Source organism: Streptomyces sp. RFCAC02, assembly GCF_004193175.1.
Taxonomy (GTDB): domain Bacteria; phylum Actinomycetota; class Actinomycetes; order Streptomycetales; family Streptomycetaceae; genus Streptomyces.
This window is the reverse complement of sequence record NZ_SAUH01000001.1, coordinates 1,743,742-1,859,084: the sequence shown is the minus strand read 5'-3', so window position 1 is coordinate 1,859,084 and position 115,343 is coordinate 1,743,742. Positions and strand designations below refer to the sequence as shown.

At 68.3% G+C, this 115,343-nt stretch carries 80 protein-coding genes, 6 pseudogenes and 2 CRISPR repeat arrays (2 of these 88 only partly in view); of the genes and pseudogenes, 46 read left to right on the top strand and 40 right to left on the bottom strand.

Translation table 11 applies throughout. The features are described from left to right. The 4 genes from EMA09_RS08515 to EMA09_RS08500 form a co-directional block, all read right to left on the bottom strand. On the bottom strand, window positions 1-570 hold the 5' portion of the coding sequence (locus tag EMA09_RS08515; RefSeq protein ID WP_129840423.1) for an aminoglycoside phosphotransferase family protein. The gene continues 339 nt to the left of window position 1, outside the view; 570 of the gene's 909 nt are visible here — the first part of the coding sequence; it begins with the start codon at window positions 568-570; its stop codon lies beyond the left edge, outside the window. Continuing rightward, window positions 567-1,973, bottom strand: coding sequence for a helix-turn-helix transcriptional regulator (locus tag EMA09_RS08510; protein ID WP_129840421.1), 1,407 nt, complete (start codon window positions 1,971-1,973; stop codon window positions 567-569). The genes EMA09_RS08515 and EMA09_RS08510 overlap by 4 nt, the downstream gene beginning before the upstream one ends. Window positions 1,974-2,146: 173 nt before the next feature. Next, window positions 2,147-2,347, bottom strand: a complete 201-nt coding sequence (locus EMA09_RS08505) for a DUF397 domain-containing protein (protein ID WP_129840419.1) — start codon at window positions 2,345-2,347, stop codon at window positions 2,147-2,149. Between the two features lie 9 nt (window positions 2,348-2,356). Beyond that, window positions 2,357-3,256: a helix-turn-helix transcriptional regulator gene (locus EMA09_RS08500; protein WP_129840417.1), complete on the bottom strand. Its 900-nt coding sequence runs from the start codon at window positions 3,254-3,256 to the stop codon at window positions 2,357-2,359. A gap of 184 nt (window positions 3,257-3,440) precedes the next feature. On the opposite strand from EMA09_RS08500, the gene EMA09_RS08495 reads away from it, so the two are divergent. The 3 genes from EMA09_RS08495 to EMA09_RS08480 all read left to right on the top strand — a co-directional run bounded on the left by EMA09_RS08495 (window position 3,441) and on the right by EMA09_RS08480 (window position 5,779). Then, on the top strand, window positions 3,441-4,085 hold the full coding sequence (locus EMA09_RS08495) for an ATP-binding protein (protein ID WP_129840415.1): 645 nt from the start codon (window positions 3,441-3,443) through the stop codon (window positions 4,083-4,085). 47 nt (window positions 4,086-4,132) lie between these two features. Next, window positions 4,133-4,573, top strand: a complete 441-nt coding sequence (locus tag EMA09_RS08490; protein ID WP_168220671.1) for a roadblock/LC7 domain-containing protein — start codon at window positions 4,133-4,135, stop codon at window positions 4,571-4,573. A 336-nt stretch (window positions 4,574-4,909) separates the two neighbouring features. After that, window positions 4,910-5,779: a Scr1 family TA system antitoxin-like transcriptional regulator gene (locus tag EMA09_RS08480; RefSeq protein WP_168220670.1), complete on the top strand. Its 870-nt coding sequence runs from the start codon at window positions 4,910-4,912 to the stop codon at window positions 5,777-5,779. Window positions 5,780-5,957: 178 nt separating this feature from the next. Here EMA09_RS08480 and EMA09_RS08475 read toward each other — a convergent pair whose 3' ends face one another. Beyond that, entirely contained in the window at window positions 5,958-7,301 is a 1,344-nt protein-coding gene (locus tag EMA09_RS08475) for a transcriptional regulator (protein WP_240796306.1), read from the bottom strand. A gap of 254 nt (window positions 7,302-7,555) precedes the next feature. Here EMA09_RS08475 and EMA09_RS08470 point away from each other — a divergent pair, with 254 nt between their 5' ends. From EMA09_RS08470 to EMA09_RS08450, 5 genes are all read left to right on the top strand, one after another. Next, window positions 7,556-7,714: an FxLD family lanthipeptide gene (locus EMA09_RS08470; protein WP_129840409.1), complete on the top strand. Its 159-nt coding sequence runs from the start codon at window positions 7,556-7,558 to the stop codon at window positions 7,712-7,714. Window positions 7,715-7,795: 81 nt separating this feature from the next. Next, on the top strand, window positions 7,796-9,841 hold the full coding sequence (locus EMA09_RS08465) for a lantibiotic dehydratase family protein (protein ID WP_240796305.1): 2,046 nt from the start codon (window positions 7,796-7,798) through the stop codon (window positions 9,839-9,841). Window positions 9,842-9,891: 50 nt separating this feature from the next. Then, a complete protein-coding gene (locus EMA09_RS08460; protein WP_240796304.1) occupies window positions 9,892-10,911 on the top strand; it encodes a lanthionine synthetase C family protein in 1,020 nt (339 codons plus the stop codon). A gap of 26 nt (window positions 10,912-10,937) precedes the next feature. Beyond that, a complete protein-coding gene (fxlM, locus tag EMA09_RS08455) occupies window positions 10,938-12,971 on the top strand; it encodes a methyltransferase, FxLD system (protein ID WP_240796303.1) in 2,034 nt (677 codons plus the stop codon). 4 nt (window positions 12,972-12,975) lie between these two features. Further along, window positions 12,976-14,064: a hypothetical protein gene (locus EMA09_RS08450; protein ID WP_129840405.1), complete on the top strand. Its 1,089-nt coding sequence runs from the start codon at window positions 12,976-12,978 to the stop codon at window positions 14,062-14,064. A 333-nt stretch (window positions 14,065-14,397) separates the two neighbouring features. Here EMA09_RS08450 and EMA09_RS08445 read toward each other — a convergent pair whose 3' ends face one another. Beyond that, window positions 14,398-15,393: a hypothetical protein gene (locus EMA09_RS08445; protein ID WP_129840403.1), complete on the bottom strand. Its 996-nt coding sequence runs from the start codon at window positions 15,391-15,393 to the stop codon at window positions 14,398-14,400. Next, entirely contained in the window at window positions 15,390-15,653 is a 264-nt protein-coding gene (locus tag EMA09_RS08440; RefSeq protein ID WP_129840401.1) for a hypothetical protein, read from the bottom strand. The genes EMA09_RS08445 and EMA09_RS08440 overlap by 4 nt, the downstream gene beginning before the upstream one ends. Window positions 15,654-15,901: 248 nt before the next feature. Between EMA09_RS08440 and EMA09_RS08435 the strand changes: the two genes are divergently transcribed. The 3 genes from EMA09_RS08435 (at window position 15,902) to EMA09_RS08425 (ending at window position 19,697) form a co-directional block, all read left to right on the top strand. Then, the gene (locus EMA09_RS08435) at window positions 15,902-16,153 is read left to right on the top strand and encodes a hypothetical protein (protein WP_129840399.1); all 252 of its coding nucleotides are present in this window, start codon (window positions 15,902-15,904) and stop codon (window positions 16,151-16,153) included. A gap of 1,087 nt (window positions 16,154-17,240) precedes the next feature. Continuing rightward, window positions 17,241-18,041: an ATP-binding protein gene (locus EMA09_RS08430; RefSeq protein ID WP_129840397.1), complete on the top strand. Its 801-nt coding sequence runs from the start codon at window positions 17,241-17,243 to the stop codon at window positions 18,039-18,041. A 255-nt stretch (window positions 18,042-18,296) separates the two neighbouring features. After that, window positions 18,297-19,697 carry a hypothetical protein gene (locus tag EMA09_RS08425; protein WP_129840395.1) on the top strand — a complete coding sequence of 467 codons (1,401 nt, stop codon included), beginning with the start codon at window positions 18,297-18,299 and terminating at the stop codon, window positions 19,695-19,697. A 70-nt stretch (window positions 19,698-19,767) separates the two neighbouring features. Here EMA09_RS08425 and EMA09_RS08420 read toward each other — a convergent pair whose 3' ends face one another. Genes EMA09_RS08420 through EMA09_RS08405 form a run of 4 tightly spaced genes read right to left on the bottom strand, consistent with a single transcriptional unit; the run spans window position 19,768 to window position 28,020 of the window. Beyond that, window positions 19,768-22,989 (bottom strand): type I restriction endonuclease subunit R, encoded by a 3,222-nt coding sequence (locus EMA09_RS08420; protein WP_129840393.1) that lies wholly within the window; start codon window positions 22,987-22,989, stop codon window positions 19,768-19,770. Continuing rightward, entirely contained in the window at window positions 22,986-24,185 is a 1,200-nt protein-coding gene (locus EMA09_RS08415; RefSeq protein ID WP_129840391.1) for a restriction endonuclease subunit S, read from the bottom strand. Before EMA09_RS08415 ends, EMA09_RS08420 begins: the two co-directional genes overlap by 4 nt. Continuing rightward, the gene (locus tag EMA09_RS08410; RefSeq protein WP_129840389.1) at window positions 24,182-25,813 is read right to left on the bottom strand and encodes a class I SAM-dependent DNA methyltransferase; all 1,632 of its coding nucleotides are present in this window, start codon (window positions 25,811-25,813) and stop codon (window positions 24,182-24,184) included. The genes EMA09_RS08415 and EMA09_RS08410 overlap by 4 nt, the downstream gene beginning before the upstream one ends. Before the next feature lie 53 nt (window positions 25,814-25,866). Continuing rightward, entirely contained in the window at window positions 25,867-28,020 is a 2,154-nt protein-coding gene (locus EMA09_RS08405; RefSeq protein ID WP_206305923.1) for a hypothetical protein, read from the bottom strand. A gap of 266 nt (window positions 28,021-28,286) precedes the next feature. Here EMA09_RS08405 and EMA09_RS08400 point away from each other — a divergent pair, with 266 nt between their 5' ends. From EMA09_RS08400 to EMA09_RS08390, 3 genes are all read left to right on the top strand, one after another. Beyond that, window positions 28,287-29,513, top strand: coding sequence for a DNA sulfur modification protein DndB (locus EMA09_RS08400; protein ID WP_129840387.1), 1,227 nt, complete (start codon window positions 28,287-28,289; stop codon window positions 29,511-29,513). A 184-nt stretch (window positions 29,514-29,697) separates the two neighbouring features. Beyond that, complete coding sequence (locus EMA09_RS08395) at window positions 29,698-30,180, top strand: hypothetical protein (RefSeq protein ID WP_129840385.1); 483 nt, start codon at window positions 29,698-29,700, stop codon at window positions 30,178-30,180. Window positions 30,181-30,298: 118 nt separating this feature from the next. Continuing rightward, entirely contained in the window at window positions 30,299-30,976 is a 678-nt protein-coding gene (locus EMA09_RS08390; protein ID WP_129840384.1) for a hypothetical protein, read from the top strand. A 207-nt stretch (window positions 30,977-31,183) separates the two neighbouring features. Here the strand turns inward: EMA09_RS08390 and EMA09_RS08385 are convergent. The 3 genes and pseudogenes from EMA09_RS08385 to EMA09_RS28900 form a co-directional block, all read right to left on the bottom strand. Further along, window positions 31,184-32,361, bottom strand: a pseudogene (locus EMA09_RS08385) (IS3 family transposase). Window positions 32,362-32,559: 198 nt separating this feature from the next. After that, entirely contained in the window at window positions 32,560-33,219 is a 660-nt protein-coding gene (locus EMA09_RS08380) for a hypothetical protein (protein ID WP_129840382.1), read from the bottom strand. A gap of 452 nt (window positions 33,220-33,671) precedes the next feature. Beyond that, window positions 33,672-34,694, bottom strand: a complete 1,023-nt coding sequence (locus EMA09_RS28900) for a C40 family peptidase (RefSeq protein ID WP_240796302.1) — start codon at window positions 34,692-34,694, stop codon at window positions 33,672-33,674. Window positions 34,695-35,067: 373 nt separating this feature from the next. Between EMA09_RS28900 and EMA09_RS28895 the strand changes: the two genes are divergently transcribed. The 7 genes from EMA09_RS28895 (at window position 35,068) to EMA09_RS08340 (ending at window position 42,927) form a co-directional block, all read left to right on the top strand. Continuing rightward, window positions 35,068-35,391, top strand: coding sequence for a hypothetical protein (locus EMA09_RS28895; RefSeq protein ID WP_240796301.1), 324 nt, complete (start codon window positions 35,068-35,070; stop codon window positions 35,389-35,391). 100 nt (window positions 35,392-35,491) lie between these two features. Continuing rightward, window positions 35,492-36,205 (top strand): hypothetical protein, encoded by a 714-nt coding sequence (locus EMA09_RS08365; protein ID WP_240796300.1) that lies wholly within the window; start codon window positions 35,492-35,494, stop codon window positions 36,203-36,205. Further along, the gene (locus tag EMA09_RS08360; protein ID WP_129840380.1) at window positions 36,183-37,712 is read left to right on the top strand and encodes a hypothetical protein; all 1,530 of its coding nucleotides are present in this window, start codon (window positions 36,183-36,185) and stop codon (window positions 37,710-37,712) included. The genes EMA09_RS08365 and EMA09_RS08360 overlap by 23 nt, the downstream gene beginning before the upstream one ends. Window positions 37,713-37,715: 3 nt before the next feature. After that, on the top strand, window positions 37,716-39,215 hold the full coding sequence (locus EMA09_RS08355) for an SCO6880 family protein (RefSeq protein ID WP_240796299.1): 1,500 nt from the start codon (window positions 37,716-37,718) through the stop codon (window positions 39,213-39,215). A 12-nt stretch (window positions 39,216-39,227) separates the two neighbouring features. Next, window positions 39,228-40,586, top strand: a complete 1,359-nt coding sequence (locus EMA09_RS08350; protein WP_240796640.1) for an ATP/GTP-binding protein — start codon at window positions 39,228-39,230, stop codon at window positions 40,584-40,586. Continuing rightward, window positions 40,583-42,373 (top strand): TraM recognition domain-containing protein, encoded by a 1,791-nt coding sequence (locus EMA09_RS08345; protein WP_129840376.1) that lies wholly within the window; start codon window positions 40,583-40,585, stop codon window positions 42,371-42,373. The genes EMA09_RS08350 and EMA09_RS08345 overlap by 4 nt, the downstream gene beginning before the upstream one ends. Further along, window positions 42,373-42,927, top strand: a complete 555-nt coding sequence (locus EMA09_RS08340; RefSeq protein WP_129840374.1) for a hypothetical protein — start codon at window positions 42,373-42,375, stop codon at window positions 42,925-42,927. The genes EMA09_RS08345 and EMA09_RS08340 overlap by 1 nt, the downstream gene beginning before the upstream one ends. A 53-nt stretch (window positions 42,928-42,980) precedes the next feature. Here the strand turns inward: EMA09_RS08340 and EMA09_RS08335 are convergent, their stop codons facing one another. Then, on the bottom strand, window positions 42,981-46,772 hold the full coding sequence (locus EMA09_RS08335) for a hypothetical protein (protein ID WP_129840372.1): 3,792 nt from the start codon (window positions 46,770-46,772) through the stop codon (window positions 42,981-42,983). A 276-nt stretch (window positions 46,773-47,048) separates the two neighbouring features. Further along, window positions 47,049-51,764, bottom strand: coding sequence for a MobF family relaxase (mobF, locus tag EMA09_RS08330; RefSeq protein ID WP_129840370.1), 4,716 nt, complete (start codon window positions 51,762-51,764; stop codon window positions 47,049-47,051). Between the two features lie 284 nt (window positions 51,765-52,048). Between mobF and EMA09_RS08325 the strand changes: the two genes are divergently transcribed. Beyond that, a complete protein-coding gene (locus tag EMA09_RS08325) occupies window positions 52,049-52,468 on the top strand; it encodes a hypothetical protein (protein ID WP_129840368.1) in 420 nt (139 codons plus the stop codon). A 638-nt stretch (window positions 52,469-53,106) separates the two neighbouring features. Here EMA09_RS08325 and EMA09_RS08315 read toward each other — a convergent pair. The 4 genes from EMA09_RS08315 to EMA09_RS08300 form a co-directional block, all read right to left on the bottom strand. Next, window positions 53,107-53,874 carry an SDR family NAD(P)-dependent oxidoreductase gene (locus EMA09_RS08315; RefSeq protein ID WP_129840364.1) on the bottom strand — a complete coding sequence of 256 codons (768 nt, stop codon included), beginning with the start codon at window positions 53,872-53,874 and terminating at the stop codon, window positions 53,107-53,109. A 54-nt stretch (window positions 53,875-53,928) separates the two neighbouring features. Then, window positions 53,929-55,086 carry an MAB_1171c family putative transporter gene (locus EMA09_RS08310; RefSeq protein WP_129840362.1) on the bottom strand — a complete coding sequence of 386 codons (1,158 nt, stop codon included), beginning with the start codon at window positions 55,084-55,086 and terminating at the stop codon, window positions 53,929-53,931. Continuing rightward, window positions 55,073-55,597, bottom strand: coding sequence for a regulator component (locus EMA09_RS08305; protein WP_129840360.1), 525 nt, complete (start codon window positions 55,595-55,597; stop codon window positions 55,073-55,075). The genes EMA09_RS08310 and EMA09_RS08305 overlap by 14 nt, the downstream gene beginning before the upstream one ends. Window positions 55,598-55,721: 124 nt before the next feature. Next, complete coding sequence (locus tag EMA09_RS08300) at window positions 55,722-56,090, bottom strand: hypothetical protein (protein ID WP_129840358.1); 369 nt, start codon at window positions 56,088-56,090, stop codon at window positions 55,722-55,724. Between the two features lie 687 nt (window positions 56,091-56,777). Here EMA09_RS08300 and EMA09_RS08295 point away from each other — a divergent pair. The 5 genes and pseudogenes from EMA09_RS08295 to EMA09_RS08275 all read left to right on the top strand — a co-directional run. Beyond that, a complete protein-coding gene (locus EMA09_RS08295) occupies window positions 56,778-57,050 on the top strand; it encodes a hypothetical protein (protein WP_129840356.1) in 273 nt (90 codons plus the stop codon). A 420-nt stretch (window positions 57,051-57,470) separates the two neighbouring features. Continuing rightward, complete coding sequence (locus tag EMA09_RS08290) at window positions 57,471-58,445, top strand: serine/threonine protein kinase (RefSeq protein WP_240796298.1); 975 nt, start codon at window positions 57,471-57,473, stop codon at window positions 58,443-58,445. 40 nt (window positions 58,446-58,485) lie between these two features. Continuing rightward, on the top strand, window positions 58,486-59,064 hold the full coding sequence (locus EMA09_RS08285) for an ABC-three component system middle component 2 (protein WP_129840354.1): 579 nt from the start codon (window positions 58,486-58,488) through the stop codon (window positions 59,062-59,064). Continuing rightward, complete coding sequence (locus tag EMA09_RS08280; protein ID WP_129840352.1) at window positions 59,061-61,094, top strand: DNA recombination protein RecN; 2,034 nt, start codon at window positions 59,061-59,063, stop codon at window positions 61,092-61,094. Before EMA09_RS08285 ends, EMA09_RS08280 begins: the two co-directional genes overlap by 4 nt. Window positions 61,095-61,339: 245 nt before the next feature. Next, a pseudogene (locus EMA09_RS08275) lies at window positions 61,340-61,981 on the top strand (IS630 family transposase); the annotation flags it as partial. 47 nt (window positions 61,982-62,028) lie between these two features. Here EMA09_RS08275 and EMA09_RS08270 read toward each other — a convergent pair. Beyond that, a pseudogene (locus EMA09_RS08270) lies at window positions 62,029-62,202 on the bottom strand (transposase); the annotation flags it as partial. Window positions 62,203-62,282: 80 nt separating this feature from the next. On the opposite strand from EMA09_RS08270, the gene EMA09_RS08265 reads away from it, so the two are divergent. Further along, window positions 62,283-62,789, top strand: coding sequence for a hypothetical protein (locus tag EMA09_RS08265; RefSeq protein ID WP_129840350.1), 507 nt, complete (start codon window positions 62,283-62,285; stop codon window positions 62,787-62,789). Then, window positions 62,761-63,399, top strand: a complete 639-nt coding sequence (locus EMA09_RS08260; RefSeq protein ID WP_129840348.1) for a hypothetical protein — start codon at window positions 62,761-62,763, stop codon at window positions 63,397-63,399. The genes EMA09_RS08265 and EMA09_RS08260 overlap by 29 nt, the downstream gene beginning before the upstream one ends. A gap of 90 nt (window positions 63,400-63,489) precedes the next feature. Here EMA09_RS08260 and EMA09_RS08255 read toward each other — a convergent pair whose 3' ends face one another. Beyond that, window positions 63,490-64,509 (bottom strand): DUF1173 family protein, encoded by a 1,020-nt coding sequence (locus tag EMA09_RS08255; protein ID WP_129840346.1) that lies wholly within the window; start codon window positions 64,507-64,509, stop codon window positions 63,490-63,492. Here EMA09_RS08255 and EMA09_RS08250 point away from each other — a divergent pair. Continuing rightward, window positions 64,508-64,894, top strand: a complete 387-nt coding sequence (locus EMA09_RS08250; RefSeq protein WP_129840344.1) for an IS5 family transposase — start codon at window positions 64,508-64,510, stop codon at window positions 64,892-64,894. The two genes, EMA09_RS08255 and EMA09_RS08250, sit on opposite strands and share 2 nt — an antisense overlap. On the opposite strand, the gene EMA09_RS08245 is transcribed toward EMA09_RS08250, so the two are convergent. After that, window positions 64,884-66,086: an IS110 family transposase gene (locus EMA09_RS08245; protein ID WP_129840342.1), complete on the bottom strand. Its 1,203-nt coding sequence runs from the start codon at window positions 66,084-66,086 to the stop codon at window positions 64,884-64,886. The genes EMA09_RS08250 and EMA09_RS08245 overlap by 11 nt on opposite strands. A gap of 97 nt (window positions 66,087-66,183) precedes the next feature. On the opposite strand from EMA09_RS08245, the gene EMA09_RS08240 reads away from it, so the two are divergent. Further along, window positions 66,184-66,819, top strand: a complete 636-nt coding sequence (locus tag EMA09_RS08240; protein WP_129840340.1) for an IS5 family transposase — start codon at window positions 66,184-66,186, stop codon at window positions 66,817-66,819. A gap of 54 nt (window positions 66,820-66,873) precedes the next feature. On the opposite strand, the pseudogene EMA09_RS29440 reads toward EMA09_RS08240, so the two are convergent. The 3 genes and pseudogenes from EMA09_RS29440 to EMA09_RS08225 form a co-directional block, all read right to left on the bottom strand. Next, window positions 66,874-66,984, bottom strand: a pseudogene (locus EMA09_RS29440) (DUF1173 family protein); the annotation flags it as partial. A gap of 157 nt (window positions 66,985-67,141) precedes the next feature. Next, the gene (locus tag EMA09_RS08230; protein WP_129840338.1) at window positions 67,142-68,797 is read right to left on the bottom strand and encodes a hypothetical protein; all 1,656 of its coding nucleotides are present in this window, start codon (window positions 68,795-68,797) and stop codon (window positions 67,142-67,144) included. Window positions 68,798-68,800: 3 nt separating this feature from the next. Beyond that, complete coding sequence (locus EMA09_RS08225; protein WP_129840336.1) at window positions 68,801-69,172, bottom strand: hypothetical protein; 372 nt, start codon at window positions 69,170-69,172, stop codon at window positions 68,801-68,803. 531 nt (window positions 69,173-69,703) lie between these two features. Here EMA09_RS08225 and EMA09_RS29435 point away from each other — a divergent pair. The 4 genes and pseudogenes from EMA09_RS29435 to EMA09_RS08205 all read left to right on the top strand — a co-directional run. Further along, a pseudogene (locus tag EMA09_RS29435) lies at window positions 69,704-69,967 on the top strand (transposase family protein); the annotation flags it as partial. A 56-nt stretch (window positions 69,968-70,023) separates the two neighbouring features. Further along, complete coding sequence (locus EMA09_RS08215) at window positions 70,024-70,455, top strand: transposase family protein (protein ID WP_240796297.1); 432 nt, start codon at window positions 70,024-70,026, stop codon at window positions 70,453-70,455. Between the two features lie 293 nt (window positions 70,456-70,748). Next, window positions 70,749-72,755, top strand: coding sequence for an AAA family ATPase (locus tag EMA09_RS08210; RefSeq protein ID WP_168220669.1), 2,007 nt, complete (start codon window positions 70,749-70,751; stop codon window positions 72,753-72,755). Beyond that, window positions 72,748-74,613: an ATP-dependent helicase gene (locus tag EMA09_RS08205; RefSeq protein ID WP_168220668.1), complete on the top strand. Its 1,866-nt coding sequence runs from the start codon at window positions 72,748-72,750 to the stop codon at window positions 74,611-74,613. The genes EMA09_RS08210 and EMA09_RS08205 overlap by 8 nt, the downstream gene beginning before the upstream one ends. Window positions 74,614-75,104: 491 nt before the next feature. After that, a CRISPR array of direct repeats spans window positions 75,105-76,936; the repeat unit is 30 nt; unit sequence GTTGGTACCCCTCGCAGGGGCGATGAGGAC. A gap of 542 nt (window positions 76,937-77,478) precedes the next feature. On the opposite strand, the gene EMA09_RS08200 is transcribed toward EMA09_RS08205, so the two are convergent. The 10 genes from EMA09_RS08200 to EMA09_RS08160 form a co-directional block, all read right to left on the bottom strand. Continuing rightward, entirely contained in the window at window positions 77,479-77,739 is a 261-nt protein-coding gene (locus EMA09_RS08200; RefSeq protein WP_129840330.1) for a hypothetical protein, read from the bottom strand. Between the two features lie 31 nt (window positions 77,740-77,770). Further along, window positions 77,771-79,921 (bottom strand): CRISPR-associated helicase Cas3', encoded by a 2,151-nt coding sequence (cas3, locus tag EMA09_RS08195; protein WP_129840328.1) that lies wholly within the window; start codon window positions 79,919-79,921, stop codon window positions 77,771-77,773. Window positions 79,922-79,929: 8 nt separating this feature from the next. Then, the gene (cas5, locus tag EMA09_RS08190; RefSeq protein ID WP_129840326.1) at window positions 79,930-80,586 is read right to left on the bottom strand and encodes a CRISPR-associated protein Cas5; all 657 of its coding nucleotides are present in this window, start codon (window positions 80,584-80,586) and stop codon (window positions 79,930-79,932) included. A gap of 83 nt (window positions 80,587-80,669) precedes the next feature. Beyond that, window positions 80,670-81,725: a type I-B CRISPR-associated protein Cas7/Cst2/DevR gene (gene cas7i, locus EMA09_RS08185; protein ID WP_129840324.1), complete on the bottom strand. Its 1,056-nt coding sequence runs from the start codon at window positions 81,723-81,725 to the stop codon at window positions 80,670-80,672. Then, window positions 81,722-83,134, bottom strand: a complete 1,413-nt coding sequence (locus EMA09_RS08180) for a hypothetical protein (RefSeq protein WP_129840323.1) — start codon at window positions 83,132-83,134, stop codon at window positions 81,722-81,724. Before EMA09_RS08180 ends, cas7i begins: the two co-directional genes overlap by 4 nt. A 79-nt stretch (window positions 83,135-83,213) precedes the next feature. Continuing rightward, on the bottom strand, window positions 83,214-83,777 hold the full coding sequence (locus EMA09_RS08175; protein WP_206305922.1) for a CRISPR-associated endoribonuclease Cas6: 564 nt from the start codon (window positions 83,775-83,777) through the stop codon (window positions 83,214-83,216). 735 nt (window positions 83,778-84,512) lie between these two features. Further along, window positions 84,513-85,344: a CRISPR direct-repeat array (repeat unit 30 nt; unit sequence GTTGGTACCCCTCGTAGGGGCGATGACGAC). A 706-nt stretch (window positions 85,345-86,050) separates the two neighbouring features. Further along, window positions 86,051-88,789: an ATP-binding domain-containing protein gene (locus EMA09_RS08170; RefSeq protein WP_240796296.1), complete on the bottom strand. Its 2,739-nt coding sequence runs from the start codon at window positions 88,787-88,789 to the stop codon at window positions 86,051-86,053. Beyond that, window positions 88,758-89,456, bottom strand: coding sequence for a hypothetical protein (locus EMA09_RS28880; RefSeq protein ID WP_240796295.1), 699 nt, complete (start codon window positions 89,454-89,456; stop codon window positions 88,758-88,760). The genes EMA09_RS08170 and EMA09_RS28880 overlap by 32 nt, the downstream gene beginning before the upstream one ends. A gap of 93 nt (window positions 89,457-89,549) precedes the next feature. Next, window positions 89,550-89,924 carry a hypothetical protein gene (locus tag EMA09_RS08165; protein WP_129840319.1) on the bottom strand — a complete coding sequence of 125 codons (375 nt, stop codon included), beginning with the start codon at window positions 89,922-89,924 and terminating at the stop codon, window positions 89,550-89,552. Continuing rightward, window positions 89,921-92,380, bottom strand: a complete 2,460-nt coding sequence (locus EMA09_RS08160; protein WP_129840317.1) for an AAA family ATPase — start codon at window positions 92,378-92,380, stop codon at window positions 89,921-89,923. The genes EMA09_RS08165 and EMA09_RS08160 overlap by 4 nt, the downstream gene beginning before the upstream one ends. A gap of 376 nt (window positions 92,381-92,756) precedes the next feature. On the opposite strand from EMA09_RS08160, the gene EMA09_RS08155 reads away from it, so the two are divergent. The 9 genes from EMA09_RS08155 (at window position 92,757) to EMA09_RS08115 (ending at window position 108,608) form a co-directional block, all read left to right on the top strand. Further along, complete coding sequence (locus EMA09_RS08155) at window positions 92,757-94,958, top strand: N-6 DNA methylase (RefSeq protein ID WP_129843905.1); 2,202 nt, start codon at window positions 92,757-92,759, stop codon at window positions 94,956-94,958. 89 nt (window positions 94,959-95,047) lie between these two features. Further along, entirely contained in the window at window positions 95,048-97,057 is a 2,010-nt protein-coding gene (locus EMA09_RS08150) for a class I SAM-dependent DNA methyltransferase (RefSeq protein WP_129840314.1), read from the top strand. Beyond that, window positions 97,054-98,301: a restriction endonuclease subunit S gene (locus tag EMA09_RS08145; protein ID WP_129840313.1), complete on the top strand. Its 1,248-nt coding sequence runs from the start codon at window positions 97,054-97,056 to the stop codon at window positions 98,299-98,301. The genes EMA09_RS08150 and EMA09_RS08145 overlap by 4 nt, the downstream gene beginning before the upstream one ends. A gap of 2 nt (window positions 98,302-98,303) precedes the next feature. Continuing rightward, the gene (locus EMA09_RS08140; protein WP_129840311.1) at window positions 98,304-101,507 is read left to right on the top strand and encodes a type I restriction endonuclease; all 3,204 of its coding nucleotides are present in this window, start codon (window positions 98,304-98,306) and stop codon (window positions 101,505-101,507) included. A 237-nt stretch (window positions 101,508-101,744) separates the two neighbouring features. Next, complete coding sequence (locus EMA09_RS08135) at window positions 101,745-102,413, top strand: hypothetical protein (protein ID WP_129840309.1); 669 nt, start codon at window positions 101,745-101,747, stop codon at window positions 102,411-102,413. A 230-nt stretch (window positions 102,414-102,643) separates the two neighbouring features. Beyond that, the gene (locus EMA09_RS08130; protein WP_129840307.1) at window positions 102,644-104,233 is read left to right on the top strand and encodes a serine/threonine-protein kinase; all 1,590 of its coding nucleotides are present in this window, start codon (window positions 102,644-102,646) and stop codon (window positions 104,231-104,233) included. A gap of 1,242 nt (window positions 104,234-105,475) precedes the next feature. Next, on the top strand, window positions 105,476-105,691 hold the full coding sequence (locus tag EMA09_RS08125) for a PT domain-containing protein (protein WP_129840305.1): 216 nt from the start codon (window positions 105,476-105,478) through the stop codon (window positions 105,689-105,691). Window positions 105,692-105,819: 128 nt separating this feature from the next. Then, a complete protein-coding gene (locus tag EMA09_RS08120; RefSeq protein ID WP_168220667.1) occupies window positions 105,820-107,214 on the top strand; it encodes a PrsW family glutamic-type intramembrane protease in 1,395 nt (464 codons plus the stop codon). Between the two features lie 848 nt (window positions 107,215-108,062). Continuing rightward, the gene (locus tag EMA09_RS08115; protein WP_129840301.1) at window positions 108,063-108,608 is read left to right on the top strand and encodes a hypothetical protein; all 546 of its coding nucleotides are present in this window, start codon (window positions 108,063-108,065) and stop codon (window positions 108,606-108,608) included. Window positions 108,609-109,049: 441 nt separating this feature from the next. Here EMA09_RS08115 and EMA09_RS08110 read toward each other — a convergent pair whose 3' ends face one another. Together EMA09_RS08110 and EMA09_RS08105 are read right to left on the bottom strand one after the other, a co-directional pair. After that, on the bottom strand, window positions 109,050-110,225 hold the full coding sequence (locus EMA09_RS08110; RefSeq protein ID WP_129840299.1) for an ATP-binding protein: 1,176 nt from the start codon (window positions 110,223-110,225) through the stop codon (window positions 109,050-109,052). Window positions 110,226-110,523: 298 nt separating this feature from the next. Continuing rightward, the gene (locus EMA09_RS08105; RefSeq protein WP_129840297.1) at window positions 110,524-110,907 is read right to left on the bottom strand and encodes a metalloregulator ArsR/SmtB family transcription factor; all 384 of its coding nucleotides are present in this window, start codon (window positions 110,905-110,907) and stop codon (window positions 110,524-110,526) included. A 93-nt stretch (window positions 110,908-111,000) separates the two neighbouring features. Here EMA09_RS08105 and EMA09_RS08100 point away from each other — a divergent pair, with 93 nt between their 5' ends. Beyond that, window positions 111,001-112,956 (top strand): heavy metal translocating P-type ATPase, encoded by a 1,956-nt coding sequence (locus EMA09_RS08100; protein WP_129840295.1) that lies wholly within the window; start codon window positions 111,001-111,003, stop codon window positions 112,954-112,956. Window positions 112,957-113,028: 72 nt separating this feature from the next. Here the strand turns inward: EMA09_RS08100 and EMA09_RS08095 are convergent, their stop codons facing one another. Together EMA09_RS08095 and EMA09_RS08090 are read right to left on the bottom strand one after the other, a co-directional pair. Continuing rightward, window positions 113,029-114,270, bottom strand: a complete 1,242-nt coding sequence (locus tag EMA09_RS08095) for a HAMP domain-containing sensor histidine kinase (RefSeq protein ID WP_129840293.1) — start codon at window positions 114,268-114,270, stop codon at window positions 113,029-113,031. Beyond that, window positions 114,267-114,922: pseudogene (locus EMA09_RS08090) on the bottom strand (response regulator transcription factor). Before EMA09_RS08090 ends, EMA09_RS08095 begins: the two are co-directional and overlap by 4 nt. 254 nt (window positions 114,923-115,176) lie before the next feature. On the opposite strand from EMA09_RS08090, the gene EMA09_RS08085 reads away from it, so the two are divergent. Next, window positions 115,177-115,343, top strand: partial view of an aspartyl protease family protein gene (locus EMA09_RS08085; RefSeq protein ID WP_129840291.1) — the 5' portion only. It continues 1,090 nt past the right edge of the window; only the first 167 of its 1,257 coding nucleotides appear in the window; the start codon lies at window positions 115,177-115,179; its stop codon lies off the right edge, out of view.

Sequence of the window (115,343 nt, the reverse complement as noted above, 5' to 3'; positions counted from 1 at the left end):
ACCGCGCCAGGCGTCGCCATGGATGACGGTCTTGGGCATACCGTCCGGCAGCGCCCCCCACTCGTGCCGCAGCACCTCCAGCCGGTCCAGAAGCCAGCCTCGGACGTCGTCGGTGACGGTTTCCGCGCCGACGGCGCGGATTCGGTCGGCCAGCCTGACGAACGGGTCGAGGAGTCCGAGCTCGACAGCTCCCTGCCCTTCGCACAGACAAGGAACTGGCAAAGCATGGAGCTGACGCAGTAGCACGGCCAGTTCGTCTGTCGTGCCGGCACGATGCGGGGGCAGTTCCTCCCACAGGGTCGCGACTCGGCCGCCGGCATGGATCGGCTGATCGATCGGCAACGGTCGGACTGCCGGGAAGTGGTTGTCCGAGAGCCAGCGAGTCACCGCCACTTCACGAGCGGCTGCGGCGTCTTGGCCGGGGCGTGCTATGCGCACCACGATGCCGCCCGGGAGACGCCAGAGGTCGTTCTCACCGAGCCGGATCGGTTCTGCGTCTGTCGATGACAGGTGCGCGGCCGCGGTGACCTCCCCCAGGACGGCGCGGGACTGTTCGAGGCGTGCGTTCATCCAGTCACCGTCGCGGTGATGCGTTCACGGAGGTATGCGACGTCGGGCCTCGTGGAGTGCTTCGCGGAAGCCTGTGCCAGCGCTTGCACCTCGGTGATCGCGCGCTGGGAGCGCAGCTGGCCGATCTCGTCCAGTGCCCGGTGGCCTGTCGAGACCGCCTCTTGCGGGTCACCCACCGTCATGAGCAACGTCGCCAATTTGGTGCCGGACAGAGCGCGTGAGCGGACGTACACGTCGGTGTGCCGTTGGACGGCCGTCTTCAGCCGGGTGATGGCCAGGTCGGGAGAATGACCGAGAGCGGCGAGGTCGACGGCGGCGTGCCCCGTGTCGCCCAAGTGCTGGGCGTAGTCGTAGTGCGCCATCCAGGGCGCGTCTTCGCCGTCCCCGGACCGGCTCCAGGCGTCGTCGGCTCGACCGATGGCAGCGAGAGCCGCCTGCCGGGCATCCAGCTTCGCCAGCGCTCTGGCGCGGGCGATGTGCAGCATTCCGCGCTCTCGATGGGTGAGCCGGTCCGCGCGTACGAGCCCGGTCTCCGCGAGCGTCAGCCCTGTGTCGGGCGAGCCGCACCAGGTGGCCTGTCGGGAACGCCAGCTGTAGGCCCTCGCCCGGAGGTGCCAGTTGTCAGCTTGCTCGGCACAGTGGACGCCGAGCTCCAAAAGCTGAGTGGCATGGGGGTGATCACCACTGTCGAAGGCGCTCGCTCCCATGACCATGGCCAGTTCGCCGACTGCTGTGAGCAGCTCCGGGCGCAGTGGGGAGGGGCATTCGACGCCGAGCAGCCCGTGTGCCCAGATGAGTTGACCGATCGCGGTCGCGCGCACGAGGCCCCCGCCGCCGTACCGGGCGTCCCAGGTCGTGTGCCCCCGGGCTGCTGTGCGGATCTGCTCGATGTCCTCGGCGCGGACCTGCCTGGGGAGTTCGGCACCGAGCCGCGGAAACAGCGTGGAGAGCGACGCCGAGGTGAGGGCGGCGCCGACGCCGCCACCGAGGGTGAGGAAGGAACGACGTTCCACTGGTGGCAGCTCCCCCATGAGCGGTGAGTCCGGGGCATGTGTCGGACCAGTGTCCGGTGCAGTGTCGGTCTGCCCTTCACCGGTCCTTGTAACCGCGACGCCCTGAGGAGTGTCCGCATCAGCGTCTGTGTCCGTGTCCAGCTCAACTCGTCGCCACAGCCTTCGCAGCGCGCCGCCGGCTTCCAGAACGTCATCCAGGCGCGAGGCCAGCTTCGTGTTGCATGATCGCTGCGCCTTCTCGATCCGCTCGATGAGGGATGCGCTGACCTGCGCTTTTTCGCTCAGTGCATCGGTGCTGAGTTTGCGGGTCTTCCGCCAGTTCCGCAGCTCGACCCCGAACCAGGCGGCCAGGGATGTGGTGTCGTCCAGGGGGCGTTCTCGCTGAGGCATGAGCTTCCTCGCTCGTAACGATGCGGACACCGGTGTCCGCATCACATTGTCCGCATCGCTCAACGGTTTTTGCGGGTGTTGGGAAACATCCCATGTCCCTCGCGCAGTCCGGAGACGGAACGGCCCGGTGGCCTGCAGGCGGCGCACTGGGCCGTTCACGCGGCACCAGCCCCTCAGTCGCAGCAGAGGGTGTTGGCCCGGACCGCGCGGGTGAAGCCGCTCCATGCATCCTTCGAGACGGAGAAGCGCGCGCCGTCGGGGCGCTTCGAGTCCCGTACCAGAACGCTGGGCAGGGACAGCGCGCACTCCACGCACTCGTTGCTGGGAGTGCCGCTGTAGGAGCTCTTGCGCCACATCGGGCGGGGTTCAGCCACGGTAGGTCCTCACTTGTTGTGCATGTGCATCTTGCGGGCTTCGGCGATGAGCTGTGCCGAGGCGTCAGGGTCCAGCGCCTCACGGCGCAGGAAGTCGCTGGCGCGAGCGTATTGAGCCTGAGCTTCGGGCTCCTCCAGGAACAAGGAGCCGGCGGACGTCTCAATGAAGATCACGTCGAGGGACGGGTCCTGCCCGCCGTAGATGAGGAAGCTGCTGAGGGCAGCTCCGTAGGCACCGGCAGCGAAGGGAAGGACTCGGATGTCGATGTGCGGGTCACGGCCTCGCTGGAGCAGATGATCGAGTTGGTCGGTCATGGTGCCGGGGCTGCCGACCACGCGGTGGAGTACCGACTCGTCCATGATCACGTCGAGCGTCGGCGGGGTGGGCCGGGCGAGGATCTGCTGGCGCTTCATCCTCATCGACAGGTAGTCGGTGACATCGTCCGGCGGCAGCTCGCTGCCGGGTGTCTCCTTGATGGCGCTGGCGTACTCCAGCGTTTGCAGAAGTCCGGGGACGACGCCGGCCGTGTACTGGTTGATACGTGAAGCCTCGTCCTCGATGGCGAGCAGCAGCCTCATCGGGCTGGGAAGCCGCCCGGCGTAAGGCACCCACCAGCCGTCGACCACTTTGGAACGCTTCGCCAGGTCGATCAAAGCGCGGCGTTCGTCGTCCGTGGCCTGGTACACACGGCACAACTGGTCGACTTGGTTCCACCGGACTCCACCGCGGGCTCGCTCGTACCGGGAGACGTTGGCGCTGGACATTCCGGCCGCGCTGCCGGCCTGTTCCACGGTAAGGCCGGCTGTTTCACGGAGTGCCCGCAGGCGGATGCCGAGTTGCCGACGCCTCGCTGTGGGCCCGGTCGGCCCGTTCGACTTGTCTGCCGTCACGGACTCCTTGTCCGTCATCGCGTGCTCCCTCGCTGCCCTAACGGTGTCGCCATGCAAGTTACACGGCGGAACAACCGAGCAGGGAGTGGGTGAGTGATCGACGTAACGCCCATGCGGACACTTACGCCGCGCACGTTACGCGGCGAGAGGACCGTTGCCATACTCCGAGCAGTCCAGCCCCACGGCAATTCCAGGGGGAGTTATGACCGAGACGACAGTCCACCGGTCAATGACCGCTCAACGTATCGTGACTTTCAGTTCACTCCGCGCTGCCTCGTTCCTGTCCGTGGAGCGATTGGTGCGTCGGATGGTCCGCGGAATCGAAACCGTCGTCGGACTGTCCGCGGCGGCCGCTGCCTCGCGCGACCAGTCCCCGATCGGCGGGGCAGGCCACATGCCGCTTCGCCAACGTCCGCTTCCCCGTTGCGAGCCGACACTCGGACCGCCGTCCTGGTACGTGCTCGTTCTTCCCGGCGTGCCCAGGAGCGCTGTCCAGCTCCGGCGTGCTCTGGCTGAGTTCTGCGGCGGCTGCGGCCTACCCGGCGGGCTGACGGCGATCGCCCAGATCGTCGGCAACGAGTTGTTCAACAACGCGATCTCGCACGGTGAGTCCAGGGGTAAGCCGGTGCCGATCGAGATGACGCTTTTGCCCGGCGGTAGCGGAGTGATGCTCGTCGTGACCGACCGAGCGCCCTACGCGGTGCCGTCTCTCCAGCAGGCAAGCGATGAAGACGAGCAGGGGCGCGGACTGGCCCTTGTCGCGGCCGTCTCCCGGGACTGGGGGTTCCAGCCGTGCCCCGAGCGGCGGCAGAAGCGGGTCTGGGCGCTCCTGGGCGATGAGCGATGACCGGCCGGAGCGGACTTACGGCTTCGACATGTTGGGAGAACAGCACGATGACTGACAGCGAACGGCCCACGGTCGAGAGCACCGACATGACCTGGGTGCTCAACCGCATCACCTCCGAGCACGCCGCTGCCGCCAACGCCCTGCTGCTCACCTCCGACGGCCTGCTGCTGGCCTCGTCCGACGGCCTGTCGCGCGACGCGGCCGAGCGCACCGCCGCGACCCTCGCCGGGCTGCAGAACCTCAGCCGTTCCCTGAGCGAGTTCTGCGGCGGGCCGCTCGACCAGCAGATGCCGTGGCAGAAGTCGGTGGTCGACCTCGGCGACCACACCGTGCTGATGTTCGCGGCCGGTCCCCGGGTCTACATCGCCGTCTCCGTCAGCGAACCGATGACGAGCCCGGAGGTCGGCCTCGTCACCATGGCGACCACGCGCGCCGTCAACGGGTTGCGCCGCGTCCTCTCCGCCCATGAGTGCGACGCCGGACAGTGACTGCGGCAGAAGGGCGGCAGCGCCGCGGGATGGTCCGTACCCACGCGCCCACCGGCGGCCGGGCACGGCCGTCCCGCCAGACGCTCGACCTCGCCACGCTGCCGATCGCCGACACCACCGGGGGAGTGCGGCGGGTCCGTGCGCCCTCACCGACCCGTGCGCTCTCATGCCCGCTGCACGCAGCTGCGCCCACCATCACTCGATCCGCTTCCGTGTCCCGGCCTCTCGCCCGGGACACGACCGACCCCGAAACCGAGCAGACTTGTGAGACACCTGCCCGTCCTGCGACCGATGCTCCCGCACGCTGCGGCCCGGCCTGTTCGCCCGGGAGGCGATGTGACGCACTCGAAGAACTGCTGCGACAGTCCGTCCGTCGCAGCGATCGTGACCGGTGCCTACCTGCGGGACCTCCGGCACCGCGCCGGCCTGACACTGGAAGAGGTCGCTGCCTCCCTGTCCATCTCCGCCAGCACCCTCTCGCGCGCCGAACGCGGGCACCGTACGGCCCGTCCCGACATCCCGGCGATCGTGGCCGCCCGCCTCGGCCAGCGGCCGGCCGCGATCATGCGCGAGATGCGCAGCCTGCACCACGGCGGGGACTGGCACCACGCGGTGGACCTCAGCGGTCGGCCCCTGGAGCGGCTGCGCGCGGTGCAGGCATGCGCCCGCTCGGCGCGCGTGTGGATCACCTACGTCTGGCCGGCGGCCCTGACATCACCCGCTGAACACCGGCGGCTGGTGGACGCCTACAAGGCCATGGACGTGCGCCCGCCAGCCCTGCTGGCCGGCCACCAGCCCCCGCCCGAGGACGACCAGCTCCCGGCTGGCACGCTCACCGTCCTGATCGAGGACTCGCTCCTGGCCCGCGCGGGCCAGACCGAGCAACTCGCCCACGTACTCGCCCTCGCCGAAGAGCGGCGGATCACCCTGCGCGTCGTCCCCATCCAGGCCGGCATCACCGTGCCCGCCCCCCTCACGGAACTTCACCTGCCGCACAGCGCCACCCTGCACGTGACCGAGGACCACGTCGTCACCTACCTCTCCGGCCCGGACACCCGCTGGCTGAAGACAGGACTCGATAGCGCCGAGGCCGCCGCACTGCCGCACCAGCAGGGCCTCGACGCGGTGCGCCGCGTCGTCGCGGACGGCCCTCGGGCTTATGACATCACCACTCAACGCATCTGCTCTGAGACAGAGTTCGGGTGACACCCCACCATGACCGGCACCACCGCCCCACGAACGACGACCCGGACACTGCGGGGCGCCGCACGCCTGCACCGACTTCTGCGTGCCCTCCCTCGGCCCGCGCAGGAGCCCTGACCGGGCACTTGTCGGACGTACGCCGCCGTGGCCTGCTGGCTTGTCCGGTCGCGGCTGGCGGGGGTCAGGTGAGGACGGTTTGGGCGCGTTCGTGGAAGTCGCGGGCGGCGGGGAAAGTTGACGTGCGCACCTTGGCCGCGAGTTCGAGGAGAGGGGCGGTGGTGCGGCGCGAGGTGATGGTCTGCGTGAGGGTGAGTGCCTGGTCCGCGGTGGCGCACGCCTCTTCGATCTGGCCGGCGGCGTATTCGGCGTCGGCCTGGCGGGTGAGGTAGAGGGCGCGGTCGCGCACGTACCGGTGGGGGAAGGCATGGGCGACGTGGGCGAACTGCTCAGCGGCGGAGCTGGGTTGGTCGCGGTCGCGGTGGCTGCTGGCTCGTGCGGCGCCGACGTCGGTCGGGCCGAACCAGTAGATCCACTCCGGGTCCTGGTCTCCATGCGCATCGGCACCATCGAGCAGGGTCTCGGCATGATCGAAATCGGCCCAGCAGCCAGGGTGCGCGGTATGGGCGCGGGCGCGCCCGCGCCGCATGGAGAGGAGCGCCTCGACCCGCGGGGTGGTGCGGCCCCGTACGGTGGCCAGGGCGGCGGTGGCCATCGTCTCAGCGTCCCGAGGGCGGCCGGTGTTGGCGGCGGCCGTTGCCCAGAAACCGAGGATATTGGCGCCGAGGGCGTCGTCCCCGGCGGTCCGCGCGGCGCGCAGCGCCACCTCGAACAGGCCGTCGTCGCATCGGTCGTATACGTCGAACCGGGCGGCGGCGCGCTGGCGGGCGAGGTCGGCGGCGGCGGCATACAGGCGAAGGCCGTGGGCGTCGGTGTAGCTGCGGTCGCGCAGCAGCCGGGTGACCAGCCGCAGGAGGGTGGCGGTGTGGTCGAGGAGTTGGCCGCCTCCGCCGGTGTCATCGGCGCGGCGCAGTTCGCCGACCCGCTGCTCGATGCGGGCGACGGCCGTCTCGCCGATGCGGCGGGCACTGGTGATCTGTCCGGCGGCGGCTGGGTCGGTGGTGAGCCACGCCAGCAGGCTGCCCGTGAGGGCGCCTCCGGTGAGGGTGAACGATCTGCGGTCCATGTCGGTCTCCTCCCCGGACACCTGTGTCAGCGCGGCGAGGGCACCGGACGGCGTCCATGGGTGGTCGGGGGGGTGCTGGAGTGGGTCGGACTCCAGCCAATGCGGCCAGGCGCGGGGGTCCACGGCCTCGGGGGGAAGTCCCAGCCACTCGCCGATGAGGCGTTGAGTGTGGTCTTCCGGTCGGCGCGGCTTGTCTTTGCAGCGGCCCTGCCAGCGGTATGCCTCCGCTCGTCCGGGACTGATGTACGCGCCTCGCTCACGGGCCAGCACGGCCAGCTCGCGCACGAACCGGCTGGTGGTGACGTTGCGGGCCAGGAGCGCCCGGGTCAGCGGATGCGTCATCTGCTCCCCGTGGGTGAGGACGAGTGCGGTGCCCGATCAGATCGACGGTAGCGGTCACAGACCGACTGCGGAATGGGCTCGTGCGGTGCTCGTGTGGTGCTCGCACAAGCACCACACGAGCACCGCACGAGCCCATTCCCCGGTCATGGTCCGTGCGCCATCGTGAGGACACACCCCGCCGCGCATGGCGCCAATCCGGCAGCGCGGCGGGGTTCCACAGCCCCCGGTTTCTCAGCAGGAGGAATCCCGTGACCATGCCCGCAACGGAAGCCGCCACCACCGACACCAACACCGATCCCTTCGATCTCGACATCACCTTCATCGAGGGCACGCCGGCGACCGAGACGGTGCTGATGTGCAGCACCGGTGACAACTGCGGGGCTTCGTGCCCGAGCGCCTGCGCCACCTCGTAGCTGGTTCGGTTCGCCGGCGCGGGCTGGACGAAGCCAGCCGTCCAGCCCGCGCTCTTCCTGCTGACTGAAAGGAGCGCGGTGATGACACGTGCGCGCCACAGCCTGTACGGAAACGCCGGGGGCGGGATGCTGCGCGCCGCGGTGAACCTCACCGGTCCTGACATGCCGCCTTGGCCGTGCCCCGCCGCCCCGCTGGAACACTGGCGCTCGTGGCTGAACACGGTGTGGACCGACCAGTCCTTTCGGCAGGCAGTGGCCACTGCCAGTCCTGACCTGGCGCGCCAGGTCGCATCCATCCTCGGCGGTCGCACCCCGGGAGTACGTCGGGTCCGCCGGGCAGCGCTGGCCACAGCCCGGTACGCGATCCGGTACGCGCGCCGTTCGACCCCGTTCGGTCTGTTCGCCGGCGTCGCGCTGCTCGGCGATTTCGGCGACACGTCCGAGGTGCGCGTCGGGGAGGGGCACCGGGTGGTCGCGCGTCCGGACCCCGTCGCGCTCGATACGGCGATCAGCCGCTGGGAGGCGGACGCCGAGCGGATGGCCTCCGTCGAGATCTGCGTCAACAACCTGGCGCGTCAGCGTGGCGGGCGCGTGTACGTCCCGTCCGAGGGAGCATCGGAGATCTCGCTCGCGCTTACGCCGGCGGTTGCGCTGGTGCTCGACACGGCCCGGTCACCCGTCCCCTGCGGGGTTCTCACGGACAAGCTCGCCGCCGCGTTCCCTGGGACGGCCGGCCAGCAGCGGACCCGGCTGATCACGAAGCTTCTTCAGGTGAGGCTGCTGCGTTCGTCGCTGCGGGCGCCCGCCACCGCCGTGGACCCGGCTGCCTGCCTGCCGCCCGGGCTGCGCGAGCACGCCCGCAGCCACCTGAGCGCGCCAGATGTTCGCCTCGACGCCACGGTGCGGCTTCCCCGTGCGGTGGTGACGGAGGCAGGGACCGCCGCGACAATCCTGACGCGGCTCGCCACACATCCAGCGGGGACCCCGGCCTGGAGCCGTTACGCCGAACAGTTCGCCGACCGTTATGGCGACGGCGCCGAGATTCCGCTGGACCTGGTCACAGACCCCGAGGCGGGGCTGGGCCTCCCCGAAGGGTTCGACCGGGTCGCATCGCCTCCGCGCCCGATGACCCGGCGCGACCGGCTGCTTCTGGAGCTGGCTGGTGAGGCGGCCGTCGAGGGCCGCCGGGCAGTGATCCTGTCAGGAGCGATGATCGAGCAACTGCAGGCCGCTGCCAGTACGCCCGTCACATCGGCGCTCACCCCGCCGCATCTCGACCTGTGCTTCCACATCCAGGCCGGCTCGACGCGGGCGCTCGACCGCGGCGACTTCCGTCTTCGGGTATCGGCCGTCTCGCGCGCCGCCGGGGCGATGACGGGCCGGTTCTGGCACCTGTTCCCCGGCGCCGACATGGCGTACGCCGATCTGCCCACCGTCGAGCCCGGCGCACAACTCGCACAGCTGTCCTTCCACGCCGGCCGTGTCCCTGCCGACCTGCTCACCCGCGCCCCACAGGCGCTGCCACGGCTGGTCAGTATCGGCGAGCACCGGCATCATGCGCCAGGCGTGCTCTTCCCCTCCGACCTGGCGGTCGGTATCCGTGATGGCCGCCTCTACCTCGCTGAGGCCGCCACCGGCACGCGCCTTGAACTGCTCGCGCCGACCGCGATCAATTTCGTGTGGAACAACTACACCCCTCCGGCGGCCCGGTTCCTGGCCGAGATCAGCCGGGCCGCGACACCACAGGTGACGGGGTTCGACTGGGGCGCAGCCTGGACCTTGCCGTTCCTTCCGGCCCTGCACCACCGGCGCTCGGTGCTGGTGTCCGCCCGGTGGAAGCTGCGGGCGCGGGACCTGCCCGGCCGCGCCGCGCCACTCGGGGAGTGGACCTCACGGTTGCACGCCTGGATGGATCGGTGGCACGTGCCGGACGGCGTTCTGCTGGCCGAGGATGACCAGCAGCTCCCGCTGGATCTTCGTCAGGACATGCACCTGGATGTGCTGCGGGTGCACCTCGACGCCAGCCCAACCGGCGTCGCGACGCTTTACGAGGCCCCGCCGCCGGACGCGGACGGCTGGATCGGCGGGCGGGCGCACAGCATCGTCGTGCCACTGGCCCGCTCGTGACGGCCTCAGTCCCGCCGGGGACACAAGAGCTGTCCGAAGGCGATCTCGGGGTGGCGCTGTGGCATGTCGAGCGCGGTGACGGCGCCGCCGCCCGGCACCACCTCGGGCTGGCCGTCTCGCCGGGTGTGAGCACAGGTGGCAACGCTTCCCTGTTCCACGGCGCGCCAGCACTGGAGTTCGTACTCGGCCGGGCCGGGCGCCCCCATCACCCTGGCGTCAGCGAGGCCGTGGACCGGGTCGTCACTGACCGGCTGGCCGCCGCGCGTCAGCGTCAGGCCACTGGCGTACTGCCGCACCTCGCGGAATGGGACCTCATACGGGGGCTGACCGGACTGGGTGCACTGCTCCTCACCCGTGACCCGGTCCCACCGCTGCTGAGGGAGCTGCTGGGCCACCTCGTCTCCCTGGCGCGGCCGGTCCGCGCCGGAGACCGCAAGGTGCCGGGCTGGTGGGCGCAGTCCGGCCCAGGAGGTGAGGAGATGCCCGGCGGTCACGGCAACAACGGGATCGCACACGGCATCGCGGGGCCTCTCGCCCTGTTGTCCCTCGCCGTGCGGTGCGGGGTCCAGGTGCCGGGGCAACTCGATGCCATCGGCGTCATGGCACGCTGGCTCGACGCGTACGGGAATTGGTACTGGACCACCCGTGATCACTTGACGGGGCACGCACCACCCGAAGCCCCACCCACACGCCCCTCCTGGTGCTACGGCCGACTCGGCAACGCACGCACCCAGCAATTGGCCGGCATCGCCCTGGGCGACCCCACCCGGTGCCGCACCGCCGAAGACGCTGCCGTGCGCGCACTGCGCGACCCAGCCGTTCTCGACCGCGTCACGGATGCCTCGCTGTGCCACGGCTGGGCCGGACTTCTGACCGTCACCCGCTCCATCGCAGCCGACAGCCCGGAACCCCGCCGGTTCGGCTCGCTCGTCACCACCCTGCACCAGCGCCTGACCACCGATCTGCACCGGCTGACCAAACCCGGCCTCCTAGAAGGCCGTGCCGGCGCCCGCCTGGCGCTCGACGGCACGGACGGCACCGGCTGGACCCGCGCTCTGCTGATCACCTGATCGACCCTCCACCACAAGGAGCGACCTTGGACGACGACGAACACCTCCTCCTCCTACGGGAGGACGGCTGGTGGCACGCCACTGTGATGTTCCCGAGCGGTACCGATCGCCGTGAGACCGCCACGGCACTGGCGTCCGCCCTGCACGATCGGCGATACCACTTCCTGCGCAAGGACGGTGGCCTCCGGCTGCGTACTGAGGAACCCGCAGCCGAACGGCTGAACACCCTCCTCGCGGAGAAACTGATCAGCCGCTGGACCAGCGGCATCTACGAACCGGAGACCGAGGCGTTCGGCGGCAGCGCAGGCATGGCAATCGCGCACGACCTGTGGTGCGCGGACAGCCCGTCGGCCCTGGTCGAGACGGGAGCCCACGGAGCACGCGAACGCTGCGTTCTGCTGCTGTCCACCATGTTCCGATCGGCCGGACTCGACCCGTTCGAGACCGGAGATGTGTGGACGAAGCTCGCCGCGCTGCGGCCGCCCGTCACCCCGCCGACCGGCCCATCACTCGATCGGGCGGTCACGGCCATGCGGCGCCTGATGACCGCAGACGCGACACGACGCCCGGACGCCAGCCCCGCCTGGGGAAAGCGCGTCGCTGCCTTCGCCGCCGCCGGGTCGAAGCTGGCCCGCCTGGCCGCTGACGGCGTGCTGACGCGAGGACTGCGCGCCGTCCTCGCCCACCATGCGATCTTCGCCTTGAACCGCACGGGCGTGACGGTCGAGGAGCAAGCCGCTACGGCCTGGCTGGCTCGTCAAGCCGTCTTCGTCGCGGACGTGTCCGCCCACCGGCGCACCTCCCCGCCCCCTACTCTGCCCCGCATGGAGAACACCCTGACTACCGACGCCTCCGAACTGCGCGACGCACTGGTCGCCCGCCTCACCGACGGCGGACACCTGCGCACCCCCGCAATCACCGCCGCGTTCCGCGCCGCCGAGCGCCACCGGTTCCTCCCGGGCGTGGACCTGGAGGCCGCGTACGCCGAAGACGCGGTACCCATCAAGCACGCCGACGGGACCGGGGAGATGATCTCCTGCATCTCCGCGCCCTCCATCGTCGCGACCCAGCTGGAACAGCTCCAGGCCCAGCCCGGCCACCGGGTCCTGGAGGCCGGAGCTGCCACCGGCTACAACGCCGGCCTGCTCGGCCGGCTCGTGACGCCCGGCGGCCACGTGTGGACCGTGGACGTGGACCGGGACCTCGTCGAGGGCGCCCGAGCGAACCTCGCACAGGCCGGAGCAACGAATGTGACCGTCGTGCTGGGCGACGGCGCCGCCGGCCTCCCCGAGCATGCCCCCTTCGACCGCATCCAGTTCACCGTCGGCGCCGGCGACGTCCCCACCGGGTTGCTCGATCAGCTCGCCCCCGGCGGACGCCTCGTCCTCCCGATGCGTATCCGTGGCAGCATCTCCCGCTCCTTCGCGTTCGAGCGGGACGGGGACACCTGGCGGACCGTCTCCTGCGAGATGGCCACCTTCGTGCCCCTGCGCAAGGGCGTCTGCGACGACATCTACACCCCCGTGCACATGGCAGGAGAGGGCAACGTCCGCCTGGAGACGTTCAGCGAGCAGGACCTCGACCGCGACGCGATCCGCACCGTCCTCGACCAGCCCTCCGCCAGGGTGTGGACGGACGTGAAGTTCCGCCAGGGCGACCCGTTCGAATGGCTCTACCTGTACCTGGCGTGCACGCTGCCGAACGGCCTGTCCCGCATGCCCGGTTCACGCCCCGGCTTCGCCCCGCACTTCAGCTGGGGTTCCATGGCCGCCCTCGACGGCGACTCCCTGGCCTACCTCACCATTCGCGAGGACGAGGACGAGCAGGGACGCTACTGGGAACTCGGCGTCATCGGTCACGGTTCTCATGCCCCTGGGCTCACCGACCAGGTCGCCACCGAGATCCGCGACTGGAACGCGGGGTGGGGCAACACCGCACCCCGCCCCAGCTTCCGCATGGCTGTCGGGCAGGCCAGGGAACACCTGACAGCTTCCGAGCCGCGCTTCGTCATCGACAAGACGAACAGCCGCCTCGTGGTCGACTGGCCGCGCAAGGGATGAGCCGATGATCCCCGCGATAGCCAGCCGCATCCCGCTCGTCCGCCGGCCCAAGGCTCCGGCCCTCCCGCTGCATGAGCGCCTCACCCACCTCACCGAGCTGACTGTCGCTCCCGCTGGGGCGAGCCACCACGACCTGGTGGCCCGCGCCAGCGGGGTCCTCAACTACGCCGCGCTGATCGCATCCGACGTCGGCATGCCCCACCTGGCAACCGACCTGTGCTGGCGGCAGCACCAGGTCTTCGCGCATGCCGGGCGTCTCACCGAGACCATCGCCGTCATGTCACTCATGCCCCTGGTCAACATCTCCCGCCTGCTGACCCGCGATGGTGACGGCGATGCCGCCTACGAGGTACTCCAGCGGCTCTACCGCGCCGCGAAGGGACGCGGGGCAGTCGAGATCCGCGGCCATACCGTCGATCTCGCCCCACTGACCGGCACCGACAGGGATCACAGGAAGATCTGCGAGGAGTTGTGGATCACCCTGCTCATCGACGGCGCCAGGGCGCTGGCCCGCACCGGCCGCTGGACCGAGGCAGCCGAGGCAATGGCCGCACACCGCGGCGTCGGGCACCGACTTCTCGATGGCCGCCAGATCACCATCATGTCGCTGATGGAACGCGGCCTCACCCAACAGGCTCACGCCATGATCGAGTCCGCCACCCCCGCGGAGCCCTGGGAGAACACCGTCGCGGCGCTCCTGCGCGCCCATTGTCGGGCCGCGGATTCGCCAACGCCGCGAGCGGAGCTGGATCGTGTCCTGCGGGAGGTACTCGCCCTGAACACGGCGCACGACCCCGCAACTGCCGTGTTCGCCGCCCGGGCCGGACTTGCCGCACTCGAACTCGACCACGACCACACCGCGGGCATCGTCCTTCGTGACACTGTCGCCGACAGCGCGCGGCACGACGCGTACGCTGCCCGGGAAGTCCTGCAGCACAGCGAAGCGGCCCACCTCACCGACGAGCAGAAACAGAAACTGGGTACCTCGATCACCGTAGCCGGGCTCGGCGCGGGGAGCCTCCCACAGACCTATCTGCACATTCTCACCCAAGCCACCGACACGGCGGAAGCCGCGCTCGGCGAGCTCTTGTGACAGCTGCTGATTGCCGGTCTCGGGTCCAACGCACCTCTGTCTCGGATCGGAGCAAACGGCCTCTGGCGCGGCGGCGGCGGTCTTGATGAACACAGCCGGCTGTTGCGGAAGGCTGGAACCGGGTCCGGAGAGCCGGAACGAGTGGGTGCCCGTCTCGACGATGTACGCGTCGCCCGTGAGCTGGTCGATGCAGGCCACGCGCGGCTTCGCCACGCGAGACGGGATTTCGTTCGCCTCGTCAACCAAGTACCGGCGATGCCGGTTTCGCCGGGCCGCAGCGTCGCCGGCATCGGGAGGATGCCGGCGGCGCCTTCGGGTGCCGGATGACGCGTGCTACGGACGTTGGCCCGTGGACCACGAAGTTCTCGGCGCCGACCATGTCGGTGTGGGCGGAGGGGTCCTTCGTGCACCGGTCCGCTGGTCTGCCGTCGCCAGGCGCCCGACTTCGCTGAGCAGCGACTTGGCGCTGGTCCAGGAGACGCCGATCCGCTCGGCGACGTAGTTGGGGCTCAGCGTGGTGCGGTCGGGGTCCAGCGCGCGAACCTCTCGAAGCAGTTCCGCATGAGATCGCCGTTTCCTGGCGTTCGGCTTGGGCGGGAGAACGCCGGCCGCTGAGGAAGTGTCCGCATCGGTGGCGTCGGGCTTCCGTGTCGGGACCAGCGGTGACGGGGTCGGGGCCGACTCGGGTTCGGCGTCGGGGGCGGTGGTCCGCTCGTTGAGGGGAGCATCGCGCCTCGGAACGTCTTGGTCGGCGCCGGATCGGGGTTGGTCGCGCTCCCCGCCGTCGTCGGGGATCGTGGTGATCGACGTGCCGGTGGTGGCGGATCGCTCGTCGCCCGCCGGTTCTTCGTCGGCGATTTCCACCCCTCGATCCATCAGAGCGGCCGCCAACGCCCAGCCGCCGCCGCAGGCCACAGCGGCGACGACCATGGTGACGACGGTGTCGGCACTCTCTCCGTAGTGGATGTGCGCCCCGATCTCGACGCCATACCCGAGGGCGGTGGCTGTGGCACCGCTGATCATGATCCATCGGCGACGGAGCACCGAGTGCAACACCATGGTCGCCTCTCCCACGATGATGAAGGCCTGCACAGCGATCGGGACGGCCCACGTCGCGCCCGGCAAGGTGCCGGGACGGTCCAGGTAGGTGTGCATCGCCATGACGTTCACCCACCCCGTCCAGGCCGAGGTGGTGGCCAGCACGACGAGGACCATCGGGAGGAAGATGGTGAACACGGCCGCGGCGATCACGGCAGCCTGTGTTCGCACGCGTTCTTGGACGCTCTTGGGTGCTGCGCCGATCGTGCGTCGGCGGTCGCGACGGGTCATTCCTGGCCTCCCTTCGGCTTCCGGTTGGGGACGGTGACCCGGAACCCGCAGTGGGCACGCAGCGGGCAGCCGTTGCAGATCGTGGCGGCCTTCAGCCGCTTCGCGTAGGGAGCTCCGCCCTCCGTGAACTCGACCTGCTCGAAGAGCTTGACGTGGGCGGCGCACGCCGCGCGGCCTTCGTCGCTGTTGACGACCGTGCCCACGGCCGCCTTGGCGCGACGGGCCATCGACGCGACCGTGCGGTGGTTGCGCTTGGTCATCGCGCACCTCCGGCAGCGGCGCCGACGGGGAGAGGGCACCTCGTTGCGAGGTGCCGAGGGCCGTTCAGGGGCGGCCCGAGGCTAGGGTTGCGCACAGCTCGTCCTCCAGTAGTGGCTGGTGGTCGGGTGGGAGCCCGTGGCCAGCGGTAGCAGCGCTGGCTGCGGGCTCTCGTGTGCCCGCCGGGCTACGACCAGTTTTGCACAACAGGTAGATGTTGTACAACAAGGGGCACCCGTACGATGTGGCTATGTCGAACGAGACTGAGGGCGGCAACCGTCCGCCGCGCACCGTGCAGGTGAAGTCCGCGGACCTGCGGAAGAACATCGTCAAGGTGATGGGCCGCGTGCAGTACGGCCGTGAGCACATCCAGGCAGTGCGCTATCAGGAGGCGCAAGCGGTGATCGTGCCGGTGGACTGGTACGAGAAGGCGTGCCGTGCCATGGGGGAGGAGCGGCGACTTCCGGCGGTGGATGACCCCTCCGGGGACGCCGAGTCCTGAGTGCCTGCGTGTCCGAGGCGAAGGACTCAGACTGTACGGTGCTCGGAGTCCGCCTGAAGCGCCGCATTGCTCGGTCGTCCTGACCGGCTACGAGAATGGAACACCTCTGCCGTGACGCCGTTGAACCGTTACGGCTGCACTGCGGCTTGCCTGCGGTGCCGGTGGGTGTGGGCACCTCCTACTGGGTGATGGTTCGTCGATGCCCGGAGGGTCGAAATGCCTCGGTCGCGCCGCAGTGATCCTGCTGGCCGGCGGTGGGTGTCTTCCCCGCCGTCAAGCCGCGGCACCCACCAGTTTTGCTGACCGGCAACAACGCGCCCGTACGGCACCTTCCGCCTGGACATGGACAAGCGCCTCGACCTGGGGCCGGCCGTCGCCCTGCACCCCCCGTACCCCGACCACCCGGAGCGGGGAGGGCGACACCGTGAAGACCGGCCGGACCGGCCGGCAGCAGTGACTCGGCCGCAGTGGTCGCGCCTCGGCAACCGACGAGTACCCGGACCCGTCGGACGCACAGCGCGGCCCGCTGCCTCCAGCGCACTTGGCGTGCGCGAGCGTCTGCGTGAGGCCGTGGAGGCCCGGGACCGGGCAGATGGCGCCCCGGTAGTCGTGCACTATTGCGGACATGATCATGTTTCTGGGGTGAACATGGAGTATGACGAACTGGCGGCGGGTGTGCTGGTGAGGGCTTGCTCTGCTGGGAGCGGGCGCGGCGGTGGGCTTGTTGGTGTGGGTGACGGCTGCGCATCCTGAGGGATCCGGGCAGGCTTGGGGTGGCGTCGGGTCGGTGGCCGGAGTCGCCGCGGTGGGGGTGGCGCTGTGGCAGCTGCGCGCGTCGGGCCGTGCCCCGCTTACACCCGGTGCCCCTCCGGCGGTGCCTCCGTCACCCGGGGCGACGGAGCCGGTGACCGGGCAGCGGGGGGCGATCGTGGCACGGGGGAACGTGACTGGTTCCTCGACCCGGTACAGCGGACCGACACCCCCCGCCCCGGCCGGCTCCGCCCGGTGGTACGCCGGGGGTGACGGGCAGCAACGGCGCCATCGTCGCGGGCGGGAACATCGACGATTCCCACACCGAGTACCGGCCGTGACTGCAAGACCCGAGCAGATGCCGGGGCCGCCGGCGGCACCCGCCGGGGTCCACGCAAGTGAAGGCGGGATCGCCGCCGGCGGCGACGTGACCGGCTCGTCGACGCACTACATCACGGCGGACCAGGCGTTCGTGCTCCCGCCGGAGGCGTATGCGCCGATCCCGGACGATGCCGCAGACCGCGGGGTGTCGAACATCGCAGCGGGGCTGTTCGTCGGCCGCGCCGACGAACTCCTTGCGCTGGAGGAAGCCTTCACCCGGCCCGGGAAGGTCATCGTGCACGCGGTGCACGGACTGGGCGGGGTCGGCAAATCGGCCCTCGCCGCGCACTGGGCCGGCCGGCGCAGCGAGAAACTGCGGTGGTGGGTGACTGCCGACGACGCGGCAGCGGTCGACGCGGGGCTGGCCGCGCTGGCGCGGGCACTGCAGCCCGGCTTGACCGGACTGCCCGCCGAACTGCAGGGGGCTTGGAGAAAACCCCATCACTGCAGGTCAGCGGGTAATCATCAGCCTCACTCACGCATGCCTCCCAACCTGAGAACGCTCAGCGAATCGCTGCAGGTCAGCGAGGGCGTCCGTTCATGCACCGCGAAGACTGCCTCCCGACTCCGGAGTCCCGTCGATCAAGTGAGCGGGAGGCACCTCTTCACTCTCCTGCGCGCTGCCGCGCTACACGAACACGCCTCCGGGAAGCTCGTATCCACCCCACCCATCCCGGCCAAGGGATCGCTCGGTCGCTGTATCCGTCACGCGCCCCACGAACATCGTCGCGACAAGGCCCGAGCGCTACAGAGCTAGGATGCCCACGGCTGTCGATCAAGGGGGTACGCCATGGTGGGCGCGGAGAGGCCCGAGCTACTGCCGGACTGCGACGTGCCGCCCCAGCGCAGACAGCCAGATAACTTCGTCACGACCTGCCTTGTCCGCCTGGCCGACGAGTCACTCGGTGACGCCTGGCGGACATCCGCCCTGACAGCGTGCATGGTCCGTGGAGGTTCTGCACTCGCTGCGGCGACATTCATGGTTCAGACTCCAGGACCCTGGTACGAGGACTTGCAACGCATCCTGCGGTTGTCCGGGGTCAATGTCGATCGGCCGGCGTACTCCAGCGCCGACTACACCGTCGGCCTCTGCTACGTCGCAGGCACCAAGGGCCTCCCGGCAGGTCTGCGGCACCGCGCAGCTGACGCCCTGGTGCATCGCGCGAACGACGTCGGCTACGCGGAAGCCCGACACCTGCTGCCCAAGAACGGCTGGAGCTGGTTGGCGAACGCGGTACGTGAGGGGTGGGCCGTGTGGACCGCGCAGCTCTTCGCCCAGGACGAGACGGCCCCGCTCACGACACGTATGAGAGTCGGTCTGGCCCTCGCCGAGCACGAGCATCCTGCTGGCTACGTACCGACAGCTCTGGAGCGGCTTGCGGCACACCCGGGTGCGGCAAGCAAAGATCGTCTCGCCCTGGCCGTCGCCGTGGGGCAGCGTGCCCCCAAGAACGCGACGGGTCTGCTGTGCCGCGTGGCATCTGACTCTGTCGTTCAAGCCGGCCACCGGATGCAGGCGATTGAACTGCTGGACCAGATCGACCCGGCGAAGGCAGAGGAGATGCGGGCCCTGCAGACCCGCCTTCCCTCCGCCCGAGCGGCTCGTGACCAACAGCGAGACGCCGCCACACGCGCGGAGCAGGAGGCAGCAGCACGACACGACTGGGAGACCCCTGCGGCAGTCACGGGGCGCCTCGATTCCAAGGTGGAGGGGCTTCTGGACGATCTCCGTGGCCGCGGCTCGGCGGACTGGCTGGCCGATGATCTCGACAACCACATCGCGGAGAGCGACTGGAACCAGGTTGCTCAGGACATCGCCGACATCTGCGGTCTGGTCCGTGACGAGGAGGTCGCGTCCTCGCTCCGCCTGCTGGAAGCCCTCACGCAGATCAGGTACGGCGACGAGGCCAGTCCGACGTCGAGCACTTCCGACCTCGAGACGCGAGGTGATCTGGATATTCCCCGACTCACTCGGGAGGAGCTGGAAGATTACGCGCGTGCCAAGGCAGAGCACTCCTGGACCTTCTGGAGGGAGCTCGTCGAAAAGCACGGTTGGGATGACGACAAGCTCTATGAACTCGACCGTCAGGCAGACGAGGTGGACCGGAACGTTGCCGACTCGCTCTGTCAGAAGGCCGGCGATCACCTGCGAGCCCTGCAACAGTTCCTGGTATGGGAGCTCTGGCCCGCTCTCGTGAATGCCGCGGAGCGCAGAGACTACGGCGCAGCGCGCGACCACCTGGCGACCGCCCGACTCCTTGGGGACGAGGCGGAGCATGCCGAGGTCCTGTGGAGATCGACAACGCTCGAGAACTACTCCTTCGACCCTCGGACCATGTCCTGGCCCCGTGACTTCTGGCTGGTCCTGGAGCAATGGCGGCGAGGCGCTCCTGACGCTGGCGATCAGGACTGATCCGGCCGCTTCGCGTACTACGCGACCGGATCTCTCCTCGGCACCCCGCCAACCATGCCGGGAGCCATACCTACTTCGCCTTGGGCGCCCACTCCTGCGCGAATGTCTCCATCTGCTTGAGGACCAGGTCGACGGCCTTGTATTCCCCCTTCGGGGGGTAGTCGAACTTCGCGAGCACGCGGCGGATGCGGGAGCGAAGCTTGGCTCGGACAGGTTCCCGGGAAAGCCAGTCGACGGACAGGTTCTCCCGGATGTCCTTCACGAGCGCGCGGGCGATCCGGGCGAGGGTGTCGTCCCCGCCCGCGATGAGCTTGGCCATGTCGCGGTGGGCGACAGCGTCGTAGAAGGCAAGCTCGGCGTGGCTAAGGGGCGGGTCGAATCTCTCACCGCGACGGGCCTCAGCGGAGATGTCCGCTGCCATCACGGCCAGCTCAGCAATTACCTGGGCGCTAGTGAGCTGCTGGAGCATGTAGCGTCTCATCAGGTCGTCCAGGCGCTTGGCAAAGCTCTCGTAACGGACGATGTTGTGCTTGGTGACCTCGCGCATCTTCTGCTGGATCAGGCGCCGTAGAGCCTCAGCGACGAGGTGCGGGGTCTCAGAGTTCTCCAGCTTACGCAGCTGGGCCTCGTTGAGGTGAGTGATGTCGAGCTTTCCTATGCCGGCCTGTTCGTACAGGTCGGTGATGTCGTCGGCGTCGACGACGGAGGCGGCGAGCTGCTTGAGGTAAAGCTGGACCTCCGCGGAGAGCGGCTCGCCCTTCGCCTCCCGGTCGGCGGCGTCGAGCTTGACCATCCAGGCGCGGACCTCGGTGAAGAAAGCGATGTCGCGCCGCCAGTCCTCCAGGTCCTCACAGCGTTCGACGATTTCTCGGCTCATGGAGCAGATCCGGTAGTAGCGCTCCAGGCGGTAGGCGCTCTCCTTGAACTTCGTGGACAACGGCTTAGCGTCGCCCTTCACCTGATTGCCGGGGGTCCTTGGGTCGCGGAGATAGTTGGAAACTAGCCGCAGGGCGCGCTTGCGGGGCTCCGGGTGCGTGGTGTCGGCGAGAAATTCCTTCCAGCGGCTGCCGGCCAGAAGCCCCTTGATCTCGTTGAGTTCGTTCTTGACGTGGGTGATCGCTCGCTCGATGTCTGCGCCGAGCGTCTGATCCTCCTGGTCGCTAGGCGAGTATTCGCCGATCGCCTTCGTGAGGTGGTCGGTGAGCGGGGCGTAGCCGACGAGGAGGCCGTCCTGCTTGCCGCGGAAGCGACGGTTGACGCGGGCGAGGGCCTGCATGAGGTTCGCGCCCTGCATCGGGCGGTCCATGTAGAGGGTGTGGATAGGCGGAGCGTCGTACCCGGTGAGCAGCATCGAGTGGACGATGAGCAGCTCGAGGGCGTCGTCGGGGTCCTTGGCGCGCTTCTGAACGATCTTCTGCTGGGACTTGCGCAGGCCATGCTTGCGAAGGAATTCGCAATCGGTAGGGTCGCTGTGGAAGACGATCTTCATGACGCCCTCGTCGACCTTGTCGCTCGCCCAGTCGGTGCGCCGCTCGGCGAGGGCGTCGTACAGCCGTACGCAGATCTCGCGGGTGGCGCAGACGACCATCGCCTTGCCGGGGCCGCCGATCTGCGGCTTCATGAGCTCGCGGCGCTGCTCCCAGTGTGCGATCAGGTCGTCGGCGAGGGTCGCTATCCGGTCGTCCGCGCCGTACACCGTGGTCATGGTGGCGGCGTACTGCACCGCCCGGCGGCGCTCGGCGTCATCCATGCCCTCGGTCAGCGCGTTGGCCTGCTCGTCGAGTGCGTCGGGGTCGAGACCGGGCGAGAGGGAGACGTCGATGACCCGCGGCTCGTGGTAGACGCGCACGGTGGCGTCGTCGTCCACGGCCCGCTTGAGGTCGTAGATGTCGATGTACTCGCCGAACACCGCCCGGGTGTCCGCCTCCGCTTTAGAGATGGGGGTGCCAGTGAAGGCGATAAGCGTGGCGTACGGAAGTGCGTCACGCAGGTGACGGGCGTACCCGTCGAGGCTGTCGTAGTGGGAGCGGTGCGCTTCATCGACGATGACCAGGATGTTGCGGCGCTCGGAGAGCTGGGGATGACCGCCGCCGGTGGCCTTCTCCTCCGGGGTGAGCCCGAACTTCTGCAGCGTCGTGAAGATGATCCCGCCGGTGCGCCGACTCGACAGCTCGGTGCGCAGTTCCTCGCGCGTGGTCACCTGGAGGGGTGCCTGGCGGAGGAGGGTCGTGCTGTCCTGGAACGTCTCGTACAGCTGGTCGTCGAGGTCGTTGCGGTCAGTGACCACGACGATGGTCGGATTGTTCAGCGCCGGGTGTCGGGAGACCAGCGCGGAGGTCTCCACCATCTCCTCGGACTTGCCGGCGCCCTGCGTGTGCCAGACCACGCCGGCCTGACCGTTGCTGCGGGACGCCTCGACGATCGCGTTCACAGCCTTGGTGACGGCGAAGTACTGGTGCGGCTTGGCGATCCGCTTGCTGGTCGGCGTGAAATTGACGAAGTTGGCCGTCAGGGAGAGAAAACGGGGGTGGGTGAACAGCCCGTAGAGGGCGAGGTTCAACGCCTCCAGGCCGTCGTAGTCGGGGGCATTGGTGTCGACGCGCTTGCCGTCCTCGTCCACGTTCCACGGGGCGAAGTGCTCGTACGGCGTGAAGACGGTGCCGTACTTCGCGGTGATGCCGTCCGAGACGAGGCACAGGACGTTGTAGCGGAACGCGATCGGGAACTCGGCAACGTACGTCTGGATCTGCGCGTGCGCGTCCTTGAGCGTCGCGTTCTCGGCGGCGGCGCTCTTCAGTTCGACGACGGCCAGCGGAAGACCGTTGATGTAGAGGACGACGTCGAAGCGGCGGTGGCCGCCGTTGTTGTCCCGCAGGGTGACCTGCTTGACGACAAAGTATGTGTTCGCGTCAGCGTTGTTGAAGTCGACGAGGCGGACGGTCGGGCTCTGCTCAGCGCCGAAGTCGTCGGTGTACGTGAGGCGGATGCCGGAGACCATGTAGGCGTGCGCCTGCTTGTTCTCCGGGTACGCCTCCGCGGACCTCACGTCGGTCGCGATGCGAAGAGCGTCACGGACGGCCTTGGGCGGCAGCTCGGGGTTGAGCCGCTCGATGGCCCCCCTGAGCTCGTCGTGCAGGACCAGGTCGTCCCAGTCCACCCGGTGCCCGGTTCCGGGAGCGATGTCCTCGCTCTCCTTCACCTCCCAGGCGAGCTCGGCAAGCTGTTCCATGGCCAAGCTCTCCCACGTGGCCTCGGTCATCTTGCCGTCGCGCTTCGCGCGGTCGCTCGTCATACGGCGTCCTCCACGATCTGCTCCGCGTCACGGACGCGGAGCTTGCCGGACATGAGTTGGGGGAGCAGGGTGTCGCGGAGAGCAACAAGAGCGCGATTCTCCGCAGACGCCTGAGCAGCTCGCTGATGGAGTGAATCAGCAATCCGCGCGAATTCGACGAGCCCCTCGCCGCTTGGAAGCCTAATCGGCATTGCCTTGAAGTTCTTGCGACTCAACTCCAAGAAAGTCGAACCATTGGCCAGGCTGATCATCTCGTCCACGCGAGATCGCATCTCATGCAGCAGCCACCATCGCATTTCGCTACTCGGGGGCAGCACCACAATGAACCCCTGGTTCGCAGCAGCGGGAATCTGAGGCAGAGCAAATGCTCCAATCGTTGCTCGTGACGTCATGAAGATTGAGTGCGCTGGATACAACTGCGACGCACAGTTATCCAGCCCAGCCGCAGTAATCGTCCGACTGGTCTCGAACAGATACGGCGAGGACAGTGCGGTCACATCCGAGGGTGTCGCCCACGCGATCCCACCGCTCCAATAATCCTCGGCCTTGGTGCTGGGCGTACCGCCGCCGACGACAGCTGCAACGGAACCGAAAGTTTCGGCACCGAAGTCCAGCCCCTGGGCGGCGCGGTTGAACTGGACATCAGCAAGCTCCAGACTCTTTTCCGCGACGCGCTCGTTGGCCGCAATCTTGTCGTCCAGCCCCCCAAGCACCGTACCGATCTGCTTCTGGACATCAAGAGAAGGAATGACAGGAATTGGGAGAGTTCGAACTTGCGCAACTCGCAGATGAGGAACTGTCGAACCAGACGCGTGAGCATGGAGTGTGGCCTGCACCTCGTCGCTGAGAAGGAGGTAATGCAGGAATCGCGAATCCGCTACCGCAGCGTCAGCGCGTAGGAGCATTGTCCTCTGGCCGAGGCAGACCTTCATGCCCTCCTCGACTCTTCCCACGCGACCAACAGGGGCTTCCCTTGTCAAAACGATGTCGCCTGCACGTGGCACAGCGCGGGCCGTCCAGGTTTCAAATGTCTCCTGAGTCACCCGCTTTGCATCCTGAAGGCGAATACGTCCGTCGACAATATGGGGGGTGCCGATAGCGAAGGCGATTCCCTCACCTTGCGACGCCTCGGGTGGCGTGCGGTTCTTGCAGTCGACAATCAGTTCACAAAGGCCCTCCAAAATACGCTTGGTCACGCGATCCTCCCCAGCTGCTCGCGCACCACAGCGTCCAGCCTCGCGGACTCGTCAAGCGCGGCAAAAAGTTCCTTCGTCAGGCGTTCGACGCGTTCCTCCACCGGCTCCGCATTTGGATCTTCCTCGGCCTCTGCCGCGCCGACATAACGCCCCGGCGTGAGCACGTGATCGTGCTTAGCAATCTCCTCCAGCGAGGCGCTGTAGCAGTAGCCGGGTACGTCCTCGTACGAGAGTTCCTTCTCCTTTGCGGACTTAGTGCCGCGCCACGCGTGATAGGTGTCGGAGATCTTCTCCAGGTCCTCGTCCGTGAGGATGCGCTCCGTGCGGTCGATCATCGTGCCCATCGCCCGGGCGTCGATGAACAACACCTGGCTGCGCCGGTCCTCCATCGCCTTGGCACCCTGCGGGGTCTTGTCCTTCGTGAGGAACCACAGGCACGCCGGGATCGCCGTCGTCCGGAACAGGTTGCCCGGGAGCGCGATCATGCAGGCGACCAGGTCGGCTTCGACCAGCGCTGCGCGGATCTCGCCCTCTCCAGACTGCTTGGAGGACATGGAGCCGTTCGCCAGGACAACGCCGGCCGAACCCCGGTCACCCAGCTTCGACACGATGTGCTGAAGCCAGGCGTAGTTGGCGTTCGACTGCGGCGGGGCGCCGAACTTCCAGCGCGGGTCGTCGGCCTTGCGTTCCCAGTCGGACATGTTGAACGGCGGATTGGCCATGACGAAGTCGGCCTTGAGATCGGCCAGCTTGTCGTCCGCGAAGGTGTCGCCCCAGCGGTCGCCGACGCCCTTGGGGTCCATGCCGTGGATGGCGAGGTTCATCTTCGCCAGACGCCACGTGCGCTCGTTGGCCTCCTGGCCGTACACAGCGATGTCGTGACTGTGGTCGCGGCCGCGCCGCTTGGTGACGAACTTGCCGGACTGGACGAACATGCCGCCCGAGCCGCAGGCCGGGTCATAAACACGGCCCTCGTACGGCTCCAGAACCTCCACGATGAGGCACACCACGCTCGCCGGGGTGTAGAACTCGCCCGCGCGCTTGCCCTCGGCTCTCGCGAACTTCTCCAAAAAATACTCGTAGACCTCGCCGAGCACGTCCTGTGCCGGCCGGTCGCCGTGCCCGGTGAAGCGAGCGTCGCTGATCAGGTCGACGAGCTGCTTCAGCCGACTCTGGTCGACGTTGTCGCGGTTGAAGATCTTCGGGAGGACGCCGGTGAGGGCCTTGTTGGCCTTCATCACCTCGTCCATCGCGTCGTCGAGGAGCTTGCCGACGCCGCCCTCCGCGCTGGCCGCGTTCTCGGCGATGTAGTCCCAGCGGGCTGTCTGCGGCACCCAGAAGACGTCCTTCTTGGTGTACTCGTCGCGCTCCTCCAGGAAGGCGCCGCGGCGGTGCTCAGGGATCTCCGCGAGCTCGGGGTCGGCGGCCAGCTCGGCACGCCGCTCCGCGAAGGCGTCGGAGACGTACTTCAGGAAGACCAGGCCGAGGACGAACTCCTTGTACTGGGCGGCATCCATGGAGCCGCGGAGCTTGTCGGCAGCCTTCCACAGGATGTCCTGGATCTCCTTGGTGCTGGAGACGACGGGCAGTTCGCCCTGACCGGCGGTGGCTCGCTTGCGCGGGGGCATCGTTCCTTCTTCCTGGTTCCTTGATGGCGTCGGTTTTCGGAAGTGCAACAGGGTTACAGCTTGGAGCGATTCGGGGCGGCTTCGTCGATTGTGAGCGTGCCGTCGGCCAGCCCGGCGATTGTCAGCCGTTTCGCCTCGTCGAGGGCATCGACTTGGGCCTGCAGCAGCTGTCCGCGCCGTTCCGTCTCCAACAGGAGCGCGTCGAAGCGCTCGACGTCGTCCGGTTCGAGGTCAGGTAGCTGGTAGTCCTCGATTCGGCGGGGGCGCACGGCACTCGGGCTGCGCCTGGTTGCACGAGCGGCACGGAGTAGCGCGGCCAGCACGCGCGGCGTCAAAGGCCGTTCACCCTCACCGCGAACACGCAGTACACGCGCTGGGAAGGTGACGACCTTGAAGCCCTCGTGGTCAACGTAGAGCCCGAGTTCGGGGGCCACCGTGTAGACGAGGTCGCCGGGCTCGGTGAGTGCTACGTGGTCGTACTTCGCGGCCAGTACGAGCCGGTCGATCCGGCGGGCGCCGATCGGACTGAACCCGGTGATCTCCTCCGGGCCGATCACGGCGTGGTGGCCTGCACCACTGATGTCCGTCTCATCGACACGGTGGCCCTTGAGCTTCGTCACCCGCCGCTGCTTGATCAGTGCTCCCAGAGTCGTTCGCTCCGGCAGGCGACCCATGCGTCGCTGGACGCGCCCCCGGAACGGGCCGTGCTGCTCGCCATAGGCCCGGGCTTCCTCAGCGACGCGCTCCAGTCGGGTCTCGGCCTCGGCGATCAACGCGGGACGCTCCATGACCGTGCGCGCCAGGATCTGGGAGGCCGGCGGGCCCGGAGGCGTGAGCGGGCCTCCGAACGCCCTGTCCAATTCGGCGACGCGTGCGACTCGCCCGTAGCGGGGGTCATGACCGCCGAGCCCCTGGAAGCCCTCCGCCCGCCACAGCAGGACGTCCTCGGCGAGACGAGCACTCACGCGCTCAGTGAGCGCCTCCGCGCTGATGTCGACGAGAAGGACGTACCCCTCCGCTTCCGAAACCGGCTCACGCGTGAGGATCCAGAGGGCCGGCCGATACGCGGGCCGATAGGGCAGGGTGCCGGCAGGCAGGGAGATGACAGCTTCGACGAGGTTGCGCCGCAACAGGGCCGAACGCAGTTTGGAATCCTCGGTGCCCGTCAGTGCGTCGACAAGGGCATCGGCGGGGCCGAGCACGATGGCGGTGCATCCAGGTCCGAGCAGGTCTGCAATCCGCTCCACGTCTGCCAGCGCGCTCAGCACGGACCGGTCCTCGCCAGGGCGATACGGGAGTTGCGTGACGACGATCTGTGGGTCGGCGAGCCTTTCCTCCAGATCCGTGCCGGTCTGCACGTCGAGTGCGAACTCGTCGATGCCGGCCAGCAGGAGGCGACGGCGAACGATCCGGGCCAGACGCTCGTCGGGGTCTGCTGCCAAGGCAGTGATGCTCTCCGGTTCCTCCGCCTCGCGAATGAGAGCCGCCAGGACGTCTCCTGCCCTGGCGTACGGGTCGGCCAGCGTGACTCGCTCACCTCGCCTGAGGCGGGGGCGCAGGTCCGCGAGCTGTACCAGGAGGTTCAGGAGCTCTGGGGTCAGAGCATCGGCAGCAAGCGTGGTGGCGCCGAGCCGCGAGCGAGAGGCAAGAAGCCACTCGTAAGCTCCTCGCTCACCGTAGGCGGCCTCAATCATGTCCTCGGCGAGGCGTGCGAGCGGAACGGCGTCCTTGCCTGTGGCCTGAAGCTCTCGCAGGAGGAACTCGTCGTCCGGGTCGATGCGCTCAGCGCGGCGCATGATCGCGTCCCACAGTCGCTGGGGTGCCGTCGCTTCCTCCCTGTTCTCCCCGGCCAAGGGTTGCTCATCGAGGTACCGCAGAGAGAGCAGTGCGCCAACGGTGTCGACCGTACGCAGCGCATCAGAGCGGTCCGCATGTGCGGCCAGGCTGTAAAGCACGAGTTCGGCGCGCAGCTGAGCCGGATCCGCATTCCCGAGCCCCATGGCGAGGAGCCACCGCGCGATCTCCTCGCCATCGAACTGAACACGGCCGGCCATCTCGGCCAGGGGCGCCGGAAAGTCCGTGTAGCGTCGGCGCCACGTCGATACGACCGGCCGTTTGACCTGTGCCAACGCGGCGATCTCGGGCATCGAGAGCAAGGGGCTAGCCGCGGCACCGGCGGCAGGGCCGCGAAAGAGCGCATCCGTCACGGCGTTCCCTCCTCTCAGTCGATAGGCGGCGGTGTTGCCGGACCCTGACACCAGATGGTGCGGTGGATTCGGGGATTTCCCACACCCTAGAGCACAGCCTGAGCTCGATACCTCCCATCTCTTGATAACCCTGGTTATCAAAACTTCACTATTCAGTTCCCTCGCCGCCCCGCCACTCTCGGAGCGCATCGCCTCAGTCGTCAGACAGGCGGCATCGGCCACCACCCCGTGTGGCTGATCGACTCCATGCCGAGAGGGATCCACCGATGACCATCACCATGCCGACCGCCGCCGTCGAGGGCATCCAGCTGACTGTGACCCCGTTCCGCCCGGACGCCGTGATCGCGACCATGGGGCTGCCGACCCTGCTGCAGCTCGTCCCCTCGCCGAAGGCGGAGGAGGACAAGCGCGCCCTGAAGTACGCCTCGGGCACCGTGCGCCGGCACGCCGAGGTGCGCGGGCTGGTCCAGCGGATGCTGAAGGCGACGCAGAAGGGGCGGAATGTCACCTCGTACGCCTCCTACATCGCCACCGGCATCAGCGGCGGCCACGGCGCCGCCTGGTCCACGCCGCCGATCACGCTGTGGCTCGACGGCCACCCGGCCGCGGTCGGCGACGAACTGATCGCGGGCACGGGCATCCGCACCATCACGGTGCTGCCCGGCTCGCCCGTCGTCGCCATCGACGGGGAGACGCAGGTCACGGCATGGCACGAGCTGTACGACAACCCGGAGCGGTTCGGAACGACGTACGAGAAGCTCGGCCAGGTCCGGGTGCCCTTCGAGCTGTACTTCGGGCTCACCGTCGAGGACGCCCGGCAGATCTTCTACGACCGCAACGTCGAGGGCGTGCCGGTGGCCAAGAACCTGGCGATGTCGATGGACCAGCGGGACATCGGCACCCAGATCGCGCACCGGATCTCAGAGACGGTGAAGGTCGAGCACGACGGGAAGGTCATCCCGTTCAGCAAGCTGGTGCAGGGCCGCAAGCGCCAGCTGACCAAGGCCGACCCGGAGCTCGTGACGCTCTCCGCACTGCGGGTCCTGGTGATCACGGCGCTGCACGGGCGGAGCGGACTCGGCCTGTCCTCGGCGACGGTCCACGAGGGCGACCTGCCGGAGGGCGTGAGTACCGAGCAGGCCGAGCGCGAGCTCGTCCCGATGCTGTCCCAGGTGATCTCGGCGCTCTTCCCGCACTTCGCGGCGCGCGGCGCCGTCTCGGCCCCCGCCGTGCTGGCCGGCCTCGGAATCGCCGCCCACCAGGCGACCAGCTGGGCGAACGGTGGCAGCCGGCTCAACGTCGAGGAACTGCTGCGGCTGCTGGAGCCGGTGCGTTTCGAGCGCGAGGCCCGCTACTGGGACGGCGTGGCCGCCAGCGCCAACGCGGCCGGTGTCCTGAACTTCGGTGGCGGCGCCAAGGACTCCGGCGGCCGGGTCGCCGACGCGCTGCTCGGGCCCGACACGGACTTCGGACGCAAGATCCGCGGCTGGTAGTCCGCCCCCTCCCTCTTGCTGTCTACGGGGCCCGGTGTGGCTACCGGGCCCCGGTCCGCCCAGCACTTCACCTCTGGAGAGAACTGACCATGAGCACTCAGCACCCGCCGCAGCCCTCCCCCGACAGCTGGGGGCCCGGACCCGCTCAGCCGCTCCCCATCACGAAGCCCACCCGCCGCAAGGCGTGGCTGACCCACGGCGCCACGGCCATCGTCGCTCTGCTGATCGGCACCGAGATCGGGGCGAACGGCAACGACACGGGGAACCCGCCCACCGCGTCCGAGAAGCCCCAGGCAGTCGAGACGACGACCCCGACGACCGAGCCGGAGCCGACATCCCCCGCACCGGAGACGACCGAGGCGAAGCCCGCTTCCCGGCACCGGAGACGACCGCGTCCGAGCCGACGCCCACCAAGGACCCCGGTCCGGCCAGCACCTTCGCCGGCGACGGGGAGTACCTGGTCGGCGAGGACATCGCACCGGGCACCTACAAGACCGCGGGACCGGACGACGACTTCGGCTGCTACTGGGCCCGGCTCAAGAACGCGAGCGGCGAGTTCGACGCGATCATCGCCAACAACAACCTGAACGGCCCGGGCCGCGTGACCTTGAAGAAGGGCGAGTACTTCCAGACCCAGCGCTGCCAGGAATGGGTCAAGAGCGGCTGATCCGGCTGCGAGCCCCTGTTCGCCCCCCATAGATGAGAGGAGAAGTCGGATGGGCCGACGCTCACCGCTCGCGCGCGCCTGCAGCCCGCGCCCGACGCGCAGCCCTCAGGGTGTACGCGTGCACGACCAGGTCAAGCCCGTGACCGGCCCGATCGTGGTGGCCACGGACGCATCCGTCGCCTCAGAGCTTGCGAGCTGCGGCTACGTGGCGACCACCGGCCACCGCGGAGTACGGGCACACCTGCACCCGCAGCGGCTCACCCAGTCCTCCACCCGATTCGTCGTCCATGAGCTCCGGGCTGTCTACTGGGGGCTGAACGCGGTCCTCCCCATCGCACCCGGCCGCCCGGTGGAGGTGCGCTGCGACAGCCTCGGCGCTCTACACTTCCTCGTCCGATGGGCGCGGGGCGGATCAGACATGCCCGCCGGCTACGACACCGAGCTGCGCTCTGAGGGGCGAACCCCCACCCTCCTCAAGCCCCAGATGATCGCCGAATACACGCCCGGCCTCACCTTCGTCCACGAGGAGGCGCACGTCGGCGACCCTCTCAACGAGCCCGCCGACTCTTTGGCCAAACTCGGGCTCCGCTGCCTGCGAGGCATCGTCCCTGCATCCGAAGTCTCCCGGCTCGTACCCCTCTGGGCGACCAACGCTCTCGACGCCTACGTCCGGTCCACGAGGTCGTCGTCCCGTCCCGCGCCAGCAGCCCCTGAAGCCGGCGCACGAGATCCAGCGACAATCGCGAGGCACGGTGAAGGGGGCTTGGACAAGGGCGAATTCCGTGACGCGAGATGAACTGCCGAGTGCCCTGTCAGCGCTGCACAGGGCGCAGATAGGAAAGCTACGGAAACGCTTGCCGTGGACCTCGCGACGTCACCGGCGAGCCACGCCTCTCACTCGTCTGGTCTCCCCCAGTCCACGACACGGAGCCCGGCTCGTATGAGCAGGTCGGCACTGAGTGAGGGGCCTCGTCGTTTTCAGACCGTGGGATGACCGATCAATTCATGCAGTGAGTCGCATTTCTTCGAACTCGGCGTGGGCTTCCCGAGGGGGCCTGTATCCTATCGCCGAGTGAAGTCTCCTGTGATTGTACCAGTGTTCTATGTATCTGGTGATATCTCTCCGGGCCGCTTCGCGAGTTGGATACGTCACGCGGGATGCTCGTTCGTTCTTGAGGACGCCGAAGAAGGATTCCGCCATCGAGTTGTCGTAACAGATGCCGGTCCGGCCGGCTGACCTTCGTAGGCCGAACTTCCGCAGAACCGTGGAGAACTCCGCGGACATGTAGTTGCTGCCGCGGTCCGAGTGGAATATCGCGTTTCGTTCCAGGTGTCTGTTCCGTGCAGCGTTGCGTATCGCCCGGGATATGAGCGGAGTCTGATAGTGGTCGTCCATCGCATATCCGATGACTTCTTTGGTGCAGCAGTCGATGACGGTCGCCAGATATAGCCAGCCCTCGCCGGTGGGCACATAAGTTATGTCGCCGACGAGCTTCTTGCCCGGGGCGTCAGCAGTGAAGTCCCGCCCGACGAGGTCGGGAACCACAGCAGGGGCAGCCTGCGTGGGAGACCACCGCTTCGGGCGCGGCTGGCAGGGGCGCAGGCCCAAGTCACGCATCAGCTGGCGGATGAGCTCTGGGCCGGCGGCGACGCCCCAGCGTGTCAGCTGGGCGTGGACGCGCCGGTATCCGTATGTACTGTCGGACATCTCGAAAGCTTTTCGGATGAGGACTTCCAGTCCCTCGCGACGCTGGAACGTTGCGGAATCGGGACGCCTCCGCCAGTCGTAGTAGCCACACTTTGTGACGCCGAGCCGATCACAGACGAACTTGACGGGATAGGCATACTCCGCGGTCTCGAGTCGCATCGTTTCGATGAACTCGTACTTGCTTGCTGCCGAGGATCCTTCGCGAAGTATGCAGCGCATTTTTTAGGAAGCTATTTTCCGTCTCAAGCTCTCGGTTGCGGCGTTCGAGCTCCTTCAGGCGAGCTCTCTAGTCGATCCCGAGCTCTGGCCGCGGATCCGCTATTCCAGCTTTCGTGCCGGCGCACCCAGGACCTCAGGGTCTCGGCATTGATGCCGAGTTCGCGGGCGGTGTGGGAGATGGGCCGGTTTGACTTCAGCACGAGTTGCACGGCTTCCTCGCGGAACTCCGGTGAGTACTTGCTGGGTGGTGCCACTTTCTTACCTTCTTGTCGCCTTCAAGGGATACATCCTATTGGGTCCCTGTCCGTAGACTTCGAGGCACCTCAGTGGACCTGGGCGGGTGCGGGCCGTTTCATAGGTAAGCGCTCGCGAAACAGTCGCCCGTCCGGCGGTCCACCTGCGGCGATCCAATTCACTGCGGCTGCAACCGCGTTGGCTGATGAGGGAAGCCGTCATTTGGCCGCGGCGGACTGCTCCGTGCGGTGAAGGTGCTCGACGATCGCCAGCGCAGCTTGCTGGCTGGCGTCGGACAGATGAGACGCACGCCGTGTGATGTCGCGGACCGTTCCGGTCTTCAAGGCGCTCATGAGCTCCGGGTCTCCGGCGATCTCGTCTAGGAGGTGCCTCTGGTCCTCGGCCAGTCGTCGCAAGCGCAGGGCCAACTCCTGAAGATCCTTGCCGCCGAAGCTTTCCAGCAGTTGGACCTTGCCGAGCAGTCCTTGAATGGTGGCCAGATCGGCAGTGCTGTCACCCACCCCTTGGACTTTGATCGATCGCACTCCGCTGCGTCCGAGTGCGTGCAGCAGTTCCAGTTCTGCTTCCAGCTGCTCGAAGTCGGCGTCGTCATCGGCGAGGTAGGCGACCGGGACCTTGAAATACTGTGCCAGCGCTCGCAGGTGGTGCAGCTTAGGATTTGTGGTCCTGCCGGTCACCAGTTCCCAGAAGTAGGGACCGGAGATGGAGACTCCGGTGCTATCGACGATCTGGCGTGCGGTGATTTCGTACGATGGCGGCAGCTCTCCTCGGGGCACCTTCATTTCGCGGAGTAGCTGCAGCTTCTCCGCCAGGGTGCGCGGTCTCGTTCGTGCGCTGTCACGCTCTTTCGCTGGCATCGGCTCCGCTCCTTCCTCGCGCAAGGTGTCCGGGCTCTGAGCGCAGCCTATCGCCGGTGTCGGGGCGCCACTGGCCAGCTGAGGTTACTCCCGGCTACGAGGGGTTCGGCGTGGTGCGGCGTCAACCGGATCGCGCCAAGCGCGCCGCGCGCGCAGATATGCCCACACGGCGCCGAGCCCCGCGACGGCCAGCATCTGCAGACCTTTGAGGAAGCCTTCGGGGGAGTTGGCCGTGTTTCCCGCGCCGAGGATGCCGATGATGACAAGCGCGTAAGGAAGTAGCAGGAGGACCGCTCGGCCGGCTCGAACGGGATTCATGGGATTCTCCCCAATCGCGAGAGGCGGACTCAATTCGGTATCCACCTTCAAGCCGTTGGGTGCTGAGGGGTGAGGCCGAGAGTTCTAATTCACTCGGAAGAGGGACGTGCTCTCTCGGTGGTTGAGTGTCCCCCTCAGATAGTGCTTGTGCCGCCGGCTCCGGGGAAGCCGGGTTCCGCCCAGCCACGGTAGTTGAGCTGCCAGAGGCCGTCGGTGAGCTGATGGCGAGGGACGATGGCGATGCGGCCTTCGCCCGGGTGGATATCAAGGATGTCGTTGGAGGCGACCTGGTCGTCACCGAGGTAGAGCGCGACATGACCGGCGGACTGCCCGGTGTCGTAGAAGAGGAGAGCGCCGGGCGGCGGTGAGTTGTCTCCAGGATGGGTCAGTCCGGCTTCCACCAGCCGGTCCCAGTGCGCGTTGGCCGTGTGAGAGCCGCTGTTGCGGTAGCCGTACGCCTGGGCAACGAACTGGTCGCACATGCGGTACCAGCCTGTCTGGTCGACCGCCCGGCGGGCGGCGTTGACCGCCTCGGCGGGGGAGCGGGGGTTGTCGACATCGAAGACCTCCGGGCCGTCTCGACCCGCGCAGCTGTCCAACACCGAGGGCGACACGGGGCCGTCCCACGCGCTGGACACGAGATCGCGTGCCGCTTCCTCCCATCGGGCGTAGTCGTCGGGGTGATCGCTGCGCTGGACGCTCTGAGCGACTTCTGTCAGCGGTCGGTTCTCCCAGTCGGGAACCGACAGGAGGGCGTCGTAGAAGCGGTTCGACGAGTAGACCGGGTCAGTCAACTGTGCTCGGGAGCCCCAACCCTGGCTGGGGCGCTGCTGGAAGAGACCCATGGAGTCACGGTCGCCGTGCTCGAGGTTCTTCAGGCTGGACTCCTGGATGGCTGTCGCGACGGCGATCACAGCCGCTCGCGGCGGCAGGGCGCGCGTTTCTGCGACCTCGGTGATGATCCCGGCGTTCCGGCGCTGGGTCTCACTCCAATGCTGGGACTCTCCGCTGCCGTCCGTTCCGGCGCCGGCGGCCGACTGTGGGCTCGGCGTGCACGTCTCCGCGCGCGAAAGCGCGGCGCCGCTCGTGACGAGGAAGAGGCATGGAGCCAGCACCACCAGGCCCGCACCGAGGATGACAGGGACGGCTTTGCGCATGGTGCTCGAACCACCTCGACCTAAACGTTCGTGAATCGCTGCCGGTGAGTAGAGCAGTCCGAGCAAGCGCAGTCGCCGTGGTTCCTGCCTCTTTGCCCCGATCGGCGGATGGTCGTTCGGCTTCCGGAGGTACGCGCCTGCTCGGGAGGCCGGTCCGGAGCGGCCGGTGTCACGGGGACATCCGTGGTCGCCCTGACCTGGTGCTTTGTGTCGTCCGACACGTGTCGCCCACCCCGGCATTCTTCGTTGTCGCCGCGGCCGCCCGACGCGCCGGAAGTTGTAAACACTTGTTGTCACCGTGTCGTAGCCGTACGTTACGGCTGTCCGAGCCGGCATCCGGCCAGCTCCACGAAGGAGAGAAGGAGGAGTGGAGATGTTGGTTTCGCACCAACTCGTGGTGCTGGCCTCCAACGGAGGCATTGAGAGTCTCGTGGACGGGGTGTCCCCCGATTGGGGGCCGTTCGCCGCGCTCGGGTCCACGGCTCGGACGGTCGTCCAGGTGATCATGGCCGGCGTCGTCATGGCGCTGCTCGGCCGGGCTGCGATGGGCGCCTTCCACATCAAGGTCGGCGAGGGACAGCACGACGTGGCCCAAGTATCGAAAGGCAAGAAGGAGGTCGGCAGTTCGCTGATCGGAGCCTTCGTCGTCGCCTCCCTCGCCACCGTCTTCACGATCGTCTATGGAATGGGAATCTGACGTGGCGCGACTCATCTCACCGACGCGGCAGCGCGGCACCAGGCTTCTTGGCGGTGACGAACGAAACCCGCGGCCGGTCCGGCCGCCGTGGTGGCGAGGGGTGGCCATCGCCGGTGCCTGCTTCGCCGTGCTGCTCACCCTCGCACTGGTGGTCAATCTGGTTGGCGGCGGCAGGGACGACGCAGGCGGCCCGTCGGTCGGAGACGAGGCCGGAGCCGTCTCCGACGAGATCGACCGTGCCGTCGGTGGAGACCCGCGCACCGTGGAGCGCGAGCTTGTGAACGGCGTGCCGGTCGGCTATCCCCGTTCGGAGGCCGGTGCCGTTCAGGCCGCGGTCAACTACCAGATCGCGAGATCGTCGAGGGCGTACCTCACGGACGCGGCGGCGAGGCTCGGCGTCATCGACGCCATCGCCACCGCTGAGTTCCACGACACCCTGATCAACAACGACCAGGTCGCGATGGATCGGGTGCTCGACTCGCTCGGTATCACCAAGAAGACCGCCGACTCCCTCATCGCACGCGGAGCCGCCATGGGAACGCGGACGGACAGCTATTCCGACGACCTCGCCACGATCAGGGTGTGGATGACCGGCTTGGTCGGCCTGACGGAAGCGGACGCCCCGCTGCCGGTCTCCGCCTCCTGGACCACCTACACCCTCACCCTCCAGTGGCAGGCCGACGACTGGAAGCTGGCCGCGGTCAACTCCGCGAACGGACCCACACCGTTGGATTCCCGCGGTGCGATCCCGAGCACCGTCGAGGAGTTCCGTATCGCCGATCGGATGTTCCATGCGCCTCCGTTCGTCGGCTGAGACCGGTCTGCCCTGGCGGCCGTGGCTCCTCCCGATCGTCGGGCTCGCTGTCGCCCTCCAGGTGTGCCTCGCGGCTCAGCCTGCGCAAGCCAATGACATCAGTGACTGGACCTGCACCCACCTTCCGTTCGCGGACAAGGTGTGCTCGGCCTTCGAGTCGGTCGGCGAGGCGTACGACTTCGCGACCGATCCGATCGGCTACCTCGCCGAACTCTGCCGCGAGGCGCTCGCCAGCCTCTTCGGTTACATGATCGAGGTGCTCCTCTCGACCACGCACATCGACTGGGGCAACACCGGATTCCTCCGCACCTATGCGATGGCCTTCGCGGTTTCGTCGGCGCTGACGGTGATCCTCTGGTTGATCGCCGCGGCGAAGCGCGCCCTGCAGGGGGTGCCGATGGGTACAGCGCTGACCGAGTCGATCGGTTTCCTGCTGCTGTCCGTCATGGTGTCTGCCTTCGCCCCGGCAGCGGTGGCCTACGCGACCCAGATGTTCGATGAGGCCGCCGAGGCGATGTTCGCTCCGGTGGCCGACGACGCCGCGGACCTGACCGTTGCGGTGACCGCCGCGCTGGGGGTTCTCCTGGCCATCCCGGGCGGGCAGCTGATCGTCGTCTTCCTCGCCCTCGCCATGCTCGCCGCCGTCGCGTGCGTCTGGCTGGAGCTCATCGTCCGCGACGCCCTCATCCTCGTCGGCCTTGTCTTCGGCACCACCGTGTTCAGCGGCCTCGTGGACCGAGACCTGTGGGGGCAGGCACGGCGGTGGGTCGGCGTCATGGGCGCGATCATCGCCAGCAAGTACGTGACTCTGACCACCATCGCGCTCGCCACCGGCATGCTCGCCGGAGAAGGCAGCGAGGACGCCTCGGCCGCACTCGCCTTCGCTACCCTGTTCACCGCCATCGCGCTGCTCTGGCTCGCCCTCTACCTCCCCTTCCAGCTCGCCAAGTTCCTGCCACTGCTCGGCGACGAACTCCAGTCGGTCCACCACTCCCGCGACGGCCTCAAGGGCCGCGCGCTGAGCGTCGGCGGCCAGGTGAGCGACACCTTCAACGAGCTGAGGTCCCGGTACGGCATGGGCGGTGGGCACGGCGACCGGGCGGCCAGTGGAGCGGCGCCGGGGGTGACGCCCGACAACGACGCGGTGGTGGCGAGAGATTCGGCAGGACGCACGATGCGGGGCGACGCGACAGCCGACACGGGCGACCAAGCTGGTCTCCACGAGGCGTCGGACGCCGGCACCGAGGGTGGGAAGCACCACGACCCGGGCCGTCCCGGTCCCACACCAGCCGGCTCGGCGAGCGCCATGAGCGCGAGCGGCACGCCGGGACCCGGCAGCTACGACGGTGCGGCGGCTGTCCCGGACCCGACCAGCGGCACCGGGCCGTCAGGGGGCGATGCCCCGATCGGGTGCCCGCCGTCAGAACCGCTTCCGCCGGCCGAAGCCCCCGGCGCAGTACCGCCGCAGCGTTCCAGCCCCGACGACCCACCAGGCCGGAGTGAATGACCCATGGCCCGCACTTTCACCTTCCCGCGGCCACGACCGCGCGGCCTGCTCGGCCGGAAGCTCGACGGCGACGAACAACTCGTCCTGGGCGCCGGATTCCTCGGCGGCCTCGCCGCCGTCTGGCTGGTCGACAGCGTCCTGTTGAGGCTGCTGGGCTTCGCCGCGATCGCCGGCGGCAGCGCATGGGCGACGCTCGCGCCGTACCGGGGTCGCACCTATCTCAAGTGGTTCGAGATCAACCGCACCTACGGCAGGCTGCTCCGCGACGGCACCCTGCTCTACCGCTCCCAGGCCCCTTACGCGGGGCGGCACACCAACGGCCGCCGCCTCCCGATCGCCGCGCCACCCGGCGTCCCGCACAACATGCAGTGGATCAGCGCCCGCACCGCCTACGGCGAGATCGCGGTCCTCCTCCAGCCGGACGAGCTCATGTTCACGGCAGCCGTCGAAGTCGAGGCCATGCGGGACTTCGGCAGCCTGGACGCCGACGACAAGGAGTCCCTGATCCGGGCCTACGAGCACCTGCTCAAGTCGACCGCGGACGGCGGCGGCCGGGTCCGCCGCCTCCAGTGGATCACCCGCGTCATCCCGACCGACCCCAACGCCCACGCCCGTGACGCCGCCGCCCGGCGCGCCCCCGACACGCCCGCTTGGCTCGACCACTCCTATGGAGAACTCATCCGCCAGGTGGCCGTCACCGCCGAAGACCGGCGGCTCATCCTCGTCCTCGGCATCCCGTACACCACCGAGCTGGTGGCGGAGGCCCGCCGGTACGCCACCTTGCACGAGGGCTACGCGGCGGTCCTCGGCAAGGAGATCGAGGCGTTCGCCCGCAGCCTGCCGCGGGGCCAGCTCCGGCACGTCCGCAACCTCGACGAGTCCGCGCTCGCCTCATACCTGCACCACGCCTACGACCCGGCGCACTGGATCGACGACACGACCGGCATGGACCGGGTCACCGCCTGGCCCGCCGAACTCGACGCCCGTGCCCATGACCACCTGGCCTCCCGAAGCTGGGAGGCGTCGACCGATGCCTGGTACTCCCGAACGGCCTGGGTCAAGGAGTGGCCCGTCCTGCCGGCCGGCGTCAACTTTCTCGCGCCCCTGCTGCTCTACGTCCAGGACGTCATCCTGTCGGTCGCGGTCACCATGCACCTGGTGCCGCCGGATCAGGCGATCACCGAGGCGATGGCCGACGCCACCAGCGAGCTGGGGCAGGCCGACAAACGCGCCAGCCGCATCGAGGACCCGCGCGAGCAGAAGGCCCAGCAGGCCTCCATCGCCACCATGCGAGAGATCGCCGACGGCGCCGCCGGCGTCCGCTTCACCGGCTGGGTCACCGTGACGTCGCCCAGCCGCGACGCGCTGCGACGTGATGCCGACACCGTCCGGAACGGGGCCGCACGCAGCGGGCTGCGCCTCGAGTGGTGCGACAGGGAGCACTACCGCGCCTTCGCCAACACCCTGCCGTTCGCCGGCGGCATGCTGAAGGAGGGGCGCTGACCCGTGGTGACGATGCTCCGCTCCCAGGCCCAGACCCGGCGCCGGGCCATCCGGTCCACCACCACCAACGCGTGCGGTCTCTACCCCGCGGTCGGCGCCGCCGGCATGGATCCGCGCGGCGTCATCATCGGCCGTGAGGCATACAGCGGCCGGGCCTACATCTTCGATCCCTTCATCCTGTACGACCCCTCAGCCCGCGTCCGCCTCCCCAGCGGTCATGTCCTGGTGCTTGGCAAGAGCGGCCACGGCAAGTCGGCACTGGAGAAGACGTACGTCTTGCGGCAGCTGCGGTTCCGCGACCGCGCGTTCTGCGTCCTCGACGCGCAGGGCGAGGACGGCACCGGCGAGTGGGACGGCATCGCCAGAGAGCTGGGCATCACCCCCGTCCGCCTCGTCTACGGCGGCGCCGGCGACGGCGTCCGGATCAACCCGCTCGACCCGCGGATTCCCCAGGAGCACCAGTTCAAGGTGCTGCTGTCCATGGTGGAGATCCTGGCCGGCCCGCCCACCGCCCAGACGAAGTTCGCGCTGGCCGAGGCTCACCGGGTGGCACTCTCCACCGCCCGGACCTCGCCACGGGGTGCGGTCCTCTCGGACGTTCTCGACGCGCTGACTGCTCCGAGCGCCGCCTGGCTCGGGCAACAACTCGTCGAACCGGCGGAGCTGGCTGACTGGGGACGGCCTGCGGCGCTGGCCCTGGACGAGCTGTGCAACGCGGATCGCGACTTGGCGGGCCTTTTCGACGGCCCCACCACCGAGGGCATCGACCTCGCCGCCCGGCTCATCGTCTTCGACCTGACGCGCCTGCCGCGCGAAGGCGAGGCCATGCCGCTGCTGATGGCCGTCATCGGGCCGTGGATCCGCTTCGGCTGGATTCGGCCCGACGACACCGTCAAGCGGACCCTGATCGTCGAGGAGGCGTGGCACATCCTCAGCCACCGTCCGGTCGCCCGCCTCTTCGAGGAACTGGTCCGGTACGGTCGCCGGCTCGGTCTCTCCTTCTGGGCCATCCTCCACCACCTCGCCGACCTGGTCCTGGACGAGGCTCCCGAGGCCGCCGCCATCCTGAAGCTGACGGCCACCCGCGTCGTCTACCACCTGGACCGGGAAGAAGCCGAGACCACCGCCTCCTACCTCGGCCTCACGGACTGGGCACGCGAGGCCCTCCCGGACGGAGCCAACATCTGCGCGCCCGGCCGCGCCATCTGGCAGGTCGGCTCACGCATCAACCTGGTCGAGCACATCAGGACGGCGGCCGAGATCCGGCTGACGGACACGAACCGCCGTATGACCGAGACGAGTACGCCCAGCCCCGATGACGAGGCCGTTGCCGCTCCCGTGATCCGGCTGCGGAAACGAGGCACGCCATGACGCAGGGCGCCGCCACCCCACGCACTGCCGCCCGGCTGCGGCTCGGCCGTGACGCCCTGTGGGTAGTGCCGCTGACCGTCATCTTCCTGCTCACCGTGCTCGCGCGCCTCGCAGCCGTCCTGTCGGGGCTGTGGACGTACGGACTTCCGGCGCGCATCGGCTGGGACTTCACGGAAGGCACCACTCTGTCGGTGTTCGCCCATCCCACCGACCCGGCCGCCGCCTGGCCGGCCGGCAGGGGAGTAGGCGGGCCGATCGCCTACTGGACCTGCTTCGCCGTGTTGCTGGTCGGCGCGGTGCTCGGCGCCTGGCGAGGTTACCGACGGTGGCTTCGCCGGGGCACGGACGGCGCGGACGGCATGGCCACCGCGACCCAGCTGGAAAAGGCCATGGGGGAACGACAGGCGCTTGCCCGCGCGGCCTCGCTACGCCCGTCGATGTTCGCGCGCGACTCCGCCTCCATCACCATCCGGCACGTCGCCGTCTCCGCAGGACGCGCCGAACCTTCCGCGATTCCGCTGTGGATCTCCATCGAGGAGAGCGTTGTCCTGGTCGCGCCGCCGCGCGAAGGCAAGACCAGTCAGATCATCCTCCCCGGAATCCTCGACTTCCAGGGCACCGTCCTCGCCACCAGCTCCAAGACCGACGTGCTCTACAGCACCGCGGTGCTGCGCCAGCAATACGGTCCGGTGCTGGTGCTCGACCCCACCGGCCTCTCCGGCTGGCCGCAGCAACTTCGCTGGCCGCTCACCGCTGGCTGCGAGGACTATCAGGTCGCCCGCAAACGCGCCGAGACCCTGGTCGCCACCACCAAGAGCGAAGAAGGGACCACGAACGGCGGGTACTTCAGTCTCAACGCCAAGACAGTCATCACCTGCTGGCTGCATGCTGCTGCCCTCCACCGTCGTCCGGTTTCCGACGTTCTGAGCTGGGCGGCCGATCCGGACAACCGTGAGGCGGTCGACCTCCTCGCGCTCAGCGGGCGGCACGGGCTCGCCGAGGCACTGGCCGGTCAGCACGCCGCCGCGCAGGAAGAGCGCAGCGCCACATGGCGCACGGCCCAGCAGTCGTTCATCGCGCTCTACGACGACAAGGTCGCGGAGATCTTCGCCCCGGAGCCGGACGCCGATGTCTTCGACATGGCCCGGTACCTCACGGACTCCGGCACGCTCTTCCTGATCGGCGAGGACGAGGAGGGCTCGGCTCTTGCTCCGCTGAACGCCGCCTTCGCCAAGGCTCTCTTCGACACAGCCAAGTCGATCGCCGGCCGAGCGCCCAACGGCCGCCTGCCCACCCCGCTCGGCTGCTTCCTGGACGAGCTGGCCAACGTCGCGCCGCTCCCCGAGGTCCCGTCCCTGATGAGCGTCAGCGGCTCCCAGAACATCTTCGTCATGGCGGTCCTCCAGTCCTACGCCCAGGCCGAGGAGCGCTGGGGTCAACTCGGCGTGCGCAAGATGTACGCGGCCAGCACCGTGAAGATCTTCCTCGGCGGCATCTCCGACCCCGAGGAACTGAAGAACTACAGCGCACTCGCCGGCGAGTTCGACGAGGACGTCGAAAGTGTCTCCGACGACGGGGACCGCGTCTCCGTCTCCACCCAGCTGCGCCGCCGCCCGGTGCTCGAACCAGCCGACATCCGCATGATCCCCGAGCGCGGCGGGCTGGTCTTCCACCGCCGAACACCCGCGACCCGAGTCTCGTTCACCCGTGCCCACGAGGGGCCGCGCGCCGAGGAGATCGGAGAAGCGACCCGCAGGGCGCACGAGCTTGTCAACGGAGGTACCTGATGGCGGGCGGCAACGGTTTCGACGACATCTTCACCACGCTGGCCTCCATCAACGCCGAGCTCATGCTGCTCAGCGAGCGGGTGAACATGCTCGAGGAGGGCCGCCCGCCTTTCGGGTCGCCGCCGGACCTCCAGTCCGTCGCCGGCACGCCCGTCTCATGGAGCGACCTACCCCCCGACGAATGGACCGCGACGTGGCTCCGGTTCGTGAAGTGGGTCCTCTGGCTGGCCGACCGCTACGAGGTCACCAACGACCAACTGCCGCGCCAGTGCTGGTGGCGACACGGCGCGGTGGTCGAAGAGCTGACAGCGCTGTGGACCTCGCACCAGTCGGCCTACGCCCCCGGAGGAGATCCCGGCTCGGCCCCCTACCTCTGGCAGGACGCACTGGCCAGAGCCGTCGAACGCATCGGACGCCTCTGGATCGGCACCTGCCGCAACGGCCAGCACCGCGAGCGACACCGAGAGACGTGGACTGGCGACGCCACCTACCTCGACGACCTCCTCGCCGCCTCACCCCCCATGCAGAAGGAGAACGAACCACCGTGCCCATGAACCGCTACGGAATCGAGGGATGGTTCTTCGACTCAGGTCGCTAGCAGTACCGCCTACTGCAGTCCCTGATGCCGTCGCTCTGCCTTGTCATCCTCCCGCCGGGCGTCGGCTTCGTACGATTCCGCAAGCTTTTTCAGCAACTTCCTGGTTCGCGGCCACGCACGTACGCGTTCGGCCTGTTCACGGAAGCACCTGGCCAGCTCCGATTCTTGCGCTCCGCCGTCCAGAAGACCTCGGCTGGTGACGCCTCGTTTGTTGTAAATACCGATGCTGAGCCCCCGTTCGAGATCGCTACTGCTGACCTCTTCGAGTAGATCCCGGACAGCTTCAGGGATGTGCGAGTCGTCCGGGTCGCGCGGGGCGAAAGCGAGCACTTCACCGATCTGCTCGTCCCCGATCTCGGCGCGGTCCCTGGCAGCAAGCTCTGTTCGTGCCGTTATCACCCACGTATGCAGTGCAACTGGGTCGAGCGTCCCTTCGGCCGTCACACCGGGACATATGTGCATGGAATGAAGAGCTCTGTAGGAATGAAGTGCAAGAGCGCGTCTTTTCTCTTGCTCGACGGGACTTTCGGTGTCCTCCTCGGCTCTGTTGCTGGGGTGGAAACACCACGTCACCAAGTCTGCGAATGCTATGGGGTCTTCAGCCAGTGTCTTGTGAAGCGTGGGGGCCTCGGCGTCGAACCCGAGAGCGGGTAGGAATTGCCACTCCAGGTCGAGTGCACGTTGACGCCCGACATGCTCGTGATGTCGTGCTAGCAGCGCGAAGAGATCCTGGAAGCGCGAACGAAGTCGACCGAGCTCCGCATCTTCCATGCCGGATGCGATGAGGGCTTCAAGTCCAGCAGCGACGATCTCGGCGGCCTCAGCACGGTCCCCTTCCCTGTCGTATAGAAGAATCAAGCCCAAGGCTGCCGCAGGGCGGCCTGCGGTCAACAACGAACGGGCCGCCTCCAGGGCTTGCGGGAACTCGGCACCTAGGCCGTAATAAGAAAACTCGCGCCAGTAGTATTCCTCCACTTGTGGGCTAAGGTCGGCAAGCTTGGGCCATGCGGTGGCTGGGTCTGGGGCGAGCCGCAGAATAACAGCCTGAGCCAGCGGGTTCTCGGTGGAAGAAAGAAGTCTGTCGCGGAGGATTGTCCCGTCGGCGCGCATGCGTCGATGCAGATACCCCATCGCAACTTCCTTGGCTGGTGAAACACCTTCCTCGAGCCACGACAGCAACTCTCGGTCATATTCTTCAGAGTCCTCTGCCAGGGCAGTGCCTACCAGATTAGCGAACTTCGTCGCAGAGGCTAGGGCCACAAGGGCTTCCAAACCTTCGATGGCGACCATCTCCGCAACCGCGGCAGCCCGCCGGGCGAGAATCTCCGCTTCGTAGGCGGCGAAGTCATCGCGACGCCTGAGGTCGCCGAGAGTGATCCAGTCTGCTTCAAATAGCCAGGCGTGCCGCTGTACCGGATTCGGCGGTTCCAGTGCAGCGCAGGCGACTTGGAGTGGGCGAAGTTCATCGGCAGTAAGTGCCCATGCAGTGTCCGAATGCTCCTGGTGCTTGGAAATCATGTCGCGCAACGCACGGTAGAGAACCGCACGCCGATCGAGACATTCGGGGTCGTCGGCCAGCTCGGTCAGCCGTTGCGCGATCTCAACGCGATGCCTCGAAGGGAGTTCGTCAATCCTGTCAATCATATCCGCATAGAGGTCGGGTGCGGAACTTAGTTCGCCGAGGAGTAGATCTGCGACGGCATCGATAACCTTCAATCGATCATCATGGGTAACGGTGATGTCGCCTTCTTTCCAGTTCCGGAAATGCGGCACAGGGTGGCTTTTCTGTATTGCGCGCTTGGAAGGAATGAGTTGGAGCAGAACCTTCCGGCCGACTGCTGGGTTTGTCCGGGACAGGCGTCGGATCACTGTGATACGGTCCTCGGCGGGGGCAGTAGTGTTGGGAGCCCAAGCGCTGAGAATTCCCACCAGACTCGCGAGGGGGCGATTCGAGAGTCGGCCGCCAGGGTCGACGGCAGCCAGCGCGGTCAGTACGTCGATTGCATCATCGAGATGCTCCGGGGACCATGCCAGGATTTCCAAGGACCACAGGAACTGCGTGTGAGGAGAGCTGCTTCCCAGTCCGATATTGTCAGGCTCGTTGTCGGTGAACATGGCTGTGTGAAGGGGCGTGGCGCCAGCGAGCCCTTCGTGCATCGCATCGATGAACTCCTCCGGAGCGGCCTCAGCCAGCAAGGTGAGGACATCGCCTAGGGAACGCCACAGGCCGTACGTGTCATCAGCATTGGCCTGCTTCAGTAGGTCATGGACCAAGAGCCGCGCCCATCGATCCCCCGTGGTGCCTTGCGGACCCCTCGCGCCCGTGCCCAAGATGCCCAGGAGAGCCAGTGACTGGGCGAGCCCTGCGCGAAGGGTGCTTGAAAAGCGCCGCCGCACGCCCATCGCCCCAGCCCTCCACCGCTCGTTCGGATCTAGGCCGAGAATCGGGTCTGTTTCAGTCAGTACTTCCATGACTGCTGTTCGGAAGGCCTGCAGATCGTCGCTGGTCAGGGAAGCGCCGAACAAGGTCCAGGCATCTTCCACAGCGAGTACCTGCCAGGTCTCTTCCAGATGGCCGAGGAAAGGAATGTCGGTGCCGGCGGCAAGTTCCCGGGCACGTTCCTGCACCTCTTCGTACTCAAGCCCCAAACACTGTGCCAGCACGCGACGGTCTTCCGGATATTCACCGTTCCAGGAATTCAGCAGGAGGAGCCGTCGGCGGACAATATCGAGCGTCGAGGCCCATTCTGGCGTGAGTGGCTCCGGGTGGTGGGCCAAGGCTCGACGCAGTGCGAGCAGGCTGCGACGACCGAGCGTGCCGAACCGGACGGCACGCTCACGCGACATGCTTTCGGACCACAGCACGGACTCGATAACCTGGCTATGAAGTCTGGGCACCTTCACATCGCACGGGCCGCCGGGCATCGCCGTCCAGACGAGTTGGTGAGCGTGCTGCTGTGTAATGTCCCGTGCGAGGGATGGGTCCGCGAGGACTAGAGTCAAAGACTGCGGCTGCGTGATCAGTTGCTGAAGACTGCTGCTGTCGGAAACGAACAGCACCCGCGCCCCCACCTGACTGGCTCGCAGAATGCCTTCCTGTTCTAGCGCAGCAGCAACGAAGGCGCAGAGCTCGTCGGGGCGCATATCCCCACCTAGCGCGATGACCGGCCTTCTGGTGGCGAGCACAGCAGTGAAGTCGGTGGCTGCCCTTTCTCTTCCGGCCAGCACCACTGCCCGGCCCAGCGGCACGCGCGTTGAGCGGAGCCAGCTATCAGTCCACCATGCTTCTAGAGACCTTACGCCAGGCAGCGCCTTCCCCAAGTGGGCCGCAAGCCACGCCGTGGTCGCGGGCGCCTGCTCTAGCCAGAGGTCGATCGTGTCGAGATTGTACGCGCGCACCTCCCGCCACCGACCATCCTTTGTATGGCGGTCGGACCAGGCTCGAGCATCCCTCCATTTGTCGAGGATAATCTCCACATAGGTGACGTCCGCGGTGGTGAGCCCTTTCGGTCCTGTCATCCTCTTCTCGTAGTCTTCCTCGGCCTTTCCGTTGCCGCCGCCAATAGACAACTCCCACACTGAGTGCCCTTCCGGCACAAACACCGACTGTCCCGAGGTCGTGACAATGCCGTCGAAACCTCCGACCGCAATGCCAGAGCCTCCTGGCATGTCCAGAGATTTCAATCCTTCCGCTGTCTCGGCTATCAGGCGCCTTATCAGCAGCGGGAGTACAGTAGCGAAGCCGGCGTCGCCGCGCGCCTTGCGTAGATCGTCACGATCAATGGGTGGCCATGCAGTCATGCCCCGACGGTATCGCCACTCGCTGACATCCACTCCGGTCTCGACTCCGTGGTGCCCTCATGCGCGACGTGTCGCTTTCTGGCAGCAGGGAGCCCATTCGGGCAGCAGCCGCATTCACCGGCGGGGCTGTTCCTGCTGGTCAGGCTGCCACGGGACCGTCCGACTCCCGCATCGGACCTGTGTTGGGGGGCGTGCGCCTTCCCGCGACACTAGATACCTCTACGAACATGTCCAGAAGATCTGCTGTCGGTGGCTCCACTGCTCCTTTGGCCCCGACTACCGACTTCTAGGACGTGATCGAGGGATTGGGGTGGTGGCGGGAGGGCGCTGGTCCCGTCGATCGCCTTCATCGGCCTCGGGTGAACGGTTGGCCCTCCCGGTGGCTGGGACGAGCGTGTGGGTGTTGCACAGAAGCTGCCGGATGCGACTCCGTTGGAAGAGCATCAGGGCGTCGTGCAGGCGTGCCCAGCGGGCACGTAGCTCGTCGTCGTCCGGGATGTCTCCGAGAGGTGTGTCGGAGGCGGTGGTTCGGGTCAGGCGCCAGAGTGCGATGGCGGTGACGAGCTGCCGCCACTGTGCCTGCTGGGTTTCGTCAGCGGGGTCTGGTGCGGGGATCTCGCGCATCCATGTTTCCGGCGGCTCGTCGCCGTTGAGGATGAGGTGAAGCGCGAGGTCGGCGGACGCGGTGGTGGCCGCGGTGGCCGCTTCCCGGTCACCGGGGTCGGGGAAGTCGGTGGCGAGCATGCGGTAGAGGTGGTTTTCTGCGGCCCGGGCGGCGATCCGGGTGCCCAGGGTCGGGTCGTCGGGCCGTGCATGCGCTGCGGCGGTGGCGCGGGATCGGCGGCCGACGGTGTCGATACGTCGTTTCAGCTCGGTCCAGGCATGGGCCTCGCGCTGCTCTTCTGGAGGCGGCCCGATGCCGTTGACGGAGTCGCCGAGTCCGTGTTGGGCACGCCAGGCTTCGGTGAGCGCGGCGGTGTGTTCCCAGAGCTGCCGCAGTTCGCCGCCTGTAGGCGGGACGGGGCCGAGTGGGCGTGTCCAGCCCGGTGGGTGGGTGGCGAGCAGAGCGCCGACCTGGGCCAGTCGTTGGGTGAGAACGCTGCGGCGTTCTTCAAGGTGCTGGCGCCAGGCGGGCGGGACGTCCGCCCGTTGCAGAGCGGCGGAAGGGGCCAGCCACTCAGGCAGTGGCCCGGACTGGTCAGGGGTCGGGGGAGGGCCATGCGGGAGTCGGCGACGGAGGCGCTGTTCGGCGCGGACGCGGTCGGCGATGATGTCGGCACGGCGGAGTCGTTCACGTGCCGCGTCCTGGCGGTGGAGGGTACCGGTCAGCTGGGAGCGGATGGTGCCCAGCGGCTGCTGAGCGGTGCCGCTGGAGTCGATGCCGGACTCCCGCTGCCAGTCCTCCCGCATTCGGTGAATCGGTCGCATGGCTCGGCGCAGGCGGAGTTCGCGGCGGAGTCCGGCGTGCTCGGCAGCGGCGCGCCGTTCGACTTCGGGCGCGCCGTCACGTGCCGCTCGCCGCATGAGGAGACGGGTGTCGGTGAGAGCGGCGGCGAGCTGGGCTCGAGTGAGGGAGCCGCAGGGCCGGTGCGGCCATGGGGGCACCGGAAGGCTGTCAACGATGACGGGGCGAGGCTGGTTGGCGACTGCCGCGTCGGCCCGGCCGAGCTCGTCCAAGGCGTGCCGACGCAGGCGTTCGGCCTGCGCGAGGAGACGGCCGAGGCAGTCCTGATCGACATGTTTGAGCGGGCGGCTGCCTCCTGGTCGGGCTTCCTGTTCGGCGGCCCGCCGAACCGCCGCTCGACCTTCGGCGGCCTGGGTATTGATGCGCCAGGAGAGTACGGCGGCCGGCTCGTCGGCGTCGGAGAAGCCACAGGCGTCGTGGCAGTCGGCGAGCAGCCGGCCGGCGTCCCAGCCCTCCGCCTCGGCGGCGCGCAGGGCGCGTTCGACCGCCGACCAGGCGTCGGAGCTGATGAACCTCTCCGCGGCCGCTCCCAGTACACGGCGGGCGGTGCGTTCGAGGCGAAGGCTGTCCGCTCGGCCGTGGACGTCGGCGTACTCGGCGACGAGTTGGGCGATGCTCCCGGCGCGTTCCTGCTCGGCGCGGATCGTCCCGTGAGCGGAGGCCGAGGCGCGGCTGCTGTGGACCACTGTGTCGAGCACATCGCGCATGCTCTGGCCCTCTTCAGTGACGACGTGGAGGTGGTTGGCATGCCGGCCGCGGGTGGCCATGACATAGGCGGCCTCCCGGCTGGTACGGGCCGTGATCAGTCCGTGTGCGGTGTCCACCGTCACCCCCTGGGCGCGGTGCACGCTGCTCGCGTAGCCCAGCTCCGCGTGCTGCTGCAGGTAGCCGGCAGGGAGCACGACGCGCCCGCCGTGGTCCGTGTGCCGGGCGACGGCGTTGCCGTCCTCGTCGAGCGACTCGATGTGCCACTGATCGCCGTTCTTCACGAAGTCCCGGCCATGAAGTACGGACAGCCGTCGCTCGTTCCTGCGTGTCACGATGACGTCGCCGACACCCGCCCGCGTCTCGTCGCGCAGGGCGATGGACCGGCCGAGATCGATCCGGCCGGTGGCGAGCTGGTGCGCCTGTGCCCGGAGATTCAGCTCGCGCACGCTGTCGGCGTCCTCGGCCATCATCAGCGGGTGCCGTCCGGCTGCGGTATCGGACTGCCAGGCCGTGAACACCGAGTTCAGCATGGTGTCCGTGTCGCCGCCGACAATCCGGCCGGCGGTAAGGTGCCACCGCCAGGCGTCGGCCGGATTGCCGTCGCGCAGCAGAAGTGTGGCGGCTGCCTCTCCCGGCGTCCGGAAGCGGTGCAGGGTCTCCAGCTCCACCGCCCCCACCTCGCGGGCGACCAGACGTAGTGCTCCGCCCGATTCGACGGCGCCCAGCTGCGCCGGATCGCCGATCAGCCGTACCAGCGCGCCGGCTGCTTCCGCCTCCTCGACGACCCGAGCGAGGTTGCGGGTGCCCGCCATACCGGCCTCGTCGACGACGATGACGTCGCCCGCACGCAGCTGGAACTCTTCCCGGATCCGGCGGCCATCAGCGGCACGTTCCCGTTGCACCAGCCACGAGTGCAGGGTGTACGCCGTGGTATCGAGTTCGCTCTCCATGACCTTGGCGGCCCGGCTGGACGGTGCCAGCCCGATCAGCCGGCCGCCACCGGCGACCACTGCCTCACGGACCAGCCGCAGCGCCGTGGTCTTGCCCGAGCCGGCTGGGCCGATGCCGACCACCAGGAGCCGTTCCGAGCAGGCACACGCCTCCGCGAGCCGGAGTTGACCGGCGTCCAGCTGCTCTCCCCCGAACCGTTCGGCGACGGTGGCGAAGCGGTCGACGCTCAGCGCGGGGATGACGCAGGCGCGCGCCGCGTCCAGCAGGCGTTGTTCGTTCGCCAGCACCGCGTGGGAGGTGTAGAGCCTCGATTCCCGGCGCCGGTAGATGCTGCTGCCATCTGCGCGCAGGAGCGGGGCGAAAGGGGCGTGGAGCTCAGGCGGCGTGATCTGCAGAGCGCCCTGTTCGAGGACGGTCCCGGTGATACGTTCGGCCAGCCCTCGAGTGTCCCCTCGGCCGCCCGTCGCGCGGACGACGTAGCGTCTGGCCTCGGCCAGAACGTGCCGCTCGCCCCACACCGAGCGCTCCTCCGACACCACCCGCAACACCTCACGAGCGGCCTCCGCAACGTCCATGGTGACCGGCGCGCCGCTGGACGCAGCGGTTTGCCGGGCGCGGCGCAGGAGGCCGTCGATCCGCTCGGCGCCGAACATCGCGATGGCCTCGGAACGCCAACTGGCTCGGAGGTCAGCCAGCGCCCGTGCCTTCTTCTTCCCCGGTCGGGTGCGCTGCGCAGCCTGTTGGATCAGAGCGATGCGGGTCGTACCGTCCGGCTCCCGCCCGTAGCGGCGCCGGTATTCGGCAAGGAGCTGGCGCAGCTCCGCGTGGATGTCCTGTGCGCGCTTGGAGAACGCATCGACCAGGTCGTCGTCCAGCCCGCTGATGGCCATGACGGGCCGCTTGCCCGGAGTGACCTCCCGCTCCTGCGCTCGAAGGCCCAGCCGACCGCACAGTTCCTCGACGACCCGCTGGTTGTACAGCTCGCTGGCCGCTACGCCCATCGCGTAGAGCAGCCGGCCGTCGATGCTGCGCCATTTCCCGTCCAGCCCGCGCACCTTGTTGGCGACGACGACATGGTCGTGAAGGAGGGGGTCACCCCGGCGGCTGTCGTAGTGGCGGTACCGGGCAGCGATCAGTCCGCCTCGCACATCTTCCTGGGCGATGCCGTTGACGCCGGTCCGGGTGGCCAGCGCGTGCCGTTCGATCCAGTCCAAGGTGTCGGTGATCGCCTGTTCATGCGCCTTCTGGACTTGCCGGCATGTCTCTTCGTCGCCCAACGCCCAGAGAAGCGAGCCGTACTTGTTGCGGAACACGAGGTCGTATCCGGCGACAGCCTGCCGTCCCGAGGTGGTGTTCGCGGTGATGTATCGGCTCAGCTCCTCGCCGTCCTTCGGCGCACGCCCGAAGTCCTCGCGGAAGGCGCGGGCTCCGGCCCTGCCGCGCAGCCGCCGACGTTCCTTGTCCGTCGCCGCGCGCCCATGGTGGTCCTCGAACTCCTCGATGGCGGTCTGGATCTGCGCTGCGAGTGGCCCCTGGTCCTGGTCGTACTGGTAGTAGCGTCGGCCCAGCCGCGCTCTCCTGATCGCCGCCTTCTCCGTCTGCCCCTCTTGCAGGGCACCCTCGATGATCCGATCTGCCTCCGGATGCAATCCCTCACCGTAGAGGGCCTTCATCTGCGCCTCGGTGACCGTCCCGGAGACACCGAGTTCCACGGTTCCGGAACCTACCCAAACACCAGGTGGATTTCCTTCTGCCGTGTAGTAATCGGTGAGCCCACGGCGCCCGGTTCGACGTTCGTCGCCGCTCGCGATCTCGCGTGTGTAGTAGAGGTAACCATTCCCAGCGGAGAGCTTGTGAATGGTCATCATGCGCAGAGGCTACCTCGTGACATTGTGAATGCAAGAGCTTCGATGCGCGTGCCGTCGCGGACGCCCCCAGGCGGACGCGGCGGCACGCGCATCCGCGAAGCGTCTGGTTGTCCACAGGCGGGCTCTCCCGAGCACGCCTGTGGACAACCAGGGCGCCAGCTGTCCGTACGGCGCGGGGTAAAGCCCCAGCCAATCCGTCTTTCTCGTCGCTGCGGGAATTCCGCTGCGACATACGTCTGATGGTTCACAATGGAATTCCCGCAATGGCGACAGAGAGGAGACGCATGGCGAAGCGCAGGGCTTCACGTGCTGTATTGGCGAGAGAGAAGGCGCGCGCACTGAACGTCGAACGGCGGAGGCGCGAGCAACAACTGGAAGACCTCGCGACCCGGTGGTTCGAGGCGGAGAGCACCATCGCCGACATCGACGCGGCGACTCAGACGAAGATCGATCGATACTGCGCCAGGGCGCGAAGTGAAGCGGAGCGGGAGACCGGGCGGCTCCGGGGAGAGATGGCGGACGCTGTGAGCGAGATGCTGAAGCTGGCCGGCATCCGGTCCGTCGCCGAGCGCCTGGGGGTGCCAGAAGGCAGCATTCGAGAGGTCCGGCCGCCGCGGAAGCGGGAGGCCCCAACTCCCGTCAGCGCCCCACCAGCGGGCGAGACGACGGACGGTGCGGATGAGGAACTCCTGACGCCGGCGTAACAGACACCGCGGCCCTCGTGCAGGCCGTTACCGAGCCAGCGCGAGGGCCGCAGCGTTCGTACGTTGGTGCTCATCACCCATTGGGGGAGGGCGGAACTCCCCAGGTCTGCGGGCGGAGGGGCGTCGACGAAGGCGCCCCTGGAGGCAGAGGAACCGTTACCGGTGCCGGCTGTGCGGGCTGCGTCGAGTAATAGGTGGCCTGTCGTCCGACCTCGGCCGGTGAAGGGCACCATCTCACCCGACCGCCTGCGCGGATTTCCGTCCGCCAGGGATGGTCGGCGCTGAACAGAGTCCACAACGGCTCACCATCGCGAACCGTCACTTCATAGCGAGCGAGGCGGAAACCGACGCGCGTCCCATCGTGCGTGTCCACCTCTACCTTAAAGCCGATCCAGTCGGGGTGCAGTTCCTCGATCGGAGACTCGGCCATTACGTTTCTCGTCACAGACTCCCTCTCTGCGGGTCTGGTGAATGAGCTGCTTCTTGGTGGTGCGGTCAGGGAAAGGAGCGGTGCCGTCTCAGCGAGAGAAGCATTGTTTTTCCCCTTGCGGGGCGGGCGTAATCACACGCCGTGTCCTCGATCGGCCTCTCTGATTTTTCGAGACAGCGCAGAGGGCAGAACGGATCTTCTGCTTGCGTCAGGCAGACGCCGAGTCCTTCTGTCGGACACCTGCTCTGCGGGAACGGGACATGCGGGCGGTGAGGCGACGTGGGGCGTGGTGGACCGCGGTGGCGTACAGCTTGAAGTGCCAGCCGGCGATGCTGCGCGGCTTGTTGCGGCGTAGGTCCTTCATGGCCTGCTTCACGATCTGGTCGACGGTGAGCCAGACCCAGTCGGGGACGGTGTCGATGTGGGGGGCGGCGGTGCGAGTGAAGCCGGGGCAGACGGCGAGGACGCGGACGCCGAAGGGGGCAAGGTCATGGCGGAGAGACTCGCTGAAGTTGATGAGCCAGGACCTGGCGGCTCCGTAGGTGCCGGTGGGGAGGAGGCCGGCGACGGAGGCGATGTTGAGGATGGTGCCGCGTCGACGGGTCGTCATGCCCGGGATGGCTGCGTGGGTGAGTCGGAGGGGGGCGCGGACGAGGAGGTCGAGCATGCGTTCCTCGTCGGCGAGTGGGCTCCGGGGGAAGGGTTCGGGGAGGCTGTGGCCGGCGTTGTTGACCAGGACATCGATGGCCGCGGACGCGAGGTACTTCTCCACGGTGGCGCATCCCTCCGTGGTGGCGAGGTCGGCGTTGATGGTGTCCACCCGGATGCCGTGGCGATCCGTGAGCTCTGCGGCGGTGCGCTCGAGCCGCGGCTGGTCGCGGGCGACGAGGACCAGGTCGTGGTGGTCGGCGGCGAAGCGGTGGGCGAAACCCAGGCCGATGCCGGAGGTCCCTCCGGTGATGAGAGCGGTGGTCATGCGGAGTGTCCTTCGGGTTCCGGCGTACGCCGGGTGGGACGGGACGTGGGGGACTCAAACGAGAGTGCCGATGGGCTCCGGGTCCGGGAGGGATCGGGCCATGGTCGGCCAGTGGCGGGACAACGCCAGGAGCAAGGCCGTGTCTCCCGAGTCCAGGCCGGGCAGCGGATGAGGGCTGGAAGCGGGCTCTCCAGCGAGTTTCGCGCGTCTGGCCTGCGCGAGGGCGCCGGCCAGAGCTGCGGCCGCCGTGTCGGCGGCGGGGACGCCCAGTTCCCCGGCACGTTCGAGCGCGCGGTCGTATGCGCCGGGAGCCAGGTGGGCTTGCAGGTCGAGGGCAGCGTCGTAGACCTCGATGATCTGCCGGTGTTCCTGCAGCGCGAAGGAGGTGCGGAACCGGAGGAACTGCCGCATCCGTGTGCGCTGGGGCGGGACCAGAGCGACGGCGGGAACGGCGGTGACCAGGTCCCGCCACAGAGGCCACAAAAGCCAGATGCCGCGCGCTTGCCGAACGCGTTCAGTGGCTCCGGTGGCGAGCGGAACCAGGAGAGTGAGGGCGCGGGAGACGCCGTGCAGGTTGATGAGCAACGCCAGCCACGGAAGCGCATCGGGGATGCGAACGAAGAGGTGAACGAGGTAGCCGACCCAGTAGGCGACGGCCAGGACGCTGCCGATGGCGAACAGCTTCAATGACCAGGCGAGGTCGCGGTCCCCGCTGCGTACCGCATAGCGATGGCACAGGACTGCGATGACGAGATCGGCGACGAGATGAACACCGCACACCACGAGCCAGTAGGCGGCCGACGGCTCAACTGGGCCACCATGTGAAGGGATGCTGGGTCCGGCATAGCCACCGTGGGCGAGATCCATGCCGATCAGCACCAGCACGGCGGCGGTCGTGACGCTGGCGATCAGCATTCGCGCGCGGCGCGGTCGTGCGCAGTCGACGACGAAGAGCAGCGTGAGACCGGCGGCCAGGATGCCGACGATGTTGCGGGCGAGGGTGATGGTCCGGGCGTCACCGGTGATGTCCACGGCCCAGTCAATGACCTCCGGCTGGAACAGCGTGGTCGCGCTCGCCGCCGTGAGGATCGCGAGCCACAGCGCGCGCTGACGAGGCCGTGCCAGCGCCGGGCGAGCACGAACGATCAGCGCCGCCCACATCAGCAGGACGCTCCACCGGCCGACGTGTTCGGCGCACTCAGCTACGGTCATCGGCCCTCATTCCGAGCATCGTGCGCAGCCGGCCCAGTGCTCCGGTGACCTCGGTCGACTGGTGATCGCCGTGCAGGAGGCTGGCGAGCATTTCGGCTTCCTGTTCCTCGGCGGTGGTGTAGCTGGTGCGGGCCATCAGCCGCTTGATCAGGCGGGGTTCGAGTCCGGTCAGCAGGTCTTCCACGCCACCGCCGAGGCCGTCGTTCGGCCGCGGGGCATGGTGATCGGCCAACATGTGGCCGAGCTCGTGCCGGACGATGTGCTCGCGGTGTACGAGGGCGGTCCGCGCCTCGAAGAAGACGAAGTCCGCGGCGTCGGTGCCCAACCACAGACCGCATGCTCCCGCGCCGGCGGCCTGGTGCGGAAGCTCCTTGAGAACCAGCGGCCGACCCCGCATCCCCTCCACCCACCGCACGAGGGATTCAAGGGAGCTGGACCGGGGGACGCCGAGGTCGTCAAGGATCTTCCGGCAGCGGTCCTGCAGACGGACGTACTCCCTGAAGGTCGTCATTCGCTGCTCCGCTTCTCCTTCTCGCAGAGAGCATCGATGGAAGATGTAAACACTCACGTCTGCCTTTCCCTGCTTCGCAACGGCTGGGTGCGTCGCGAAGAAGTCGCTGTCGAGGGTCGGCATCTCAGCTCGGCGAGCTGGCTGAGAGGCCGGAGCCTTGCGTGTCTCCGGTCGGGCGGCCGCGGTCGACTTGCTCGTCGGAAAGCGCGTGCACCACCGCGAGGATGGCCTCGAGGTGTGCCTCGGACAGGCCACCGGCGCGCGCGGCCAGTGTGTGTACCTTGCTGTTGCCGAGAGCGACGGCGAACTCCATCTTCCGCCGCACGTTTTCCGAAACCTCGGGGTCGGTGAAGTAGTCCCGGGTTACACCGAAGAACTCGGCGAGCGTGTGCAGATGGTCTGCCGTCACGTTGCGTTTGCGTCCGGTCGCCAACTCCCACAGGTATGTACTGGAGAAGGAGGTGCCGGTTGCCTGTTCGATTTCGACGGCCATGTCCTTGTAGCTCGGACGCTTCCTGTTGCGGTAATACGCAGAAATGATCGTCTCTAGGCGTCGGGCCAGTGGTGGGAGGTCCGTGTCGCCGTGATTACTTCCCATGGCTCCGCTTTTCGTTCCTTTGTGCGACTCAATCCGTCGCGACTCGCATTGCGGGCGCGGATGAAGCGCCGCGTTCCCTTATACAGCTGTCCGCTGTCTCCGGCAACGGCGCACCTGTTCGGCATGGCGTGCGATCGGAAGTTTCTTCCAGGTAGGAGCCGGGCGCGTCGTTTGTTGCTGGTCGGCTGGGGGGATGTTCAGTTCAACGCGCAGCGGACAGATTGACACTGCGGTGTCCGCTGGATAGCTTTCCGTCAGCAAGGGGTTGGACTGGCGGGTATTTCCTTGCCTGCGGCGTCGTCGGGGCAATGAGCGCTCTTCGGCGCGTACGCCGTACCGGCCGCCGTGCCTTGTCATCGAATCTCCGCCTGACGAACGAGTGCCACTATCCACGAAGGAGCAATCTCCTCCATGTCCGCGCGGCGACCTGCCCTACTCGGTCCCGGGCAGCCAACAGATGGCCCCGCAGAACAAGTGGCCTTTCCCGGGCAATGCCGTTTGTCGTCGACGAGCTGCGGACCGGCGCGAGCCTTTCAGGGGGGCGCTGATCAACCTGCGGCGCCAACCGCGCCAGGTGAGGCAGTGGACATCACGAACGTACCCTTCGTCGTCTCTCTTGAGTTCCGCGGCAACGTCCACGTCACGATCCAACTGACCGGTAGTGGTGGCGAGAGTTTGGTCCGGAACTCCCCCCGCGCCGAACCGTCCGCGGAGGCGCGGGAAGCATGGGCTGCGCGTACGCTGGCCGCCGCCAGCTGGTTGATGCCGAACCTGGCTCCGGCACTCATCGCGGAAGTCCTTCAGCTCGGGCATGTCTCGCCTGGGTTGCGTGGCCGAGACGACGGTGAACTATGAAATTGCGGTTGGCGTCCCGGAGCAGGAGCTGGGACGCGTTCCACCTGGATCTGTGCGCCGGGATCGACACCGGATACTCGGTGGGGGTGCCATTCCTGCCCGCCGGGAACCGGAACCGCCCGCACCTCTATTCGGCCAGGCCAGGCCAGAACAGGCGAGAACAGGACAGGGCGGGACAGGTGAGGACCCTTCGTAGTTTGCCCGGAACAGAGATGGTCCGGGGCCGAGACGTGGCTGGTGCACGCCTGGACCGTGGCTCGCAGGTTTCGCGAGATTGCCGTGCTGCGCGGTGGACCGCATTTGAGATGTCGGTGCGTTCCACTTCTTGATCAGACGAGTGGCCGTTGTGTAGACTCCGCCGACACGGTGCGTGACGCTCGGGGAGCATCCTGTGTGCAGCCGCCGGCGCATGGGGGGGCTGTGCCTGATTCGATAGCCGTGCCGACGGGTGTCCAGCCAATCAGCTTCGACGTGCACGCAGTCCGCGGGGGAAGCCCCGGCGGAGCCCGCGACGACTTCGAAATGATGATCGTTCAGCTCGCCGACGCGACGACCCCAAACGTACGGTCCGTCGCTGCCAACCCAGGCGACTGGGGCATCGACGCTTTCGCCGGAAACCTCGGCGGAGCGATCACAGTGTGGCAGTCCAAGTACTTCATGCCGGTCACCACCAAGAAGCACGTGAGGCAGGTCGAAGACTCGCTCGACAACGTGCTGAAGGCAGCCGTCAAGAACGGCCACACGATCGCCAGCTGGATTCTGTGCATCCCCTCCAGCATGGACGGCCCCATGACAGCATGGTGGGACACGTGGACGAAGGCGAGGGAGAAGGAACACAGCCTCGTCATCCAGCTCTGGGACGAGACCGCCCTCCGAAAGAAGCTGCTTAGCCCCGAGGGCGACGACGTGCGTCGCGGCTTCTACGAGACCTACGCTCAGGCCGCCCCCGCCTCCGTGGAGCAGCTTCGGCTGGTACTCGAAGTCGAGGACGACAAGGCAGCCGCCCTTGGCTCCGCCTTGTTCATTCGGCAGATGACCGAGGCCGGCCACGTGGAGCTGGACTCGGCCAAGAGGCAGTTCTTCAACGCCGATCTGGTGGCTCGCGAGATCGCGCACAAGGATGTTCCGGCGGAGGTGGCGGCGCTCAGTTCCGCCGATGCGACGCTCCACGGTCTATGGGAGATGCAGTTCAACGAATGCGTGGCCGAGGACGCGCTTCGGGCTCTCCACACCCGTGTCTGGCGCGATGTACGCAACGAGCACGACAAACTGCCGAAGTCGCTCCGCCTGGAGCTGGTGCACAGCTGGGGGCTGGTGCACCGGCTTGTGGAGAACCGCAAGGCGGGATGGGTCAAACACTGGCGGCAGATCGCCGCCGAGCACTCCGACGGCTGACCGTCGTCGCCTGTCCTGTCAGATCTACGAGGAGTTCGCTGTGGAAGCACACCGGCCGGTGATGATGCCGGAGGACGAGGTGGCCTTCCGGCTGGCGCAGCTGCTGCTTCTTCTCGACGCTGTCGCCGGACAGGACGCGAAGGGGGCGAGCCTGGAGCGGATCGGGTACTACGACTTCCTGTCGGCGAATCCCTTCCTCGTCGTCGATTCCGACGGCCGGGAGGGCAATATGCTCAGGCTGGCGGGGTTCGATCCGCAGGTGCTTTCGTACGCGTCCTCCTCGCAGCGCTTCACCAGTCGACGTGAGCGCATCCAGCACGACCTCGGACTGCTCGTGGCTTACGGGTGTTGCGAGGTCCACAACCGCAACGGCGCCTTCGCTTATTCGATCAGCAACCGCGGTCGGGAACTCGGGGCGCGCTTCACCGCGACCTACGCCGCGTCGTTCGCCACTGCAGCGTCCATCGTCGTGCGTCGCCTCCGCAAGCTCAGCGACAAGGCGCTGCGGGAACAGACCGCACGGTGGCTGCGGCCGGATGGAGAGGGCAGGCCCGGTGCCGCGCTCCTCAGCGTGCTGGGGCCGGGACCGCAGGCACCTGACATGCCCTGGGAGGGATGACCACCATGCAGCCTCTGCCTGGCATCCGGGTCCGGCACCTGCGCCTTGCTGGCGTCAGCCGGAACTATGACGTCGATTTCACCCAGGACCAGCGGGTGCGGGACCTGTCCGTGGTGGCCGGGGCATTCAGCTCGGGCAAGACCGCGGTGTTGGAGTTCATCGCATACGGCCTTGGTGGGAAGCGTCATCCACGGCATCCTGAGGTGCTGCGGAAAGTCCGTTCCTGCCTTCTGGAAGTCGAGCTGTCCGGCGAACCGCACGTCATCGAGAGACCCGTCGGGGAGCCGTCGAAGGTCGCCTACGTACGCCGGGGGACGCTGGACAGCCCGCCGCAATCCAAACCTGAGAGTAGGACCATCGAGCCGGCGGGAGCGCCCGAGAGCCTCTCCGCTCTGCTGCTGGGGCACTGCAAGCTCGAAGGCGTTCAGCTGCGGCAGGCCCCCTCCAGCCGTGAGTCCCGGACCGACCCCCTGAGCATCCGCGACCTCATGAACCTCGCGTTCCTGCCCAACGAGCGCATCGCCTCCATGAACTTCCTGTTCGAGAACGAGTACATGAAGAAGCACAAGCTGAAGCAGGTGGTCGACGTCGTCTTCGGCGTTCACGACGACCGCGCCGCCGAGCTTGGGCAACGCATCAAGGAACTGGGCGTCCGACTCACCCAGGCACGCTCCGAACTCGCCGCAGCACGGGCGTTCGTCGACGAGCAGGACGTTCCCTCGGTCGGCGCTCTGATCGCTGAGCAATACAAAGGCGAGCTGCGGGGGCTGACCGAGCAGCTACGGGTGCTCGACGAGGCAGCGCAAGCCGGCACCACCTTCGCCGGGCGTCTGCGCCGCGAGCACCAGCAAGCTGCCCAGCGTGCTCGGCTAGCTGCTGGCGTGGTACGCGACTGCGAGACGCAACTCACCCGGATGATGCCGCTGCGGGCGCAGTACGCGGACGACCTGGTCAAGCTCAACATGCTGGCCGAAGCGCAGCGCCTGTTCGACCCTCTCAGCGTCACGACCTGCCCGGCGTGCCTGAACCGGCTGCCCGCTCCCCCCTCGGTGGAGAACGGCTCGTGCAGTCTGTGCAGCCACGAGCTGCCCCACGACGACGGTCACCGGACGCTCGGCACCGCCACAGCCGAGCACTCGTCGGATGAGGGGCGGGTGGACGTCGCGGCGGAGATCAGAGCCACCAAGGCCCGTTTGAAGGAGATCACTGCCTACATCGAGGACCTGGACAGCTCGCTCGCCACGTTGAAGCTCCAGGCAGAAGACGCCGCCATCGACGAAGAACGTGCCGCGGCCGCGGTCGACGAAGCCACTTCGCCCACCGTCTCCCCGTTCCTCACCGCTCGCGACAACCTCCAGCGCCGGCGCGAGGACGTCCTCCGTCATCTCCAGCACGCTGAGAACGCGGCGAAGCTTCAGGCTGGCCTGGAGAAGCGCGCCGCGCTCGTGGAGCGGCAGGAGGCACAGATCGAACGCCTGCGGGAGGAACGCGACCGACTGGGAGATGCCACACAGGACAGGGACCTGGTCGTCGGCCGAATCAGCGGCCGGTACAGCGACCTCCTGCGGCAGTGGCGCTACCCGAAACTCAGCCAGCCGATGATCGACACGAACCTGGTTCCTCACGTACGCGGCGGCTCCTACCGCGAGGCGTCATCCGGCGCCCGGACACTCCTGACCCTGGCCTGGCAGCTGGCCGTCTTCGAGGTGGCCGTCGAAACATCGGCCGCCCACCCCGGCTTCCTCATGATCGACAGCCCGCAGAAGAACCTTGGCCACGGCGCCACGCGGGACGCGGTAATCGCAGACGCGATCGCCATCGACGACTTCTACCGCCACCTGACCAGCTGGCTGGCTGAACAGAGGGCTGGTGCCCAGGTGATCATCGTCGACAACAGTCCGCCCGTGCTCGTGGAAGAGAACGTCGTGGTCCGGTATAGCCGCAACGAGGACCGGCCCCCCTACGGGCTGATCGACGACGAGACCACTACAGACGAAGGCAGCCCCGAATTACCTCCTCACCCCGCCTAGTGAGCTGGTTGTGAGTTGATTCGGCACCACGTAAGTCGGGTTGCGTACCAGTTCGTGGGTTTGGCTGACGGGTGCTGGTCGGTTTCGGTGTGCTGTTGGTTGTGGGTGACAACAGGCTGGAGCCGCTGGTCCTGAGCGTGGCCGAGCGGCAGGTGTTGAACAACTGGGTCAAGCGTCGGACGACTGCGCAGGGTTTGGCCCTGCGGGCGAGGATCGTGCTGGCGTGTGCGGAGGGTGAGTCCAACATGGCGATCGCGGCCCGGCTGGGAGTGAACCGGGGCACCGTCGCCAAGTGGCGGACTCGGTTCCTGCGCGACCGTCTGGACGGGCTCGCCGACGAGCCGCGTCCCGGGGTGCCGCGGACCATCACCGACGCCCAGGTGGAAGACGTGGTGGTCCGCACCCGGGAGGAGACTCCGCCTGGCGGAACGCACTGGTCGAAGCGGGAGCTGGCCAAGGCGGTGGGCATTTCGCCCGCGAGCGTGCTGAGGATCTGGCATGCCTTCGGGCTGCAGCCGTGGCGGACAGAGACGTTCAAGACCTCCCCGGACCCGTTTTTGATCGACAAGGTCCGTGACGTCGTCGGTCTGTATCTGGCTCCGCCGGCGAACGCGGTGGTATCCGCAGTGGACGAGAAACCGCAGATCCAGGCTCTGAAGCGGACCGCGCCGGTGCTGCCGATGATCCCGGGTGTGCCCGAGCGCAGGAGCTTCGACTACGTCCGGCACGGCACCGTGGACCTGTTCGCCGCTTTGAACACCGCGACCGGCAAGGTGATCACCAAGCTGTCCGCGCAGCACCGGGCGGTGGACTTCCGTGACTTCCTCGACGAGATCGACCGCCAGGCCGACGAGGGCCTGGCGGTCCACGTGATCTGCGACAACCTCGCCACCCACAAGGCCCCGGTGGTGCACACATGGCTGCTGACACACCCCCGCTTCAGCCGCTTGCCAGCGGTCTGGAACGAGCCGAGCTCGTCAGGCAGGTCCCGCCAGGGTGTGTTGGTGCGGTACTTCCACGCAACGGCCTCGAGCGTGCGGCGGTGGTCGGCCCACCGCCGTCCACGGGCCGGATCAGCCGGCATCAGCGGCTCGATTCGGCCCCACATTGCATCAGTGATCACTAATCGAACAAGAACATCGGATCAACTGATGAGCCCATCAGAGAGATACGCTCAGTTGTGGGATCATGGCAACTGAGAGGAGACTCATGGGGTTGACAGTGGCTGATGTGCTGATCAGGCGTGGAGTTGCCGGACTGCCGAGCGTGTCCCGCTCGGATGTCCCCGGGAACTACCCGTACGAAGCGATCAGGGTGGCGAAGCTCATGCGCCTCGCTGGCTTGACCGTCGAGTTCGAGGACGAGAAGCCTGACCGTACCTACCTCACCCACGACGCCGCCGAGTTCTGGCTTCCGATCATTGAGTTCGCCAGGGACTTCGGGAAGGAGGCCGTGATCACAACGCTGACTGGCCTGGTCTCCTCCTACGCGACGATGAAGATCCTCAGGAGAGGCGATTCGTCCGGCGAAGAGGTGACTGTTCCGCCCCCCCTTCTACACGTGGAGGTGACCCGGCAGGGTGACCTGACCACCAAGCTGGTGCTGGACGGCCCGGCCGACTCGGTCCTCGAAGCGATTACCAAGATCGAGAGGTGGGGTTCTGAGGATGAACGCCGTCAGCTCCCCGAGGGATGAGAACGAGGTCTTCCAGCAGTGCCAGGTCGACCTTGAGCAGGCCAAAGCTGCCCGCCACCCCGATCCTGCTGCGCTAAAGATCCTGCGGAGGCTGAGGGGGGAGCTGCGGCAGGTAATGGACCGTTCCGAGGGGTACGACCTTGCCCTCTTCGACCGGGCTCATGAGCTGCTGGACGAGGTAGGCGGGTTTCTCAGGCGGGCCTATCCGAAGGCTTGCACCATGGCCTATCGCGACGGCGTCTACTATCGGGAGTGCCCAGTCGATCTTGGGCATCTTCGGGTCGGGTTTAGCGTGGAAACACGCGTGGACGAGCGGGAGTGCTCGATTTGCGGCCTTGATCCTGACGAATGCGATCACATCCCCGGTGAGTCGTACGAAGGCAGTGAATGCCTCACCATCATCACGAAGGCCCAGATCCTGGCAGTGGCTCTCGTCGCCAACCCGAGGTTCCGGGACGCGCGCTTCGGTAGCCTGTCACTCGGCACAACTACCGAGCTGCGTGCTGCTCTCGGGCCGAATTTCCGGCCGGGAGTGAGGCTCAGCTGCGATAAGTGCCTCGCGGGATGCCCTGGCCTCAACCGAAGCTTCGATGGGGCGACACACGGCTGATCGACATCAACTGGCCGGACCAGACTCGGCGCTGCTGCGGAGATGCGCTTCCGCGTGCTGGTCGTTCTCGTGGTGCATTCAAGAGCTGCTTCATTCCCGTGGCTGGTGACCCCAGCTCACCGCCACTTCGAGGTTAGGTGCCAGATCCGGTAGCGGCTCGGTGACGCTCCACTCGATCACCGGAATGTTGTGAGCGCGATAGTACGTCTGCTTGGCTCGCTTGCGTTCCCGATAGCAGCTCAGATTGCTCATGCCGTAGACCTCGACGTAGACCGGACCCGATGGCTCGTCCGTAAGGACGAAATCAGGGAAGACGCCGTCGGTGATGTCGTAGCGCAGGGGCTTGATGAAGCGACGCCCGGCGGCAGACAAGGCACCGGCCATGCGGATCTCGTGGGAGGAGTCCGCCGGCACATAGCTGCGGGTGGAAAGCATGGCAGCGAGGTCGTCGATCAGGAGGTAGCCCTTCGCGCTGCGGCGTACGAGCAGAAGAATGACGCGCCGACAAGAGCCGTCGATGGCTGCGGGGGAGAAGGCCGAGCGGTAGGAACGCCGCGTCCGCTCGACCAGCGCGGTGGTGGCGAACAGCGGCGTGGCAAGGTGACAGAGCCGGAATCGTACGCTGTGCTGGGACGGAGCCGTGTCCCTGAGTTCACCGAGAACCAGTCCGCGGTGTTCCATGCCGCGATGGTTACCGAGGCGGCTACGGAAGTCGTCAAAGTCCCGAGCGTTGACATCGGCGCTTGAGGGACGGTACGGCGGAACTACGTAGAGGACCTCGCTGAGCGCCTGACCGCTCACCGAGCAGTCGCCGACCGCACGCTGGAGGCGCGAGCGGCAGGTTGACCAGCTTCGGTGCCATGACGGATGCCATTGGTTCAGCTGGGCTTGTTCCCAGAGGTAGTGGAGGAGGCCCAGGAGGCTGATCGCTCCGCGGGCGGTCTGAAGCCGATCATGCGGCGGGTCTCCGGCGGCATGCCGGTCCGGTGACGACGTCCGGGTCGTCAGTGGTTGCATCAGTCGGATGGAGGTACCGGTCCCGTCATCCAGGATCGCTCGATCGGTGTAGTGGGAGCGTCCGCTAGGCGGTGTCTTCAAAAGATCTTGCATGGTGGATCATGGTTGGGTGATACGTCGCCATGAACTGTCGGATGCCGAGTGGGAGTTCGTCCGGCCGCTGTTGCCCGTGTCGGTGCGGGGTAGGAAGCGGTCGGACGACCGTACGGTGCTCAACGGGATCGTGTGGAAGTTCCGCACCGGGACCGCTTGGCGTGACGTGCCCGAGCGGTACGGTCCGTGGGCCACATTGCACACCCGGTTCCGCCGGTGGGCACTGGACGGCACGTTCGAGCGGATGCTCCGAGCCGCCCAGGCCCGGGCGGATGCAGCCGGGGACATCGACTGGCTCGTGTCGGTCGACTCCACCGTCGTCCGTGCCCACCAGCACGCCGCCGGGGCGCGAAAAGGTGCCTCTATGGGTTTCGTCAAGCTGTAGCCGGGGCGGGTGACTGGTAGAAGGTGCCGTCTCGGAGCATTGCGAAGAGGACGTCGATGCGGCGTCGGGCGAGTGCGACGAGGGCTGCGACATGGTGTTTGCCCTCGCGGCGTTTCCGGTCGTAATAAGCACGGGACTCGGGCTGGGAGAGCGAGGCGAATGCGGCCAGATAGAAGGCCCGTTTGAGCTGCTTGTTGCCGCGTCGTGAAGGATGTTCACCGCGGATGGAGGAGCCGGAGCTCCTTGTCACGGGTGCCAGGCCGGCGTAGGCGGCGAGGTGGCCGGCGGTGGCGAAGCCGCTGCCGTCACCGACGTCGATGAGGGTTCGGGCTGCGGTCCTGACCCCGATGCCAGGCATCGAGATCAGGACTGGGGAAAGAGGGTGGGCCTCCAGAAGCTCTTCGATCCTTGCTGCGAGGAGTTTGCGCTGGTCAAGGACGGACGTGAGGGAACTGGCGAGGCTGGGGACGATCAGTGCGGCCGCGTCGGTGCCCGGGACGACGACGGTCTGTTCGTCGAGTGCGGTGAAGATGTCCTCCACCAGCCGCTCGGCCATCCGCGGTGCCTTCGGCCGTATCAGAGTGACCAGTCGTCGCCTTCCGGCTTTGCGAATCTGAGCCGGGGAACCGAACCGCTCCAGCAGCCTGAGCACGGCCGGGTGCTGAATCCGTGGGCCCAAGACCCGTTCCAGTGATGGATGGATCTGAGTGAGCAGGCCGCGGAGCCGGTTGGCGATCCGGGTGGACTCGCCCGCCAGGTCGTCGTCGAAGCCCGCGATCATCGCGAGCTCGGCGACCGTCTCATCAGCGGGATCGACTGCCCGCAGGGTGTGGGGCATCGCTCTGGCAGCGTCCGCGATGATGAACGCGTCACGGGCATCGGTCTTGGCTTCACCAGGGTAAAGATCGGCGATCCGCCGCATGGTCAGCCCGGGCAAGTAGGCGACCTGGCAGCCTGCATCCCGGGCGACTGTCAGGGGCAGAGCTCCGATGGAAGCCGGCTGGTCGACGACCACCAGCACGGTCCCGTGCTTGGCCCGCAGCTTGTCGAACAGCTCCCGCAGCCTCGGCTCGCTGTTGGGCAACGGCTTGTCGAACACCTTCTTCCCAGCGCGATTGACAGCGGCGGCGTGATGTTCGCCCTTGCCGACATCCAGCCCCAGATAGACACCGATGACAGATTCATCCGTCACGACCGTCGCTCCCGCCCTCACCTGTTCCCCGGCCTCACCTGCGGCATCAGCATGCCGGCATCCACGTTACGAAGAGACTGCCGTACCCGGCTGAGGGATCGGCGCTCGTGCCTCTAATCAGCGCTCTGCCAATGCCTCCGACACCGGCGACACCACCTTTTCGATCATCTCGACTGGGGGCTCAAGTCATACCGGGGCCGAAGGCCGGGAGCCTCCTTGCGAGGCCACGAAGAAGGTAACGGGGCTCCGCGACCCCGCGCTCGGACGCTCCAGAGGTGGCCTGACCAGCAAGATCCACCTGGCGTGCGATGCTGTGGGGCGTCCGCTCGCCTTCACCGTCACTGGCGGGAACACCAACGACTGCACCCAGTTCACGACCGTGATGGAGGCGATACGGGTGCCTCGCCTCGGCCCGGGACGGCCACGGAACCGGCCCGACCACATCCTGGGCGACAAGGGCTACAGCTCCAGGGCCATCCGCGACTGGCTCAGGCAGCGGAGCATCGGCCACACCATCCCGGAACGGGCCGACCAGATCCGCAACCGGCTCCGGCGCGGCAGCCGCGGCGGACGACCGCCAGCCTTCGACAAACGCCTCTACAAGCAGCGCAACGAAGTCGAACGCTGTTTCAACCGCTTGAAGCAATGGCGAGGCATCGCCACCCGCTACGACAAGACCATCGAGTCCTACCAAGCAGCCGTCACCCTCGCCTCGCTCCTGATGTGGGCCTGACATTTGAAGACAACCCCTAAGGCTCGGGGCCGTCTTGTGGAAGGGGCAGTCCGGGGCGTGGTGGTGGCCGTCGTCAGGCCATCCGGCGAGGTGGTATCGGCCGGCCCGGACGCGCACCACCAGCTTGAGGCCGCGGGGCTGACAGAGACACTCGGCGTGCCCCACCTCGGACTTGGCCCGATCGAGCAGACGGACATAGCGGGCGGGACTGTTCCGGACGGCGGTGAGCGGTGCGGTGCGGTCGGCGAGGCGAACCAGGATGGTCCTCTCGCCGCTGCGGACTGCGGTCGTTGGGCGGAGCAGCGATCGGTCCTCTCGTCGGTCACAGGGTCGGGCGCCGAGGGGGCGGGGTGTGTGCGCCGGGCAGCCTTTCGGAGTGTTGGTCGGTGAGCCCCTGGTTGCGTACGAGGCCTCGGCGGGCGACCGGCATGCGGTGGGCGGGCATCCAGCGCTCTTGCGCCTTCGCGAACGCCCGGCTTGCGGGAAGGGGTGGCGGAGGCGGGCCGGGAGCGACCATGTGGCGAACGAGCGCGTCGAGACGTGCTCGTGGCGTATCGGCTCCCACAGCCATGGCCGCGCCGGCCATCAACTGGGCGCCTCGTTTGGCGTTGTCAGCGGCAGCGTGGAAGACGTCGAGGAGGTGGTCGAGACGGTCGGCCGAGAGGGCAAACCAGCGGGTTCTCGGTGAGGGGCGACGGCCGGAGTGAGTGACGAGGTTGTGCTTGATCTCGTCGAGGAGGTAGGGGGCTGCCTGAGCGAAATGCTGGCCGAGGGCCGGTAGGCGGTGGAGGTCGCGCAGCAGCGGACCGATCCGGACGGTGTTGAGGATGTCGGCACTGAGCCGGGGCTGCGGGGGCGGCATGGTGGGGTCCCAGCGGGGGCCGTACAGGAGCTGGCCGACGCACAGGCTCGCCGTGTGGACGCTGATGGTGGCCGGATGTGGCTGGGTCCGGGGCATCAAGGCCACCTGTCCGGTGCGAATGTGGATGTCGCTGAAGCGCGGCAGTGCCGGGTGTTCGCGAGGGTCGGTGAGATCGACAACGCTCCGGAGAGCGTCCGTGACTAGCTGCCAACCCTGTGCCACCTCGCGCAGGCCGCCGGCCGTGCGCCGCAGGCGATCGGCGAGTTCGGGGGGCTGATCACCGGCGAGGTGCAGGAGGAGCCGGCCGATGAGCAGGTGGCCGTGCGCGAGGCTGCGCCCGATCTGCCGGAGATCCGAGCCACTGAGCGGAGTTCCCGTCCTGCGGCTTGCCTGGAACACAGCGCGGATGACGCGGTCGCACTCCTCTCCGATGCGATCCAGGGCACTCGGAAGGTCTGGCTGAGGCGTAGGACCGACCGCGAGCGCCGGAGCGACGGACAGCTCGCCGAACTCCACCAGTCGTTCCTTGTTGGCCTCCCGCCCGAGGACCACGGAACGGTGCAACGCCTGGTGAGCGAGACGGAGATTGCCGCTCACTCCGGAGATGTAGCTGATGTCGGCCAGGCGCTCGATGAAGCTACCCAGTTCCCACGCCAGGTCGGTCACACGGAAGAAGACATACCTCTGCGCGCCGCCGCTGGCCAAGAGGTAAAGGTACGGCGTTACTGGATCGCCGTCGGGGCCGCGATGGGTCCTCATCAGGTCTCGGGAGGCCCCGAGATGGGTTGCCGCGACCTGGAGGTGGATGGCGGGTTCGCCGGCCGGCCCGCTGTTCACCGACGACCGCGCCAGGGCTTCGGCCACATGGCGATCCGCGACCGCGAAGTAGGTCCGGATGTCGGCGAGGGGTCGGCTCATCAACGAGCCAGGCCCCGGCGCCTTCGCGGCGTCCCGGGCGAAGACGTCGGGGTAGGCGCGCAGGCCGGCGAAGAACTCCTGCGCCTGGAAGAGGAGCGTGCGGGCCTGACCCGGCTCGGGGAAGGCGGGGAGAGACCGCGTCGCCGCACGCAGTGCCTCGACGGAAGCGTCGAATGCCGAACTGAGGGTTGCCGGCACGCGTCAGGACGCCCGGATCGACTCGAGCGACTGCGCCGCCTCCAACGCAAGAGCTGCAGCGCTGAGCGCCGTCTCCCCCGGCACCTCAGCGTTGCCACTCAGCGCGGTGAGCGCCCGATGGACATGCCGTAGAAGTTCCGCGGCGGCCCTCAGGGCCTCTTCAGGGGGATCGGGCAGTGTCGGGGAGGTGCTCGCCTGGGGAGGGAAGAACATGGCTCGCCCCGCAGCGCACCTCTCGGCGGCATAGAGCGCCTGGAGCTCGTCGAACCCCTCCGCCCAGGCGACCGCATCGGCGGCACGCTCCCCCAGATCGAACGCTTCCCAACTGGCATTGAGTACGTCGATGGGCTGATCGCTGCCCAACGCATCGTGCAAGCCAGCCAGGAGAGAGGGAACGGCCATAAACGCCTCGCAAGGTGTAAGGGGTGAACGTTCGGACGCCATTTTCCTATGTAAATGGCCCGGGTGGTGAATATTGGCGCGTCACTGGAAAGAGTGAAATATCGCCGCGGGTCCGGGACCGGATGTCTGCGAGCTGCTGAACGCTCAACGTTTCGACTACGGCACGAGTCCCTGGTCGTGCGGGTTGCCTCCGATGCCCTCGTCCTCGAAGAGGGCTCGACCTGGGGGGCACAGTTGGCCCTCGCCTCACAGGAATGATGAGGACGATCATCAGTCCCGCGGTTCCCTGCCGGGCATCGAGGTGCCCTCGAAGCGGAGATGTGAATCTGCCCGGCTGCAGCCTGACGGGCCAGGAAGGGCGCGTTGGCCCCCCACGGCGCCGATGAGGACGCCAGACCGAGGGGGAGCAGTTGGTACCCCTCGCAGGGGCGATGACGACTAACGAGCTCGTGCATGGTTGGCGGTGGCGCTTCGAAACCGTGATCGTTGATCTTGGAGCGGGTAGTGGGGAGTCAGGTACATGCAGCGATCGTTCGAAGTCGGCGGATCACGGGGCTGACGCCTAATGTGTTCGCTGAACTCATCGCTCAAGTTGGTCCGTTGTGGCACGAGCGGCACCGGGCCGTGTTGACGTCACGCCCTCGCCGTCGGGCCGTCGGTGCCGGGGCGAGGCACAAGCTGGTCTTCGTCGATCGCCTGTTGGCCACCCTCATCCACCTCCGGCACGGTGCCACCCACGACGTACTGGCCTGCTGGTTCGCCGTGGACCGCTCCGCCATCACGCGCGCAATCGGTGAAGTACAACCACTGCTGGCGATTCGGGGTTGCACCGTCGCGCCCGACGTCCGACTGCGCACGCTCGCCGCGAGGTCGTCGACCATCTCGGCGCGAGCGGTCAGACCGGGATCATCGATGGCACCGAGATCCGGGTGCGTCGTCCGGCGGCCGGGCGCAAGGACCGCGGGAAGTTCATCTCCGGCAAGAACGAGCAGAACGCAGTCAAGTCCATGGTCGTCACGGACGCCGAGGGACGCCTGCTGTTCTGCGGCCCGGCCGTGCCGGCAAGCTGCGCGGATATCACCCATGCCCGGCAGTTGGGCCTGGTCGAGCTCCTGGCCGAGGGGCCAGGCGTGGAGATCCTCGCCGACGCCGGCTTTCAGGGGCTGGGCGCGCAGACCGGCGGCCGCGTGGTGACGCCACCGCACCGCAAGTTCAAGAGGAACCCGCCGGACCGGTACGAGGAGATGTACCAATGACAGCGCAAGGCGCACTCCTCGCGTCGCATCCGGGTCGAGGACGCCAACGCCCACCTGGAAAACTGGCGGACCCTCGCCCGCCACCACGGTCGTCGCGAGCACATGTCCGATACCGCCCAGTCCGTCGCCGGACTGCTCTCACACCTAGCAGTTGCTGTGAAGGAGCCGGAGGCACGACAGAATCGCCTGTCAGGCGGGACTGAGGTTCCCGGACACCGGGAATTCGCCCGCCGACGCATGCGGCCCTGGAATGATGAATCAACACATCGCACGAGATGGCCAGAAGGGGACGCATGGGCCTGCACATTTCGCGGATCGAGATACGCAACTTCCGCAACTTCCAGCACTTGGTCATCGACGACTTTCCCGCCCACGCGGTGATCGTCGGTGAGAACGGCGTCGGCAAGTCGAATCTGTTGGAAGCGATCCGCCTGGTCCTCGACCCGTCCGTCTCCGACGCCCGGCGCATGCTGCGCGAGGAAGACGTCTGGGAAGGGCACTCCGCAGGCCTCGCCGGCGGAGCAGAAGTGACCATCGTGGTCGAGCTGCGCGGCTTCGACGACGACGACGACGCCAAGAGCCTCCTATCCAGCGCCGCGGTGGGTTTCGATCCCTACGTAGCCCGGCTGACCTACCGCTTCGCCCCGCGCACAGAAGTAGCAACCACCGACGGCCCACGGGTGCAACCCACCGGCCGGCCGCTGACCGCCAAGGACTACGACGTCGTCGTCTTCGCCGGCGCCGGCGCCGGCGAAGACGACGGCAAGACCAATGACGTGCGCGCCATCCGCCGCGAGGTGGCCCTGCGCGTTCTGCCCGCCCTGCGCGACGCCGAAGCAGATCTGCACAACTGGCGGCGCAGCCCGATGCGGGATCTCCTCGAACGACTTCCCCTGGACCCGGTGAACCTGGAAGCCACCGCCTCGGCGATCGCCACCGCTGTCCACCAGCTCACCGAGGACGACAACGTGACCAAGCTGGAGGAGCACCTGACGGACCGGCTGGGAGACATGTTCGGGCCGCGCCTGGCCCCCCAGCCCACCCTCGGCTTCGCCTCCTCCAAGCCGGACGAATTGATACGCGCCGTACGTCTGTTCTTCGACGCGGCCCGCCGCAGGAGCATCTCCGACACCAGCCTGGGCAGCGCCAATGTCATCTACCTCGGGCTGCTGCTGGAAGCCCTCAGCCAGCAGCGACTCGACGAGGAATTCATCGCCCCCCTGGTCGCCGTGGAAGAGCCCGAAGCACACCTCCACGTCACACTCCAGCGGCACCTCTTCCGGTATCTGCTGCGCACCGGGCCGTCGCTCATCCTCACCACCCACAGCCCTCACATCGCCGCCGTCGCCCCGGTCCGTTCCTTCATCGTGCTGCGCGCCACGGAGAACGGCACGACCGGCGCCACCACGGCCGCCCTCCCCGTCAGCAGCGAGGAAGCCGCGGACCTAGAGCGCTACCTCGACGTCAGCCGTGCCGAGATCCTCTTCGCCTCCGCCGTGGTGCTGGTCGAAGGACTGGCCGAGCTGTACATCCTCCCCGCCCTGGCCCAAGCCGCCGGGTTCGACCTCGACGCCTACGGCACCGTGGTGGCCAGCGCCCACGGCACCGACTTCAAGCCCTACCGGGTGCTCCTCGGCCCGACGGGCCTTGACACCGCCCATGTGGTCGTCACCGACGGAGACGCCGCCGCCGACAAGCGTGGTGTGCGGGAAGCCGGCCTGAAGCGGGGCGCGAAACTCCACCCGGAGGAATCCCGCGGCGAGGCACTCCTGGCCCAGATCGCTCTCCTTCCGGAGACCGGTGCAGCCGACTACAAAACGACCCGCGATCCCCTCGCGGCGGAGCTCCAGGGCCACGGCATCTACATCGGCGCCCAGACCCTAGAGACCGACCTGTGTTCCCTGTTTGGCGAAGAGATCCTCCAGGCTTTCGAGGAGCTGAACACCAGCACCACCGCGCGAGACGACGTGAGCCGCGGGGTCGCCAACGAACGGAGCACGACCGTCGACCTTGAGCTACGGAAAAAGATGCTCAAGCGGATCGGCGCCCTCGGCAAGGGCCGCTTCGCACAGCGCCTCGCCTCACACATCGCACAGGTCAACCTGCAAGAACGCATCCGAGCTGCGACCCAGACCCCCTGGCACCTTCCACTTGACGAGCAGGCCCTGCGCCGCCTGGGCGCGGCTTCCTACATCTTCCTCGCCATGGAACGCATCAGCCTTGCGGCCCGTGAAACGTCACTGTTCCCCGCTTCCACGGCGCCGCACGTCGACGGGCAGGGCAGTGATGCAGGTGAGTGACACCCTCCTCGCGGAGCTCGACAGTCTGCACCCCAGGCAACGGGCCGCCGTTCTCCACGACGGCAACGTCGTTCTGCGGGCCGGCCCTGGGAGCGGGAAGACGCACACCCTCGTCGCCCGGATCGCCTACGTGCTCCAGACGCAGATCTCGTCCTTCCGCGGCGTGGCCTGCATCACCTACACCAACCCGGCGGCCGAGGAGATCCGGCGCCGCGTCCACCGCAGCGGCGTACGCGCCGAGGGGCGGATCACCTGCTCCACCGTGCACGCCTTCTGCCTGAACGAGATCCTGCGCGCCTTCGGACACCTGACCGGGCAGCCCGCGCCTGAGGCGGGACAAGTCCTCAGCAAGGCGGCCATCGAGGCGCTCCTGCAGCGCTGCTTCGACCAGGTCGGCATCGGCGAGGTCCTCGCGCAGCACCGCGTGCCCCAGAGCACCAAGATCCGCAGGGCACTGGCCTGCAACGAGGCCCTGGACAGCTTCGATTCGCGGGAATTTGAAGCCGCACGCCTTTACGACGAACAGCTCATCCTCCGAGGTCAGATCGACTTCGAGGCCATGGTCATCCGGGCCGTGCGCCTCGTCAGGGAGCACGCACATGTCCGCGACCTCCTGCGTGCCCGCTTCCCCCACCTCGTCGTCGACGAGTACCAAGACCTCGGCGGAGTCCTGCACGAACTCGTCCTCGCCCTGCGCGACCTGGCCGGCATCACCGTCTTCGCCGTCGGGGACACCGACCAGTCTGTCTACGGCTTCACCGGTGCCGACGCCAAGTACCTGACCGAACTTGCAGACCGAAAGGACTTCCGCGATTTCGAACTCGAGGTCAACTATCGCAGCGGCCAGGACATCATCACCGCCGCCGAAGCCGCCCTCGGGCATTCCCGAGGCCGCCTCGCCCGCGAAGGCGCACCCCCCGGCGACGTCAACCTCGTTCGAGTCGAGGGAGGCCTCCAGGACCACGCCAGAGTGACCTGCAACCTCGTCAAACAGGCGCAGGACAAGGGCATCAGCCGCGAGCGGATCGCCATCCTCTACCCCGCTCGCGGTCGCCTGCTCGACGACGTACGCCATGAGCTCACCCGACGCGAGCTGGACTTCCGGCACGAGGGTGACGACAAACTGCCCGCCGGCAGTCTCTCCCGCTTCGTCCAGCGCTGTGCGGCCCGCGCCGTCACCAACTACCAGATCCACGCCGCACCCGGCGCTGACCGCGCCGACATGCTGCGCCGTGCGCAAGCACCGTCCCTTGCCTCCCTTGCCCGCGCTCTCACCACACTGCGCACCGAGGCTCAGCTCGCCCCGCCTCCCTCGCGGCTCTTCCTGCCCAGGGCTCTGCAACTGTGCCTCGACCCGGGGGAGCTCTACCCCGCCGACGCCCCGGCCCTCGTCTGGCTGGAGCAGCTACGCGCCAGCTTGGCTCTCGACGAGGTAGCCGCAAGGCACCCCGATCAGGACAACAGGAGCAGCCTCGACAGCCTGGCCCGCCTGTGCCAGTCCAAGGACCATGTGCTGCAGGACCTCGCGCGCGGCGAGGAAGTCGTCGGGAAGGTCCTGCTCGCCACCTACCACGCGGCCAAGGGCCGAGAGTTCGACACCGTGATCCTGCCGGGCCTTCTCCAAGGCCTCATTCCGCGCGACATCCCTATCGGCGGGAAAAAATGGCGGAAGCCCACGGAAGCGGAGCTCGAGGAGCAAAGGCGCACCTTCTACGTCGCCCTCACCCGTGCCGAGTCGACCGTGACCATGATCGTCGGCCCCGGGTACGAGACCAAGAACGGATACTGGAAGTCCTGTGGACCCTCAGCCTTCGTGATCGAGATGGAACGGCGCCTCTTTCCCAAGGAAGAGATCTGACCAGGCGGGCGCACCCGGTCCCGGTCCGTCACTCCGCCCCCTGACTATGGTGGTCACCATGGCACTGGGGGACATGCTTTCAAGCTCAGCACCACCCGCCGTCCCGCGGTGGGCACGTCGGCAGGAAAAACGCAGGTAGGAGCTATGCACCCGCCCTGACCAGGCTCCGCAGTCCGGACAAGTAGAGCCGGCCGTCGTCCGGCGGGCCTCGATCCGTAACTCCTTGATGTTCACGTCCACCGACAGCACCGCCACGTCCGCGATCGACGGGAACAGTAGCTCCTCCAACCGGAGCAGCGTCTCTTCCACGGCGCTGAACTGTCGACCACACCAAGATCACTACAGATCATTTTCGGGCAACTTCCCGGAGGTCGGCTCCAGCCTCAGTAGGCACTCACCGTGGACGCTTCACGGAAACTGAGCCAGAACCACAACTGCTCGATAAAGCCAGGCGACCGAGGAGACCGCACCGTGACCACTGCCTACCAACAGTTAGTACCCCTCGCAGGGGCGATGAGGACTCCACGCCCGCGTGTACGTCGGCGACCGGGAGATCACGTTGGTACCCCTCGCAGGGGCGATGAGGACCGGCGCTTCAGCTCGTCCTCCGTCACCACCTCCACGCGTTGGTACCCCTCGCAGGGGCGATGAGGACCGTGAACGGGGGCGCGCTGGACAGGCAGACGGTGCTGTTGGTACCCCTCGCAGGGGCGATGAGGACTCGCCGCCGTCGCCGCCCTCGGCGCCCGCATCCGGTTGGTACCCCTCGCAGGGGCGATGAGGACACGCCGGCCGCAGCCCCCTCCCCTCGCTCGACGACCAGTTGGTACCCCTCGCAGGGGCGATGAGGACCAGCGAGTCCCGGCTGTCGAGCCCGTCGGCGAGCTGTTGGTACCCCTCGCAGGGGCGATGAGGACGCCTGGTGGCGACCGTCGCCGTCCGGCCGATCCCCGCAGGTTGGTACCCCTCGCAGGGGCGATGAGGACCGGCCAGCCTCGGCTGGTGGCGCGCACCCGGGCAGAGGTTGGTACCCCTCGCAGGGGCGATGAGGACACGACCAGCGGGGCGGGACGACCGGCCCCTCGTCGACCAGTTGGTACCCCTCGCAGGGGCGATGAGGACCATGGGCGAGCCCGTGGGCATCTGGGGCGGGCGCGAGTTGGTACCCCTCGCAGGGGCGATGAGGACGTCACCGCCCGCGCGGTCCTGGACCACGCCGCGGCGTTGGTACCCCTCGCAGGGGCGATGAGGACCCGATGAGGCCCGGGTGCACGCCCTTCCGGAGCGGCAGTTGGTACCCCTCGCAGGGGCGATGAGGACAGGTCGGACGCCACGACAGGAGCTATGGCCGTGGCAGGTTGGTACCCCTCGCAGGGGCGATGAGGACCACGCCGCCGCCGGCCACGGACCCCACACCCACCGAGTTGGTACCCCTCGCAGGGGCGATGAGGACGCCTGCCGCCGCAGGTGGCCGCGCCGTCCGGCCGACGAGTTGGTACCCCTCGCAGGGGCGATGAGGACTGGTGGCCGGCGGCGATCAGGTCGCCCGCGGCCTCGGGTTGGTACCCCTCGCAGGGGCGATGAGGACCGGGCGTGCCGCTCGGCATCGACCTCGACGGCACCATCACGTTGGTACCCCTCGCAGGGGCGATGAGGACCGCTCGCACGCTGGCCGACCTCGGTGTCCTGACCGCGTTGGTACCCCTCGCAGGGGCGATGAGGACGCCATGACCGGGGGGCGTCGAGCCCGGCAGGTCTGCCGTTGGTACCCCTCGCAGGGGCGATGAGGACGCGCGACAGCGGAGTCACCTGCGCACCACCCGGCAGGTTGGTACCCCTCGCAGGGGCGATGAGGACGATGTTCAGTTCCTTGGCGAGGAGCTTGATGTTGCGGTTGGTACCCCTCGCAGGGGCGATGAGGACCCGCCATCACCCCGGGCAGCCTGACCGCGTTCGTGTTGGTACCCCTCGCAGGGGCGATGAGGACGAAGGCCGAGCGGAAGGCCCGCGCCCAGGCGAAGGCGTTGGTACCCCTCGCAGGGGCGATGAGGACCCGGGGTGGACGCCCCGGCGCCGTCGGCTGCCTCGATGCGTTGGTACCCCTCGCAGGGGCGATGAGGACCGCGGCGCCCCGAGCCGTGCGGCGGTCACCTCGTCCTGTTGGTACCCCTCGCAGGGGCGATGAGGACCCGGCACTGGCTCGGCGGGCGGGATCGGGTCGGCCTGTTGGTACCCCTCGCAGGGGCGATGAGGACCTCCGGCAGCTCGCCGAGATCCCCCTGCTGCTCCTCGAGTTGGTACCCCTCGCAGGGGCGATGAGGACCCCAGAGTAAAGACGCAGGTGAGGCCGGGTAGAGGCCGCTGCGTGTGAAGGCGTTTTGCAGCGGACCTCCGGTCGTGTCGTTAGACCCGGGGTGTTGCTGAAAACGTGAAGGGCCGCACTCTTCGATGATCTCATTTGAGCACAGGTGGAGCAGCAGCCGTTTCTCGTCTCAGAGTGGGGCGTTACGAAGTGACCTTGGGAGTCAGCCTCCGACCTCCTTTGCCATGTCGCTGCGTCTTGAAGTCACCAGGGTTCTTGAGGTGGCACAGTAGGTGTGCTTCTGCCGCTGGAGGCGAATGGGGAACTCGCAGTCGAAGGCCGATCTACATGCCACGATCCGCCAGGACCACCGTGAGATATGAGGACCGTGGGCTACGTCCAGGGCTGGCGCCACCCGACTGAGTTGGTACCCCTCGTAGACGCCCACCGCCGCCTGGCTCACCACGCCCTGCCGGATCCGCCGCAAGGACGATAGAGCCCGAGCTGATGGGGGCAGTGGTGCAGGTGCTCGATGCGAACGCCGCCGACGTCGTCCCGGTTGATCACAGCACCTCGCCCAGCTCGTAGGCGCCCGCAGGTGCGTGGTGGATTTTCTGCAGGCCGAGCTGTTCGTCGTAGACGCCGTCGATGACTCGGACGTGCAGGTTCTTGTCCCATTGGGAGAGCTTGGAAGCCCAGTGGGGCACGGGAAGCAGGTACTGCTCGGCGAGGAGTCTGCCGGATCGCTTGTTCTCCACGGCGTCCAGGGCTTTCTCGTACTTATGGAGGTCCTGCCGGAGGACGGCCTCGGTGCCCTCGAACATCGCGTCGAAGTCCTCGGCGAGTGTCGAGCGGTCATCGAAGGGCTGGGAGAAACGGAGGAAGGCACGTTCGAAGCGCCGCTGATGGTCTTCGACCTCTGACCGCCAAAACTTGCCCCACGGGCTGTCGTAGATGTGGTCCAGCCAAGTGGTCGCGGTGTTCTCGTCGATGATCTGCCCGTCGTGGCGGACGAGGATCTCCCACGCCAGTTCGGTGGGCGGAGGGATAGATCCCGTCGGCCCAGAGCGTTTCCCCGACTCCTCGCCGTGTGGTGTAGGCGGGGCGGTGGACGATGACGGGGGCTGGTGAGCGGAGGGCGTAGCGGTTGACGCGGCCGAAGCGTTGAAGGAGGGCTTCGAGGTCCGCGCCCGAGGTGTGGCAGGTGTCGAAGTCGAGGTCGAGGGACACCTCGACGGCCTGGGTGCCGATGAGCAGTCCGGGACGACGTTCGGCATCCTTGCCGAAGCGGTCCTGGATGCTTTGCTCGATCGTGTCGCGGTCCATGCGGCGGAAGCGAGAGTGCAGCAGGAGCGCCGAATCGTCGCCGTGCAGTTGGCTGCAGAGGGGGGCGAGCGCTCGGTGGAGGGAGATGGCGTCGCGGACGTTGTTGGCGACGACCAGGACCGACTTACCCGCGGCTAGCTCTGCCCCGATCTCGCTGATGGACGCCCCGTCGGTCAGGTGGGATCGGCGGGTGTGCAGCAGGTGACGGGCGGGCGCCGGAACGTCGGCGGGTGGCTCGACCGGGACGACACCTTTCGCGGGCGTCTGGAGCGTGTCGGTGACGAGCTGCGCCAGTACGGCCGGGAGAGTGGCTGACATGACCGCGACCCGGCCGCCCAGGTCCCGCCAGAAGCGCATCATCGCGAGGATCATGCCGAGGCGCCGGGTGTCGTAGGCGTGCAGCTCGTCGAGTACGAAGACCGAGTTCGCGCTGTCGGCCAGCACGCTGGAATGGACGGGTCCGGCGAGCGCGCCGCGGAGCAACTGGTACGGCGTCCCGACACGAAGCAGTTCGCGGAAGTTCCTCGTGGCCTTCGCCCGCGATCGCGCCTTGGAAGTGGCCGCGCCCAGCCGGCCGGCTTCGTCTGTGAGCGGGACGTCATCGGTGCAGTCGTCGGAGAGGGAGCGCGTGAGGTGGTAGGAGGCAGCCCGGGAGTGAGCGACACCGATGCTGTCGTGGGCGTTGAGCTCGTCGCCGAGCCGTCTCACCATCGCGTTGATGCTGGCCAGATAGGGGAGCAGGTAGAAGACGCGGGATGTTCCGCCGGTGGTGCGGGAGAGGGTGTCGATCTGTCGAGATGCCCACAGCAGAGCGGCTTCGGTCTTACCGCTGCCGGTCCAAGAGCGCAGCAGGAGGTGGCCGTCGGCTCTCGCCGCGTCGTTCTGTTGCGGGCGTAGGGGGTGGCCTTCCACGGCAAGCCGCTTGGAGAGCGTGGCGGGGTAGGCGGGGGTGAGGGGGTGCTGGGTGTCCAGGGAAGCGTGTGCGGAGGAGAGGTGATCGGCCATGGTGACGACGCCCAGCAGGAGGATGGCCGTGCGGCCGTCTGGGTCGCTGACGCGTAGCGGTGTGCTCCACCGGTCGTAAACCTCCTGGAACAGCCGGTGTGCCTGCGCCGCCAGCTCGTCAGGGCTGATGTCGGGGGAGACCAGGTCGTCGATGCCGGGCAGGTCGTGCTGACGGACGGTGGTGCGAAGCCAGATGATGAGTTCGGTAAGCCGTGCCTGGTCGGTCGGGGTGAACCTGGACAGGAAGTCGGCGGCTTCGTCGTCCCCGTACAGGTTGAAGATCGGGGTCTTGGCGGGGATGCGGTCGAGCCCGCAGGTGAAGGAGCGGTGATGCGCGGCGACGATGCTGCCCACCCACAGTCGGTCTCGGGGGGACAGCCGTGTCAGGAGGCCCTCGACGAACCCCAGCGAGAGGACCTCATGGCGTTCGCCCCAGGGCTTGGCGGGGTCGGTGGTGTTGCCGACCATGCGTTGGAAGCCGGCCGGGACCTTGCCGGTGTCATGGAAGAGTGCGGCCAGGGCGGCCCAAGTCCAGAATTCAGCGGGGACGCCTGGGATGTCACCTATCCGGGCACGGATGGCGTCGAGCGCGGTGAGGGTGTTCAGCAGGTGGCTCGTGAGCAGCTCGCCGGGGCGGCCGCCCTTGGTGGCGCTTTTGGCACGCAGTTCCTTCATGGCGAGGTTCAGGCTTCCGCCGGAGTCGTATTGAGTTGATGCGGGTGTACGGGAGGCAGTAGCGCGACGGCTTGGTCGTCCTCGGTGACGAAGCCGGTGTCGATGCGCGTGGATGAGCCGGAGGCCGCGTAGTGGTAGCTGTCCCACCTGACACGCTGCCGGTCCAGGGACACGGCCGTCGTCAGCCGCATCTGTGTGCCGGTGGCACCCTTGACGTCCTGCGGAACCACCGCGTGGCCCTGCACGCCTACCGAAGTCCGTAGGCTCACGTGCTTGGCTGTGACGGTGACCAGGTCCTGGCTGCGGCCCAGTTTCATGGGCCAGACGGGGCGGCGGATCGCGCGTTGCCAGGGCTCGAGGTCGTCGAGCAGCCACACACGGAGCGTGATGAGCGCCAGGAAGTCGCGGTCCTTGATGGTGATGGGTGCACCGGGGGCGCTGAGTGGATGAAAGGTCTCCAGGTCCGTGCCCGAGCCGACCGCCCGGAATGCCATCCCGAACCGAGTACCTGCTGGAACCCGGTCCCAGCCTCCGGCGGCGGCAGCTAGCATGCCGCCCACCGTGGACGGGGGAGGGCAAGGCAACCCGACCTGCATCCCGGCGTAGAGCGGGTTGCGGAAGCTGACGACAGGAGCCGTGACGGTCAGTTCGAGTGCCTGACTCATGGCGTGTGTCACCTCAAGACTGCGTGTGATGGCGGACGTCGCGATGGTGGTGCTCCCCGGGGCGGGACGATGAGCCTGTACGCCTACGCGGACGGATCCTCAAACCAGGCGTCGAGGGTGCCCGCCTCGAATTCGGCGGCGAGGGTGTTCAGCATGGTGCGGGGGTGGTCGACGGTCACCTTGTTGGCCTTGATCAGAGGTTCGAGATCGCTCTTGGCCGTCTCCCGCTGGCTCCCCAGGAAGCCGGGAGCCCAGCCGATGCGCACGGGGCCGTCCAGCTCGTCCTCCCACGCCTTGATCTCCTCGCGAAGGACATCGGCGTCGAAGTAAGTGGCCCGCTGACGTTCGCGCACCACGCGGGTGAACGGATTGGTGCCACCCCTCAGCGGTGCGAGGATCAGCAGTCCCGGAGTGCGGTCACCGTAGTGGGCGGACCATTTCGCGCCTCCCTTGACCATCGCCATGGTGCGGAGCAGCACCGCGACACGTCGCCGGCGTTCGACGACCGGCAGGCGAACGCACTCGACGCCTCGCAGAAGCACCTCGCTGCCGCCGTCCTTGAGTACCGCATCGGCCACCGTCTTCGGCAGGGCCGGCTTGGTCGTCCTGCCGCCCACCTCGAACGTCCCGACCCGCGGAAGGTCCAGCAGGAGGTCACCCGCCAGATTGGCGGTGTACATCTCGTGCTCATGGATCACCGGGTGCGTGTCGGGCTCGAAGTCGCGGCTCATGGTGCCGAAGTCCATGACAGGCTTGTTCGGCACGACGGCCACCAGGGTGCCGGTTGCCAGCACCGTGTCCCGCATGAACGTCCCCGACTCCTCACGCTTGCCGTCCACGGTGCCGGCCTTGACCGCGATCATGTATCCGAACAGATCGTCGTCCATGTAGCGGTCGGGCCTGCCGTGCGTGTAGGCCTGCTGCTTCTTCCCCTCACCGGTGCGGACGACCGGAGAGGTCGGCTCCTCCGCCGGCAGACTGTCCCGCAGCCAACGTCGACTGGCCTGCGCAGACACATACGGGTAGGTGTCACGCCCCGCCGTGAACTGCTTGACCATGCCCCGGTTCTCTTCGCCCCGCCCGTTGTTCGGTGCACCGGCCTTGATCTGCAGAACGCTCTGCCCCACCAGAAACGTCATGACGTCGCATCCTCCTCGCTGTCAGCGGCCACTGCCTTCGCCGCTTCCTCGACTTCCTGAATCTCTTCCTTCGAGCCCTTCGGCTGCCAACCGGCTTCGCCGAGGGCCTCGATCACGGCGAACACCAACAGCCGCCGATACGACCAGGAGCGCTCGTCCTCGAACAGCAGTCGGTAATGCCGGACGGGCAGCAGGGTCGGCGCGGCATCCTTCGGCCGGGGGTAGAGCAGCCAGTCCACCGACTTCATGCGGAACCAGGCGTGCAGGTTGCCGCCCCTGGTGTTGGCGCGGATGAAGTCCCGGAACGGACCCGGCCGGTCGTCCTGTCCCAGAAGCCCGGCGACACGTCGCGCCAGGGCCTTGATCTGCTCGATGTCCTTGTCGTCCATCGTCAGCACCTTTCGGCAGTAGGAGTCGATGAGAGGACCCAGCGCTTGCACGTCGTCCGGGATGCACACCGACGCGGAGATCCGCGAGAGCAGATGGCCGACGGCGAAGTCCAGCACCTGGGCCGGCCGACTGAACGCCCGTTTGGCGAGGAACGCCTCGCCCGGCACCTGCTTCGTCCCCTGGGTCATCGCCAGCCTCTGGTAGGCGGCCTCTGACCGCCTGGTGGACCGCAACCACTCGGCGACCGGTTGCCCCATCTCCTGCGTAGCGAGCAGCTGCTCCTTGTTGGAGTTGGAGAGGACCATCAGCTCCACCGGCGCCGAGATGCGGTGGGTGTAGGCCCGCACTGCGGTCAACACCGCCAACTCACGCGCGTAGGGAACGGGTTTTTTCCCCTTTGGCATGGCCACGGTTGCCGCCCGAAGGGTCCGGTCCACCGCCTGCCGTGTCGTGCGTGCGAGGAAGGTGTCGTCCCACGAGTGCACCAGGGCGGCACGACCACCCGACAAAGTCGCCCCGTAGGGAAAGGCCCACAAGCTTGCCACACAGGGGTAGCACAATGGAGTGCCCTCATGTCCCCTCGCTGTGGTGTTCCGGTGGGCGACACTGGCCCCGAGCGGGATGTCCACCTTGCCGAACCACGTGTACGCCCCACGCCCGCAGTAGGCGCACGGCGCGTCCAGACGGTCAGCGGGTCCAGGCTCGGCTCGCCACTCGCGAATCGCGTCGCGCCGCTCGGCCGGAGACTGCTTCTTCCGGGCGGTCGGGTTGATCTTCGAATTGGGCCAAAGCATGTAACTGGCGCTGAGCCAGAAGCCGCCGGGCTCGTCGGCCTTGGTCACCTCGCTGGTGACCAGCAGATCGCCGGTCATACGGTTGACGGTTTCCAGGAAGGTGTCCGACGTCAGTTCGTCTGGATGGTCGACGTCGGCCAGCGCGGCGAGCGCGAACGCCCCCGCTCGTTGCAGTGGGCTCGAGGTCAGCACCACTGACCATTCCGTCTCCTGCTTGTCAGCCATCACCTGCCGTCCTTCCTCCAGGCAGTTGGTCGCTTGCGGATCGAACACGGATACCGGGGCGGTAGCGCTACGGGCAACGTCATGCTCCGATCCAGCCCATGCCGGCGGCGTTCGCCTGACCGAGCCCCCAGGAGTGGATCGCCGAGAGCGTTTCCGGCGCACCGGACAACGCCACCTCGACGCATGCGCCGGGCTTCTTGCCCCCTGGCCCCGACGCGCTGGCCACGCTGAACGACCGCTTCGGGCCGACCCAGCGCACTTCGTCGAGGCTCACATCGGGATCGAGACCGAGGGTCTCGGCCTTCCGTCGCAGGTTGGCCTGCATATACACGTCCCATTCCGGCTCACCAGGCAGACACCAGGCCTGGCGCCGTACCCGTGTACCCGAGTCGTCCCTGCCGGAGGACTTCATCACCACGGGAGTCACCGTGCGGAACGTGGCTCGTCCGGAGGTGAAGGGCGGGGCCTCGACGGCCACGACTCGGTCGATGAACAGCGCCGTCGCTCCCCACCCGATGACCGGTATCTCGCGGAGCGCCGCTGCCCACCCCTCTACGACGGACGGCAGTGGGCTCCCCAGCTCGATGACGCCCGGCCCGTCCGAGGCATACACCCCGCGCTGGCGCCTGGCCTTCGGGAACATGGGCGCGCTGTACCCGAAAGGGACCATACCGTGAGGTCCCCAGCCGGACGTGTGCAGCTGGGAGCCCAACGCCGGCGCTCCGCGTTCCAGCAACCCGTACGAGAAGGCGCGCCCCGGAGCGAGCACATCGTCCCACTCCAACCTCCGTGCCTTCGTGTGCACTTCGAGACGCAGCCGCATGGCACATCCCCGCCCTGAATCCTGAAGTCCCCGCCCACCAGCACGCACGGCTCCGGGCCTGATTGTCAGTGGCCCCTGCCACAGTGGCCCTGGCCGAGGGGACCGTAGCAGACCCATGCTTCGCAGCACAAGCGGTACACAGCAGATAAGTAGCAACGACAGGCACGCAGAAGCTTGGGAGGGGTGGCTTGTCGGCCTATCCTCATCTGTGTCATCGCCCCAGCGTTCGCGGACGTGACGGCTGTGCAGGGGTCGCAACTTGCTTCTTACCTGCTAAGTGGTGGTCGCAAGTTGGCATCATCGCCCCTCAGAGGGGCAACGTTTGGCCCGATGGAGCGGTGAGACTGGCTCTGGCTGGCCTCGCCGCCTCATCAACGGTGAGTGCACTTGCGCTGCTCTCAGTTTGCGGATCCGGCGACCATCGTGCGGCGGCTATGTAGCGGTGGTTGCATCCGGGCGGCGATGGCGTCGTCGATCATCGGCGCGGAACTCGTTCCCTATACGGAGACGATGAGGCCCCGGCCGCCGACCCGCCCGGTGGCTCTGCTGCCGTCTGTTGGTACCCCTTGTAGGGGCGATGACGACTACGGGCCTGCCCCGTCTGCTCCCGCGCCCGCACCACGTTGGTACCCCTCGTAGGGGCGATGACGACGGGCGCGGTACAGCCCCACCGCCGACCGGTGGACGATGTTGGTACCCCTCGTAGGGGCGATGACGACCCGCCCTGCCAGACCTACAGCGCCGGCGGGCGACGGTTGGTACCCCTCGTAGGGGCGATGACGACGACCCGAGGCGCCGCGCGGCTCATCGGCCGAGTGGAGTTGGTACCCCTCGTAGGGGCGATGACGACGTGGAGATCAGCGCGCGCGATGGCCTCGGCGCGCTCCGTTGGTACCCCTCGTAGGGGCGATGACGACCTGCTCCGACAGCCACGCGGCGCACCGCTCCTGCTCGGGTTGGTACCCCTCGTAGGGGCGATGACGACCCCGTCGTCGTAGAGGTGGTGGCCTCCCGGCCCCTCCGTTGGTACCCCTCGTAGGGGCGATGACGACGGCATCAGCGCCATGCTCGCGCAGCTCGTCGAAGAGTTGGTACCCCTCGTAGGGGCGATGACGACTACTGCGGGAACTCCGCGAGGAGACCGGCATCACGCCGTTGGTACCCCTCGTAGGGGCGATGACGACCCTCGACCACGAGGCACGGATCGTGGAAGTCGCCGTCATGTTGGTACCCCTCGTAGGGGCGATGACGACGATATTGGCCATGGCCACGGTGCCGATGAGACCGGACTGTTGGTACCCCTCGTAGGGGCGATGACGACCCCTCGCGGGACGGCCTCGGCCCGGTGTGCCGCCGCGTTGGTACCCCTCGTAGGGGCGATGACGACCCCAGAGTAAAGCCACAGGTCAGGATGGCTGGTGGCCGCTGGGTGCGAGGGTGTTTTGCAGCGGACCTTCGGTCGTGTCGTCGGACCCGGGGTGTCGCTGAAGTTGTGGAGGGTCGCACCCGACTGATCATGTCATCCCGGCCTGAGTTCGCGCGGTGCTGAAGAGAAGGTGTCTTCGTGTTCGAGGGCGCGGGGTGAGTGACTAAGTGAGTGACAACGGGCGTGGAGCGCCGCGGATCGTGGTGTACGTCAGGGGACGTTCGTGCAGGTCAGTGGGCCGATGTGGGCTGCTCTGGCGGGGGCTGGATTGCATGGCATGCAAGAGGTCAGGAGTTCAATTCTCCTTAGCTCCACAGGTCAGAGGCCCTCTCCCGCAAGGGAGGGGGCCTCTGCGTGACTAACTGAGTGACTGACGTCCGTGCCTCGGAGTCGAACTGTCCTCCACATCTCCTCGCCACCCGACTCGCCGCGCAGGTACAGGGGTGCGCTTGGTCCGTCCCGGTCGATTCAGCTTCGGAAGATGCGGTCCATGGTCAGGGCTCCTGGAGTGGCCCACGAGTCGGGCGTTCTCCTCGACGGGGACGTCGTGGTCGGACAGCGGGTGTCAGGACGGCTCGACCTCAACCCCAACGCGATTCCGCCTGTGCCTGCTTCGCCTGCTGGAGCAGGCGAAGCAGGCAACTGAATGACGACTATTGGTGATTACTCACCCGGAGGAGCCAAAGGCGCCGCCCGCCTCCTCACCGCCCCAGCCGGTCGGACTGCGCCAGATGACATTGACACCGAAGACGTCGCGAATCGTGTCCGCAGACCATTCTTCGGCAGGTGGATCGGCGAGGACCAGGTAGAGACCGTCGGCCGGTGCGGGCAGAGTGTGGTTGATCTCGAGCAGACGGGTCGCGCCCGATCGCAGGTCCGTATAGGTCGAGCAGCCTGCACCCAGGGCCTCGTAGAGGAAGTGGCCGTACTGGGTGACGCAGCTGACGTCGACGACCGGTGAGTCAGTCGGCTGGAGGTCCGCCCAGAGAAGAGCCGCCTTCAGCGCATGGCGGACCGCCTCGTGCTTCTTGCATGTACGGTCGGCTCCGGCAGCCGCTTCCAGCGCGCGGAGGAGACCGACCTTCGTGGTTTCGTCCGGTGTTGCGGCGGTGGTCTCCGCGGTGGTCATCCGCTCTTCTTCCTCCTGATCGGGTTGCGTCGGGGCGACGGGGGCCGCGTCGTCGAAGTCCGGCTCCGTCGCCGTGCCGAAGCGCTCCCGCAGATCCCGCCGTGCTGCTGCGAGGGGTCCGGCCCAGCCGGAAGCAGCCAGTCTCTCCGCGAGCCGGCCTGCGTCGAAAGTGCCCCCCTTGAGTGCGCGGTTGGCGGATGCGGCGAGGTCACGAAGGGCTGCGAGCCGTTCCCTGTCCGGATCGCCGAGCAGGTGGAGAATGTCGACCCAGTCCGCCTGGTCCCTTCGGAGGACGCGGTTGGCCATGCCCTGGAGTTCGGAGAGGCGGCTGCGGGCGTCGGGGACGTCGCGGTCGCTACCGGCCAGTTCCCCGAGGATGTCCAGTGCCGCGAGGTAGCGCCCCGCCATCCGCTCCGAAACGGGTGACCGACCGCGCTGGTCGGCGGTGAGCACTGTCTGGGTCGTCTCGTTCACGAACACCCAGCAGTCCAGCTTCTCGCCCCGCCGTGGGGGCGCCGATCCGTGGCGGACAGTGAGGACGAGCGGCCGGTCGATCACCGGCGACAGCGCCCTGACCTTGTAGCGACCGCCCGGAGCCCGGTCCACCACCTCGACCCGCACGTCGGTGCCGACCAGAGGGAGCCTCTCGGCCCCGTCGCTCTCCGGAAGGGCGTCGGACACTGATGGCGTCTGGGCGTCCCCGGTACCCGTGAGTGCTTCCGGCAGCGCGGCGGTGTGCAGGACGGTCAGGCTCTGGGTGCTGCGGGTGAGGGCCACGTACAACTGGCGCAGCCCGGCGGGACCGCGGTCGGCGATCGTGGCGGGCTCGACGACCAGGACGTGGTCGTACTCCATCCCCTTGGCCTGGGCGGCGGCCAGCACGGACACCGCCTCGCGGTCCCGCTCGGCAATGTCGTCGCCCTCGTGGATCCGCCGGCTGATGGCGTCCAGCCAGTCCGAGTCGTCGGGGACGACGACCGCCACGGAGCGGGGAGTGCTGCCGTCATTGGTGCGCGCGAGTCGTGCCACGTGGGCGACGGTGTCGTCGAGCAGCTTCCACGGTTCGGTCGCCACGGTCCGTACGGCGTCCGTTCCTGCCTCACGGACAGCCTGCGGGTACGGCAGGGACGGGGCGATCGCACGGGCCAGGGGAGCGACGAACTCCATGATCTCGGCGGGGACGCGGTAGCTGCTGTCGAGCCGGGCGACGCTCCAGTCTCCGTGGTCGGAGAGGAGCGCGCCGAGCAGGTCCCAGCTCGTCGGGACATGGGCGCCCGTCGCCTGCGCGAGGTCGCCCAGGACGGTCATGGAGCCGCCCGCAGCGCAGCGGCGCCGCAGCGAGCGGGCCTGCATGGGCGTGAGGTCCTGAGCCTCGTCGACGACGATGTGGCCGTATCTCGGTGGCGTGTCGCCGCTGATCAGCACTCCGAGCTCTTCGAGGCAGACGTGGTCCTCGAGGGTCCACGGGTCGGCGTCGGCGCTGGCGGCACGGGCTCGCAGCAGGGCCGTCTGCTCCGTCTCGTCGAGGATGCCGTCGGCGCAGTCCCGCAGGAGGTCGGCCGAGTCGTAGAGGCTGCGCAGGGCCTCCCGGGGTCCGGGGGACGGCCAGACACGTTCGACGAGGCGCTCGACCCGGCGGTTGCGCTCCAGGTCGCGGCGGATCGTGCCGGTGTGCCCGCGGCGCGGTGCGATGTCGGCGAGCTCTCGAAGGAGCCGGTCGACGAAGAGGCCGCGGAAACGGTCGCGCCGCTCTCGAAAGGGCCCGTCGCCTGCGTGGGCCTGGTCCAGGAGGGCGAGGACCCCGGACTTCGGCACGCGCAGGGCCGTACTGCCGGCGGTGACGACGATCCCGGGTTCGTCACCCTTGAACGAGGGAACGGCGGTGAGGGAGTCGAGGGCCTGGGGGCGGTAGTCGCTCTCGACGCGGCGTCGCAGAACGGCCGCCATGCGTTCGTCCGACTTCACGAGCCGCGCCTTCGGCGAGTCGGTGCCGAGGATCTCACCCTCCCAGAGGCGGTCCAGCTGGACGGCGTTGACGTCCCGGGTGCCGAGGGTGGGAAGGACCTGTCCGACGTAGTCGAGGAACCGCTGGTGGGGGCCGATGACGAGGATGTCCCGGGCCTTGAAGTGCTCGTTGTTGACGAGCCAGGTCACCCGGTGGAGGCCGACCGCCGACTTGCCGGTTCCGGGGCCGCCCTGCACGACGAGGATGTCCGAGGGCGAGCCGGTGACCAGCTCCATCTGGTCACGGCGGATGGTCTCGACGATGTCCCGCATCCGGCCGCCACGCGACCGCTGGAGTTCCCGCAGCAGGAATTCGTCCGGCTGGAGCCCCTTCCGCCGCTGCTGGCGTACGACGTCGCCGGGCGTGGGGACCGGCGCACGCTCTGGGGCCCCGGGACGCCTCCGTCTCTTCGGCCACGCTGTCGTCGGTGGCTGCACGAGGTTCCGGTACGGCGGCGAGTTCTGGCTCGGACACGACCGAGGGCGCGGGAACGGACGCCGATGAGGAGATCTCGTCGAAGTAGCTTTCGACGACCTGCCGCACGCAGCGGAGCTGCCGGCGCAGGACCACCTCGCCCGGATCCTCCGGCCGGGCCTCGATCCACTTCTTCGCCATGGGACTGGTCCACAGCAGGACCACCGGTTCGTGCGAAGCATCGTGCACGCCGCGGCGACCGATGTACCAGGGGCGGGGTTCTCCTCCTGCGTCTTCCGGCGCGTCGACACGGGCGAAGACCAGCGCTTCGTCGCCGAGTCCTCCGTATGCCTCCGCACGAGTTTCCACCTCGGCCCGGATGGCGATTCCGTCCTTGCCGCTCGCCGAGGCGGTGGCGGCCGATGTGCCGTTCAGTTCGGCCAGTTTCGCGGTGTAGCAGTCATACGCGTGGTCCACCGCCCGCTGCTCGCCGGCGAGGATCTCGTCCCGAGTGGTGCTGCTCATGTGCGTCCTCCCTGCGGTGCCGGGGAACACCGCCACGGGCATGCGCCCGTACCCCGCTGAAACAACTATCAGAACCCGGACGATGGCGAACAGTCACAGGACCAGTTCTCGGACGAGGCCGTGGGCCTCGACCCGCCAGGCCCGCACCTGGTCGTACGTGGGCCCGAGCTCGTACAGGTGGTAATGGCAACCCAGGCTGAGCTGGGACCAGAGGGCCTTCGCGCGTCGCGCCGTCTCCGCGGGTGCGACGGAGTGCAGGAGGAGCAGCTTGGCGCGTCCCGTGGTGCGGGGCAGGCTGGGCATCGCGGTCTCCACTGCCCGGTCGACGCAGAGTTCCAGTGCGGTCCGCAGTGCGAGGCAGGCGCCGCGGTGCCTGCCGGCGGTGGTGGCGTGGGCGAGTTCGCCGCTGAAGAGGCGGTCGGCCGTGAGCAGCAGACCTTCGACGGAAGCAGGGGAAGGGGCGGTCACGCGGTCACCTCCGGCTTGCGGATGTGCTGCGCCAGGTTCTCGATGTCCGTGACGAAGCGGTGGGGGCTGGGGATCGAGGCGCCGTCGGGGTGGGCACCCTTCTGGCACGTCCGGATCAGCGGCCACGCCTGGTCCCCGTAGCGGCGGCGCACCTCCTCCTTGACGTCATTGCCACGCTTCACGTCGCCGAAGAGGGCGAGGGCCGCGAGCTCCTGGAACCTCCCCGCGCTGTCGATGGCGGCCTGGAGGTCGTGTTCCGATCCGCCGGTGCGGTGGTGGCGGATCCATGCGGCTTCCAGGAAGGCGTTCTCCAGGGCCATGCGGCACAGACCGGGCAGCACGTGGCTGTACATCTCGGAGGGAAGGCCCCGGGTGGCGGCGAAGGCCCGGGCGTCACCGATGGCCTGTGCGATCGGGTCGTGGACGCGGTCGATCCGCACCCGGGACTTCTCGCCACGAGTGACCTGGAAGACCGTGACCGGCAGCTCCTGGTCGGTGAACGCCTTCTGCAGACGGGGGTCGTGGGTGAAGACGACGACCTGCCGGTGCCTGCCGATCTCGTGCAGCACCTGGGCGAGTCCGTGCACCTTGGTCGGGTCCATGGACTGCACGGGGTCGTCGATGACAAGGAAGCCGAACGGGCTGTCCGCGGTCGTGGCCCTCGGCAGGAAGAGGGAGAGCGCGAGGGAGTGCAGCTCCCCCTGGCTCATGACGTCGAGCGCCGGGGCGTCCTGGCCGTCGACGGAGGCCGCCATGACGAGCTTGCGGACGTTCGCCTTCTCGCTTCCCTTCAGGCTCACGGCCGTGAGGTCGACGTTGCTCTCCTGCCGCAGGCGCTCCCAGATGCCCTGCGTGGCGTCGGTGAAGCTCTCCATGCGCTGCTCCCGCAGCTCGGTGGAGAGGTCCTTGAGCCACTTCACCGCCTTCCGGAGGTCGCGCAGCAAAGGCTTGTCCCGCTCGGTCTTGCGTGCCTTGTCCGCCCAGGCGGCGAGCCGGACGACGAGCGCGCGCCACCGCTCGTCACGCTCCTCCAGTTCACGGGCCGCGTGCCTCCTGACGGTGTCGCAGGCGTCGGCGAGGACCGTGGCGGCCTCTTCGGCGCTCCGGGCGAGCTCGGCGGGGTCGGTGATCTGCCGGCAGTCGGTCCACGCCTTCCACGGGCCGGTCAGGGCGGCGGGGATCCGCTTCGGGTTCTCGATGAGGTTCTGGAGGTTCCGCTTACTCGCCCCGACGGCGGCGTGCGCGTCCTCGGCGGTCTTCGCCTCACGGCGCAGCTCCGCCACCTGCCGGGCGGTACGGTCGCGCCACTTCCGTCCGAGGACCCGTTCCGTTCCGCACGCCGGACAGGCGTCGTCGTCGGGGTGCCGTTCGGCGTGGGCGAGGGCCTTCTCCAGCAGGTCGGCGCGCAGCCGGGCGTTCTCGGCGTCGGTGCCGTGGAGGTTCCCCACGTCGGCGAGGGCGATCCGCAGCCGCTGGACGGCCTCCCCGACCTCTGCCAGGTCGGGCCCGTGTGCCCCGGCCTCGATCTGCAGTTCGGCGAGCCGGCTGTCGTCGGCCGGGGGGAGACCGGCGACGAGCGCGTCGATGGTGTCCAGGTCCGGGGCGCCCGAGGCGTCCACGGCGAGCAGGGCCTGTACGGCGCGGTCGTCGTCCTCCAGCGTGTAGAGGGCGTCCTTCAGGACGGGCAGGGCATCCCTCGTCTCCTTCGCGGTGGTGGCGAGGGCCTTCTCCCGCGCGCTCAGCCCGTTGGCCGCGGTGGAGAGCAGGTCCATGCCGAGGATGGTGGCGATCGCGTCGTACCGCTCGGACGGCTTGCCGTTGAGCATGAGGTCGAGGTCGGTGTACGAGAGGAACGGCCGGTGGTCGGCGATGGCGGTGTCCCAGCCGGCCTCGGCCAGGGGGACGGCTCCGTGGCCCGGGCGCTTGATGGCGGCCTCGGAGCTGCCGAACTCCTCGCTCGTCCAGGTGCGGGTGAGGGTGCTGTTGCCGGTGTCGCCCTCGATCGCGAGCTTGAGTTCGATCCTGGGGTTTTCGGCGTTGTGGAGGTTGGCCCAGTGGCCACCACGCGTGGCGTTCTGGCCCGGCCGGTGGGCCCGGGTGCCGGTGAAGCCGACCTCGATGGCGTCGGCGAGGCTGGACTTGCCGGAACCGTTGCGGCCCACGACGAGGTTCACACCGGGACGGGGGCTGAGATTCAGCCGGGCGCGGGGGCCGATGCCACGGAAGCCGTTGATGGTGAGGGAGTCGAGGTAGACGCGCCCGACCGGAGAGATCCCACGGGTCTCACTCTCGCCCAGCGCCTCCTTCAGAAGCGCCTTCACGGACTCGGTGAGTGCTGCCTCGCCCAGACGGGTCCGCACCAGATCGGCCAGGTGCGCGGGCTGGTCGGCGGAATCCGGCCGAGTGGGGTCGACGGGGTCGTCCGCATTCCGCTGGGGCTGTTCCGTCACTGTCATGTCCTGTCTCCTGGAGGCCGGATGCTGATGCGGAGGATGGGGCGGACACCGGCACGCGGTCGGTGCGGATGGTGTCCCGGCGTTCGCGTCGGGGTGGTGGTGGGGCGGCGTGGAGGGGGCATGTGCGGCGGGTGGCGACTTCGGTGCGTGACGCGGTACGGCGACAGGGCGCTCCACAGCACGGTCGCGAGTCAGCGTCACGCTTCCGCTTGGAACCATGACTAGATAAGCATGACACTGAAAGCATCGTCAAACGAGCAGGTGAGCTTGACGACCGTTGTAATGTGTTAGCTGTCCCCGTCCAACTGGCCCGAGAGGTGCGGAGCCCCACGCCATGCCCCAGCAGCCCCCCGCCCGACCGGCGCCCTCCGCGCACGTGACGGCCGCCGAGATCTCCCGTATCGCGGGGGTCACGCGCGCCACCGTCAGCAACTGGCGCCGCCGCCACGACGACTTCCCGGCTCCCAGCGCAGGCACGGAATCCAGTCCGCTCTACGACCTGCCGGCCGTCCAGGCATGGCTGCGGGGACGCGGGCACACCTCCATCGCCTCGCCGACCGAGGAATTGCGTACAGCGCTCCGGCTGCTGGGTCCCGGCTCGGGAGTGGCCGCGCGTCAGTTCCCGCTGGTGGCTGCCGCGTCCCGCCGCACGCCGGAGGAACTGGCCGAACTCGCCGCGATGTCCGACGACCAGTTGACCGCCCGAGCGGAGAAGATTGCGGGCGAGTCTCCGGCCGCCGTGCCCGGGGCCGAGCCGGTCCACTACGGTCCGGGCGACGCGGACGTGGTCCGCGCGCTGCTCGGTTGTGTCCGTGAGGCGGGGCCACAGGCCGCCGTCGACGTCCTCGCCGAACGGGAACTGGACGAGGGTGCCGCCAGCGGCGTCTACCAGACCCCGGAGGGCCTGGCCCTGCTCATGGCACGGCTCCTGCCCACCGGCGTGTCCCGTGTCCTCGATCCCGCCTGCGGCAGCGGCATGCTCCTGGCTGTCGCCGCCCAGCAGGGCGCGCGGGAGCTGTTCGGGCAGGACTCGCTCCCCGTCCAGGGCCGGCGCACCGCGGTCCGGCTGCTGCTCGCCGCACCCGAGGCCGAGACGGCGATCCGCGTCGGCGACAGCCTGCGCGATGACGCCTTCCCTGACGTCACCGTGGACGCCGTCCTGTGCAACCCGCCGTTCGCCGACCGGGACTGGGGCCACGACGAGCTGGCCTACGACCCGAGGTGGGCGTACGGACTTCCGCCGCGCTTCGAGTCGGAACTGGCCTGGGTGCAGCACGCCCTCGCGCACCTGGAACCCGGCGGCCACGCGATCATGCTGCTGCCGCCCGCACTCGCCTTCCGCGCCTCCGGCCGACGCGTCCGCGCGGAACTCATCCGCGGCGGGGCACTGCGCGCCGTCGTGTCCCTTCCTGCGCGTGCCGCGTATCCGCTCCACATCGGCTTGCAGATCTGGATGTTCCAACGCCCCGAACCAGGCGGTACGGACCGTACGACGGTGCTGTTCATCGATGGGGAGGGCGAGCAGCGGGACAGCGCCCCGGGCACGGCGTCCGCCACTGACACAGCCACGGCCGACGCCGGCACCCGTGGCGGCTCACGGACCCGCCGTTCCGGCTCGTCCGCTTCCGCCGCCGCCTCCTTCGACTGGGCGGAGCTGACCGACCGGATCCTCGGCCAGTGGACCGCGTTCACCACCGCACCCGACACCTACGTCGACGAGCCCGGTGTCGCCCGCGCGGTACCGATTGTCGACCTTCTCGACGATGTCGTCGACGTCACCCCGGCCCGCCATGTCCGGGCGGTCGCGGCCGATATCGACCCGGCCGCCCTGTCCTGCCGCGTTGACGACCTGCATGAGCAACTGGCCGAACAGGTCGCCGCGCTGGCGGCCTCCTCCGCCTCCGCCGGGTGGCAGCCGTCCGGGGCCTCCGCCCGCGAGTGGCGTACGGCGACCGTCTCCGACCTGGCACGTGGCGGAGCCCTGACCGTCCTGCGGGCGGCGACGCCCGGCACGCGAGGCTCCAAGGGTTCCGGTGCCGCCGCCGTGGAGCGGCCGGTGCTCGCCGCCCGCGACATTGCGGCGGGAGATCCGCCGTCCGGCACTGCTGACGACATGCAAGCGGATGCCGCGCGAACCGTAGCCACCGGGGACGTCCTCGTACGCGCCGTCGCGGGCGGCGGCGACGCAGCCGCGATGACCCGGGTGGCGGACGACCGGGACGCCGGAGCCCTCCTGGGTCAGCACATCCACCTCCTGCGCCCCGACCCCGCCCGCCTCGACCCGTGGTTCCTGGCCGGGTTCCTCGGCGCCGAGGACAACATCGCTTCCGCGTCGACCGGCAGCAGCCACGTGCACGTCACTCCGGGCCGCCTGCGCGTACCACTGCTGCCCCTGGAGGAACAGCGGCACTACGGGGAGGCCTTCCGCCGCGTGCACGAGCTGCGCGCGACCGTCCGCCGGACCGCCGACCTCGCCGCCGACACCGCGGCCACCCTCACCACCGGCCTGACCGCCGGCGTACTCCTGCCACCGGACCCCCTGGATACGTCGGGCGCCCCGGGCAGTCGTTCCGTCTGAAACGCCCCACGCGTCCCACCGCAACGACCACACTGGATCCCAGCCGTCCCGCATTCGGGCGGTGCTCTTCGGAAGGAAGCCGGGACCTCTTGAACAGCAGTAAGCACACGGAGTTGGCGAACCACGCCTGGTCCGTCGCCGATCTCCTGCGCGGCGACTACAAGCAGTCCGACTACGGCAAGGTCATCCTGCCGTTCACGGTGCTGCGCCGCCTGGAATGCGTCCTGGAGCCGACGCGCGAGAAGGTCGTCGAGACCGTCGCCAGGTTCGCGGGCCAGGACATCGACACCGGCCACTTCCTGCGCAGGGCTTCGGGCCACTCCTTCTACAACATGAGCGACCTCACGCTGCGGAAGATCGCGGCCGACCCGCAGAACGCCGCGAAGAACCTGCAGATCTACGTCGGCGCCTTCTCCGACAACGCCCGCGAGGTCCTCGACAAGTACGAGTTCGACCAGCAGGTCAGGAAGCTCGACGGCGCGAATCTGCTCTACCAGGTCATCGGCAGGTTCACCGACCTCGACCTGCACCCCGACGTTGTGCCCAACCACAACATGGGTTACATCTTCGAGGAGTTGATCCGCCGCTTCGCCGAGCAGTCGAACGAGACCGCGGGTGAGCACTTCACCCCGCGCGAGGTCATCAAGCTGATGGTCAACCTGCTGGTGGCACCCGACGCGGACGCCCTCACCGTGCCGGGTGTCGTGCGCACGGTCATGGATCCGGCCTGCGGCACGGGCGGCATGCTCAGCGCCGCCGACGACCGCATCAAGGCCCTCAACCCGGACGCGACCGTCGAGGTGTACGGGCAGGAACTCAACCCCGAGTCCTGGGCGATCTGCCGGTCCGACCTCATGATCAAGGGCCAGGACCCGGAGAACATCCGCTTCGGCAACTCCTTCTCCGACGACGGCCACGCCCGCCGCAAGTTCGACTATATCCTCGCCAACCCGCCGTTCGGCGTGGAGTGGAAGAAGGTCAAGGACGAGGTCGAGTACGAGCACAAGTCGCTCGGCGACGCCGGCCGCTTCGGCGCGGGCCTGCCGCGTATCAACGACGGTTCGCTGCTCTTCCTCCAGCACATGATCTCGAAGATGAAGCCGGTGGACGTGAACGGCGGGGGCGGCTCCCGCATCGCCATCGTCTTCAACGGCTCCCCGCTGTTCACAGGCGCGGCCGAGTCCGGCGAGTCCAACATCCGCCGCTGGATCCTGGAGAACGACTGGCTGGAGGCGATCGTCGCCCTACCCGACCAGCTCTTCTACAACACCGGCATCTCGACGTACTTCTGGATTCTGACGAACCGCAAGGACAAGGACCACAAGGGCAAGGTCGTCCTGCTGGACGCGCGCGACCAGTGGGTGAAGATGCGCAAGTCGCTCGGCGACAAGCGCAAGGAGCTGGGCGACGGGACGAACGGCCGCCCCGATCACATCGGCGACATCACCCGGCTGTACGCGGAGGCGTTGCAGGTTGCGGGTGACGCGGACCACCCGCTGCACGGCAAGGTCAAGGTCTTCGCCAACGAGGACTTCGGTTACCAGCGCATCACCGTGGAGCGGCCGTTGAAGCTTCGCTTCGAGGTGACGGAGGAGACGTTGACGGCGCTGGCGGAGGCCAAGCCAGTGGCGAGGCTGGAACGAAGCGAGGAGTTCGTCACGGCGGTCCGCACGCTGCTCGGCTCGTCTTGGCCGACGAAATCCGAGGCGTTCATCGCCCTCAAGGACGCGGTGGTCGCGGCCGGGCTGACGTGGCCGTCGGGAGCGCCGTTCGCGAAGGCGGTACGGGAGGCGGTTGGGGCACGGGACCCGGAGGGCGAGGTTCAGAAGGTCAAGGGCGCGCCGGAGCCGGACACGGACCTGCGGGACTACGAGAACGTTCCGCTGGGGGAGGACGTCGAGGAGTACCTCAAGCGGGAGGTGCTGCCGCACGTGCCGGACGCGTGGATCGACCACACGAAGACGAAGATCGGCTACGAGATCCCGTTCACGCGGCACTTCTACGTGTACAAGCCGCCGAGGCCGCTGGCGGAGATCGACGCGGAGTTGAAGTCACTGGAGGCGGAGATTCAGGCGCTGTTGGGCGAGGTGACCGAGTGACGACCGTACGGCTTCGCCACTTGGCGCAGGTCAACCCGCTCACCCTCGCGTTCGATCGTCTTGCCGACGAGGACGAGCTGACTTTCCTTCCGATGGAAGCCGTCTGGCCCGGCAACCGCCTTGACATCACACGACGCCGTCCCAAAGCATCGGTCGCTACGGGCTACACGCGGTTTCAAGACGGCGACGTGTTGGTCCCGAAGATCACGCCGACATTCGAGGCAGGCCGCGCTGTACTGATCGGCCGACTCCTCGGCGGGGTGGGTGCGGGCACGACCGAGCTGCACGTCGTGCGGCCCGGGCCGCACATCGACCCCAGGTTTCTCCTATACGTCGTCAACACACACAGGTTCCTCAAGCTCGGTGAGGCTGAGATGTACGGCGTAGCGGGGCAGCAGCGGGTGCCTGACAGCTTTCTGCGCGATCTCCCAGTGGAGCTTCCCTCTCTGAAGCAACAGCGCCGCATCGCCGACTTCCTCGACGCCGAGACCGCCCGTATCGACCAGCTAGCGTTGAAGCGCCGCCAGATGCGGAGTTTGCTGGCACTCAAGAGGGAACGGGTCATTGAGTCGACGCTGGGCCTTGAGCGTGCGCAGACGACTGATACTTTGGTACCTCTGAAGTATCTGGTGGCCGATGTCACCGTTGGAATCGTCATCACTCCAGCCAAGTGGTATGTAGAAGCGGGTGGGACTCCCGCGCTACGGGGCCTGAACGTCAAGCCTGGTTTCATCAGTACCAGCGACCTCGTGCAAATCAGTGCTGAAGGGCATGCTGAGAACCGCAAGTCTCGAATCAATGCCGGCGACGTTGTCGTTGTGCGCACGGGCCAGGCAGGTGCAGCAGCTGTGGTACCAGCGGAGTTGGACGGGGCGAATTGCATCGACCTCATCGTTGTGCGGCCCGGCAAGAAGCTCGCATCGAGGTACTTGCAATATGTCTTGAATTCTGGCTATGCCAGTGCACGGGTTACGGAGCACTCTGTCGGCAGTATCCAAGCGCATTTCAATGTGAGTGCCATGAAGCAAATCCCAATCCCCTCTATTCCCCGCGCAGAGCAGGACAAGATTGTTCACCTGCTTGACGTCAGGGTCGGAGCTTTGGACCTGCTGCATCGCAAACTGGATCGCCAGGAGCAGCTCCTCGCCGAACGCCGCCAAGCCCTCATCACCGCCGCTGTAACCGGCCAGTTCGACATTTCCACCGCCAGCGGGCGCAACGTAACGGACGGAGTCACCGCGTAGCCATGAGTCCCATCCACACGGAGTCCGCCTTCGGTGATGCCATCGTCGCCGCCATGGTCGAGCGTGGCTGGCGTGAAGCTCGCCCGCAGGACTACCGGGCCGATCTCGGTCTGGACACCAACGAGTTGTTCACCTTCATCGGGGCAACCCAGCCCGACGAGTGGAACGAGCTGCTCACTGTTTACGGCAGCGACCCGAACGAGGCGCAGCGCGGCTTCGCGACTCGCCTCGACCAGGCCATCGCCACCAACGGCCTCCTCGACGTCCTCCGCAACGGCGTCAAGGACCGGGGCGTCCTGCTCCGCGTCGCGTACTTCAAGCCGAACCTCGTCGCCCACGACTCCGTGCTGGACGGCTACCGCGCCAACCGCCTCACCGTCGTCCGCGAACTCGAATACGCGACCAAGCAGGCCGACTGGGGCAACCGGCTCGACCTCACCCTCTTCCTCAACGGCATCCCAGTCGCCACGGCCGAGTTGAAGAACCCGCTGACCAAGCAAGGGGTGGAGCAGGCCAAGGAGCAGTACCGCACCGACCGGGACCCCACCGAGCTGATCTTCACGCGTCGGGTCGTCGCGAACTTCGCCGTCGACCCGGACCTGGTCTTCGTCGCCACCCGGCTCAAAGGCAAGAACACCCGCTTCCTCCCGTTCAACACCGGCTCCAACGGTCCCGGTCAGCCGGGCGGCGCCGGAAACCCGATCCCGACCACGTACGGCACGTACGCCACCTCCTACCTCTGGGAGCAGGTCTGGCAGCCGGACAACTGGCTGGACCTGCTCCAGCGGTTCGTGCACCTGCACAAGAGCAAGACGCCCGGTGGCGGCACCACCAAAGCGATGGTCTTCCCCCGGTTCCACCAGTGGGACGCGGTCAAGAAGCTCACCGCGCACGCCGCAGCGCACGGCGCCGGCCACGACTACCTGGTCATGGCCTCGGCCGGCTCGGGCAAGTCGAACACCATCGGCTGGCTCGCGCACCGCCTCAGCGACCTGCACACCCCGACCGACCCGTCGGAGCTCGACGCCGAGGCCGTGGCCAAGGGCCTCAAGCCGGGCGTGCCGGTCTTCGACAAGGTCATCGTCATCACCGACCGCCGCAACCTGGACGCGCAGCTCCGGGAGACGGTCGGCAGCTTCGAGCAGACCGCGGGCCTCGTCGTGAAAATCGACGAGAAGCACGGGGCGAAGGGCGAGCAGCTCGCCAAGGCACTCTCCCGCGACACCGGGAAGATCGTCACCGTCACGCTGCACTCCTTCCCGGCGCTGCTCGACTACCTCCAGCGCAACCCCGTCGAGATCCAGGGCAGCCGCTTCGCGATCGTCGTGGACGAGGCGCACTCCTCGCAGTCCGGCGACGCCGCCACCGCCGTACGGTCCGCCCTGCGCGACCTCGGCCTGGACTCCGACTCGGACGACGCGGGCGCGACCACGGTCAAGGCCGAGGGCGAAGAGGCCACCCTCGACGAACAGCTGAAGAAGCGGGCCGAGCAGCGCTCCCGCGCCGCGAACCTCTCCTACTTCGCGTTCACCGCCACGCCGAAGGCCAAGACACTCGAACTCTTCGGCACGCTCCAGGACATCGACGGCAAGGCGACCTACCGGCCCTTCCACACGTACTCCATGCGGCAGGCGATCGAGGAGGGCTTCATCCTCGACCCGCTGCGCAACTACGTCACGTACAACACGTACTGGAAGCTGGTGAACCAGAACCCCGACGAGCGGGAGGTCGACCCGTCGAAGGCGAACAGCCTGCTCGCCCGGTACGCGCTGACCCATGACTCGACGGTCGCCCAGCACGCCCAGGTGATCGTGGAGCACTTCGTGGCGCACAGCCGGGGCCGACTCGGCGGGCGGGCCAAGTCGATGGTGGTGACCGCCTCGCGGCAGTCCGCCGTACAGATGGCGCGCGCCATCAAGAGCTACATCAAGGACCGCGACTACGACACCAAGTTCCCCGACCTCGGGGTCCTCGTCGCCTTCTCCGGCTCGCTCACCGTGGACGGCGAGGAGACCACCGAGCCGAAGGAGAACGGCGGGCTGTCGGAGAGCGCGCTGCCGAAGGCGTTCGCGTACACGCGCGCCGACGACAAGGCCGCCCGAGCCGGCGGTCCGGGCCAGCGCGAGTACAGAATCCTGGTCGTGGCGGAGAAGTACCAGACCGGCTTCGACCAGCCGCTCCTCACGACGATGTACGTCAACAAGTCACTGACCGGCATCTCCGCCGTCCAGACCCTGTCCCGGCTGAACCGGACCGCCGAGCGCAAGACCCAGGCCGACCTGGCGGTCCTCGACTTCGTCAACGACGCCGAGGACATACAGGAGTCCTTCCGCCCGTACTTCGAGGAGGCGAACACCCTCCCCTCCGACCCCAACCTGCTCTACACCGCGCAGAGCCGGGTCATGCAGGCAGCGATCCTGTCCGGGCAGGAGATGGACGAGTTCGCCGCCGCCTACTTCGCCGCCAAGGAGAAGGCGGCGGGCTCGCAGTCCAAGTGGGAGAAGCTGCACGCCGAGCTGTACCGGCTGCTCGCCCCGGCGGTCGCCCGCTTCACGCACCTGCTCGAAAGCGAGGACGAGGACGACCAGGAGACGGCGGAGGGGTTCCGCAGCGACCTCAACGACTACGTCAGGAAGTACGGCTTCCTCGCGCAGATCGTCCCCTACCAGGACGCAGAGCTGGAACGGCTGCACCTCTACGGCCGCTACCTCCTCAACCGGCTGCCGCGCCGCGCGGACGGCGGCGTGGACATTGGCGAGGTCGACCTCAGCCATCTGCGGGTGGAGAAGACCGGCGAGTACGACGTGTCCCTCACCCCCGAGGGGCCGGCGACGATGCAGGGCTTCGGCGACGGCTCGGGCGGCGGGAAGGAGGCGGAGAAGTCGCTGCTCTCCGAGTTGATCGAGAAGTTCAACGAACGGTTCGGCACCGAGTTCACCGAGCAGGACGTCATCCGCCCGTTCGAGGAGGCCAAGGCCGACCCGAAGGTGCGGGCGGCGGCCGTCGTCAACGACGAGGAGAACTTCGGCCTCGTCTTCGACAACGTCTTCGCGGACAAGATGGCCGACCACATCGACACCATCACGGGCATGGGCCGCCAGTACTTCGGCCCGGACAAGGGCTTCAAGTCCAGTCTGGACCGCAGCGCACGCAAGGCCGCCTGGCGGATGATCCGCCGTGAGGAGGGCCTGGACGACGACATCTGATGTGTACGCCCCGTTCGGAAGTGCCGACCGGGGCGACCTGCTGGAGCGGCGCGACGCTCCCTGGAGATATGCCAAGGCACCGGCCGCGGCCACTCTTGACCTGGCTCACCGCGAGAGCGACATCGTGAAAGTCAGGCTCTGGAACCGGCTTTGCTCACCACTGGATTTCCGCATACCAGACCATGAGCAGTTCACGTTGCCCTCTTCGTGAGGTGCGGCGGATCGGGAGGGGAAACAATGAGCCACGCAGGAGATGAGATCGAAGAGTCTCGGCTTCAGAAGACCGTCGAGAAGATCGCCATCACGCCAGAGGCGGCCACTGGACTCGTGGACGGGTACCGGGCGACTTTCAAGGCCAAGTTCAAGCGGGAGCCCGAGAGTCCGGAGGACAAGCGCCGGATCGCGGCCAAGATCATTGGCCGGTACTCCAAACTTTCGGCAGTCACCGGCGCGGTCACCGCAGCCCCGAGCGCGATCCCGGGGGTCGGAACGGCGGTCGCAGTCCTGGGCGGCGGTATCACCGATACCGCCGCGGCGCTCAAGCTCCAGATCGACATGTGCATGTGTCTGGTCGAGGTGTACGAGACCGAGCTGAGCGCCGAGGACAAGAAGCAACTGGCCTTCGTGCTCGCGCTGGCGGGCTCGGTGGAGCAGATGGCCGCGAAGGGCGGCAAGGCGGCAGTTCTGAAGATCGCCGAGAAGCTGGTCTACCAGTACCTGCGGGGGCCGGTCCTGGTCACGATCAAGCAGTTGTTCAAGCGAGTGTCGATCACCTTCACCCAGAAGGCGATGGCCAAGGCGATTCCCGCCGGCGTAGGTGTCGCCTTCAGCAGCTCGACCAACTACGTCCTGACGACGGTGGTGGGCAAGGTCGCCGTCGCCGTGCTGGCCAAGGATGTGAAGTAGCCACGAGGCTGCCGACCGCCGGGGCCGGCACCCGCGCATGGGCGGCCAGGCACGAGATCGGGGCGCGGTACGGCCTGCCGACCGGAGACCGACCAGGCTCCGCGCCCCCCTGCTCGTGGCCGACCGTCGCGATCAAATCCCTATCGCAGCAGGCTGCTGGACGGCAGATCGACACAGCGGTCACACTTGGCCCCTGACCGTAACCGTTCATCACGCATACCGGGGGCAAGGTGCCGCAGGAGGCGATCTCCGACCGTTACGAACTCCTGGAGGAGCTCAGCCACGGCGGCATGGGCGACGTGTGGCGCGGCTACGATGCCGTGCTCGACCGGCCCGTCGCCGTGAAGCTCATCCGGCAGGCGTCGGTCACCTCACCCCAATTGGCCGAGGAGTTCGCCAAGCGCTTCCGCCGCGAGGCCCGCATCACGGCGCGTATCCAGCACCCCGGCGTACCGCAGGTGTACGACGCGGTGCTCGACACGTCGTACGAGCGGTTGTTCCTGGTGATGGAACTCGTCGACGGTCTCCCCCTGACCGCCTACCTGTCCCCCGGCCGACCACTGCCGATCAGCTGGGCGGTCGCCGTCGCCGCGCAGGTCGCGACCGTACTGTCGCACGCGCATGAGGTCCCGGTGATCCACCGTGACCTCAAGCCGGGCAACATCCTCATCGCACGCGACGGCACAGTGAAGGTCCTCGACTTCGGCATCGCTGCGATCCTGCGCACCGACGTCACCAAACTGACCGCCACCGGCAGCCCCATCGGCACCCACCAGTACATGTCGCCCGAACAGGCCCGCGGCGGACGCATCACCCCGCAGACCGACCTGTACGCGCTGGGCTGCGTGCTGCACGAACTCCTCAGCGGTCGACTCGCTTTCGAGGCGGAGAGCGAGTACCTGCTGATGTACCAACACGTCAATGCCGCTCCCACCCCACTGAGACAGCTACGGCCCGACGTCCCGGAGGCGTTGGAGGAGCTGGTCCTGCACCTGCTGCGCAAGGCGCCCGAGGCGCGGCCCGCCGATACGCAGGAGGTGTACGCGCGGCTGCTGCCGTTCCTCCCGACGCCGGGCCAGGAGCCCGGCACGACCGACGCCGGGCCGGTCGGCGCACCCGACCCGACGGGCGTATTCCGTCGCCCGTTCGCGCCCCGCGCCCGTGCCCAGGGTCCCGCACCTGAAGGTCTGCCGCCCACGGCAGTCATTCCAGGAGCCCAGCCGGTGCCCGTTCCCGCCCAACTGCGCGAGGACATCAAGGAGGCGTACGCCCACTCCGACGCCCTGCTGGAAGAGGAGCGGTTCGCTCAGGCCGCCGAGGTGCTCGGCGAAATCATCGAACCCGCGGCCCTCGCTCTCGGCTCCGAGAGCAGGCCCGTGCTGGCGCTGCGTCGCCAGCGTGCGGCGATCCGCCTCCTCGGTGGCGACTATCGGGCCGCCCTGCCCGAGTTCGAAGCCCTCGCCGACGCCTACACCCGCATCTCCGGACCCACCGGCGAGCAGTCCCGCGCCTGCCGCGCCCAGGCAGCCCGGTGCCGCGCCGAACTGGGTCAGGTCACCGAGGCGCTCGCCGCGCTGCAGGGTGTGCTGAACGTCGTGCGGGCCGTCGACAGCGACGTGAGCGAGGAAGCGGTGGAGCTGCGGCACAACATCGGGGTGCTGCTGCTCGCCCAGGGCCGAGCCGCCGAAGCCCGGCAGGTGCTCGAACCGCTCCATCAGGACATGTGCATGGTGTTCGGCCCCAGCGACGAAGTGACCGTCGAAATCGCCGAGGCACTGGCCCTGATCCGCCTGGACCTCGACGGTGACGCTGCCGGGTAACCCGCTCGTACGCCTCGCAGACTCGGCTGAAGTCAATGAAGCAGGCCAAGGACCCGCACATCCGCACCATCCACATCGTCCGGGGGACCCGCGACGACCGCCTTCGAATCGCTGACCGCCGGCTTCCCGATTCTTCAGGCGTTCTCGTGGCGTCCGGCCATCAGCCTGGAAGAGCCATGACGACCCTGGTTTCCGGCCCTGCCGCGTGAGCGGCAGAGCCAGGTTCGTTGTGTGGCGATGAGTGAGTGGGTTGGTGAGACGGTGGGGCCGGATGTGTGGGAGACCTGCCAGGGGCTGATCTCGGTAAGGGGTGTGTTCGCGTTCCAGCCCTTGGGGCGACCAGGCCACCGGCCCCGGTGACTACTCCGAATGGGAGGTCCGCGAGGCCGAGAGGCATCTTGGGGTCGACGCGGTTCGGCTTTGAGTTCCCGGGCTCTGAGAGGTCCCAGCCGGCGTAGAGGATGCTGCCCGCGACCATCGGCGCGGTGGCAAACGCCGAGGGGCGGGGTGAGTGACTAAGTGAGTGACAACGGGCATGGAGCGTCGCGGACGGTGGTGGATGCCGGGGGATGGTTCGTGCAGGTCAGTGGGCCGATGTGGGCTGCTCTGGCGGGGGCTGGATTGCATGGCTGCAAGAGGTCAGGAGTTCAATTCTCCTTAACTCCACAGGTCAGAGGCCCCCTCCCGCAAGGGAGGGGGCCTCTGTGTGACTGAAGCCCTTTGTCTCGGACCCCGAGCGTCCGATATGCGGCTTTCGGGTGTCAATCGTGGAACTGTCCGCCGCGTCTCCTCGCCGCCCGAATCGTCGGCTTCGGTGACAATGTTGATGGCGCCATGACAGTGCTCGTCCGTTCCTGGCGGTCTCTTGTCCCGACGCCGGCAGACGGTCTTCAGGTGCGCAACTCCCTTCGTTATGCTGTGCGTTCGCTTGACGGAGGTAGTGCCGTGGTTCATACAGGCAGCGGTGGGGGCGGTTCTCACGTGCCCGGCGAACACCCGGGTCCGTCGGTGTCTCCCTGGCCCCCGACGCCGGGGCAGCCCCCGGCGGAGCCGATGGCAGGGCTGGACGGAGCCGAGCGGCCGAGTCCATTGCCTGAGCGGCCTGGGTACGAACGGCGACCACACGTACGCTTCTTCGCCATCTACGGCCTGCTCGTCGGAACCGTGTCGACGTGTGTCGCACTGCTCTTCGCGCTGGTGATCGATACCGAACCAGACCTGAACGGCTTACCCGACACGCCCGTGCCATCAGCCTGGCCCTCGGGGATTCCGACCGACATCCCCACGGACTTTCCCACCGGCTTCCCCACGGACTACCTGACGGGCTTCCCCACCGGCTTCCCCACGGACTACCTGACGGACCTCCCGACCATCGACCCGTCGATCTTCTCCGATCTCCCGACGGGCGAGTGGACGCTGCCGAGCGACAGCCTCGGCGGGTTCTCGGGGGCACCGTGACCGTGCATGCGAGCCCGTCGTCCCTGTCGCCCCCGCCGCAGTGGCCGCCACCCGGCGCGCCCCCCATGCCCGCCACGGCCCCGCACCGGGACACCCGTGCCCGGGCTGTGCTGCTCATCCTTGTGCTGATGCACGTGGTGGTGGGCGTCCAGATGCTGATCGACCTGAACCGCCCCGAGCTGACGCTGCTGAACGACGGGGCGTTCAGCGTGATCGACCAGGTCCGCGCCGGGCCGCTCGGCAGATTGATGGTCTACGGCTTCCCGGCCTGCTGGTCGGCCGCCGCCCTGGTGGGCCTCGTCGCCCTGGTGGCCTCCGGGCGCTCCGGGAGGCTCGTCAAGGGCTGCCAGATCGGTGTCGGCGTGTTGCTGCTGCTGCCGTTCGCGGCCGTCGCGGTGGCGGTCACCAACATCTTCGTCTCGCCCGGCCTCACCACTCTGGTGCTCCTGGGGTGTCTGCCGAGCACTGTGCTCGGAGTCCTGGCCGTCCACGGGGCGCAGCGGTACCGCAGGATGCCGTTGTGGATGCCGCTGGCGGCCTTCGGTGGCGGGCTGGTGATGGGCGGCGGCTTCGGGGCCACGATGGGCACCTGGCTCGGTTCGTACCTCTACAACTACCTGTGGACGCCCGAGATGGGGGCCTTACAGCTGGACCACACCGTGCAGACCGCGGTGTACGTCGGCGCCGGAGTGTTCGAGGAACCGGGCAAGGGCGCGGCCATCGCGGTGCTGTTCCTCCTCTTCCGCCGCCACTTCGACGGCGTGGTCTCCGGGGTCGTGATCGGGGCCGCGACCGGGCTCGGCTTCAACTACATGGAAAGCGTCCTGTACATCACCTCCGGCGACGGCGTCTACGGCAACCTTCAGTACTGGTTGCGGCAGTCTCTGGGCCTCATGGCCGCGCACACGGCGTTCGCCGCGGCGACCGGCGCCGGCTTCGGCATAGCGCGCCAGCTCCGGACGCCCGGCGCACGCCGGGCGGTCATCGCCTGCGGCCTCCTGGCCGCCATGGGCACCCACGCGACCAACAACCTGTTGCTGCGCTACATCCAGCACGCAGTGCCCGACTGGTTCCCCGACGCGAGCGACGCGGTCTGGGTGCTGGTGGTGTTCCCCATCGCGATCCTCCTGCTTCAGGGGCCGTTGCTGGTGCTCTACCTGTTGCTGTTGCGGCGCGGGCTGCGCGGTCAGGCTGCCGGGCTCGCGGTCGAGTTGTCCGCCGAGGCGGCGCGTGGCCACGGCGCGGTCCTGTGGGCCGAGCTGCCGGTGTTGCTCAACCCGGCGCGCCGGTTTCGGGTCAAGGTCGACGCGCTGCGGCGCGGCGGGGGGTTGCGTGCCTACCGTCGCCTGGCCCGGCTGCACGCCGCCCAGTTCGAGCTCGGCATGCACCAATGGCACGCCTCCCGCGGCGAGGTCGACCCCTACGACACGCGCGACGAGGCGCGGCTGCGCGAGCGCGTGCTGCGGCTCAAGGCGGAGGGCGCGATGCTGCTCCTCGGGCCGCATGCCGGGGTGGCGTCGTGAGGCGCCGCGCCGTCGCCGCGCTGGCGAAGCTCGCGACCGTGGCCTGCTGGACTGCGGTGCCGCTGCTGCTGGGCGCCGGCCACGCCGAGGCTGCCTGCGGCGGGCTCACCTACGCGGAGCGGCATCAGGCCCCACGCGCCGACGACGGGGACGACCTCGCCGAACTCCTCGAGGACTCGTCCGACCCGGGGTGTCACTCCTCGGCGCCCTGGGTCGGCGCCGCCGGTCTGGGCGGTGCCGCCGGCCTCGGCTGGGCCGGCTGGGCCCTGTACAACTACTGGGCCGGTGGCCGCCCTTCGGCCATGGTCATCCCGCCGATCCCGCAGCCCCAGGGTGCCGGCGCCTCCCCGCCGATGCCGCCCCCGGCCCCTCCGCCGGCGCCGCCCGCCGCGGCCGAACCACCGCCGGAGCCCGGCCGCCCGGCCGGCCAGGGCATACCGCCGATCCTGCAGCCCCGGGGTGCCGGCACCTCACCAGCGCTGCGATCCTCGCCGCCCGCCGCGGCCGAACCACCGCCGAAGCCTGGCGGCCGACCCGGCCAGGGCACCCGGCCGGCCCCACAACCCCAGGGTGCCGGCACCTCCCCGCCAAAACCGCCCCCACCACCTCCGACGGCGCCGCCCGCCGCAGCCGAACCGCCACCGGAACCCGGCCGCCGACCCGGCCAGGGCATACCGCCGACCCCGCAGCTCCAGGGTGCCGGCGCCTCCCCGCCGATACCGCCCCCAGCGCCACCGCCCGCACCGCCCGCCGTATACGACGCTTCGGGCCGGACCGACACCCAACTCCAGCAGGATCTGACCCCGGCACCACGCCCCGGGGAAACCCGGGCGGATGCCGCCGCCCGCGTGGACGCGGCGCAATCCGAGATCGAACTCCGTGAGGCAGTGGCGATCTACGATGCGCTCCCCGACCTGCCTCCCCGCCTCAACGTCGCCGAGAACGACGCGACATACGCGGCGAACAACGCGCACACGACGGATCGCCACGGCCCCGCCATCCCCCTGCGCGGCAGGAACACGGGAACGATCACGATCGAGGGGAGGATCTACGGAGATCCCCCGTGGCGCGGTGCCGAGAACCGGTCGTTTCGCTGGATCAGCGAATCAGTCATGAATCGCACCATCAATGACCACATCAGGGACAACTGGGATGACATACGCTCCGAACTCGCCCTGAGTGACAGGAACACCTACAGAAAAACCTTCGACGCGGAACACCTGGTGGGTGAGGGGTTCTACAACGAGGGCATGTACCGACCGGGCCACCCTCGCGTCGCGCGCTACGTCCAAGCAAGTGAGGTCACCATTACACTCAGACTGATCCCGGGCACGCCGCCTCACTTCTTCCTTCTGACCGCCTTCCCCACCTTCACGTCACCGGCCGAACAATGAGTGTTCCAGACAGACTCCGTGCGAAGTTCAACCAACCATCGCAACCTCCGCTTGAGCGGGTACGCGAGTTCCTCGGCATCTACGCCGAGGATTCCGTGAGTCTCGACGAGGTCCGCGCTCTCGTCGAGCAGACCGCCCGACTCAAGACCACGGGACTGCGGCGAGACGCGCAGGCCATCGACGACCTCCTCAACGACCCGCCCCCGAGGGCGTCCTCGCCAGGCTGGTCGCCTGGGATGCGAACTGGGTACTCGAGGACGAGGCGTCCGACGAGGTGGCAGCCCAGTGGCTGCGCGGCCTGGCGGACATGATTCGCCGGGTCATCGGCGAACACGAGGCCGGCTGAGCCCAGCACCGTGTCGGCGGGGGAACAGGCCGCTCTCCTCGCCACCCGCCTCACCGCGCAGGTACGGGGGTGCGGCGCCGCACGTGCGATGGGGCTCACGGGTGGCCGTTTCCCGGCTCCGGCGGAAGCTGGGGGAAGCCGATCCCCATGTCAAGGCCACCGGCGGGCAGCGGGGTGATGTCCAGACGGGCATCGTGGGCTGCCGCGATGGCGGCGACGATGGACAGGCCCACGCCCCATCCGTCCTGCCCTTGCAGCCGGGTGGCGTGGAGTCTTTGGAACGGTTGCAGGAGCGAGGCGACCTGTGCGGGAGGGATCACCGGTCCGCTGTTGCGCACGCGCAGTGTCGGCCGCCCGGCGTGTACGCCCGTCCGGACGGTGACCCAGCCGTCCTCGGCGTTGTGGCGCATGGCGTTGTCCACCACGTTCGCCAGCAGCCGTTCCACGAGGGCCGGATCGCCCGAGACCGGCGCCGGGCTCAGCTCGGCCTCGACGCGTGGCCCGGCGGCGTCGGGCCGGGTGGCGGCCAGGAACGTGCCGGCCAGCACGGCCAAGTCCAACTCGGTGCGGCGCTCGATGCCGCGTTGACTGCGGGCCAGGGTGAGCAGTGCCTCGATGAGTTCGCCTTGCTGCCGGTTGCTGTCCAACACCCGCCGGCACGCGTCCCTCAGGTCCGTGACGCTTGCCTCCTGATCGGCGAGTGCGATCTCCAGCACGCTTCGTTCGAACGTGAGCGGAGTGCGCAACTCGTGCGAGGCGTTGGCCACGAACCGGCGTTGAGCCTCGAAGGCGTCCTCCAGGTGGGCCAGCAGCCCGTCGAAGGTGTCGGCCAGTTCCTTGACCTCGTCGGCGGGCCCACACGCGTCCAACCGCTGGTGCAGGTCGCGAGCCGAGATCGACCGCACCGTGACCGCCATCGTGTGCAGTGGGCGCAGCACGCGCCCGGCCATGAGCCAGCCAAGGCCGATCGACACGAAGGTCATCCACGCCAGCGCGATCCCGGACGCCACGAGCAACTGCTGCAGGTCCGAGGCGCGTTGACGGCCCAGGTCGTCGTCGAGCGGCACCTGCGGCTCGGCGACCCCACTGTTCGACGGCACCAGCTCGGGCGGCGCCGGCGGTTCGACTCCGGCCCAGGGAGGGGTGTGGGCCACCAGCAGGTACGTCACGGTGAGCAACAGCACGCCAGTGGCCAGGAAGAGGGTGCCGTACAGCGCCGTCAGGCGGAGCCGGACAGTCCACCGGAAGCGGGGCGCGACCGGCCGGGGCATCCGCGTCAGATCCGGTAACCGGCGGACGGCGGTGTCGATCCGTTCTCCAGCGACTACCGGGAGGCCGCCGAGGTCTGCGCCTCTGAACTGCCGGCGGACAGTGTCCTGCCCGCCGTGCCCCGACCGGCCGAACCTGCCGCTCCCGGGATCCAGCTCCCGGCCGACGGCAACGCCCTGACACCGCCCGAGCGGCCCGCCTTGCCGAGCTGAGCCGGGATCGGGTAACCGCTGGAACGCGGGATCCCGCCCGATCGATCCGATCGGGCGGGATCCCCGTCAACCACCGGCGGGCGCGCCGTCAACCCTTGAGGCCGTCAAGACGTGCGGGGTGCGGGGTGTCGCGGATTCCCAGGCGGAGGTGTTCGACGTGGAAGAGGGCCTGGTCGAGGAGTTCGGCGACGTGGTTGTCGTGCAGGGCGTAGACGATGGAGCGGCCGTCGCGTTCGCCGGTGATCAGTCCGAGGTTGCGCAGCAGGCGGAGTTGGTGGGAGCAGGCCGAGGCTTCCATGCCGACGGCTGCCGCCAGGTCGCCGGCGGCGCAGGGGCCTTCCTGGAGCCGGGCCAGGATGCGGAGCCGGGAGGGTGTGGCGAGCGCCTGCAGGGTGGCGGCGACGTCGGCCGCGCCGACGGCGTCGAGGCGTTCGCGCGTGGTGGCTGCTCTGTCGTCCGCTCCGTGGCCCATGGGCCCATCCTACTCCCGACACTTGAAGACTTGTTCAACCATTCCTTATGGTGGTGGGGTCATCGCCGTCCGCCCGTGAGGGGTTGTTCCGTCATGTCCTCCTTCGTGGATCAGCGGCCCGCGCCGGTGAAGCGGCGTACGCGTGTCCTGGCGCTGCCGGAGGCCCGGTGGGCGCTGGCCGCGCTGGTGCTCTTCCTGATCGCCCTCCCCCTGGATCTCGCGGGCGCTCCGGTCTGGTCGACGGCCCCGCTGTACGCGGCCGTCTACGTCACGGGCGGCTGGGAGCCGGGGTGGGAGGGGTGCAGAGCGCTGAAGGACAGGACGCTGGACGTGGACCTGCTGATGGTCGTCGCGGCGCTCGGCGCGGCCGCTGTCGGGCAGGTCCTCGACGGCGCACTGCTGATCGTCATCTTCGCGACGTCCGGCGCGCTGGAGGCCGTGGCGACCGCGCGGACCGCCGATTCGGTACGCGGGCTGCTCGATCTCGCGCCGGCCACCGCGACCCGGCTCCTGCCCGGCGGCGGGGAGGAGAGCGTCCCGGCCGACTCGCTCGCGGTGGGCGACACGGTCCTGGTACGGCCGGGGGAGCGGGTGGGCGCCGACGGCCGGGTCATCGGCGGGGGCAGCGACGTCGACCAGGCCACCATCACCGGCGAGCCGCTGCCGGTGGCGAAGCAGCCGGGGGACGAGGTCTTCGCCGGTACCGTCAACGGCACGGGTGCTCTGCGGGTCCGTGTCGAGCGGGATCCGGCGGACTCGGTGATCGCCCGGATCGTGCAGATGGTCGAGGAGGCCTCCCGGACCAAGGCCCCCACGCAGCTGTTCATCGAGAAGGTGGAGCAGCGGTACTCGATCGGCATGGTCATCGCCACGCTGGCCGTCTTCGCCGTCCCGCTCGCCCTCGGCTCCCCCCTTCAGCCGGCCCTGCTCCGCGCGATGACCTTCATGATCGTCGCCTCGCCGTGCGCGGTGGTGCTGTCCACGATGCCGCCGCTGCTGTCCGCCATCGCCAACGCCGGCCGCCACGGCGTGCTGGTGAAGTCGGCGGTCGTCATGGAACGTCTGGGCCAGGTCGACACCGTCGCGCTGGACAAGACCGGCACCCTGACCGAAGGCACGCCGAGCGTCACCGACATCCGTCCCGAGCCCGCCTCCGGCCTGGACGAGGACGGTCTGCTGGCACTCGCGGCATCGGCCGAACACCCCAGCGAGCACCCCCTCGCCCGCGCCATCGTCCGGGCCGCCGGCGACCGGGGTCTCGTCCTCACGGCGGCGGCCGGTTTCACGTCCGCCCCCGGCACCGGCGTCACCGCCACCGTCGGCGGCCGCACCGTCCAGGTCGGCTCCCCGGCCCGCCTGACCCTCACCGGCGGCCCGGACACCGAACGCGCGGTGCGGGCACTCGAGGACGCGGGCCGCACCGCCGTCATCGTCCTGCGCGACGGGCACCCGGTCGGGACGCTGGGCATCGCCGACCGGCTCCGCGCGGACGCGAGGGCCACGGTGGCCGCCCTCACCGGAGTGACGGGACATCCGCCGGTCCTGCTGACCGGCGACAACGCACGCGCCGCCCGCCACCTGGCCGCCGAGGTCGGCATCACCGACGTCCGCTCGGGGCTGCTGCCGCAGGACAAGGTGGCCGCCGTCCACGCGTGGGAGGCCGGGGAACGCCGGGTGCTCGTGGTCGGCGACGGCGTGAACGACGCCCCCGCCCTGGCCGCCGCGCACACGGGCATCGCGATGGGCAGGGCCGGCTCCGACCTCGCGCTGGAGACCGCCGACGCCGTCATCGTCCGGGACGAACTCGCCACCATTCCCGCGACCGTGACCCTCGCCCGCACCGCCCGCCGCCTCGTCGTGCAGAACCTGGTCATCGCCGGCGTCTTCATCGGCGCGCTGGTGGCATGGGACCTGATCGCCACCCTCCCGCTCCCGCTGGGCGTCGCCGGCCACGAAGGCTCCACCGTCATCGTCGGCCTCAACGGCCTGCGCCTGCTGCGCGAGCGCGCCTGGACCGGGAACGGCCGCCCCGGCAGGAACACCGTGTGAACAAGGCCGGCCCCGGCCGCCCCCAGGTGCTCGCAGCTGTTGCCTCCCCGTCTCAGGGGCGATGGGGACCGGTCACGATCGGATCGGTCGGGGAACCGCCCACGGCGCCGGGAGTGACACGGTGACGGTGAGGCCGCCGCCCGGGCGGGGCCCGGCGGCGACCGTTCCGCCGTGCGCGGTGGCCACGGAGCGGACGATCGACAGCCCGAGGCCCGCTCCCCGGTCGGTCACGAGCCGGTCGGCGGCGTGCCGGCGGAACGGTTCGAACAGGGCCGGGATCTCGTCGGCCGGCACGGGTGGTCCGGTGTTCTCGACGACCAGCTCCGCCCGGTCACCCTCGGTGCGGCTGGTCACCCGGACCCAGCCGCCCGGCTCCGTGTTGTGCCGGACGGCGTTCTCGATCAGGTTGTGCACCAGCCGTTCGAGCAGCAGCGCGTCGCCGGTGGTCGGGGCCTCGGCTGCGTCCTCCCGCACCGTGACGCCGGCCGCCCCGGCCTCGGCCGCGGTCTGCTCGATCACATGGCCGACCAGGTCGGCGAGGTCGACGGGGAACCGGGTGCCGAGCCCGTGATCGGACTTCGCGAGCAGCAGCAGCCCGCTGATCAGTTGCTCCTGCCGGGAGTTGATCTCCAGCAGCCGCGTGCCGAGCGCTTGGACGTCGGGCGACGCCGACCGGCGGTGCATGGCGACCTCGACCAGCGAACGTCCCAGCGTCAGCGGGGTGCGCAGCTCGTGGGAGGCGTTGGCGACGAAGCGGCGCTGTCCGTGGAAGGACTGGTCGAGTCGCTCCACCATCGTGTCGAAGGTGTCGGCGAGTTCCTTGACGTCGTCGTCCGGGCCCCGCAGGTGGATGCGTTCGGCCAGGCCCGCCCCGCTGCCCGGCGCGGCCGCGATCCGCCGGGCGGTGTCGGTGACTTGGTGCAGGGGCGCCAGGACCCGGCCGGTGACCAGCCAGCCGAAGCCGGCCGCCACCGTCGCGACCGCGCCCAGCGCGATGGCGCCCTGGGTGAGCATGGACGTGGTGGTCGCGTCCCGCAGCGCGGCCGCCTGCTCGTCCACCCACCGATCGGCGTCCGCCCCGGTGAGCAGGTCGCCGTTGCTGGTCACCACGTAGAGCTGCCGGGACTGCCCGCTGCCGGAGGTGACCGACTCGGCCTGCTGGGCCTGGCCGGGATCGGCGGTGAGGGTCTTCGGGCCGGTGCGGTCGATCTGCCGGCCGAGCAGCAGGTACGTGACCGCGAGCAGCGCCAGCCCGGCGACCAGGAACAGCCCTCCGGAGATGAGGGTCAGCCGGACCCGCAGTGTGAGCCTCATGCGATGCGGTAGCCGACGCCCGTGACGGTCTCCACGACCGGTGGGTCGCCGAGCTTGCGGCGCAGCTTCAGCACCGTCAGCCGGACGACCCCGGTGAACGGATCGACGTGCTCGTCCCATGCCTTCTCCAGCAGGAATTCGGTGGAGAGCACGGCGCCGTCGGCGCGCAGCAGCTCGGCCAGGACCGCGAACTCCTTCTTCGACAGCGGGACGTACCGGCCCTCGCGGAACACCTGGCGGCGTGCCGGGTCGAGCGTGATGCCGCAGCGGCGCAGCACCGGCGGGGCGGCCGGCCGGCACCGCCGGCCCAACGAGTGATGCGGGCGGACAGTTCGGGGAACGCGAACGGCTTGGTGAGATAGTCGTCGGCGCCGATCCGCAGGCCGTCGACCCGGTCGGTGACCTCGGCCGCCGCGGTGAGCATCAGCACCCTGGTGGCCACGGCCGAATCGACCAGGGAGCGGCACACCTCGTCGCCGTGCACCACCGGCAGGTCCCGGTCGAGCACCACGACGTCGTAGGCGTGGACGGCCAGGCGCTCCAGAGCCGCCGCCCCGTCGAGCGCGATGTCGACCGCGTGCGCCTCCTCGCGCAGCCATTCCGCGATGGCATCGGCCAGCAGCGGCTCGTCCTCGACCACAAGCACCCGCATGACCGCATGATCGCCGACCACCTGTTTCCTCCGCGTTAGCGGGGGCGCAAACAGCGGGGAAACCGCTCATCGCGTTGCATCGCCTCCCGGGCCGGCACGACGGACGGACGCCGGCCCGGGAGGCGATGCTCCGTGACGCGCCCGGCGGTGGGACGCGCCACGGCTCCCCCACGTGCGATGCCTGCCCTCGCGCGGTCGCCCTCCCCCCAGCGCACGGCGGACGCCCGCCGCACGACCCGAAGGAGCACAGCGAGATGACACCCCCCACAAGCCGTCGGGCGTTCCTGCAGCGGGCCGGGACGGCCGTCGCGGTGGGCGCCGCGCTTCCCCTGGTGGGCGGCACGGCGCGCGCCGCGGACGCGGGCGCGGACCCGGACCGGCTGTTCACGGAAGGCAGGTTCGCCGAGGCCGAGCGCGCCTA

What these genes read in the sequence shown, in the direction of transcription:
- EMA09_RS08510 (WP_129840421.1), bottom strand. Translation starts at nt 1,973, where the DNA reads ATGCCTCAGCGAGAACGCCCCCTGGACGACACCACATCCCTGGCCGCC.
- EMA09_RS08500 (WP_129840417.1), bottom strand. Translation starts at nt 3,256, where the DNA reads ATGACGGACAAGGAGTCCGTGACGGCAGACAAGTCGAACGGGCCGACC.
- EMA09_RS08495 (WP_129840415.1), top strand. Translation starts at nt 3,441, where the DNA reads ATGACCGAGACGACAGTCCACCGGTCAATGACCGCTCAACGTATCGTG.
- EMA09_RS08490 (WP_168220671.1), top strand. Translation starts at nt 4,133, where the DNA reads ATGACTGACAGCGAACGGCCCACGGTCGAGAGCACCGACATGACCTGG.
- EMA09_RS08475 (WP_240796306.1), bottom strand. Translation starts at nt 7,301, where the DNA reads ATGACGCATCCGCTGACCCGGGCGCTCCTGGCCCGCAACGTCACCACC.
- EMA09_RS08470 (WP_129840409.1), top strand. Translation starts at nt 7,556, where the DNA reads ATGCCCGCAACGGAAGCCGCCACCACCGACACCAACACCGATCCCTTC.
- EMA09_RS08465 (WP_240796305.1), top strand. Translation starts at nt 7,796, where the DNA reads ATGACACGTGCGCGCCACAGCCTGTACGGAAACGCCGGGGGCGGGATG.
- EMA09_RS08450 (WP_129840405.1), top strand. Translation starts at nt 12,976, where the DNA reads ATGATCCCCGCGATAGCCAGCCGCATCCCGCTCGTCCGCCGGCCCAAG.
- EMA09_RS08445 (WP_129840403.1), bottom strand. Translation starts at nt 15,393, where the DNA reads ATGACCCGTCGCGACCGCCGACGCACGATCGGCGCAGCACCCAAGAGC.
- EMA09_RS08440 (WP_129840401.1), bottom strand. Translation starts at nt 15,653, where the DNA reads ATGACCAAGCGCAACCACCGCACGGTCGCGTCGATGGCCCGTCGCGCC.
- EMA09_RS08435 (WP_129840399.1), top strand. Translation starts at nt 15,902, where the DNA reads ATGTCGAACGAGACTGAGGGCGGCAACCGTCCGCCGCGCACCGTGCAG.
- EMA09_RS08420 (WP_129840393.1), bottom strand. Translation starts at nt 22,989, where the DNA reads ATGACGAGCGACCGCGCGAAGCGCGACGGCAAGATGACCGAGGCCACG.
- EMA09_RS08410 (WP_129840389.1), bottom strand. Translation starts at nt 25,813, where the DNA reads ATGCCCCCGCGCAAGCGAGCCACCGCCGGTCAGGGCGAACTGCCCGTC.
- EMA09_RS08400 (WP_129840387.1), top strand. Translation starts at nt 28,287, where the DNA reads ATGACCATCACCATGCCGACCGCCGCCGTCGAGGGCATCCAGCTGACT.
- EMA09_RS08380 (WP_129840382.1), bottom strand. Translation starts at nt 33,219, where the DNA reads ATGCCAGCGAAAGAGCGTGACAGCGCACGAACGAGACCGCGCACCCTG.
- EMA09_RS28900 (WP_240796302.1), bottom strand. Translation starts at nt 34,694, where the DNA reads ATGCGCAAAGCCGTCCCTGTCATCCTCGGTGCGGGCCTGGTGGTGCTG.
- EMA09_RS28895 (WP_240796301.1), top strand. Translation starts at nt 35,068, where the DNA reads ATGTTGGTTTCGCACCAACTCGTGGTGCTGGCCTCCAACGGAGGCATT.
- EMA09_RS08360 (WP_129840380.1), top strand. Translation starts at nt 36,183, where the DNA reads ATGCGCCTCCGTTCGTCGGCTGAGACCGGTCTGCCCTGGCGGCCGTGG.
- EMA09_RS08355 (WP_240796299.1), top strand. Translation starts at nt 37,716, where the DNA reads ATGGCCCGCACTTTCACCTTCCCGCGGCCACGACCGCGCGGCCTGCTC.
- EMA09_RS08350 (WP_240796640.1), top strand. Translation starts at nt 39,228, where the DNA reads ATGCTCCGCTCCCAGGCCCAGACCCGGCGCCGGGCCATCCGGTCCACC.
- EMA09_RS08345 (WP_129840376.1), top strand. Translation starts at nt 40,583, where the DNA reads ATGACGCAGGGCGCCGCCACCCCACGCACTGCCGCCCGGCTGCGGCTC.
- EMA09_RS08340 (WP_129840374.1), top strand. Translation starts at nt 42,373, where the DNA reads ATGGCGGGCGGCAACGGTTTCGACGACATCTTCACCACGCTGGCCTCC.
- EMA09_RS08335 (WP_129840372.1), bottom strand. Translation starts at nt 46,772, where the DNA reads ATGACTGCATGGCCACCCATTGATCGTGACGATCTACGCAAGGCGCGC.
- mobF (WP_129840370.1), bottom strand. Translation starts at nt 51,764, where the DNA reads ATGATGACCATTCACAAGCTCTCCGCTGGGAATGGTTACCTCTACTAC.
- EMA09_RS08325 (WP_129840368.1), top strand. Translation starts at nt 52,049, where the DNA reads ATGGCGAAGCGCAGGGCTTCACGTGCTGTATTGGCGAGAGAGAAGGCG.
- EMA09_RS08315 (WP_129840364.1), bottom strand. Translation starts at nt 53,874, where the DNA reads ATGACCACCGCTCTCATCACCGGAGGGACCTCCGGCATCGGCCTGGGT.
- EMA09_RS08310 (WP_129840362.1), bottom strand. Translation starts at nt 55,086, where the DNA reads ATGACCGTAGCTGAGTGCGCCGAACACGTCGGCCGGTGGAGCGTCCTG.
- EMA09_RS08305 (WP_129840360.1), bottom strand. Translation starts at nt 55,597, where the DNA reads ATGACGACCTTCAGGGAGTACGTCCGTCTGCAGGACCGCTGCCGGAAG.
- EMA09_RS08300 (WP_129840358.1), bottom strand. Translation starts at nt 56,090, where the DNA reads ATGGCCGTCGAAATCGAACAGGCAACCGGCACCTCCTTCTCCAGTACA.
- EMA09_RS08280 (WP_129840352.1), top strand. Translation starts at nt 59,061, where the DNA reads ATGACCACCATGCAGCCTCTGCCTGGCATCCGGGTCCGGCACCTGCGC.
- EMA09_RS08265 (WP_129840350.1), top strand. Translation starts at nt 62,283, where the DNA reads ATGGCAACTGAGAGGAGACTCATGGGGTTGACAGTGGCTGATGTGCTG.
- EMA09_RS08260 (WP_129840348.1), top strand. Translation starts at nt 62,761, where the DNA reads ATGAACGCCGTCAGCTCCCCGAGGGATGAGAACGAGGTCTTCCAGCAG.
- EMA09_RS08250 (WP_129840344.1), top strand. Translation starts at nt 64,508, where the DNA reads ATGGTGGATCATGGTTGGGTGATACGTCGCCATGAACTGTCGGATGCC.
- EMA09_RS08255 (WP_129840346.1), bottom strand. Translation starts at nt 64,509, where the DNA reads ATGCAAGATCTTTTGAAGACACCGCCTAGCGGACGCTCCCACTACACC.
- EMA09_RS08210 (WP_168220669.1), top strand. Translation starts at nt 70,749, where the DNA reads ATGGGCCTGCACATTTCGCGGATCGAGATACGCAACTTCCGCAACTTC.
- EMA09_RS08200 (WP_129840330.1), bottom strand. Translation starts at nt 77,739, where the DNA reads ATGTTCGAGGGCACCGAGGCCGTCCTCCGGCAGGACCTCCATAAGTAC.
- cas3 (WP_129840328.1), bottom strand. Translation starts at nt 79,921, where the DNA reads ATGAAGGAACTGCGTGCCAAAAGCGCCACCAAGGGCGGCCGCCCCGGC.
- cas5 (WP_129840326.1), bottom strand. Translation starts at nt 80,586, where the DNA reads ATGAGTCAGGCACTCGAACTGACCGTCACGGCTCCTGTCGTCAGCTTC.
- cas7i (WP_129840324.1), bottom strand. Translation starts at nt 81,725, where the DNA reads ATGACGTTTCTGGTGGGGCAGAGCGTTCTGCAGATCAAGGCCGGTGCA.
- EMA09_RS08180 (WP_129840323.1), bottom strand. Translation starts at nt 83,134, where the DNA reads ATGGCTGACAAGCAGGAGACGGAATGGTCAGTGGTGCTGACCTCGAGC.
- EMA09_RS08175 (WP_206305922.1), bottom strand. Translation starts at nt 83,777, where the DNA reads ATGTTCCCGAAGGCCAGGCGCCAGCGCGGGGTGTATGCCTCGGACGGG.
- EMA09_RS08170 (WP_240796296.1), bottom strand. Translation starts at nt 88,789, where the DNA reads ATGCGGGACATCGTCGAGACCATCCGCCGTGACCAGATGGAGCTGGTC.
- EMA09_RS28880 (WP_240796295.1), bottom strand. Translation starts at nt 89,456, where the DNA reads ATGAGCAGCACCACTCGGGACGAGATCCTCGCCGGCGAGCAGCGGGCG.
- EMA09_RS08160 (WP_129840317.1), bottom strand. Translation starts at nt 92,380, where the DNA reads ATGACAGTGACGGAACAGCCCCAGCGGAATGCGGACGACCCCGTCGAC.
- EMA09_RS08140 (WP_129840311.1), top strand. Translation starts at nt 98,304, where the DNA reads ATGAGTCCCATCCACACGGAGTCCGCCTTCGGTGATGCCATCGTCGCC.
- EMA09_RS08135 (WP_129840309.1), top strand. Translation starts at nt 101,745, where the DNA reads ATGAGCCACGCAGGAGATGAGATCGAAGAGTCTCGGCTTCAGAAGACC.
- EMA09_RS08120 (WP_168220667.1), top strand. Translation starts at nt 105,820, where the DNA reads ATGCACGTGGTGGTGGGCGTCCAGATGCTGATCGACCTGAACCGCCCC.
- EMA09_RS08110 (WP_129840299.1), bottom strand. Translation starts at nt 110,225, where the DNA reads ATGCCCCGGCCGGTCGCGCCCCGCTTCCGGTGGACTGTCCGGCTCCGC.
- EMA09_RS08105 (WP_129840297.1), bottom strand. Translation starts at nt 110,907, where the DNA reads ATGGGCCACGGAGCGGACGACAGAGCAGCCACCACGCGCGAACGCCTC.
- EMA09_RS08100 (WP_129840295.1), top strand. Translation starts at nt 111,001, where the DNA reads ATGTCCTCCTTCGTGGATCAGCGGCCCGCGCCGGTGAAGCGGCGTACG.
- EMA09_RS08095 (WP_129840293.1), bottom strand. Translation starts at nt 114,270, where the DNA reads ATGAGGCTCACACTGCGGGTCCGGCTGACCCTCATCTCCGGAGGGCTG.